We start from the raw sequence: 113,048 nt of genomic DNA, 5'->3' as shown, positions 1-113,048 counted from the left end.
CTTGGATTGCCGCCCGATGGATTCCGAGCCCGCGCCAAGCTGCGCGTCCCGGAATGACGACGGCGAACGTTAGTGCGACAGAATCTTCGACAAGAACTTCTGCGCGCGGTCGCTGCGCGGCTTGCCGAAGAAATCTTCCTTCGCCGCGTCCTCGACGATCTCGCCGCGGTCCATGAAGATGACGCGATTGGCGACCTTGCGGGCGAAGCCCATCTCGTGGGTCACGACCATCATGGTCATGCCCTCGCGGGCGAGGTCGACCATGACATCGAGCACTTCGCTCACCATTTCAGGGTCGAGCGCCGAAGTCGGCTCGTCGAACAGCATCACGATCGGATCCATCGCAAGCGCGCGCGCAATGGCGACGCGCTGCTGCTGACCGCCGGAGAGCTGCGCCGGAAACTTGTCCGCCTGCTCCTTCAGCCCGACACGATCGAGCAGCTGCTTGCCTTTTGCCACAGCCTTGTCATGAGGCCGGCCCAGCACCTTCTCCTGCGCGAGGCAGAGATTGTCGATGATCTTCAGATGCGGGAACAGCTCGAAATGCTGGAACACCATGCCGACGCGCGAACGCAGTTTCGGCAGGTTGGTTTTTGGGTCGTTGACCTTGGTGCCGTCGACCGAGATGTCTCCCTCCTGGAACGGCTCCAGCGCGTTGACGCATTTGATCAGGGTCGACTTGCCCGAGCCCGACGGGCCGCAGACCACGACGACCTCGCCCTTGGTGACGCTGGTGGTGCAGTCGGTCAGCACCTGGAAGGTCGGGCTGTACCATTTGTTGACGTGGCTGATTTCGATCATGACCGACACGCTCTATCGAATGATGGCGATGCGCGCCTGGAGGCGACGCACGCCAAAGGACGCGACACAGGAAATGGTGAAGTAGACGACGGCCGCAAACAGATACATCTCGACCAGACGGCCGTCGCGCTGAGCGACCTTGCTCGCCGCGCCCAGAAAGTCCGGGATCGAGAGCACGTAGACCAGTGAGGTGTCCTGGAACAGAACGATGGTCTGCGTCAGCAGCACCGGCAGCATGTTGCGGAACGCCTGCGGCAGCACGACGTAGCGCATGGTCTGGGCGTAGGTCAGGCCGAGCGCGTTGGCGGCGGCCGGCTGGCCGCGCGAGATCGACTGGATGCCGGCGCGCATGATCTCGGAGAAATACGCCGCCTCGAACAGGATGAAGGTGATGAGCGAGGAGGCGAACGCGCCGACGCTGATCGGACGCGACGCGCCGGTCACCCACTGCCCGATATAGGGCACCAGGAAGTAGAACCAGAAGATGACCAGCACCAGCGGCAGCGAGCGCATGAAGTCGACATAGACGCCGGCGATGCGGCCGAGCACCTTGTAGCCGGACAGCCGCATCAGCGCGATCGCCGTGCCGAAGATCAGGCCGCCGAGGCCCGCGAGCGCGGTCAGGGTCAACGTGAACGTCATGCCCTCGTAGAACAGATAGGGCAGCGCGCGGCGGATGACGTCGAAATCGAGATTACTGAACATGGTGCTATTTCCCCGTGATGTAGCCGGGGATCGCGACCCAGCGCTCGAGGAAGCGCATCGCGGTCACCACAACAGCGTTGACGAGGAGATAGAGCACGGTGGCGGCGGTGAAGGCCTCGAACACCTGGAACGAGAACTCCTGCATCGAGCGCGCCTGTCCAGTCAGCTCGAGCAGGCCGATGGTGATGGCGACCGCCGTGTTCTTGATGGTGTTGAGGAACTCGGAGGTCAGCGGCGGCAGAATGATGCGGAACGCCATCGGTAGCAGAACGTAGCGATAGCCTTGTATCGTCGTCAGGCCAAGCGCGGTCGCAGCCATCTTCTGCCCGCGCGGCAGCGAGCCGATGCCGGCCTGCAATTGCACGGCGACGCGCGCCGACATGAAGAAGCCGATGCCGATCGCGGCGGTCCAGAACGGCGCGTTCGGCAGTTGCTTCAGCCAGGTGCCGGCCGCTTTCGGCAGCAATTCCGGAAGCACGAAGAACCACAGGAACAGCTGCACCAGCAGCGGCATGTTGCGGAAGAACTCGACCCAGCAGAAGCCGAACCAGGTGGCGCCCCTGGACGGCAGCGTGCGCATGACGCCGACCAGCGAGCCGAAGATGAGCGCGATGATCCAGGCGAGCACCGCCGTCTTCAGGGTCAGCACCAGTCCCGACAACAGCATGTCGAGATAGGTGCCGGTCCCCATCGGGTTCGGCTCGAAGAAAATTCCCCAGTTCCAGTGGTAGTTCACGTGTCCCCCGCGCGAACGCGCCCGTCAGAGATTACCCGGGCGTCCATGCAAATGTCCGGCCACTCTGGTGTCAAGAGTGGCCGGACACGCCTCGATCTCTGGGATCAAGGTTCTATCTTACTTGTAGTCGTCCGGGTTCGGCGAGATCCGTGGGCTTCGCGAACTCGTTCTTCAGCTCGGCCGAGATCGGGCTGTTGAGGTTGAGGCCCTTCGGCGGGATCTTCTGGGTGAACCACTTGTCGTAGATCTTCTGGCCTTCGCCGGAGGTGTAGAGTGCAGCGGTGGCTGCATCGACCACTTTCTTGAACGGAGCGTCGTCCTTGCGCAGCATGATGCCGTAGGGCTCGGGCTTCGAGAAGGCGTCCTTGGAGATGACATAGTCGCCCGGCGACTTCGAACCGGCCACGAGGCTCGCGAGCAGGATGTCGTCCATCACGAAGGCAACCGCACGGTCGGTCTCGACCATCAGGAAGGCCTCAGCATGGTCCTTGGCCGGGATGATGTTGGCGCCAAGCTTCTTCTCGACGTTGGCCTCGGTCAGCTGCTTGATGTTGGTGGTGCCGGCGGTGGAGACCACCGACTTGCCCTTGAGGTCGTCGATCGACTTCAGGCCGCTCGACTTCTTGAAGACATAGCGGCTGGCGGTCAGGAAGTGGGTATTGGTGAAGGCGACCTGCTTCTGACGCTCGACGTTATTCGTGGTCGAGCCGCATTCGAGGTCGATGGTGCCGTTGGCCATCAGCGGGATACGGGTCGCCGAGGTCACGGGGTTGAGCTTGACCTCGAGCTTGTCGAGCTTGAGCTCCTTCTTCACGGCATCGACAATCTTGTAGCAGATGTCCATCGCGAACCCGATGGGCTTCTGGTTGTCGTCGAGATAGGAGAACGGGATCGAGGAGTCGCGGAAGCCCAGCGTGATGGCGCCGGTGTCCTTGATGTTCTTCAGCGTACCGGTCAGCTCCTGCGCTCCGGCCTGGCTGACGGCGAAGGTCGCGGCGAGCGCGAGGCCGATACTACGGAAATGTTTCACTTTTTTAGTCCCCTTTCAGGATGATGCGGCCCGGATGCAAGCACAGATCGGGCCGGATTAGAATGTGACTTTTGGCTGGGTCACGGCTCAGGTCAGTGGCTTGGGCAATTCCCCGAGATCCCAGAACAGCCCGGCCATGATCGTCAAGGCCTCTTCGGTCAACGGCAGCAGGATGTGCTCATTGGGCGCATGCTGGGAGCAGCCGGGATAGGAGTGCGGGACCCAGATTGTGGGCAGCCCCAGGATTTCGGAGAAAACGTCGTTGGGCAGCGAGCCGCCGAAATTCGGCAGCACCGCCGGCGGCTTGCCGGTGGTCTCTTGCACCGAGTCGGCCGCCCATTTGATCCACGGGCTGCTGAAATCGGTGCGTGAAGCCGCAAAGCTCTGCGCGGCCCGCACTTCGACCATCGGGAAACCTCGTCCGACCAGATGCGCGCGGACTGCATCGACCAGGCCGTCGACCTTGGTGCCGACCACGAAACGTAGCTGCAGCACGGCATTGGCGTGACCGGGAATGGCGTTGGCGGGCTTGTCGATATTGCCTGACGACATCGCCAGCACTTCGAGCGTGTTCCAGGCATAGAGCCGCTCGGCGGCCGACAGCCCTTCCTCGCCCCAATTCTCCGCGAGCGCAGGTTCGTCCTCGGTCGGGACCACCTGCACATCGGCAAGATAACTACGGATCTGATTGGTGAGGCGCGGCGGCTTCAGGGCGTCGAGCTGGAGCCGGCCATGGCCGTCGACCAGCGTGGAAATGGCGTTGACCAGAATGGTCGCGGGGTTGGCGAGCACGCCGCCCCAATTTCCGGAATGATGGCCGCCATCGCGCAGATTGACGTCGAGATGGATGCGGATGCCGCCGCGGCAACCGAGGAACAGCGTCGGACGGTCTGCCGACAGACGCGGGCCGTCGGAGGCCATGAACAGGTCGGCCTTGAGCGCATCGCGATGGAGATCGCAGACCTGGCCGAGATCGGGCGAGCCGATCTCCTCGCCCATCTCGACGATGAACTTGGCGTTGAAGCCGAGCTTGCCGCCGCGGGCGTCGCGCACCGCGCGGAGCGCTGCCATGTTGATGCTGTGCTGGCCCTTGTTGTCGGCCGTGCCGCGGCCGTAAAGCCGCGAGCCCGCAACTGTGGTGCGCCAGGGATCGCGGCCGTCGCGCCACTCGCCTTCCATGCCGTCGACGACGTCGCCATGACCGTAGATCAATACGGTCGGCGCCGTCTCACTCTCGAGATGCTCGGCGAACAGGAATGGCGCCTTGCCGCTCGGAGATTCGACGATGCGGCTGGTAAAATCGAGCGCCGCGAAGGCAGGCACCATCTCCTGTTCCAGATAGCCGCGCAGCTCCGCCCCGCGCGCCGGATTCTGGCTCTCGGTCCGATAAGCGACGCGGCGGTCGAGTTCGGCGAGGAACGCGCCGGATTTGAAATCCTCACGGGCGCGGGAGATGGCGTCGGCTCTGATCATGATTTGCTTTTCGGACTTCGAGGCGAAGGACCCTACCCGAGACAGGGGGGCCTTCGAAAGTGGCGGGGACCTGGATTGTTCTTGTAGTTCTCTTGTACTTCTCTTGGGATTTCGTTCTTGCTCGCTTGAGATTGGCTTGCCATGGACAGCAGTCCTGCTGATTTTGGCCTTGCCAAGCGCAAGCTATATGCAAGAACTTCGCCAAGTTGGGGCGCACATCTATCACTCGAAAGGCGCTCAGTACAGCGCGCCGGGGGACTCTATGGCCAAGCAGATCAGGCTCAACGCCTTTGCGATGAATTGCGTCGCGCACCAGTCACCAGGCCTGTGGACCCATCCGCGCGACCGCACCGCCAATTATAACCGCCTGCCCTACTGGATCGACCTTGCCAAGACGCTGGAGCGCGGCCGTTTCGACGGACTGTTCCTGGCCGACGTACTCGGCGTCTACGACGTCTATGGCAACAGCCCTGACGCAGCCCTGCGCAATGCAGCGCAGTCGCCATCGAACGACCCGCTGCTGCTGCTCTCGGCGATGGCGGCGGTGACGCAGAATCTCGGCTTCGGCGTCACCAGCAATCTCTCGTTCGAGCCGCCCTACCCGTTCGCGCGGCGGATGTCGACGCTCGATCATCTCACCGAGGGACGGATCGGCTGGAACGTCGTCACCGGCTATCTCGACAGCGCCGCGCGCGGCGCCGGCAAGGACAAGCAGACCGGGCATGACGACCGCTACGACGTCGCCGACGAATACATGGAGGTCGTCTACAAGCTCTGGGAAGGAAGCTGGGAAGACGATGCGGTGCTGCGCGACCGGGCGCACGGCATCTTCACCGATCCCAGCAAGGTTCATCGCGTCAACCACGAGGGTGCGAACTATCGCATCAACAACACCATTCATCTCAGCGAGCCGTCGCCGCAGCGCACGCCCGTGCTGTACCAGGCCGGCACCTCTCCGCGCGGCCGGCAGTTCGCGGCCAAGCACGCCGAGTGCGTGTTCATGTCGGGACCGTCGGCCAAGATCATCGGGCCGCGCGTCGCCGCAATCCGCCAGGAAGCCGCCGCGATCGGGCGCAACCCGGCGGAAATCCTGATGTTCAACATGATGACGATCATCCTCGGCAATACCGAGGCCGAAGCCGCCGCCAAATATGCTGATTACCGGTCGCACATCAGTCCGGAAGGCGCGCTTGCCCTGATGTCGGGATGGACCGGTATCGACTTCTCCGGCTACGAGCTCGACCAGCAGGTGCGTCACGTCCAGAACGATGCCGGCCGCAGCGCCCTCGACAACGTCACCCGCGGCGACCCCGATCGCGTCTGGACCGTGCGCGACGTCATCGAGCATGTCGGCATCGGCGGCGCCGGCCCGGTCGTTGTCGGCACACCGGAGACGGTCGCAGACAAGATCGAGGACTGGTTTGAGAAGACCGACGTCGACGGCCTCAACGTTGCCTTCGCGATCTCGCCCGGCGATTTCGAGGATATCGCCGACATGCTGGTGCCGGAGCTGACGAAGCGCGGGCGCTACAAGCCGGAATATGCAAAGGGCACGTTGCGCGAGAAGCTGTTTGGTGATGGGCGGGCGAGGCTGGATGCGCCGCATCCGGCGGCTGGGTATCGGGTGGGGAAGAAGGCAGACTGACGCCCCACGCTGTAAGCTCCGTCATCCTGAGGTGCGCGCCCTTCGCGCGCCTCGAAGGATGAGCGGCCCCGATGCAGCCGGGCCGTCGCCCCATTCTTTTTACCTATACCTTCCCGTCCACCATCACCTCGATCAGCTTCGTTCCCGGCCGGCTGAACGCCGACGCCAACGTCGCCTTCAGTTCGCGGGGATCGCTCACCTTGATCGCCTCGCAGCCCAGCGCCTTGGCCACACCGGCGAAATCCACCGGCGGATCGACGAAATCCATGCCGACGTAATTATCATCGCCATGGAAGGCGAGCAGGCGCTGCTTGATGATGCGGTAGCCGCCATTGTTGGCGATGACGACGTTGAGCGGCAGCTTGTGATGCGCTGCGGTCCACAGCGACTGAATCGAATACATCGCGCTGCCATCGCCGGAGAAGCACACGACGGGGCGATCCGGATTGGCAATGCTGGCGCCGACCGAGGCCGGCAGTCCCCATCCGATGCCGCCCGAGGCGAGGCCGTGATAGCCGTAGCGGTCGCGATGCGGGCGCAGCGCCGTGATCTGACGGCTCGAGGTCAGGCCTTCGTCGACCAGGATAGCGTTGTCAGGCATCGCCTCGACCATTTGCAGCACCAGATAGTCGGGATCGATGGGGCTGCGGCCAGCGCTCTTGCCGATCTGCTCGATCAGCGCGGTGCGTCGCGCGGTCCAGTTCTGCGGAGCGAGTTCGGCGAGGCGCTGCCTGGCACGGCTCGCCAGCGTCGCGCCGCCCATCTCCTTCAGCACCGGGATCAGCGCGCGCAGCGTTTCCTTCAAATCCGCCTTCAGCGCGATCTCGGCGCCGTAGTTCTTGGCGATTTCCCAATCGACGAGGCCGATCTGCACGATGCCGAGGCCGTCAGGCAGCGCATCGACCTCGCTATAGACAGACATTCGCAGGGGGTCGCCGCCAAGCGCAATCAACAGATCGTACGGCGCAAGCGTATCGCGCGCGACCTTCTGTACGCGCGCGAGCGTGCCGACGAAGCTCGGGCTTTCGGACAGAAAATGCGAGCCATAGGGCGTCGAGGATTGGTAGGCCGCCGCGCCAAGCAGCTCGGCGAGTTCGGCGGCCTCCTTCAGCGCATCGCTCTTGACCACCTCGTCCATGGTGACGATCACGGGGCGTTCGGCCCTGAGCAGGCGCGCGGCAAATGCCTTCAGCGCCTCATCCGACGGCTTTACGCGCGCATCGATGCGGGTGGAACGGCCGAGATCGATGCCGGCCTCGCTGTTGAGGATGTCACCGGGCAGCGAGATGAACACCGGCCCGGTCGGCGGCGTCATCGCGACCTTGGCGGCGCGGCGCACGATGCGCGGCAGATCCTCCAGCCGCGTCACCTCGACTGCCCATTTCACCAGCGGCTCGGCCATGCGCACCAGCGGGCCGTACAGCACCGGCTCCATCAGGCCATGGCCCTGCTCCTGCTGGCCCGCGGTCAGGATCATCGGAGTGCCCGTGAACTGGGCGTTGTAGAGCGAGCCCATCGCATTGCCAAGGCCGGGTGCGACATGGACATTGCAGGCAACGAGTTTTCCGGAAGCGCGGCTGTAGCCGTCGGCGATCGCGACCACCAGACTCTCCTGCATCGCCATCACATAGGTGAGATCAGGATGATCCTTCAGCGCATGCATGATCGGCAGCTCGGTGGTGCCGGGGTTGCCGAACAGGTGCGTGATGCCCTCGTCCTTGAGCAGCGCGAGGAAGGCGGAGCGGCCGGTGATCTTGTTCTTCATGTTTCCTCCAGGCCCGGCGGACATTGCCGCGAGGACGCGACACATGATGGACGAAGTGATGGTAGCCGCGCAAGGAAGCGCCGTCATGGCTGCGTTGCGCGGATGCGCGCTACATCTCTTCGCGTCCCAGCTCGAACGGATCCTCACCGCCCACCCGCTTCTTCTTTTTCGAGCGCTGCCAGACCACGCCGGGAAAGCCTTTCAGCGGCACCAGCGGCTCGCCGGTATAGGCCCATTCCTGCAGCTCTTCGATCGCGATGTGATAGAGCGGCTGGCGGCCGGTCCGCTCGTTGAAGAGTGCGCGCGGGATGTTGACCATGTGCGGGCCCCGCGGACGCTCATAGGTGATCGGCGTACCGCAATGCGAGCAGAAGCTCCGCGCGGTTTTGGTCGCCTTGTCCTCGTACCGCGTGAGCGCGGCTTTGCCTGAAATGATGCGAAAGCGCTTCTTCCAACTGCCGACATAGGTCGCGTAAGCCGCGCCATGGGCGCGGCGGCTGGCGGCCGAGTGATCATGCCAGGCCCAGCGCGCAGGAATGTCGATCTCGAAGGTAACCTTGCCGCAGAGGCACTGGCCGGTGGCAATACCTGCGGCGGCTGCGGCTTTGGCCATGGACGTCTCTCCGGCGTCATTGCGAGCGCAGCGAAGCAATCCAGAATCTTTTCGCGGAGACAGTCTGGATTGCTTCGCTACGCTCGCAATGACGGAGTTTGTGGTGCGGTCGGAGCTCCATAATAACCCCGTAGCCCGGATGGAGCGAAGCGCAATCCGGGAATCTCGCTTCGGAAAGAATCCCGGATTTCGCTTCGCTCCATCCCGGCTACGAAGCCGGCCTATGCCGGCGTCAGCTCGTCATACACGGGATAATCCGTGTACCCCTTTTCCTCGCCGCCGTAGAACGTCGCACGATTGTAGGGCGTAATCGGATAGTCGTGCTCCAGCCGCCGCGGCAAATCGGGATTGGAGATGAAGATGCGGCCGAAGGCAATGATGTCGGCGTGGCCGTCGGCGATCGCGGCGTTCGCGGTCTCGCCGGTGAAACCGCCGGCCGTCATCAGTACGCCGCTGTAGAGCGGGCGAAACAGCAGCATCGCCGAAGGCACGTTCTGCCAGTTGACCTCGGCGCGGCCCGAGCCGCTCGAGCCGCGGCTCGATGAAATGCAAGTAGGCAAGGCCGAGCTTGTCGAGCGCCTTCACGACATGGGCATAGAGCGGCATCGGATCTGCTTCACCGGAATCGTTGGCAACGCCGTAAGGCGACAGGCGCACGCCCACGCGCCCCGCGCCCCAGACGTCAATCGCGGCCTGCGTGACCTCCAGCAGCAACCGCGCGCGGTTCTCGATCGAACCGCCATATTGATCAGTGCGCTGGTTGCTGCGCGATTGCAGGAATTGCTCGAGCAGATAACCGTTGGCACCGTGGATTTCGACGCCGTCGAAGCCGGCAGCAAGCGCGTTCTTCGCACCCTGCCGGAACGCCTCGACGACGTCTTTGACCTCCTCGGTCTCCAGCGCGCGCGGCGTCTCGTAGTCGGCGATCTTGCCGTCGGCGGTCATCGCCTTCACGCCTTCGGCCTTGATCGGGATCGCCGAGGCCGAGACCGGCAATGCGCCGCCATGGAAGGAGGAATGCGAGACGCGGCCGACATGCCAGAGCTGGAGGAAGATGATGCCGCCCTTGGCGTGCACGGCATCCGTCACCTTGCGCCAGCCGGCGATCTGCGCCTCCGAATAGATGCCTGGCGTCGCCGGATTACCGCGGCCGTGCGAGACTACGGGGGAGGCTTCGGCAATGAGCAGGCCGCCCTCCGTCGCGCGCTGGCCGTAATATTCGGCATTGAGCGGCCGCGGCGCGAAGCTCTCGCGTTCGGCGCGCATGCGCGTCAGCGGCGCCAGCGCGACGCGGTGCGCGAGCTTGTACGGACCGACCTGCAACGGTTTGAACAACGCCTCGAATTTCATGTGGTCCCCGGAATGATCGATGAGAGGACGGGGATCATATGAGAAAGGGTGGCAGCCCGGAAGCCACTTGGGTGGATGGCAGGCCAGCCGAAAGATGCTGCAGAAGCAAAAGCCCCGGGCCGGGCCCGGGGCTTGCTGTCCGTCCAGAACGTCGGATCAGTATTTCGCGACGACCGGGCCCGCGCCGAACTTGTAGTTCAGTCCGACCCGGGCGATGTGGCCGGTGAAATCCGCGGTTGCGTCGAAGCCGCGCGCGGGGCCCGGAGTGAACGGGAACAGCGGATTGAAGAAAGTGTATTTCTCGCTGCCGAGATCATAATAAAGATATTCGAGCTTGACGCTCCAGTTCGACGCAAAGCGGTACTCGCCGCCACCGCCGACGGCCCAGCCGACGCGCCAGCTTTCCGACGTCGCCGCACCACAGATCACGTTGAGGCAGGGCGTGCCGGCTGCGAGTGTGGGATCTGTGATCGACGTCGACGCCTTGACGTGCCCATAGGCGAGACCGCCGGTCGCGTAGAGCATCAAATCGGGTGTGACGGTGGCGCCGATCCGGCCGCGCACGGTCCCCAACCAGTCGACCTTCTGCTCCTGCGTGGTCGTGATGTCCGGGAAAACCGGCAGAGTCCGGGAAACCGTTGAGCTGCCCTTGATGCCGGCAGCCGCGATATCGGCTTCCACGCCCCACACCAGGGAGCCGGTCTGCACATTGTAACCAGCCTGCACGCCGCCCAGCGCACCGCGCGGATTTGTTGCCAGTGACGGTGGGACGAGGCCGCCGGCGAGAGCCGCGTCGAGCACGCCTGCCGTGAAAACCGGATCATGCGGCGCGAGCTGGATCGCATCATCGCTCCAGCCATATCCGACGTTTACGCCGGCGTAAAAGCCCGACCAGTTGTAGGCGACAGGCAATTGCGGCGCCTTGTAAAGCGGCGCACGTGCGGCGATATCGGCTGCGGCCGCGGGCTGCGCCGCGGCGACACCCAAAGCGACAAACACGATCGAAGCGAAACGGAGCATTCTCGATATCCCGAAGCCGAACATTGACGTTGTCCAGCAGTAACGGGCCAACCTTCGAAATGGGATAACAATCCTTGCGAGATCGCAGGCGTCAGTCGTTTCAAAAACGCGTGTAGCGTCCGGGCAACAATTTCAAGTCGTCGCAAGCAGTCCCTGTCGCTGCAAGCAAGATCAGCCACTGAAACCCGGACGCGACAGAGAAACGCCTTACGCCGTCTTGATCCAGACGGCTTTCACGTTGAGATATTCCTCGACGTGCTGCTTGCCGGATTCGCGGCCGTAACCGCTCATCTTGTAGCCGCCGAACGGCACGGCCGGGTCCATCGCCTGGTAGCAGTTCACCCACACCGAGCCGGCGCGCAGCGATTTTGCGACCGCATGCGCCTTGCTGACGTCGCGCGTCCACAGGCCGGATCCGAGGCCGAAGGTGGTGGCGTTGGCGCGCTTGACCAGCTCGTCCATGTCCTTGAAGGTGATCGCGGAGATGACCGGACCAAAAATCTCCTCCTGCGCGATGCGCATGTTGTCCTGGACGCCCGCGAACACCGTCGGCGAGACGAAGAATCCCTTTGACAGCGCACCCTCTGTGACACGACCGCCACCGACGAGCGCGCGGGCGCCTTCCTTCTGGCCGATGTCGAGATAGCTGGTGACGCGTTCGAGCTGCTGCTCGGAGACCAGCGGGCCGATCTGCACGTTGGGATCGAGGCCGTTGCCGACCTGCAGCTTCTTGCCGAACTCGGCGACACGGCCGACGAACTCTTCGTAGATCGACTGCTCGACGAACAGGCGCGTGCCGGCGCTGCAGATCTGACCGGAGTTGGCGAACACCGCCATTGCGGCACCGGGCACGGCGGCATCGAGGTCGGCATCCGCAAACACGATGTCCGGCGACTTGCCGCCGAGCTCGAGCGAGACGCGCTTGAGGTTGCCCGCAGAGGCGCGGATGATCGACTGGCCCGTGACGTGGGAGCCAGTGAACGCGACCTTGTCGACATCATGATGCGAAGCGAGCGCCGCGCCGGCGGTCTCGCCGTAGCCGGGCACCACGTTGATGACGCCGGGCGGAACGCCCGCCTCCATCGCGAGCTCCGCGATGCGCAGCGAGGTCAGCGGCGCTTCTTCGGCCGGCTTGAGCACCACGGTGCAGCCCGTGGCGATCGCCGGACCGATCTTCCAGATCGTCGCGGTGAGCGGGCCGTTCCAGGGAATGATGGCACCGACGACGCCGATCGGCTCCTTCAGCGTGTAGGAGAAGATCTCGCCCGGCAGCGAGTTCTGGATGGTCTCGCCGTGGATCGCGGTGGTCTGGCCGGCATAATAGCGCAGCATGCCGACGGCGCGCAGGCGATAGGCGCGGGTGCGGCTGAGCGGCGCGCCCATGTCGAGGGTGTCGAGCTGCGACAATTCGTCAAAATTTTTCTCGACGAGGTCGGCGAGCTTCAAGAGCAGGTTCTGCCGCTCGAACGGCTTGACCTTGCTCCATGGTCCCTCAAAGGCGCGGCGAGCGGCGGCAACCGCACGGTCGATGTCTTCCTTGTCGCCCTCGGCGACGGTTGCCAGCAATTCGCCGGTGGCGGGATTGTGGGTCTCGAAGCGCTTCCCGGAAGCGGCATCGACCCACTTCCCATCGATCAGCATCTGCTTGTAGGACCCGTTGGCGAATGGATGGCGCGTGATCGGAATAGCCTGCGACACAGCCATGGCTGCACTCCCTGTCAGGTGATTGCTTGAGTTCGATCTGGGCGGGATCGTTAGGTCGACGAGAATACAGCGGTGCCGGAGAAGCGTAAAGGCGGCGCGGGACGAAGACCTCCCATGCCGACTTGTGCAGGGTCGCGCGAGCGACATGTTATAGTTCGACCGAGGCCCTCCTCCGGAGACACACCATGCCGCATCCCGCCATCGTCAAAGACAATGTTGCCGTGATCACCGGCGGCGCATCCGGAATCGGATTGGCTGCCGCCCTTGCCTTCGCAGGTGCCGGCTTGAAGGTGTGCATCGCCGATATCGACGAGTCGCGGCTGGCGGAGGCTGCAACAAAACTGTCATCCGTCGCTTCCGCCACACACGTGATGACCGTCGCGGTCGACGTCAGCAAGGCGGAGAGCGTCAAGGACCTGGAACGCGCCGTCGGCGCGCATTTCGGCGGCACCGATATCCTCATGAACAATGCCGGCATCCAGCCCGGCAGCACGCTGTTCGCCGAACCCGACAATTGGCAGCGCATTATCGGCGTCAACATGTGGGGCATCATCAACGGCGCGCGCATCTTCGCGCCACACATGATCGCACGCGGCAAGGCCGGCCTCATCATCAACACCGGCTCGAAGCAGGGCATTACGACGCCGCCCGGCGATCCCGCCTACAACGTCTCCAAGGCTGGCGTGAAGGCGTTTACGGAAGCCCTCCAGCACGAGTTGCGAAGCACGAAAGACTGCCGCATTAGCGCGCATCTGCTGATTCCCGGCTTCGTCTTCACCGGGCTGACCGCGAAGGGCCGCACCGAGAAGCCGGCCGGCGCATGGACGCCGGAGCAGACCGTGGATTTCATGCTGGCGCGGCTGGAACACGGCGACTTCTACATCCTGTGCCCGGACAACGACGTGCCGCGCGCGCTCGACGAGAAGCGCATGCTCTGGGCCGCCGGCGATATCGTCGAGAACCGTCCGCCGCTGTCGCGCTGGCATCCGGATTATGCAGATGCGTTCAAGAGATTTGTGGAAGAGGAATAGGTTTGCGCCGCTCCCTCACCCCGTCGTTCCGGGCGAGGTTGAGAAGCCTACAGCGTTTCCTGCTGCTGCCCGCATTGCTTGCAGGCGAACTTGACGCGGTTCTGGCCCTTCGGCGCCTGCACCCGGTTCGGGGCGCCGCATTTGCCACAGACCGCCTCGATGCGGGTATCGCCCTGCTTGACGACGATGGTCTTCTTTTCCATCGATTCGCGGATCAGGCGCTCGGCCTCCTCTCGCAGGGATTGTTTGGACAAGGCTCATCTCCGCAATGAATGCGGGCGAGGCTTATCGTACCTGCGTCGAAATCACAATCCGAAACGGCCGTCCGGACCTCGACAATCCCATGGCTGGCCTCGACGTGTATCGGGAAACGTCTCGGCGGCATGCTGGCCTTTTGCAGTTCCCAGGAACTGTCATGTGGGCGACGGATGCAGCAGCATCCGCCGCCCTGTATGGTGCATGGCTTCGTTCCCCGGCGCGTTCGTGCCAGCCGCTTCTCAAGCTGCCTTCTCAAGCTGCCTTGGAGACTTCCATCAACAGACGCTCGGCCTTGGCATCCTCGATACGGTTCACCAGCCGGCTGCTCTCGTGGTTGTCGCGAACCGTCTTGGTCAAGGTGATGCAGGTCTGGATCAGCATGACGATCCCCATCGTGAGATAACCCTTCATCCAGAGGTCGATCGGTAGGAAGAAAATGCCGATGGCGACGAGGAAGGCGGAGGCCGCGAAAGACGCGTAGGTGAAGGTCACCCAGGCGCTGCTGTGGGGCTGTCCGTTCTGGTTCATGATGGTCTCCTGTTGGTTCGAGTGATGATGCGGTTTGAGATCAGGCAATCGGCATGCGCTTGGACTTCAACCGCGCCAGCACGTCGTCCGCGGTCGTCTTGAGCCGGGGGCCGAAGCCCTGCTCGGCCAGTCTCTCGGCGGTGGCGAGCGGGCCGGTGGCCGCGTCGAGTTCGACCAGCGCATCGTCCGCGGCCTGGGCTTCCACCTGGCGGTCGCGCAGGCGCCTCAAGGTGCTCTCCGCCTCGGGCAGCGTGGATTCGTAAGGACGTGCGGCTTCGATACCGCTGCGGCGAAGCGAGCGCACCGCTTCCGAGGCACGGGCGACGCGGCGACCGCGGTCGAGCTCGGTGATGCGGGCTTGAGCGTTTGCGACATGCCGCTTCAACCGGGCAATCTCGGTCGCAAATAGCGCGCGCGCCGTCATTGCCGCATCGCGGTCGGCCTCCAGGCCTGCGATGGCTTCGGCCGCGTCCCGGGCGAGATCCTCGCGGCCGCCCTCGAACGCCGCAACCGCGCGGGTTTCGAGATCGGCGATGCGGGCGATGGTCGCCTCGAGCTTGCGGCCTTCCTGCTGGTCCTGCGCGATCGCCAGCGCCAGCGTCCGCTTGCTGCGCTCGACGGCGGCGGCCGCGTCGCGCAACTGCTGGTCGAGGATCAGAAGAGCCGTGCGGTCCTCCAGCTCCTCGCCGGCGGCGGCAACGCTGCCGCGGAAAAGTGTCATGACGGTCTTGAACATCTGCTGCTCCTTGTTATGAGCGTTGCTCACGGATGGTTTGTAGCAGCAATCTTGAACATCGTTCAAGAAAAGCTTGAGCGGCGCTCAAGAATTTCATAAGAAAATGTCTAAAGCCTTGGAACGTCGAGAGAAACTGCGATCCGACCTGATCCTGGCGGCGGAGCGGATGATTACGAGCCGTGGATTGGCCGGCCTGAAGACCCGCGATCTCGCCCGCGAGATCGGCTGCGCCAATGGAGCGGTCTACAATCTCGTGGCTGATGTGGACGAGTTGATCCTGCGGGTCGGCTCACGCACGCTGCTTCGGCTCGACGAGGCACTCAGCGCGGCGGAAAGCGCGGGCGAACCGTCGCCGCAGCAGACCCTGGTCCGGATCGCGATTGCTTATTGCGATTTCGCCGCGGAAAATCTCCAGCTCTGGCGCGCGCTGTTCGAGCACCGCATGGCGACTGACAAAACCGTGCCCGATTGGTCCGTCGACGACCAGATGCGGCTGTTCCGCCATATCTACCAGCCGCTGGCCGCGCTGTTTCCACAGCGCAGCCCGGAGGAGCTCAGCATCACCGCGCGCAGCCTGTTCTCGGCTGTGCATGGCATGGTGGCGCTGGGACTCGAACAAAAACTGGTCGCCGTTCCGCTGCCCGCGCTGCGAAAGGAAATCGCTGGCCTCGTGCGCGCGATGATCGACGGGTTGATCGCGCAACCGAGCTAGCTGCACGGCTCGTCGTGGCATGCCCCTTGCCTCCTCGTATCCCGGGTTTCTCTTGAGGAGGCGGCGATGAGCGCATCATCTTCCGGTATGAATCGTCGCCACGTCATGCTCGGCGGCCTCGGCATCGCCGGAATGACGGCGGTCGCGCCGCGCTTCGCCTCTGCGCAGGGGCGCGCGGAGACGCTGCTGGTGGTGCAGGAGCTGGGGCCGAACTCGCTCGACATGCAGGGCGTCGGCTCCAACCAGACCGTGAACGGCCTGTCCTGGAATTGCTACGACCGCCTGCTCTCCTACGCTTCCAAGACATTGCCCGACGGCACGGTGTCCTACGACCGGGAAAAGCTCGCGCCTGAACTCGCCGAAAGCTGGGAGGTCGCCGCCGACGGCATGTCATGCACTTTCAAATTGCGGAAGGACGCAAAATTCCACGACGGCGCGCCGGTGACCGCGAAGGACGTCAAATGGTCGTTCGACCGCGCGGTGAAGGTCGGTGGCTTTCCGACCTTCCAGATGTCGGCGGGATCGCTGGAAAAGCCCGAGCAGTTCGTCGTTGTCGACGACCACACCTTCCGCATCGACTATGTCCGCAAGGACAAGATGCTGCTGTTCAACGTCGCGGTGGTGGTGCCCTTCATCATCAACTCCGAACTCGCCAGGAAGAATGCGACCGCGGAAGACCCGTGGGCGCTGGCGTGGCTCAGGACCAACGAGGCCGGTGGCGGCGCCTACAGGATCGAGAGCTGGAAGCCCGGCAGCGAGACCGTGCTGACGCGTTTCGACGACTGGAAGAGCGGACCGCTGCCGAAGGTCAAACGCGTGATCGCGCGCGACGTGCCCTCCGCCGGCACGCGTCGCGCCATGCTGGAGCGGGGCGATGCGGATCTCTCCAGCGGCTTTGCGCCGCGCGACTTCGAGCAGATCATCAAAGAGGGCAAGGTCAAGGTCTCGGGCGTGCCGATACCGAACGCGCTCTGGTACGTGGCGCTGAATACCGCGAAGCCCCCGTTCGACAATGTGAAGCTGCGCCAGGCCATCGCATGGGCGATGCCCTACGAGCAGATCCAGAGCAGCGCGTTCTTTGGCCGTGCCGTTCCGATGTATGGCGGATCGACCGAGGTTTCAAAGCCGGTCTGGCCGCAGCCGTCTCCCTATGTCACCGATCTCGACAAGGCCAAAGCCCTGATGAAAGAGGCAGGCTTCGAGTCCGGGCTGGAAACGACGCTGTCACTGGACACAGGCACAGCCACGGTCGGCGAGCCGACCGCGATCCTGATCCAGGAAAGCCTCGCCAAGATCGGGATCAAGGCGTCGATCGAAAAGATCCCCGGCGCGAACTGGCGCACGACGCTGAACAAGAAAGAGCTGCCGCTCGCCCTCAACCGCTTCAGCGGATGGCTCGACTATCCCGAGTATTACTTCTACTGGAATTTCCACGGCAACAATTCGATCTTCAACATCTCCTCCTACCAGAACAAGGAGATGGACGCTCTGATCGACAAGGCCCGGTTCACGACGGATGCGGGCGAGTACGAGAAGTCCGTGAAGGATTTCGTCGCGCTCTGCATGCGGGACGTTCCCGTCGTTCCGCTCAACCAGCCGATCCACGACGTCGCCATGCAGAAGGCCGTCAGCGGCTACGAGTTCTGGTTTCACCGCGAGCCGGACTATCGTCAATTCGCGAAGGGCTGATTCTTGTCGACGACGTGCACGACGCTGGACGTGGCTCGCGCCTGCTCGATCGGAGAGCCCCGTTGCAGCCGCGCCTCGCTCGCGCGCAGCATCGCCGCGTCGAGCTTGCCTTGCCGCGATCCTTCCAGTGCGCATTGGAAGATCCGGTAGAACTGCGCGCCGTCATAGGCCACCAGCAGCCGGTCGACCCCGGCGTTAAGTGCCTCGACCACAGCCTTGCAGACGTCGTTCTGGTAGATCGCACCCATCACGAGGTCATCGGTCATGACGACACCCTGGTAACCCCATTTGTCGCGGATGATCCCTCCGATCACGCGCTTCGAATGCGACGCGGCGCGATCGGGATCAACGGCCGTGAGCGTGACATGGCCGACCATCAACGCGCTGCGGGAATGCGACAGCACCTCGCGGAACGGGAGCCAGTCGGTCGCTTCCAGCTCCCTGACCGAGGTATCGAGATTGGCGCTGAAGTGATGAGTATCGGTGCGTACGCGGCCAATACCCGGGAAATGCTTCAGCGTCGCGCCGACGCCGGTCTCTTCCAACCCGCGGACGTAAGCGCTCGCGATCGCGCTGACGACGGCCGGGTCTGTCGCAATCGCCCGGTAGCCGATCAGCGTATGGAAATCGAGGCGGTTGCGCCGGGCCGGCGGCTTGAGGTCGAGCACCGGTGCGAGATTGAGGTTGACGCCGAGTCCGGCGAGTTCGCGGCCGTGGATGCGACCGAACTCTTCCGCTCTGGCCTGCTGCACGTCGGGAGCGAGCCCGGTGAGCGTCGCCAGCGCCGGCAGCTTCGTCAGCGGCGGCGCCAGATGCCCGACGATGCCGCCTTCCTGATCGGCAGCGACGACCAGCGGCGGCAGGCCCGCTGCGCTCCGCTTGTCCTGGAGCGCCGTGATCTCGGCGCGGAGCGCCTCGACGGTCCGGCCCCGAATGTTGTGCCGGGTGACGTAGATGCCGCCGATCAGCCCCCGTTCGGCCAGGCGCGCGACCTCGGCAAACGACGAATAGCCGACCATGAAGTGCGGCCCGAGTTGACGCGCCTCGACCGCACTCGCGCTGAGAACATCGTGCTTGCGCCGTTCAAACTCGAGATGCGCCGCGGACATCAGGACGAGCGGCAGGCACCAGAGCATGACGAGCAGCTTGCCCGCGATGGTGCGCCAGCGCCCACTGCGCAGCAGAACGATGATGATCGCGATGCTTGCGACGACAAGCGCAATGTTTCCGGCGCCGCGCAGCACGAGCAGATAGGGATCGTTCTTGTTCGCGGCCGCGAACGCGACGAGGGGCGCGGCGAGCCAGAGCAGGATGAGGCCGATACGACGGAGCAATTGCATGATGCGTCAGGTCCGGAGAATGGCGGATGCTTCGCACCTATCAAGCCGATCCGCGCCGCGCGAGAGGCAAAGACGCCCCTGCACGAAAACTGCAAAAGATTCCTGAATCCGTGCAGAGCGTGATCCTGCCTTCTGCACAAACGACGTTCAGACTTCGTGATGCCATCCATCAGGAGAGGTCTTCTGGACATGACGAGCCTGGCTACGACGTCGACGACGGACATCCAACCGATCAGGCCTTCCGCGCTGTCGGGCAGGATCGCGATGGCACTGCTGCTTGCCGCGCTTGCAGACTGGCTGTTCTACGGCCAGCGGATCGGACTGTCGCTGGCGATCTTCGCGGGCGCGATCGCCTGCGCTTCGCTGCTCGCCAACCGTGCCACGCTGGATTTTCGACGCGCTGCGATCGGCGGCGTGGCCGTTGCGCTCGGTCTCGTGCCGGCTTTGGAGGAGCTCAACGCGCTCTCGTTCCTGATCCTCGTCGCAGCGCTGATCATCGCCCTGCTACTGGCAACCAGTCCTGAAACGACGGGACTCGCGGACCGCGCCCGGGCGCTGCGAAATTTTGTCCTGATCGGCCCCTTCCGGTTCTTCCCCGACGCGCTTCAGGTCTTCAACATGTCGGCGTTCACCCGCGGCATTGCACTCTGGCTCTTGCCGGCGGTGCTCGGCACTGTGTTCGTCGCGCTGTTCGCCGCGGCCAATCCGGTGATCGAGGAATGGGTGTCCCTGCTCAATCCGAAGGTGATCTTCGAATATGTCAGCGTCTGGCGCGTGCTGTTCTGGACCGTGATGCTGACGCTCGTGTGGCCGTTCATCCATGTGCGCTGGCGGCGCAAGAAGAGTCCCACCGCGCTCCCCGTCGAGGCCCTGGAGTCGGAGCCGCTCGCGCCCTTCGTCTCCGCCGAGTTCCTGGGACCCTCCACCATTCTGCGCTCGCTGATCCTGTTCAACCTGCTGTTCGCGGCGCAGTCCATCCTCGACGGCATCTATCTCTGGGGCCATGTGGCGCTGCCTGCCAAAGTCACCTATGCGTCCTACGCCCATCGCGGCGCCTATCCGCTGATTGCGACCGCGCTGCTCGCCGCGGCCTTCGTGCTGGTCGCGATGCGTCCGGGCGGCCCGGCGGAGAAATCGACGGTGATCCGGCCGCTGGTCTATCTCTGGGTCGGGCAGAACGTCCTCCTCGTCGCCTCCTCCATCCTCCGCCTCGATCTCTACGTCGACATCTATATGCTGACCTATTGGCGCATCGCGGCCTTCATCTGGATGGGGCTGGTGGCTCTCGGGCTGATCCTGATCGTGGCCCGCATCGTGCTCAGCCGCTCCAACCGGTGGCTCGTGGGCGCCAACCTGATCGCGCTCACGATCGTGCTGTATGGCTGCTCGCTCATGAACTTCGATGCCTTCATTGCCGACTACAATCTGACGCACAGCAGTGAAATGTCGGGCAAGGGCGTGACGATCGATGCCGACTATCTCATCACACTCGGACCGCAGGCGCTGCCTGCGCTCGACCGCGTGATCGCCCATCGCCAGGGCGACGAGTGCCTTGCGCGGCGCCGCGATCGGCTTGTAGAAGCTCAGCGGCTGGCCATGACCTGGCGTGCCTGGGGCTTTCGGAGCTGGCGGCTGCAACACAGGCTCGATGCGCAGGCCAAGAACCCGCCCGACAGTCAGCCGGCCGGGTAAGCGGAGATATCCTTGGCGCATCGCATTCTCATCGTCGACGACGAAGGCCACATCCGCGAGGTCATCCGCGTCGCCCTGAAGAAGGCCGGCATGGACGTAATCGAGGCGCGCGACGGCAAGGAGGCGCTCGTCCGCTTTGCCGCGGACAGGCCCGATCTGATCGTGCTCGACATCGGCATGCCCGAGTTCGACGGCCTCGACGTCTGCCGCGAAGTGCGCAGAAATTCCGACGTGCCGATCCTGTTCCTGTCGGCGCGCGACGAGGAGATCGACCGCATCCTCGGCCTCGAGATCGGCGGCGACGACTATGTGACGAAGCCGTTCAGCCCGCGCGAGCTGGTGGCGCGGGTCAACGTCATCCTGCGCCGCCTCAGCCCGCGCAACGGCGATGCCACGGCGGGGCCGGCGGCGCTGTCGCAAGGTGGCCTCCTCATCGACCCCGACCAGCACGTCGCGACCTTTGCCGGCACGCCGCTGAAGCTGACCGCGATTGAGTTCGGCATCTTGCGCGCGTTCCTGACCCGGCCGACCTCGGTGTTCAACCGCGAGCAGCTGATGCGGGCGGCCTATCAGCTCAACATCCAGGTCTCCGATCGCACCATCGACAGCCACATCCGCAACATCCGCGCCAAGCTTGCGGCGTTGAATTGCGAGAACGTGATCGAGACCATTCACGGCGTCGGCTTCAAGCTCGGCCGCTGCGAGAAAGAGGCATGAGCGCGGCGCCCGACAAATGGCGGCCGTCGCTGACGCTCGTGATCTTTGCGGTGTTGACCACCGTCGGCGTGCTGCCGCTGGTCGGGCTGTTCTTCTTCCGCCTCTACGACAACCAGTTGATCCGCCAGACCCAGGCCGAGCTGATCGCGCAGAGCCGCGTGCTCGCGACGATCTATGCGCAGGAGGTCACGGCAAGGCTCGACAGCGGCCTGACGCTCGGTGCCGAGGTGCCGCCGAACGTGTTGCCTGACCCCGGCGACCAGGTCACGCCGATCCGGCCCGAGCTCGATCTCACCGCCAACGATCTGTTGCGGCGCCGGCCGGATGCACAAGCTGCGCCCAAGCCGGCGCAGCCGGCCTATGTCGAGATCGGCGCAAGGCTGACGCCGATCATCCGCGAGACCCAGAAGGTGACGCTGGCCGGCTTTCGCATCCTTGATCCGCAGGGCGTGGTGATCGCCGGGCGCCAGGAGCTCGGGCAGTCGCTCGCCCATATCGAGGAGGTTGCGGACGCACTCCGCGGGCAATACCGCGCCACCTTGCGCAACCGCGTGCCGGACAAGCCGCCGCCGCCGATCTATTCCTTCAGCCGCGGCCTCGGCGTGCACGTGTTCTCGGCGATGCCCGTGATCGTCAACAATCGCGTGGCGGGGGTGATCTACACCACGCGGACGCCGAGCAACATCTTCGACCATCTCTACCAGGAGCGGGCCAAGTTCGTGCTGGCGGGCCTCGCGGTCATCCTCGGCACCATCGCGATCGGGCTGGTGTTCTCGCGCACCATCACGCTGCCGATGCGCGAGCTGATCGACCGCGCCGCCCGTATCGGCCGTGGCGACCGAGAGGCCTTCCGGCCGCTCCGGCATTACGGCACGCGTGAGTTCGCCCAACTCTCACACAGCTTCCTCGGCATGGCCGAGCAGCTGGCACGGCGCTCCGACTACATCGCGACGTTCTCGGCCCACCTCACCCACGAACTGAAATCGCCGCTCACCTCGATCAGGGGCGCGGCCGAGCTGCTGCAGGATTCGTTTCAAGGCAAGCCGGACGGCCTGACACCGGCCGAGCAGAAGAGCTTCATCGCCAACATCCTGTCGGACACGCAACGGCTGGAAGCGATGGCGCAGCGGCTGCGCGAGCTGGCACGTGCCGAGAGCCTGCCGCAGAACGAGCGCACGGAGCTCGCACCCGTCATCGCCGACCTCAGGAGCCGGTTTCCGGACAGCTCCATCGTGGCCGGCGGCGACCTCGACCGTGCCATCGGCATGTCCGGCGAGAAGGCCCTGATCGTGCTGTCGCATCTCGCCGACAACGCGGTGCGGCACAAGGCGCGGTCGATCCGGCTGGAGGCGGCCTTTGAGCGGACAACCCTGCTGCTGACGGTGAGCAACGATGGCGAGCCGATCTCGGCACCGAACCGTGACAGGATTTTCGATGCCTTCTTCACCACCCGCCGCGACCAGGGCGGCACCGGGATGGGGCTCGCGATCGCGCGCGCGGTGATGGCGAGCCATGGCGGCTCGATCAGGCTCAAGCCCACCGACGAGGGCGCAGCCTTCGAACTGCAGTTTCCGGCGGCCTAGATCGCGAACACCCAGGCGGCGACGATGGTGCCGATGGTGACCAGACCGGCAATGGTCCAGCCGGCGGCGTATTCCAGTTCAGGATGTCCGGTCGCCCGCATGATCTCGGCGGGATCGGCGGTATGCTTGTGTGCCATGACTGCCTCGCACGTGTTTCCCCGTGTCATGGATAAGTCGCTTCAGCCGGCGAAAGGTTCCATCACGGGCATGCGAGGCCACAAAAATGCGAAAACAACCCCATGCACAGTAGAACGCCTCGTCCGGCCTGAAGCGAGGTCACGACGTGCAAATGTCTGACTTGCCGATGCAAAACGGCCCGCACCGCGCAATGACCGCGCGGCTAGGACCTTGCCTTCCGAATCCGGTTGCATGCTAGACTGACGCACACAAACCAGGGCGGGAGGGATGCATGGCCGACGACAAGGCAAAGCGGGGCGGAGCAGATCGGGCGCTGATTGCGCTGACCGAAAAATACGAAGTCGCCTACTGGTCGAAGAAGTTCAAGGTGACCCCGGCCAAGCTGAAATACGCCGTCAAGAAGGTCGGCCGCTCCGCCAGGAAGGTCGAGGACTACATCAAGCTCCAGAAGCACCGCGCGTCCGACAAGAGCCGGATCGCGCTGAGCGAGGCCTACGAGGTCCGCTACTGGTCGAAGAAATTCAAGATCACCCCGGCCAAGCTGAAGGCCGCCGTCGCCGCGGCCGGCCATTCCTCGAAAAAGTCGAAGCCTATCTCGCGGCGCAGAAGGCCGCGAAGAAGAAGGCCAAAAAGACCACCCGGAAGGTCGCCAAGCAAAAGACCAAGGCCTGAGTTCGCAGCTCCGCGGAGGCAAAATGAAATCCGTCCGACCGATCCTCGCCTGCGCCCTCATTGTCGGGGTAGCCTCCAGCGTCGCCGCCGCCTCCGGGCCCGCACCCGGAAAGGTCTCGGGCTCGACGGCGCTGGCGCTGGCAGGCGTGATCGCGCCGCTGTCGCCGAACCTGACCGGCGCCGAGAAGAAAGCGGTGGCGATGCTGTTCGCCGCCAATGCCGACATTCCCTACAAGAAACCGATCGTGTTGACCGCCGACAGGATCGTCTGCCGCAGCGGCAATGTCGACATCACGTTGCGCAGCTGCGAAGTGACCTTTGGAAAGAAGACCAGAACCGTGAACGGCTCGACGGCCAACGAGATCTTTGCGACCGAAGCACTGGCCGGCGTTCCGCCTGACGGCGCGGCGGGATCGAATTTCGAGAGCCTGAGCAAGCTGAGCTGCACGATCGACCCCAACGCCATCAGGCGGAAGGACGGCAGCGGGGCGGACTGCATGTTCCAGCCGGGGAATTGAACCGCGCCAGAGCAATGTCGAGCATGCCGCGAAATCGCCTCAACCCAAGCCAAGTAATGAGGCGAATTGAAAAGACAGGCCCAGGGCGCGAGCCAATATCAGGGCACGCAAGGCCAGCTCCATCATGAAGAATTGTCTCGCATTTTTCCTTGTTCTCACCATTACGGCGGCCTCCGCGCACGGTCCGTTGCCGACGCGGCTGGCTGCGCCCTCAGGTCTCGTCCTGGCAGGCCTCACCGATTCCGATACGACCGCCGGCGGCATGGCGCGGCTGTGCGAGCAGGTCACCTTCTCGCGCGGCCTGCGCTATGGCGAGAGCGAAGCCAACGTGCTCGACGTCGCCGCCAGCGCGACCAAGGCGGATACCCCGCGCCCGGTGCTGCTGTTCGTGGCCGGCGACACCTTCACCGGCGACCTCGGCGCGCCGGACCTGTCACGCGAGATGCAGGATCAGGCCATGTGCTTTGCCGCTCGCAACGACATGATCGGGGTGCGCGTCAACTACCGGCTTGCGCCCTCGGCGACTTGGCCCACCGGGGCGACCGACGTGGCGGCGGCGCTGTCCTGGGTGCACGGCAATATCGACCTGTTCAACGGCGATGCCCGCGAGATCGTTGCGATCGGCTACGGCGCTGGCGCCTTCCATGTCGCCACCCTGCTCGCGCATCCCGAGTTCCAGACCGACCGTGCCGACGTCGCAGGCGTGGTGCTGGTGTCCGGCTTTTATCGCGCCGGCAAGGATGCCAGCGACAGCGTGAAAGCCTATCTCGGCGCCGATGCGGGCCAGTATGACAAGCGCTCGGTGTTTCCCGGTATCCTCAATGTCGACGTGCCGATCGTGCTGGCGTGGGCCGCCGACGATTCAGCCGGCGTCGTGGCCCAGGGCGAGACCTTGAAGAAGACGCTCTGCGGCGCCGGCCACTGCCCGCGTGCCTCCCTGCTGCGCAGCCGCGACGGCATCGCCGCCGCGTTCGGGCTCGACGGCTCCGGCGACAGTCTTGCAGAGCCGACCATGCTGCTGGTGAAGCAACTGGAGGCGCGGGGATTGCCGTAGCGGTTTGTTGGCGGCGGTGCGGCGACTAACTTCCACCGCTTGCTGGGCCACCCCTCTCCCCCGCCCTCCCCCACAAGGGAGAGGGGTACCACACGGGACTCTCTCAATCAAAAAGCGGCTGCGAAAGTACTTCCCTCACGCCGGCTTCAGCGAAGCCAGTGCGTTTTCCAGCAGCGAGCGCACCCGCGCGGCGTCGCCTGACTTCACCACGGCGGGATCGAGATACAGCTCGAGCCCCGGCGCGCGTTCGGTGATGACGCCGCTTCGTTCCGTCGCGTCATCGTTCAGCGCATCGACCGAATAAGGAATCACCTCGCGGCTGATGCCTTTCATCGTGATGGCGGGCAGCGCGTGCGCGCGGACGATGTCGCTGACCAGCGCAAAGGTCTCGTAGCTCATCACGATGCCGCCGGGCTCGGCGATCGATTGCAGGCGCGCGGCGAGGTTGGCTTCCGCGCCGATGATCGTATAATCCATGCGGTCGCTGCTGCCGAAATTGCCGACATTGCAATAGCCGGAATTGATGCCGATGCGGGCCTTGAACGGCAGCTCGATGCCGGAGGCGCGCCACTTCGCATTGAGCTCGGTGAGGCGCTGCTGCATGCGCCAGGCCATCTGGAGACAGGCTTCCGCGTCGGCGCGGTCGCCCTTGGTCTCGGGATCGCCGAAGAAGATCAGCATGGCGTCGCCGATGAACTTGTCGATGGTGCCGCCATATTCGTGGGCGATCGCCGACATCTCCGTGAAATACTCGTTGAGCAACTGGGTCAGCAATTCGGGCTGAAGCCGCTCCGCCGTCGCGGTGAAGTTCTGGATGTCGGAGAAGAAGATGGTGAGCTTCTTGCGCTCGGTGTGGATGGTGACGTCCTTCTGGCCGCTGAAGATGCTCTTGTAGACCTGCGGCGGGATGTAGCGCGAGATCTTCATCGAGAGCGAGGCCAGGAAGTCGTTGGCGGATTCCAGCTCCCTGTTCATGCCCTTGATGCGGCTGGCCTGGCGGCGCTGCAGCGAGAGGAATGACAGGCCGCTGCCGGCAGCGATCAGGAAATAGGCCAGCAGGAACTTGAAGGAGAAGATGTTGGCGGCGATCGGCTGCGCAATGATCACCTCCTGGATGCCTCTGACGTCGCCGACCTTCCAGTCCCTCTTCGGGCTTTCGGGGTGGCTGTTGTGGCAACTGACGCAGGCCGGGCCCATCGTGACGGGCGCGACCAGCCGGACCTTGTCGTTGAACAGGGAGGTCTCGGTGTCGACTATTTTCTGATCCGGATCCTTGCGCAGCGCTTCGAGCGCGTCCTTCTCGAACTTGTCGAGCTGGTGCGGAGCGCGGTTCTGGAACGGGAAGTCCGAGACGAAGCGGTACGTGATGTTTTCCTGCTGCGCGCCGATCACCCGCCCGAGCTCGAGCGACAGCGTCGCCGGGATCGGGATCGCGCCGGGGATGGATTCGTAATTGTGGACGACCTTTGTGGTGCCGCCAGGGTTGGCGAGCACGCGGCCGACCACGTTGGACGCGTAATAGCTGCGCACGCTGGTGATGACGGAATTGAGATCGACCGCCTGCCGGCGCAGCGCCGTCTTGCTGAGCTCGGTCAGGTCCAGCCACACCGCGAGCGGCAGAGCGAGCAGGAGGAAAACGATCACGGCTCCCGTGAGGAGGCCGCTCTTGCGCTGCTCTTCGGCGATCTCTTGTTTCACTCTGTGGCTCCGTCGTGTGCGTTTTTGTCGCAAAGTCCAGGGATTTGCGGCACAGCATGCGGCGGCACAGAGCCAAGAAACGCGCGCCCGTGCAACCCCCTTTTATGGTGGTCGCGGGAATGCATCTTTTCGTTTCATGACGAATGTTTAAGATCGGCATTGACCTGCATTCACGCCGCCGGGAGACCCTCCAAATGACCGAGACCATCCGCATCAGACGCTTCGTCGCGCGCCCCGTGATCGTGCCGATGAATCTGCCGCTCCAGACCTCGACCGGCGCGGTGGCCAGGGCGCCGCTGGTGCTGATCGACTGCGAGACCGATCAGGGCGCCGTGGGGCATGCCTATCTGTTCTCGATCACGCCCTCGGCCTTGAAGCCGCTGACGGCAATGGTCACGGAAATGTCGGAGCTGCTGGCCGGCGACGAACTGCTGCCGTTCGAGATCGAGCGCAAGCTGACCCAGCGCTTCACCCTGCTCGGGCTCGCCGGACTGCAGCGGCTGGCGCAGTCCGGCATCGACATGGCGGCATGGGATGCGCTGGCGCGCAGCAAGGGCCTGCCGCTCGCCCGCCTGCTCGGCGGCGCGCCAAAGCCGGTCAAGGCCTACAACTCGAAAGGGCTCGGCATCATGCCGGCGGGCGCCGCGGTGGAGGAGGCCCACAAGCTGCTGGCCGAAGGATTTCAGGCGGCAAAAATCCGGGTCGGCCGGCCCGATGCGCGCGAGGACCTCGCCGTCGTGCGCGCGGTGCGCAAGGCCGTCGGTGATCGTGTGACGCTGATGTGCGACTACAATCAGGCGCTGACGGTGACCGAGGCGATCCGACGCGGCGAGATGCTCGACGACGAGGGCCTGACCTGGATCGAGGAACCGATCCGCCACGACGACTACGACGGCTGCGCCCGCATCGCGGATGCGCTGCGCACGCCGGTCCAGATCGGCGAGAATTTCGACAGCGCCTTTTCGATGCAGGCAGCGCTGTCCGCGGAGGCCTGCGACTACGTGATGCCCGACGTGCAGCGCATCGGCGGCGTCACCGGCTGGCTCCGCGCCGCATCGCTCGCCCATGCCTCCGGCATCGAGATGTCGACGCATCTATTCTCGGAGGTCAGCGCGCACCTGCTCTGCGTGACGCCGACCGCGCACTGGCTGGAATATGTCGACTGGGCCGACGCGGTGCTGTCGACGCGATTGACGATCAAGGACGGCTTTGCACTGCCGAGCGAAGAGCCCGGCAACGGGATCGCTTGGGACGAGGCGGCGGTGACGAAGTATCTCGTGACGTAGAAGAGCCGGTTACGGCCGCACCGCGGCCATCATGTTCAGCTCGACCGGAGCCCCACGGGGCAGTTCGGCAACACCGACGGAGGTGCGCGCGTGACGGCCGCGATCGCCGAGGCGCTCGATCAGCCGGTCGGAGGCACCATTCATGACTTGCGACTGCTGGGTAAATCCAGGTGCTGAGGCGACATAGCCGACGACCTGCAGCACGTGGGTGATCCTGTCCTCTCCACCCGTCGCGTGGTTGATAGCGGCAATGCAGAGATCGGCGCAGAGGGCCGCCGCTTCCTGCGCGGCCGCGATGTCGACAGTCGCGCCGACCTTGCCCGCGTACAGCAGATCTTCGCCGCGACGTGGCAGCTGACCGCTGACATACGCAATTCCGCCGTGGATGATCACCGGCAGATAATTGCCGCCGGGCTTGTTCACGCTGCTCATCTGGATAACCTGCCTTCCATTCACGTCCGGCGACCTTGGCAGGCGGCTCGTCATCGATCAAGCTGGCGGGCACGATATCGCCTCCGCAGATTGCGCCGGCGCAGCGCGCGCGATAACGATGCCCCCATGACCACATGGCGCCCCCACCCGCACATCCGCGTGGTCGCGATCGGCCTGCACTGGCGCGAGGGGCGGCTGCTCGCGGCGGAAGTGCGCGACGATGCGGGTCGCTTCAAGGGCGTGCGTCCGCTCGGCGGCGAGATCGAGTTCGGCGAGAGCTGGCGGGCGGGGCTCATACGCGAATTCAACGAAGAGCTCGGCATCGACGTCGCCATCATCGGCGAGCCGATCATGATGGAGAACATCTTTGTGCATGAGGGATCGACGGGACACGAGGTGATGTTTATCGCCGGGGTCGCGCTCCCGGACGGCGCGTTCAGCGGCCAGAAGCGCATCGATTTCCGCGAGGACAACGGCGAGCAGATCGTCGCGCGCTGGTTCGACCTTGCCGATCTCGACGTCGAGGGCGGGCCGAGCCTCTATCCGGCCGGATTGAAGGATGTGCTGCTTGGGCCGAAGAACAGGTCCAGCTGAGGCGAGACCGCTACCACACCTCCGCGCCGGGGATTTTCCTGCGCACCGCCATGCGCTGGACCCAGATGCAACGCCGGACGGACCTGTTGGAGCGGCCGACGGCGGAGATCCCCTCGCCGGCCTGAAGCAGTGGCGCGATGGTCGCGCGCAACTCGCGGCAGCGCTGCAGCTCGGCCTGCAAGTCGAGGACGGCGGCGTCGGCATGTGAGGCAATCAGCAGCAACGTCGCTGCGGCAACGAGGCCAGACGTCGGGATGGCGCTCATGGGCGGGCTCGCGTGTCGGACGGATGAGCCTAGCCCGGATGGAGCGAAGTGCAATCCGGGGAATCATGGCTTGCCGAGTTGAAGCTCGCGGCGGCAGCCCGCCTGCGCCCTTTGGGGGGACCGGCATGTTCGAGCGAGAGGAGAATGACGCGCCAGTCCGTCTACGCTCTCCAGGCTACGCCGGACACGTTTCGCCCGATGAGATTTTGGCTGTGCCACGCGAAGCCGAAGGCGAAGCGTGGTGGGCGCGACAGGGATCGAACCTGTGACCCCTACCATGTCAAGGTAGTGCTCTCCCGCTGAGCTACGCGCCCTAAAAGTCCACTTGCGTTCGGGTCGGGTCCCTATAACGGCTCAGGGGAGCCGGTGCAAGGACCGAAGGGGGCCGATTCAGGCCGCCAGCATCTTGTTCACTTCGCTGACCAATTCGCGCAGATGCACGGGCTTGGACAGCACCTTGGCGTTCTTGGGGGCGTCCGAATCCGAGTTCAGGGCGACCGCGGCGAAGCCGGTGATGAACATGATCTTGATGTCCGGATCGAGTTCCGAAGCCCGGCGAGCGAGCTCGATGCCATCCATCTCGGGCATCACGATGTCGGTGAGCAGCATCTCGAACGGCTCTTCGCGGAGCCGTTGATAGGCGGCCATGCCGTTGTCATGGGACGAAACCTGAAAACCGGCGTTTTCTAGCGCCTTGACCAGGAAACGTCGCATGTCGTTGTCGTCTTCGGCGAGCAGGATCTTTGGCATGGCTGGAACGTCGAATCCCCAAGACAATTACAAGGGCCAATGACATGGCATCAGCAGTTCACTAAGCCCGACAGAGGGTAAATTTCGGGTGAAAATCTTTACCCTGGCCCGACCGATGCGGTCCCTTGTGAACCCGAACGCGGCACGAATCAATCGCGGTGCCCGCTGCCGTCCCCGCCTCGCTGCCCGCACGGTTAAGACATGTTCCAGTTCCGATCACATCTTTTCGCTTGGCAGAATGGTTGCGATTCCGGACAATGAGGACACATAAGAGCCGCTTGACCGGCCGAGATCATTCGATCCGGGCCTCTTTGCGGATCCTTCGGCGCAAGGGACCAAGCCTGGAATAAGGGACGAAGCCTGAGAAGATGACCCGGTTTGACGGCGACACGTCGCCAGCCTTCGAGATCGTGGAGCCCGCGCAATGGCGCGCGCCGGTCATCTTCAACTCGCCCCATTCGGGCTCGACCTATCCGGACGAATTCCTGAGCGCATCGCGGATCGACCTGGTGACGCTGCGGCGCTCGGAAGATTCCTTCATGGACGAGCTGATCGGCCATCTCAGCGATCGCGGCTTTCCGACCGTGCGGGTCAATTTTCCGCGCTCCTATGTCGACGTCAATCGCGAGCCCTACGAGCTCGATCCCCGCATGTTCACCGGCCGCCTGCCGAGCTTTGCCAATACACGCTCGATGCGGGTCGCGGGCGGGCTCGGCACCATTCCGCGCGTGGTCGGCGACGGCCAGGAGATCTACCGCGACCGCATCGTGGTCGACGAGGCGCTGGCGCGGATCGAGACGCTCTACAAGCCCTACCATCGCGCGCTGCGCCGGCTGATCAACAAGGTGCACCAGATGTTCGGCACCGTGGTGCTGGTCGACTGCCATTCGATGCCGTCGGTCGGCGTCAGCAGAGACGAGCCGCGCCGGCCGGACATCGTGATCGGCGATCGCTACGGCACGAGCTGCACGCCGCTGCTCGCCGACAGGGTCGAGGAGACCATGGGCGGGCTCGGCTATTCGATCGGCCGCAACAAGCCCTATGCCGGCGGCTTCATCACCGAGCATTACGGCAACCCGGCAAGCGGACTGCACGCCGTGCAGCTCGAGCTCAACCGCGGGATCTACATGGACGAGCGGCGGCGCGAGCGCGGTCCGCGCTTTGCGCAGGTGGCATCCGACTTCGGCGTGCTCGCCGACGTGCTGGCGACGACGATCCCGTTCGGCGACCTCGGCCCGTTCCAGGCCGCGGCGGAATAGGCGCAAGCCGTCACCGCGGGACCACGTCGCAGATCAACCCAACACAGCTGCAAGCATATCGGACGCCAAATCTTCGCTTCGCGTTTTCGCGCAGCTGAAGTGAAGATGAAAGCTCAAAGAAAAAAGGGCCGCTTCAGATGATGAAGCGGCCCAAGTCTAGGGAGGAAACGCCCAAGGAGGGCAGCGGTAACGCAGAGCGCTACCGCACCGCAACAATATGCGGCCGCGACGCACAAAGTGCAAGAGCTTTTGAGCCGTTTCCCATGCAAAACGGACATGGCTCAATTGCTTACAGAGTAACCCAGATTCAGTTTCTTTGATAAGGAAATTCAATGGCTTGATAGTCATTTGCATACGAACGAGGCATGTTCGGAACTAAGTTTTCAACTCAATGATCGATTTTTGGTCGCCCTATGACAGTCGCAAGGCAGCTGGTCTCGGCATCCAAAATACCAGGGAGCAAATCAAGACAGCGCTGCACGCGAGAGACGATTTAAGCTAGGCAGGAGCGAGCTTCACCCGACTTTCGTTTTGAGGATACGCCGTGACGGTGATCGACTTCTCCGCCTTCATCGGACGGCTCGCGACCGCGTCCGGCGAAACCATCCTGCCGTTCTTCCGCACCTCGCTGTCGATCGACGACAAGAGCAAGACCCGGGAATTCGACCCCGTCACGGAGGCCGACCGCGCCGCCGAGGCGGTGATGCGGCGGCTGATCAAGGCCAGCTTTCCCCAGCACGGCATCGTCGGCGAGGAATTCGGCAATGAGCGCGAGGATTCCGACTATGTCTGGGTGCTCGATCCCATCGACGGCACGAAATCCTTCATCGGCGGGTTTCCGATCTGGGGCACGCTGATCGCATTGCTGCACAAGGGCACGCCGGTCTACGGCATGATGCACCAGCCCTTCATCGGCGAACGCTTCTCCGGCGACAATGGTTCGGCCACCTATCATGGCCCCTCCGGCGAGCGCCGGCTCCAGGTCCGCCGCTGCGCCTCGCTGTCGGAAGCGACGACCTACACCACCAGCCCGTTGCTGATGAACGAGCGCGACCGCGCCATTTTCGGCCGGATCGAGAAGGGCGTGCGGCTGTCGCGCTATGGCGGCGACTGCTACTCCTATTGCATGCTCGCGGCCGGCCATGTCGACCTCGTGATCGAGACCGAACTGAAGCCTTACGACATCGCGGCCCTGATCCCGATCGTGACCGGCGCCGGCGGCGTCGTCACCACCTGGGAAGGCAAGCCGGCGCAAGGCGGCGGCCGCATCATCGCCGCCGGTGACGTCCGGGTTCACGAGGAAGCACTGAAACTGCTCAACCAATAGGCCGCCAAGAAGCCTAAAGGAGCCCGCATGAAAATCCGTCGCACGCTGCTCCTCACAATCCTGCTGCTGCTGCCGACGCTGGCGTCCGCGCAGAATTTCCCGGTCAAGCCGATCAAGCTGATCGTGCCGTTCCCGGCCGGCGGCCCCAACGACATCATCGCCCGCGTGATCGGCCAGCGCATGTCGGAGCTGTCGGGCCAGCCGGTGCTGATCGACAATCGCGGCGGCCAGGGCGGCGTGCTCGGGACCGACGCGGTCTCGAAGGCTGCGCCCGACGGCTACACCATTGCGATCTCCTCGGCCGGCGCGCTCGCGATCAGCCCGAGCATGGAGAAGGTCGCCTACGACACCCTAAACGACCTCACACCTGTGACGCTGGTTGCGACCGTGCCGGAAATGCTTGTCGTCGCCACCAACGTGCCGGCCAAGGACATCGGCGAATTGATCGCGCTGGCCAAGGCGCAGCCCGGGAAACTCAACTTCGCCTCCTCCGGCCCGGGCAGCCTGCCGCATTTGGCCGGCGAATTGTTCAAGCTCACCGCGAAGATCGACATCGTTCACGTGCCTTACCGTGGCGCGGCACCTGCGGTGAACGATCTCTTGGGCCAGCAGGTGCAGATGACGTTCCTGGATCTCCCCGTACTGCTGCCGCAGGTCAAGGCGGGCGCGCTTCGGCCGATCGCGGTCGGCTCGGCCCAGCGCTCACCGACTGCGCCTGATGTGCCGACGACGGCAGAAGCGGGCTTTCCCGACCTGCGCATCGAGAACTGGTACGGCATGGTCGCGCCAAAGGGCACGCCGAAGGAGATCGTCGCGGCGCTGCATGGTCTGGCGACCAAGGCGATGGCGGATCCCGCGGTGAAGGACAAGCTCGCCGCCCAGGGCGCGACGCTCGTCGGTGACGAGCCAGAGCATTTTCGCAAGTTCATCGCGGACGAGACCGCGAAATGGACCAAGGTGATCAAGGACGCCGGGGTCGAGACGACGAAGTAGCGGACAACTCACAACTCAACAGGTGCGTTCCCTACCCCCTTGCGGGGCCCGCAAGGGGAGGGAGCGCAGTTGAGTTCGCGGCGAAGGCCTGGACTCACATCGCCGTCCTCTCACACCGCCTCTGCCCGCAAATGCTCCACCAGCATCTTGGCCGGCCTTGGCAGCGCTTTAAAACTCCGCGCGCAGATCACGAGGCGACGGTTGGCCCAGGCGTCGCGCAGGCGGACCATGGCGAGCGGCATCAGCTTGGCGCAGCGGCGGGCGGCGGCTTCGGGCACCAGCGCGACGCCGACGTCGGCGGCAACCATCTGGCAGATCGCGTCGAAATCGCGCAACCGCGCGCGGAAATGCGGACGCATGCCGAGACGCGCGGCATGCTTGGAAATGTGGACCTGAAGCGCGGTGGCGCTGGTCAGCCCGACAAAGTCGCAGGCGCCCGCCTCCTTGAAGTCGATCTGGCGGCGGCCGGCGAAAGGGCCGCGGCGCGACGTGACCAGGGTCAGGCGGTCCTCGCTGAAGGCAAAGCGCTCGATGTGGTCGGGCAGCGCGTGCTCGGCGGCGAAGCCGAGATCGGCCGCGCCCGCGGTGATTGCCGCTGCGATGTCGGTGCTCTCGCGCTCCTCGATGTCGATGGCGACGTCGCGATGCTCGCGCAGGAAGCCGGCCAGCGCCTTCGGCAGATGCTCCGACAGGCCCGAGGTATTGGCGAGTAAATGCACGCTGGCGCGCACGCCACTGGCAAAGCCGGCGAGGTCGCCGCGCATGGCGTCGATCTGATGAATCACGAGCCTGGCATGCTCAAGCAGGCTCTCGCCGGCCGCGGTCAATTCGACGCCGCGGCGCCCGCGCTTGAGCAGCGCGACGCCTAGAGCATCCTCGAGCCCCTTGATACGGGCGCTGGCCGAGGCCAAAGCGAGATGCGACCGCTCGGCGCCGCGGGTGATGCTGCGCTGGTCGGCGACCGCGATGAAGAGTTGGAGGTCGACGAGGTCAAAACGCATGGCTGGTCTCCGCAGCTTTCGTCATCAACGAAGGCTGCCTCCGTAACCTGCAGATTGTGCCGGCACGCGGCTTCGGTCAATGTGCCCGGTATGATCGACCCACTTCTCATTGTCATCGCCGCCGTCTTCCTGATCGCCGGATTCGTCAAGGGCGTGGTCGGACTCGGCCTGCCGACGGTGTCCATGGGCCTGCTCGCGGTGAGCATGGCGCCAAGCCGCGCAATCGCCATCGTGATCGTGCCCGCCATCGTCACCAATATCTGGCAGACCTTCGCCGGCCCCTATTTGCGGGATATCCTGCGGCGGCTTTGGCCGCTGATGATCGGCACCGTGATCGGCTGCTGGCTCAATGCCGGCGCACTGACCGGACCGCACGCGCGCTACGGCACGATCGTGCTCGGCGTCCTGCTGGTGATCTACGCGGTGATCGGGCTGAACAAGTTCCAGTTCCACGTCGCGCCAAAGAACGAGAAATGGGTCGGCGGCGTGGTCGGCGTGATCACAGGCATGATCTCGGCATCGACAGGCGTGCAGGTGATCCCCTCGATGCCGTTCATGCAGGCGATCGGGATGGAGAAGGACGAGCTGGTGCAGGCGCTCGGCGTGTTCTTCACGACCGCGACGCTGGCGCTCGCCTTCACCCTGACCGCCGGCGGATTGCTGACGCCGGCCAACGCCGTGCCGGGCGCCGTGGGCATGGCCATGGCCTTTGCCGGCATGTTCATCGGCCAGTCCGTGCGGGCGCGGATGCCGGCGGAAGCCTTCCGCCGCTGGTTCCTGATCGCGATGATTTTGCTGGGCCTCTATCTCGCCGGCAGCGCGATGCTGAAAGAGTTTGCCTGAGACGCTCAGGATCGTAGGGTGGGCAAAGCGAAGCGTGCCCACGCCTTTTATGACTGAGGGAAGTGGTGGGCACGGCGCAAGTGCGCCTTTGCCCACCTGCACCATTCATTCGTTAGAACGAGCTACCGCGTCTCCAGCATGGCGACGCGGATGCCGAGATAGATGAAGAGGCCGCCGAGCGCGCGGTTGACCCAGGCGATTGCGCCCTCAGAACTGCGCAGGCGGTGCGCGGCCTTGGCCGCGAACGCCGCCAGCACCAGGCACCACAGCGTCCCCGTAGAGATGAAGATCAGGCCGAGCGTCAGGAAGGCCAGCGGCTTGTGCGGCGAATCGGCTGCGACGAATTGCGGCAGGAACGCCAGGAAGAACAGCGCGACCTTGGGATTGAGCGCGTTGGTGAAGACGCCCTGCAGGAAGACCCGCCGCAGCGAGCTCCGCACCGGCTCATCGATGCTTGAAGCCAGCACCGGGCGCGACCACAGCATCTGAAGACCTGTGACGACCAGATAGGCCGCGCCAACCAGCTTCAGGATCGAGAACGCAGTCGACGAGGCCATCAGCAGGGCCGACAGGCCGATCGCCGCGCCCGCAACGTGGAAAAAGCAGCCGCAACTGATGCCGAGCGCGGCGGCGGCGCCGCCTCGCCAGCCCATCTGCATGCTGCGTCCGATCACATAGACGGAGTCCGGCCCCGGCGTGATGTTGAGCAGCACGCCCGACAGGATGAAGAGCCAGATTTCGTGAATGCCCAGCATGTGAGGTGCCCCCGCCGCCCCCGCTCCGCTTCTCAAGCGGCTGGCTTAGTCGGTTCACCCGCCGCCGTCCACCGCCGGAATTGCTGAGGATTTACCTCGAATTTGCAATACGGATCGTACTATCACTGGTCCGCATCTGCTCTATAAAGGCAGGGTTCTTGAAATGCGGGATTCGAGGCGGCTGCCACGCCGTGGCCGGTCACAGATCCCTTCCAAGTCCTTGCGAGTCCCTTGGAGCCCCGGAATATGGAAAGACGTCTGGCTGCCATCGTCTGCGCCGATGTCGCCGGCTATTCGCGCATGATGGGAAGCGACGAGGCCGGCACCCATGCCGCCTTCAAGGCCCACCGCAGCGCGATCCATCCCATCATCCTCAATCACGGCGGCCGCGTCATCAAGAACACCGGCGACGGCTTCCTGCTCGAGTTCCCCTCTATCGTCGGCGCCACCGAAGCGTCGATCGCGATGCAGACGCTGATGGCGGAGCGCAACCACCATCTGCCCGCCGACCGCGCCATGCAGTTTCGACTCGGCATCCACATGGGCGACGTCATCGCCGACGAGGACGAGGTGTTCGGTGACGATGTCAACATTGCCGTCCGCCTGGAATCCGTGGCGAGCCCCGGCGGCTTCGCGATCTCGGCCAAGGCCTACAAGGAGGCCAGCCGGCATCTGACCGTGCCGCTGGTCGATGGCGGCAACCATCGCTTCAAGAACATCAAGGACCCGGTCGCGATCTGGACCTGGTCCCCGGAAGGCGCACCGGCGCTGGCCCCCGAGCAGCGGGAAGCATCGGCGCTGTCGCAACAGTACCGCACCGCCATCGTCGGCGTGCTGCCCTTCGCCAATCTCAGCGATGCCCAGGACGAATATTTCTCCGACGGACTGACCGAGGATCTGATCCACGCGCTGTCGCTCCAATCCTTCTATCGCGTGCTGAGCCGCAACTCGACCTTCGCCTTCAAGGGCAACAATGTCAGCACCCGGCTGATCGCGCGGGAGATCGACGCCACGTATCTGATCCAGGGTTCGGTGCGGCGGGCGGGAGCCAAGATCCGCGTCACCGCCGAACTGATTGCGCCCGAGACCGGCGAGCAGCTCTGGACCGGCCGCTACGACCGCGACATCGGCGACCTCTTCGCGATGCAGGACGAGATCACCACCAACTTGTCAGCCGCCATCGCTACCGAGATTGTCCGGGCGGAAGCGTCCGCGCCGGCGCGGATCTCGACCGACGTGACCGCCTGGGACCGCTTCCTCAAGGGGCTGTCGCATTACTACCGGCAGACCAAGGAAGATCTGCACCTCGCCATCGACCTGTTCCGGGAAGCCATCAGGGTCGACCCCAAGCTGTCGATCGCGCACGCTTATCTCGCCACGATCCAGATCCAGAGCATTCAGTTCGGATGGATCAAGGGCACGCGCGAGATGTGGGCGGAAGCGATGAAGCTTGCCGAGACCAGCGTGCGGCTCGACCCGCGCTCCTCATTCGCCTTCTCGATCCTGTCCTGGGCGCACGGGATGGAAGGGCATTACGAGGCTGCGATGGACGCCGCCAAGCGCGCCGTCGCGCTCAACCCCTATGACAACGGCGCACGCGGCGTGCTCGGCATCTGCCATTTCATCGTCGGCGAGCATCGCGAGGCGATCGAGCTGTTCTCGATGGCCTCGCAGCGCGACAACAGCGACCCGCGCTACCAATGGGCCGCGCTGAACGCTTTCAGCCATTATCTGTTGGGGCATTACGACGCGACCCTGTCATGGGCCCGCGAGCAGCTCTACATCAACCCGAACCACATGCAGGCGTTGGCGATCCGCGCCGCGGCGCTGGCGCAATTGGGCCGCACCGGCGAGGCAAACGAAGCCACCGGCGTGCTCATGGGCCACCACCCGAGCCTGAACGTCGATCGCCACTTGCGCAATTTTCACTGGAAGCGGCCCGAGGACCTCGCCCATTACCGCGACGGGCTTCTGAAGGCAGGCGTGCCGCTCGCCAGGCTGACCTTGATCCAGAGCGACGTCAAACGCGCGGCGGAGTCCTGACCGGCGGGCCGGCGGCACGGCAGCGCGTTGGCGCCCACTTGCCTGCTTCGTTGACAGGACAGTGAACTCGGCCACACTTCGCCACACGCTGAAGTAGTATGGCCTGATGCCGGTTTGTTAGGACTTTCCGCGCTTGATCGGCGCGCCTGCATTTGACGATTCGCCGCTTTCAGGATTTTGGGCCATGAACGACCCCGCCTCCAAGCCCCCTTTCGATCCCTCGATCCAGGTCTCGCCGAATAATCCCTGTCCGTTCCTCCGCGGCCTCGTCGGCGAAGGCTTCGTCGACGGCGGCACCGTCCCGCTCGGCAAGCTGTCGGAGACGATTGCGGATGCAAGCGGCGAGACCGGCCTGAAGAAGGCATTCGCCCGCCTTCAGGTCCGCGGCGTGGCGCTCATCGCCAACGGTCTCGGTCATATCCTCAAGAGCATCTTCTCGGGCGCGCAGCTCGATGCCCTGCGCGGCGGCCCGCTGGACAAGCGGGGCGCCGGCTCGCGCATCCTCGGCGTCGACGGCAAGGTCAACGAGGACGAGATCAAGCGGTTCGCCAGCTTCGGCCGGACCTACACCGATCCGAACGGCGGGACGGAGCCCGGCCTCAACGCCTCGGAAATCCAGACCTTCATGCGCGAGAACCTGAAGCGCGCCGGCAGTGCCGCGCGCTGGTACTACCCGCTGCTGATGAAGTTCGAATGGCCGATCCTTCTGAAGATCATCGGCAAGGGCGAGGGCGAGAACCGCTATCTCGGCGTCGCCGACGTGCGCACGCTGTTCAACGCGCGCCAATTCCCCGCCCGCATCAACCATCGGCTGGTGTCGCAACCGGTGCCGTCCACCTGCCAGCGCGTGGCATGGGGGCCGCCAAGCTTCTGGCTCTGCTCGTCGCCATCGGTCTCGGCATCCTGGTCGCGGTCGCCGAATTCCCCAACCAGGTCCGCGCGATGCTGCCGCAGAAGGGCATCCTCGTAAACCTTCTACCGCCGCCCTTGCCGAAGCTCCCGGAAACGACAGCCGCGTTCTGAGCTCGAGCAGAACTGGTCGCTGAAGGACCGGCACTGGTTCCATCATGCCAGCCAGGGCACCGCGACCTTCCCGGTGCCCTATGACTGGTTCATGGCGCTGGAGCAGCCGCGGCTGCATCTGTTCTCGCGACCCGGCATGATGAAGGACAGCACCTATCTCGAGCGCTTCGGCTTCATTCCAAGCCCGCAATCGATCCAGACCGATACCACGACGCTGCGCCGCTATGGCTACGCCAATGTCTATGAGACGACGCAGCCATCGGACTGGTCGACGCGATGGACTCCCGCGGAGAACGTCGACGGCCTGCCGGTCGGCTTCGCTCGGATGACCGGCGTCACCGATCCCGCGACGGGCCGCCGCGAGCAGGACAAGATCGGGCTGACCTGCGCGGCCTGCCATACCGGCCAGATCCATTACAAGGGCATCGACGTCCGCTTCGACGGCGGCGCTGCCATGACCGACCTGAAGAAGCTCGAGCTCTCGACCGGCCTGTCGATCGCCTACACGCTTTACGTGCCATTTCGCTTCCAGCGCTTTGCCGATCGCGTGCTCGGCCCCGAGGCCAGCAAGTCGGACCGCGATGCGCTCAAGCAGCAGCTCAGCGCCATCGGCAATTTCCTGATCGATTGGGCGAAGAACTACGGCAAGACAATCGAAGGCAAGAAGACCTGGGACGGCAAGCAGCAGCAGGACACCGAGGAAGGCTTCGGCCGCCTCGATGCCCTCAATCGCATCGGCAACCAGGTGTTCTCGCAGGACTTCGCGCTCAGCGGGGTCAAGGGCTTCGAGAAGAACCTGCATGCCCAGGACGCGCCGGTGAGTTACCCCGCGATCTGGACCGTGCCGTGGTTCAAATTCGCGCAGTACGACGCCTCGATCGAGCAGCCGCTGATCCGCAACGCCGGCGAAGCGCTCGGCGTCACGGCGCTGCTCAATTTGTCCGACGCCTATCCGGAGGACAGGATCTGGCGCTCCTCGGTTCATGTGCCCACGCTGGGCTGGATCGAGGAGATGCTGAGGGGCCCCGATCCGTTCAAGGCGGCCGCGCCGGAGTTCGGCGGCCTGCTGTCGCCGAAATGGCCGTCGCAGATTCTCGGTGACGCCTGGAGGATCGATCAGAAGAAAGCCGAGAACGGGCGCAAGATCTACGAGGAGATGTGCGCCGGATGTCACCTGCCGGCCGTCAACACGCCGGCCTTCTGGTCCTCGACGCATTGGGAGCCGAGCGGCGACAGCAAGGTGCTGAACGCGGTGACGATCCCCACCGACGAGATCAAGACGGATCCCGAGCAGTCGCTCGTGCTCGGCAACCGGACGGTCGACGTGCCCGGCTTCCTGAAGGTGAACACGGCCGACCTCAAGACCTGGTGGCAATGCGACAGCTCGACGGCGAGCTCGCCGACCGAGATGTCATATGCGCTCGGCCTCATGACGGTGGTCGATCTCGTCGCCCGCAAGTGGATGGACGACGACAAGATCCCGGACGCCGAGCGGGCGAAAATCTGGAATCTCGCGCGCAAGAACTGCCCCAACCCGGCGCCCGGGCCACGCTATCGCGCGCGGCCGCTGAACGGGATCTGGGCCACGGCGCCCTATCTGCACAACGGCTCGGTACCGTCGCTGTACTGGCTGCTGAAGCCCGCGAGCGAGCGCCCGCAGAAATTCTGCATGGGCCGCCGCGACTATGATCCCGTCACCGTCGGCTTTGCCGTCACCGCCGACGAGCGCTGCAAGACCGGCGAGACGCAGTTCTCGACAACGGGATCCGACGGCAAGCCACTCCAGGGCAACAGCGTGCTCGGCCATTCCTTCGAGCGCAAGCCGGGCGAACCGCGGCGTCCCGGCGTGATCGGCCGCGAGTTCAAGAGCGACGACGAGCGCTACGAGCTGATCGAATATCTGAAGACGCTATAGCCAAAGCCCTCATCGTCATGGCCGGGCTTGTCCCGGCCATCCACGACCTTTAGCGCGACACGAAGAACGTGGATGCCCGGGACAAGCCCGGGCGTGACGAGTTTGCGGCTCTGTCCGCAATACAAACGCTCACTTGAACAGCGGCGTGCCCGGCACGAAGGCGTCGAAGGCGGCCCAGAACTGGGAGCGATAGCGGTCCTGCTCCTGAAGTATCTCGTGCTTGGCGCCGGCGATCACGAGATGGGAGCCGGCGCGTAAGTGATAGGCGAACTCTTCGATCGCCGCGGTCGAGACCACGGTGTCGTTGGACGCCGCCAGCATCAGGATCGGCTGACGGATCTCGGAGGGGTAGTGCATGCCCTTGAAGGTGTGCATCGCACGGAAGGCGGTATCGGCCCAGGCGACCGTCGGTGACGCCAGCCCGAGCGTCGGATCCTCCTCCAGGATCGCGGCGTTGCGCGCATAGCGCACGGGATCGCTGGTCAGCGGATTATTGATGAAGGGATTGAGCCCGGTGATCTGGTCGCTGCCGCCGGGGACGTAGCGACCGCCCATCCCCATCAGGCGCATCGTCTTCAACAGAGCCCGCGCCGGCAACGAGGTGGCGCGGCCGGGCAGGTCGATCATCGGTGCCGACAGCACCATGCGGTCGAACCAGCGCTTGCCGGCATGCGCCACCCGCAGCATCACCGTGCCACCCATGGAGTGGGCAAGCGCGAAGAAGGGCGGCGGACAATCCGGCAGCACCACCTGCTGCACGAAGGTCTCGACGTCGATCTCGAAATCGGAGAAGTCGCGCACATAGCCCTTGCGCGGATCGCGCAGGCGGCGCGAGGAATGGCCCTGCCCGCGCCAGTCGATCATCGCCACAGCAAAGCCGCGGTCGCGTAGGTCGCGCACGGTCTCGAAATATTTCTCGATCTGCTCGCTGCGCCCGGTGAAGACGCAGACCGTGCCCTTGCGGCCCGCCGGCGGCGCCCAGCGCGCAAAGCGCAGCTCGACGCCGTCGGGCGTCTTGATGGTGCCGCTGACGACGTTTTCGGGCACGGGATTGGACGGAATCGAGACCAGCGTCATTGGGCGCAAAGTGCTGAAAATCAAGGGGCGGGAGCGCCGAAAAGGCGCAAATTGCCGCCCTCTTGAACGCAGTGTCCCTGAACCCATATCACCATGGTGCAGGCCGCTACCAGTGTTTCGAAACCGGAACATCAGGCTGCACACAGACGAAAGCCCGGCCCGATTGGCGGGCGGGTTAGCCAACAGTCGCTCAATGGAGGACTTGACCATGCGTACCTACGATCTCACCCCCTTCTACCGTTCCACCGTCGGTTTCGACCGTCTCTTCAACCTGCTCGACCAGGCCGGTTCGGATGGCAGCCCCGGTTATCCCCCTACAACATCGAGCGTACCGGCGAGAACACCTACCGCATCACCGTTGCGGTCTCGGGCTTCGCCAAGGATGAGCTCTCCCTCGTCGCGAAGGAAAACACGCTGACGATCAAGGGCGAGAAAGTCGCCAACGAGAACAGCAAGGCCGAAGTGCTCTATCGCGGCATCGCCGCGCGTGCCTTCGAGCGTGCCTTCCAGCTTGCCGACTTCGTGCAGGTAAAGGACGCTTCGGCTCGAGAACGGGCTGCTTCACGTCGACCTCGTCCGCGAGATTCCCGAAGCCAAGAAGCCGCGCCAGATCGCCATCAACGTGGGCGCGCCGAAGGCGCAGGTGATCGAGAACTCGGCCGCGCAAGTCGCCGCGTAAAACACGCGCGCCACTTCCAGGTTGCGAAAACGCCCCGGTGCCCCGGGGCGTTTTTTTGTGTTGCACCGCATCACAGAGCGGTGAGCGCGCGTAACGCCGCAGCCCCGTGCTCCGTCATTTGGACATCGCAACCAAAACAAGACGGAGAATGATCATGACTTTCTGGCGCAGCCTTTTCGTCGCCGCGAGCCTGCTGGCGGCCCCCTCAGCCTCGCTCATGCACAGGCCCCGCAGACCGTAAAGGCCAAGAACGTGGTGCTGGTGCACGGCGCCTGGGCCGACGGCTCGAGCTGGTCCGAGGTGATCCCGATCCTCCAGGCCGCGGGCCTGCACGTGACCGCCGTGCAGAATCCGCTGTCGTCGCTTGCCGATTCCGTCGAGGCGACCAGGCGCGCGCTGGCCGAGCAGGACGGGCCGACCGTGCTGGTCGCGCATTCCTGGGGCGGCACCGTGATCAGCCAGGTCGGCACCGACCCGAAGGTGACCGGCCTCGTCTATGTCGCCGCCCGCGCCCCCGATGCGAACGAGGATTTCGTCGCGCTGTCGAAGCAGTTTCCGACCGGCCCGGTGCGCGCCGGCATCGTCGAGCGCGACGGCTACACCAAGCTCTCGGAAGACGCGTTCCTGAAGTATTTCGCCAATGGCGTGAAGCCGGAGCGGGCCAGGGAGCTCTATGCGGTGCAATGGCCGACGGCCGCCTCGATCTTCGCCGGACGCACCACGGAAGCGGCGTGGCACGCCAAGCCGAGCTGGTATGCGGTCTCGAAGAACGACGACACCATCAATCCCGACTTCGAACGCTTCCTCGCCAAGCGCATGAACGCGACCACGGTCGAGCTCGATGCCGGCCACCTCTCTCTGGTGTCGCATCCGAAGGACGTGGCGAACCTGATCCTGGAAGCGGCGGGCTATCCGCGGAGCTGAAGCGCTGTCGCCTTCGTGAAAAAGCGCCCGAAATTGTCGGGCGCTTTTGTTTGTTCAGCTCTAGTCCAGCCCTTGCGCGGCCGGCATCTCCTGCGTCGGCAAAATCGTGGAAGCGGGCTTGGCCTGACCGACGGTTGCCGCGGCGGCTTGCGATGGGGCTTCCGCGGGCTTTGCCTGCACGGCGGCGGTCTGCGTCGCGGGCTCGGCCGGCTTCGCCGCTGCGACAGGCGCCGCGCCGCGCGACGGAGCGGCCTTGGGCAGCGGCACGGCGCGGCTGGCGACATGCGGGATCGGGGCTGGCGGACGTGGCGGGCCACCGCGGACCATGGTGGGCGGCGGCAGCGCGCTTTGCGGTCCGTAAGGCGCGACCGCGCGCTCCTCATAGGCGGGGGCCATGCCATAGGCGTCGGCGGCCGGCATGAAGCGCAAAATTCTCCCGTCGCGGGCGTCGACCACCAGCCGGCCGTCGTCGCCGCGGCGGTCGATCACCGCGATGGTATAGACGCTGCCGCGCAGGCGCGGGATGCCGAGCGGCGAGAAGCCGTTGTCGCGCAGCACCGCATAGACCTCGGTCGAAGGCAGCAGCGCCGGTGCCGGGCCGCGCTCCTCGTAGCCATAGCCATAGCCATAGCGCGGCGGCGGTGGCGGCGCGGCTTCGCCCGGCGCATAGGGGCCGTCGAAATCGGACACGGCGATTGCGGCCCCGACTGAAATACCGTTCGCCGGGACTTGCGGAGGAATCTGCGCTTGAGCCGCGGTCTCAGCCAGCGCCAGCGCGGCGGCGACTACACATCCTGTGAAAAACTTCATGGTCGGCACGCTCCTGTCAGGCCCCCGAATGCCTCGCGCGCTTTCGCTTCTTGCGGCGTGACGCGCCTTTCGAAGGGGTGATCCGAAGCTTCACCGGGGATTCCGGCGTCGCTTGGGCCGGATCGGGGCGCGTTTGCTTCAAAACGGGGGCCGCGCAACTTTCGGAAAGCGATTGATTGACAGATCGGGAATCGGGACTTCCGCGCGCTTGTGTGATAGACAAAAATTTGGCAAGGTGATGGTTAGGACAGGAAGACTGTCTCAATTTTGCTTGCGGTTCCGGCATAGGGATTGCAACGAAAGTCGGTGCTCTCGAGCACTGGGAAGGCAACAGGCAAAGCCGTTCTCGGGGACGAAGAACGCCTAGCCTGGCTCTAAGAAAATGCGGCTCGCAGCGGACGAGCGGTGACCCAGAAGCGGGTGCCGCGGAACGCCCAAGGTGCGCCGAAGAGAGCGGTGAGGCAGCTTGCCGCATGGAGAGGACGAGGACATGAACGGGTCGCAATTCGAGCGCGCAAACATCGTGGCAGAAGAACTGTCGGCGACGGTCGCCTCGAAAACGACCGATCCGATTCAGGAACACAATTCGCGTCCGCCGGCCGTGGGCCTCTACGATCCGAGCCTGGAGAAGGATTCCTGCGGCGTCGGCTTCATTGCCAACATCAAGGGCAAGAAGTCCCACGAGATCGTCTCGGACGCGCTCAGCATCCTCTGCAATCTCGAGCATCGCGGCGCTGTCGGCGCTGACCCGCGCGCCGGCGACGGCGCCGGCATTCTGGTGCAGATCCCGCACGCCTTCTTCAGCCGCAAGGCCGGAGAGCTCGGCTTCGCGCTGCCTCAGCCCGGCGAATATGCCATCGGCGCGCTGTTCATGCCGCGCGACACCGCCTGGCGCAACGTCATCAAGAGCATCATCGCCGACCAGATCAAGGAAGAGGGCCTGACCCTGCTCGGCTGGCGCGACGTGCCGACCGACAATTCCTCGCTCGGCGTCACCGTGAAGCCGACCGAGCCCGCCTGCATGCAGGTGTTCATCGGCCGCAACGGCACCGCCAAGACCGAGGACGATTTCGAGCGCCGGCTCTACATCCTGCGCAAGTCGATCTCGCAGGCGATCTATCAGCGCCGCGACCGCGGGCTTGCGGGCTATTACCCCTGCTCGATGTCCTGCCGCACCGTGATCTACAAGGGCATGTTCCTCGCCGACCAGCTCGGCAAGTACTATCCCGACCTGCATGAGAAGGATTTCGAGAGCGCGCTGGCGCTGGTGCATCAGCGGTTCTCGACCAACACCTTCCCGGCATGGTCGCTGGCGCATCCCTACCGCATGATCGCGCACAACGGCGAGATCAACACGCTGCGCGGCAACACCAACTGGATGGCCGCGCGCCAGGCCTCGGTGAGCTCCGAGCTCTACGGCAAGGACATCAACAGGCTCTGGCCGATCTCCTACGAAGGCCAGTCGGACACCGCCTGCTTCGACAACGCGCTCGAATTCCTGGTGCAGGGCGGCTACTCGCTGCCGCACGCGGTCATGATGATGATTCCGGAGGCGTGGGCCGGCAATCCCCTGATGGATGAGACGCGCCGCGCCTTCTACGAATATCACGCCGCGCTGATGGAGCCGTGGGATGGCCCCGCCGCGATCGCCTTCACCGACGGCCGCAAGATCGGCGCCACGCTCGACCGCAACGGATTGCGGCCGGCGCGCTACCTCGTGACCAAGGACGACCGCATCGTGATGGCGTCCGAGATGGGCGTGCTGACGATCCCCGAGGACCAGATCATCACCAAGTGGCGGCTGCAGCCCGGCAAGATGCTGCTGGTCGACCTCGAGCAGGGCCGCCTGATCCCCGACGACGAGATCAAGGCCGATCTCGCCAGGAGCCATCCCTACAAGAAATGGCTGGAGCGCACCCAGATCGTGCTGGAAGAGCTGCCGAAGGTGCCGACCACCGGCGTGCGCTCCAACCTATCGCTGCTCGATCGCCAGCAGGCCTTCGGCTACAGCCAGGAAGACATCACGATCCTGATGACGCCGATGGCCTCCATCGGCGAGGAAGCAGCGGGCTCCATGGGCAACGACACGCCGATCTCGGCGCTGTCGGACAAGGCCAAGCCGCTGTTCACCTATTTCAAGCAGAACTTCGCGCAGGTCACCAACCCGCCGATCGACCCGATCCGCGAGGAGCTGGTGATGAGCCTGGTCTCGATCATCGGACCGCGGCCGAACCTGTTCGACCTGCAGGGTCTCGCCACCACCAAGCGTCTCGAAGCGCGCCAGCCGATCCTGACCGACGCCGATCTCGAAAAGATCCGCTCGATCTCGGAAGTCGCTGAATCGCACTTCAAGTCGCGCACGCTCGACACCACCTTCCACTCCGGCCTCGGTGCGGCCGGGATGGACCAGGTGCTCGACGAACTCTGCGCACGCGCGGAAAGCGCGGTGCGCGAAGGCGTCAACATCATCATCCTGTCCGACCGCATGGTCGGCAGCGACCGCGTGCCGATCCCCTCGCTGCTGGCCTGCGCCTCCGTGCATCATCACTTGATCCGCACCGGCCTGCGCACTTCGGTCGGCCTCGTGGTCGAATCCGGCGAGCCGCGCGAAGTGCATCACTTCGCGTGCCTCGCGGGCTATGGCGCCGAAGCGATCAATCCTTACCTGGCGTTCGAGACCATCATCGCGATGAAGGACCGCCTGCCCGGCTCGCTCGACGATTACGAGATCGTCAAGCGCTACATCAAGTCGATCGGCAAGGGCCTCCTCAAGGTGATGTCCAAGATGGGCATCTCGACCTACCAGTCCTATTGCGGCGCGCAGATCTTCGACGCGGTCGGCCTCAAGGCGGACTTCGTCGGAAAGTTCTTCGCCGGCACGCATACCCGCGTCGAGGGCGTGGGCCTGGCCGAGATCGCGGAAGAAGCCGTGCGCCGCCATGCCGACGCGTTCGGCGAGGCGCTCGTCTACAAGACCTCGCTCGATGTCGGCGGCGAATATGCCTATCGCAGCCGCGGCGAAGACCATGCATGGACCGCGGAATCGGTCGGGCTGCTGCAGCACGCCGCACGCGGCAATTCGCTGGAGCGCTACCGCGCCTTCGCAAAGATCCTCAACGAGCAGTCGGAGCGCCTGCTGACGCTGCGCGGCCTGTTCCGGATCAAGAACGCCGAGGAAGACAAGCGCAAGCCGGTGCCGCTCGACCAGGTCGAGTCGGCCAAGGACATCGTCAAGCGTTTCGCCACCGGCGCGATGAGCTTCGGCTCGATCTCGCGCGAGGCGCACACCACGCTCGCGATCGCCATGAACCGGATCGGCGGCAAGTCGAACACCGGCGAAGGCGGCGAGGAATCGGACCGCTTCAAGCCGATGCCGAACGGCGACAGCATGCGCTCGGCGATCAAGCAGGTCGCCTCGGGCCGCTTCGGCGTCACCACGGAGTATCTCGTCAACTCCGACATGATGCAGATCAAGATGGCGCAGGGTGCCAAGCCCGGCGAAGGCGGCCAGCTGCCTGGCCACAAGGTCGACGCGACCATCGCAAAAGTCCGCCACTCGACGCCGGGCGTCGGCCTGATCTCGCCGCCGCCGCACCACGACATCTACTCGATCGAGGATCTGGCGCAGCTCATCTACGACCTCAAGAACGTCAACCCGGCGGGCGACGTCTCGGTCAAGCTCGTCTCCGAGATCGGCGTCGGCACGGTCGCCGCGGGTGTCGCCAAGGCGCGCGCGGACCATGTCACCATCGCGGGCTTCGAGGGCGGCACCGGCGCTTCGCCGCTGACCTCGATCAAGCATGCCGGCTCGCCGTGGGAAATCGGCCTCGCCGAAACCCACCAGACGCTGGTGCGCGAGCGGCTGCGCAGCCGCATCGTGGTCCAGGTCGACGGCGGCTTCCGCACCGGCCGTGACGTCGTGATCGGCGCGCTGCTGGGCGCGGACGAGTTTGGCTTCGCCACCGCGCCGCTGATCGCGGCCGGCTGCATCATGATGCGCAAGTGCCATCTCAACACCTGCCCGGTCGGCGTCGCGACCCAGGACCCCGTCCTGCGCAAGCGCTTCACCGGCCAGCCCGAGCACGTCATCAACTACTTCTTCTTCGTCGCGGAGGAAGTCCGCGAGATCATGGCCTCGCTCGGCTTCCGCACCTTCAACGAGATGGTCGGCCAGGTTCAGCTGCTCGACCAGACCAAGCTGGTCGCGCACTGGAAGGCCAAGGGCCTCGATTTCTCCAAGCTGTTCGTCAAACAGAAGGAAGAGAAGGGCCAGAAGATCTATCACTCCGAGCGCCAGAACCATCATCTGGAGGCCGTGCTCGACCGCACGCTGATCGAGAAGGCGCAGCCCGCGCTCGATCGCGGCGCACCGGTGAAGATCGAGGCCACCATCAACAGCACCAACCGTTCCGCCGGCGCGATGCTGTCGGGTGCGGTCGCCAAGATCTACGGTCATGCGGGCCTGCCGCAGGACACGATCCATGTCAGCCTCAAGGGCACCGCCGGCCAGGCCTTCGGTGCGTGGCTCGCGAACGGCGTCACGTTCGAGCTCGAGGGTGAAGGCAACGACTATGTCGGCAAGGGCCTGTCGGGCGGCAAGATCATCGTCAAGCCGCCGGCCAACAGCAGCATCGTGCCGGAAGAGAGCATCATCGTCGGCAACACCGTGATGTACGGCGCGATCCAGGGCGAGTGCTATTTCCGCGGCGTCGCCGGCGAACGCTTCGCCGTGCGCAACTCCGGCGCGGTCGCCGTGGTCGAAGGCGCCGGCGATCATTGCTGCGAATACATGACCGGCGGCATCGTGGTCGTGCTCGGCAAGACCGGGCGCAACTTCGCGGCCGGCATGTCCGGCGGCATCGCCTATGTGCTGGACGAGGATGGCTCCTTCGACAAGCTCTGCAACATGGCGATGGTCGAGCTCGAGCCGGTGCTGTCGGAAGAGATGATCAACGCCGACAGCTATCACGCCAGTGGCGATCTCGAGGCTCATGGCCGGGTCGACGTGTTCAAGAACCTGCTGGCCTCGGACGTCGAGCGCCTGCACGTCCTGATCACGCGCCATGCGAAAGCGACCGGCTCCAAGCGTGCCGCCGACATCCTTGCCAACTGGAAGGACTGGCTGCCCAAATTCCGCAAGGTGATGCCGGTCGAGTACCGGCGCGCGCTGCGCGAACTGGCCACCAACGCGGACGCCGAGCCGAAAATCGCGATCGGAGCGTAGGATTATCAGCGCCCGTCATTGCGAGCGCAGCGAAGCAATCCAGACTTTTCCTGAGCAACAGACTGGATTGCTTCGTCGCTACAGTGCAAAATTGCTCCGCAGTTTTGTCACGGGCTCCTCGCAATGACGGTTGAAGAAGCAACAAACGAATTAAGCGGCAGGGACTTCGGGTTTAATGGGCAAGATCACGGGTTTTCTCGAAATCGAACGGCATGACCGCAAGTACACCCCGGTCGCCGAGCGCGTGAAGCATTACAACGAGTTCGTCGTTCCCCTCTCCGAGAAGGAAACGCGCGACCAGGCCGCGCGCTGCATGAACTGCGGCATTCCTTATTGCCACGGCACCGGCTCGGTCTCGCCCGGCACGCCCGGCTGCCCGGTCAACAACCAGATCCCCGATTTCAACGACCTCGTCTATCAGGGCAACTGGGAAGAAGCCTCGCGCAACCTGCACTCGACCAACAATTTCCCGGAATTCACCGGGCGCATTTGTCCTGCGCCGTGCGAGGCATCCTGCACGCTCAACATCGACGACAACCCGGTCACCATCAAGACCATCGAATGCGCGATCGTCGACCGCGCCTGGGACAATGGCTGGCTGAAGCCTGAGATCGCCGCCCACAAGACCGGCAAGAAGGTCGCCGTGATCGGCGCGGGACCGGCCGGCATGGCCTGCGCGCAGCAGCTCGCGCGCGCCGGCCACGACGTGCATGTCTTCGAGAAGTACGCCAAGGCCGGCGGCCTTCTGCGCTACGGCATTCCCGACTTCAAGATGGAAAAGGGCGTCATCGACCGACGCATCACGCAGATGGAAGGCGAAGGCGTCACCTTCCACTACAACAGCCATGTCGGCACTGACGGCAACGTCGATCCACGCGAGATGCTCAACGCCTACGATGCCGTGGCGCTGACCGGCGGCGCAGAAGCCCCGCGCGACCTGCCGATCCCCGGCCGCGACCTCGCCGGGATCCATTACGCGATGGACTTCCTGCCGCAACAAAATCGCCGCGTCTCCAGCGAGCCCTTGAACGGCGTCCAGGAGATCCTGGCCGCCGGCAAGCACGTCGTCGTCATCGGCGGCGGCGACACCGGAAGCGACTGCATCGGCACCTCGCTGCGCCAGGGTGCGCTCTCCGTGACCCAGCTCGAGATCATGCCGGCCCCGCCCGAGCACGAGAACAAGGGCCTGACCTGGCCGAACTGGCCGCTGAAGATGCGGACATCGTCCAGCCAGGCCGAAGGCGCGATCCGCGAATTCGCCGTGCTGACCCAGAAGTTCACCGGCGAAGACGGCAAGGTCAAGAAGCTGCACTGCGTCCGCGTCGACGACAAGTTCAAGCCGATCGCCGGCACCGAGTTCGAGCTGGATGCTGACCTCGTCCTGCTCGCGATGGGCTTCGTGCACCCTGTGCATGAGGGCCTCTTGAAGCTGCTCTCGGTCGAGCTCGACCCGCGCGGCAACGTCAAGGCCAACACGCTGGACTACCAGACCTCGCGCCCCAACGTGTTCTCGGCCGGTGACATGCGCCGCGGCCAATCGCTGGTGGTGTGGGCGATCCGCGAAGGGCGGCTGTGCGCGCGGTCGATCGATACTTTCTTGATGGGGAAGACGGATCTGCCTCGGTAGATTAGCCGCTACACTGTCATTCCGGGCGGGCCACTTGGCGCGAGCCCGGAATCCATCGAGCCTCAGAGTTCGTGGATAAATGGATTCCGGGCTCGCGCTTCGCGCGCCCCGGAATGACCGGCGTGAACAGCCGCACTCTCGCTCCTTGTCGCACTGAATACGCGACCGCCGGGCTAATTCTGCAGCCTCACGCCCAGCATCACCACCGTCCCCTGCGAGCTCGATCCCGCCTGGTTCGAATCCAGGATGTCATGCCGCAGCGTGCCCTTGATCCAGATGTTGCGGTTGAGCTTGTAGATCAAATTGCCTTCGAGCGAGTAGGTTTTGTCGTTGCGGCCCTGGTTCTGGTAGTCGTAGGTGCCGTAGGTGAACTTGCCGACCGCGGTCAGCCAGCGGCGGAAGTCGTGATCAACTTCGGCGGCGTAGGTGTGCACCAGCACGCCGGAGGAGCCGGGAATGGTGGTCTCCGCGATCTGCGTGTCGGTGAAAAATTTCACCGTGGTGAGGCCGCTCGCGTTCCAGATCAGCGAGCCCGAGGTGAGGAAGCCCGCGAGCTGGCTCAGCCGCGGGTCGGTGTAGTTGCGCGCGGAATAGCCGACCGAGACTTCGCCGATCAGGATGCGCGAGAACTCAAAGGACGAGCCGATTTTGGCATAGCCGCCGTTTGAATCGCGGAAGTAGCCGTTGCGGTCGGCGGCCTCGTCGTGGATTCGGGTGTCGCCCTGGATCTCGACGAACGGCTTCAGGCCCGGCTTCAGATCGTAGGAGAAACGTCCGACGCCGCCATACTGGTTGAAGTCGCGGTCGTGATTGTCGAAGACCGAGCCATCGGTGAGTTTCGAATCCGTGTAGGCGGTGCGATCGACCGTGGCGCCGGCGGCCACCTGGAAGCGGTTGAAAGTCTGGTCGAAGCCGATTGTGGTGCCGTAAGCGGCGTAGATGGGATATTTTTGCAGGCCGGCCTGCACGTTCGGGCTGCCGGGATTGTCAGTGGCGAGCCGCAGGCGCGCCTGCCCGGTCAGCTTGAGATCGCGGTCGACATCGAGGCGGCCGTCGACATGGCCGGTGAAATCGGGGCGGTTGATCTCGACCGGCGAGGGCGAAGCAAAACCGTCGATCGTCGCCGGCATGTTGTTGGTGTAGCCCGAGAACGAGCCGCGCAGATCGGCGACCAGCGCGTGACGCTCCCAATCGGACTGCACGAGCAGATCGGGCGCGACGACATAGACCGGCGAGCCGATCGGCTTGTTGAGGCGCGCCGGATTGGTGTCGTAGCCTGCGGAGAGCTCGAGCCCGCCCTTGATCAGGAAGCTGCCGGCATAGTCGCCGACCGCGCCGAATGCATCGTCATCCGCCTTGAGGCGGCGGCGCAGCGGCTGGCCGGGCACGGTGCCCGCCATCGCGGCCGGCACCGGCGCCTTGTTGGCGGAGGCGGACGGCGGCGGCGCGATCTTCGGCAGGCCGAGCGTGGACGGTTGCGGCTTCGTGGTCGGCAAAGGCGAGCCGGGGCCGGCGCGCTTCGGCTTCGGCTGGCCGGGATAGAGCTTGGGCTGCTGCCGCTTGCGGTTGAGCGAGTCGTATCCGGAACTGCTGGCGCCATTGGCGGCAGGCAGGCCGTAGGTCGGGACCTGATTGGTCGGTGTCTGGCCGACACGTGAGCCCGCCGGGGTCTGCTGTCGCTTGCGCGGATCGGCGTTGGGGTCGGGCGGCGTCGGCAGGGTGTCCGATGGGGCCTGCGGGACGCCCGCGGTGCGGCGCGTCGGCAGCGTCTCCGGCGAGGCGAAGCCGCCGCGGGTGGGATTGAAGAGGTCGGGGGTGAGGCTCTGGGCCGCCGCCGGCGCGTTTCCGAGGGCGGTCAGCACGAAGCACGGCAAGGCCGCGCGCAGGAAATGCGCGCGCTTGCTCCGGCCGGTGCCTGGAGACGACCCCACGATGGAATTACCCCAACAAAATCAAATACTTTTACGATGACCTCCGCCGGCTGGCGGAAACCATCGTTAATGGAGTTAAAACAATTATGGTTAATGACCGGTTGAGGGCCCTTGAGGTCGCGTCGCCTCGCCCGCCCGGGCGTGCTAAGCAGGTGCCAACGGGCACCGCCCCACCCTTCCCTTGGACGAAAACATGCCGAGATCGAAACCGCTGATGACCCCATCATCCGGCTCCACCCCTGCCAGCGTCGACTCCGCGCTCCGCACGCTGGAGACGGAGAGCGGCGGCATCAACGCCCTCGCCGCCGCCCTGCGCGGTCCGCTGGGCGAGACCTTTGCCAAGGCGGTCGACCTGATCCGCAACGCCAAGGGCCGCGTCATCGTCACCGGGCTCGGCAAGTCCGGCCACATGGCACGCAAGATCGCGGCGACGCTGGCTTCGACCGGCACGCCAGCCTTCTTCGTCCACACCGCGGAGGCCGCGCATGGCGACCTCGGCATGATCACCGCCGACGACGTCATCATGGCGCTGTCCTGGTCCGGCGAGCAGCCGGAGATGAAGACCCTGGTGAACTATTCCGCGCGCTTCGCGATCCCCATGATCGCTGTGACGTCCAGCGCGACGTCCTCGCTGGGACAGGCCGCCGACTTCGTACTCGAGCTGCCGAAGGCGCGCGAGGCCTGCCCGCACAATCTGGCGCCGACCACCTCGACCATGATGCAGGTGGCGATCGGCGATGCCATCGCGATCGCGCTGCTCGAAGGCCGCGGCTTCACCGCGCTGGAGTTCGCGCATTTCCACCCCGGCGGCAAGCTGGGCGCGATGCTGAAATTCGTCCGCGACTACATGCGCACCGGCGCGGAGATCCCGCTCAAGCCGCTCGGCACCAAGATGTCGGACGCGGTGATGGAGATGTCGGCCAAGGGCCTGGGGTGCGTCTGCATCGTCGATGATGCCGGCGGCGTCGCGGGCATCATCACCGACGGCGATCTGCGCCGCCACATGCGGCCCGATCTGCTGACGGTGGCGGTCGACGACGTCATGACCAAGCAGCCGAAGACCGTGCCGCCCTCGATGCTCGCCACCGAGATGATCGAGGTACTGAATACGCGCAAGATCACGACGCTGGTGGTGACCGAGGCGGACAAGGTGGTCGGCATCGTGCACCTGCACGATCTGCTGCGCGCGGGTGTGGCGTAGACGCGCTCGCTTCTCGCAATGACGGCGGACTAGGCTGCCGCCACCGTCAAATTGACGCCGTCCACCTGCACCACCTTCACCCGCGTTCCGGCCGGCGTATCGGGACCTGCGACACGCCACACCGTGTCGCCGATGCGCATGGTGCCGTTGCCGTCGACGATCGGTTTCTCCAGCGTGAACTCGCGGCCGAGCAGCGCCTCGGAGCGCTTGTTGAGGAAAGGGCTCGCGCTTGCATCCGACTTTGGCCGGGCGAGCCGGCGCCACACCGGCACCGCGGCGGCGGCGAATACCGCAAACATCACGAGCTGGATCTGCCAGGATATGACGATCGTGGACGAGATCAGGCCGACCAGAAGCGCGGCCAGCCCGAGCCAGAACAGGAAGATGCCTGGCGCCAGCACCTCCAGCCCCATCAGGATGAAGCCGAAGATCAGCCAGTTCCAGGTGCCGAGCGATACGAACATGTCGGTCATGACGCGACCTCTTTCCTATCCCTGCCGTGGCGGCACCACCGGTGGCGTACCGCCGGTCGTCGGCACCGAACCGCGACGCCCGGCGGCGGACGCCGCACTCTCGCCGAACGTTGCCTTCGCGATCTCGCCGATGCCGGCGAGCGAGCCCAGCATGCTCATCGCCTCCACCGGAAGCATGATGACCTTCTGGTTCGGCGAGTCGGCCAATTGCCCGAACGCCTTGATATACTTGTCGGCGATGAAATAGTTCAGCGCCGCGACGTCGCCCTTGCTGATGGCCTCACTGACCATCTGCGTTGCCTTGGCTTCGGCCTCGGCCGAGCGCTCGCGCGCTTCGGCGTCGCGGAACGCAGCTTCCTTGCGGCCCTCGGCCTGGAGGATCTGGCCCTGCTTGGCGCCTTCGGCGCGCAGGATCTCGGACTGGCGCTGGCCTTCGGCGGCCAGAATGTCCGCGCGCTTGACGCGCTCGGCCTTCATCTGCCGGCCCATGGCCTCGACGAGGTCGGCGGGCGGCACGATGTCCTTGATCTCGATGCGGTTGACCTTGAGGCCCCAGGGCGAGACCGCAGCATCGACCACGCGCAGCAGGCGCTCGTTGATCTCGTCGCGATGCGACAGCACCTGGTCGAGGTCCATCGCGCCCATCACTGAACGGATATTGGTCATGGTCAGGACGGTGACGGCCTGGGTCAGGTTGGAGACCTCGTAGCTTGCCTTGGCGGCATCGAACACCTGGTAGAAGGCGACGCCGTCCACCGTCACGGTGGCGTTGTCCTTGGTAATGACCTCCTGCTCGGGAATGTCGATCACCTGCTCCATCATGTTGATCTTGCGCCCGACGCGATCGAAATAGGGCACGATCAGATTGAGCCCGGGGCTCAGGGTCTGGGTGTATTTGCCAAACCGCTCGATGGTCCAGTCATAGCCCTGCGGCACCGTCTTGACGCCGGCGACCAGCGTGACGATGACGAGCGCAACCAGCACAATCGCGAAAATGTCGAAGCCGCTCATATGTCCTCCAAGGCAGGAAAAGCCGTTTCCCGCGCTGTCATTGGTCGGGATCGCGACCTTACCGGTTCAGCGGCTGTCAGTAACGTCGGTATCGGTGCGATTCTGCACAAGACGTGGGGACAGGGAACGGTCGCGATTATGTATTTGCGAAAAGCTCTTGAAAGCGTGCAGACGCAAACCTAGCGGCAAACGTTAAGATTTTGAGCCGTACCGCGCGGTTTGGTCGGGATGCCCTTCAAATCCAGCCCTGAAGCTCGCGCAGCACCAGGGTGCGGATCACGTCCATGCCGGGCTCGCTGTCGTTGAGGCAGGGGATGGCAGCGAAATGCTCGCCGCCGTTCTGCTCGAAGATCTCGGCATTCTCCTGCGCGATTTCCTCCAGCGTCTCCAGGCAGTCGGCGGAAAAGCCAGGGGTCACCACGGCGATGCTGCGCACGCCTTCCTTGGCGAGGCGCTCCATCGTCTTGTCGGTGTAGGGCTGCAGCCACTCGTCGAGATCCGAAGCGGGACTGGAAGGTCAGCAGCAATTTCGTCTCGTCCATGCCGAGCCGACGGCGCAGGGCCTCGGTGGTGGCAACGCACTGTCCCTGATAGGGATCACCCTTGTCGACATAGGATTTCGGCATGCCGTGGAAGGAGGCGACGATCAGCTCGGGCTTGAACGACAGGCTCGCCAGATGCGTCTCGATCGAGGTGGCCAGCGCCTCGATATAGGCCTCGTCCTCGTAGTAAGGCGGCGTCACCCGCAGCGTCGGCTGCGCGCGGAGCCGGGAGAGCACGCGGAACACTTCGTCGCAGACGGTGGCCGAAGTCGGTGCGGAATATTGCGGATAGAGCGGGACGGCGAGGATGCGGTCGCATCCCCTCGCGATCAGCCCGTCGATGCCCGACTTGATCGACGGATTGCCGTAGCGCATCGCCCAGTCCACCACGACGTGCTCACGGTCCGACAGCGCGGCCGCGAGCTTGTCGCTCTGCGAGCGCGTGATGGTCTTCAGCGGCGACTCGTTCTTCTCAGTATTCCAGATCTTCAGATAGTCGCGCGCCTTGGCGCGAGGCCGGGTGCGCAGGATGATCCCGTTCAGCACCACTTTCCAGATCAGGCCCTGATCCTCGATGACGCGGGCATCCGACAGAAATTCCTTCAAATAGACCCGCACGCCGGGCGCGTCGGCCGTATCGGGCGTGCCGAGGTTGACCAGGAGCACGCCGACGCGCGGCTGGTTGGTCTGGAGGGCCGGCTTCGCGGTCTCGATGGGGGCTATGGTCGTCATGATCCGTTGCGTCGCGCGTTGCACCGAACTTGTCAAGATTGGGCCGGTTTCGCTAGGGTCCGCGTCGAGGGGAGGAACCATGACGCTGGCAGAATGGTGCGTGTTCGGGGCGCTGCTGCTCTATCTCCTAACGATCGCATCGATCAAATGGATCAGGTTTCGCGGATTCGACAATTCCCGGCCGCGTGACCCAGCCTTCTACGGAGACGCCCTCGCGCAGCGTACCCTCGGTGCCCACCAAAACGGCATCGAGACCTTTCCGTTCTTCGCCTTCGCCGTCCTGCTCGCCGAATACCGGGATTCGCCGCAGCGGCTGATCGACGAACTCGCGGCACTGTTTCTGATCGTGCGGATCGCCTATGTGCTGACCTATCTCGGCAACCGCCCGACGCTGCGCTCGATCCTCTGGAGCATCGGCTTTGCGATCAATCTGGCGATCTTCCTGATGCCGCTGCTGAAGCGGTTCTTGCCGGTGTGATGGGGCGAGGCTGTCCCAAAGCCGTCATTGCGAGGAACTCTTGCGACGAAGCAATCCAGGCTGCTGCCGCGGAGGGATTCTGGATTGCTTCGCCGCGTTCGCAATGACGGAGCAAGGTGAGCGACCGCTGTTTCCAGGCCGGCACCGTGAACGCAGGCGTCGGCTCAGAAACACGTGGTCCGCTCGGCCGCGATGTAGCCCAGCAGCAGGCCCGTGCCGAACAGCAGCACGAGGGCGGCGGCACCGAATTCGATGCCGCGCATGAACAGCGCGCCGCCGCCGTCGCGGCCCGCGCTCAGGCGGGCGGCGATGTCCTTGGCGGAGACGGCAACGAGGGCAATCGCGGCAACCGTGATCGCGGTGCCGAGCCCCATCAGGAAGGTCGCGGCAATGCCGGCCCAGAACAGGCCCTGGGCGAGCGCGAACACCAGCACCAGGATTGCGCCCGAGCAGGGACGGATGCCGACGGTCAGGATCGCAGCGAAGCCGCGCCGCCAGCCGCCAGGGCCGGCGAGCTCGCTCGGCGTGGGGCCGTGGGAATGGCCGCAATGCTCGTCATGGACGTGGTCGTGCCCGTGATGGTGATCGGCATGGGCGTGACTGTGATCGTGGTGATGGTGAGCATGGTCATGATGATCGTGGGCATCATGATGATGGTGATGATGGTGATGACCGTGATCGTGATGGTCATGTGGCACGCCCGCGATCGCAGGCACCGGCTGGGCGGCCTGGAGCGCACGGATGAAAGTACGTCCCTTGACCCAGACCAGACGCAGGCCGAACAGCGCGATCAGGCCATAGCTCGCGATCTCTATCGCGCCTTCCGCCTTGCACATGGTCTTTGCGGTCGCGTTCAGCACCCAGGCCGAGATACCGACGATGAGAATTGCGACCAGCGACTGCATCAGGGCGGATGCAAACGAGAGCGCGATGCCGCGCCGCGCGGTCTCGCGGTTGGCGACGAGATAGGAGGCGATCACCGCCTTGCCGTGACCGGGCCCTGCGGCGTGGAAGATGCCATAGGCGAACGAGATGAACAGCAGCGTCCACACCGCCGAGCCGTCGGTCTTGGCGGCGCGGATGGTCGCGGACATCTGGCGATAGAATTCAGACTGTTTTGCCAGCAGCCAGCCGATGAAGCCGCCGGCCGCGGGCTCGGCGGGCTGCGCGGGACGCGGCGCGCCGAACGGATTCTGCGCGAGGAGATCGTGGAGCGCGGCATCGGCCACGCCTACGACGAGAAGAACGCCGGCGCAGACGACGAGCCAGCGCGCGAGCGGGGAGAGCTGCGGCTTCAAGGGCAATCCACCGTGATCTTGTTGGCGAACATCATGCCGAAATTCGAGTTCTCGCCGTTCAGGAAGGTCTGCTCGTTGAGCTTCTGGGCGGTGGCGGAGCCGTCGCTGGGCCGATCGAGCTTCATCTGGCAGCCTGCGGGCGCGCCGACCAGCTTGACCGGATTGTCCTTGGCCATCTGGAAGTCGATGAAATAGGAGCGGTCGAACACTTCGAGCACCAGTTGCTTGGCCTTCACCGGATTCTTCAGCGGCAGCGTGAAGTGCAGGGTCAGCACCGCATCCTTGTAGTCGAGGAAGTAGTCGACCGGCTCGTTAAAACGCTCCTTCTTGCCGTCGGCTCGCGCAAAGGTGAAGTAGGCGTATTCCTTCAGCGACTCGACATTGGTCTGCGCCAGCGGCGCCAGCTCCTCGCGCGTGTAGGCACCCTTGGTCTTGCTCTCAAGCCCCTGCACCGCATAGGCCGAGAACATGTCGTCGAAGGTCCAGGCGTGGCGCACCCCGGTGATGCTGCCGTCGGGCGCATAGACGAGCTCGCTGGTCGCGGTGATCCAGACATGCGGATGCGCGTGCGCCACGCTCGCCGCGAGCGTGAGGCCTGCGGCGAGCAACAGGCCGAACAGGGCGCGCATGCCCATCAGGCCGCATTCGCGGTGTCGAGCAGGCCGCGGCGGCGGAGCAGCGCGTCCGGCTCCGGCGGACGGCCGCGGAAGGCCTCATAGGCGGCTTCCGGATCGACCGATCCGCCGCTCGAATAAATGTCGTCGTGCAGGCGCTTGGCGACAGCGGGATCGAATATGTTGCCGGCCTCCTCGAACGCGCCGAACGCGTCGGCGTCCATCACCTCCGACCACATGTAGCTGTAATAGCCGGCGGCATAATGGTCGCCGGAGAAGATGTGGCCGAACTGCGTCGGCCGGTGGCGCAGCGATATCTCCTCGGGCATGCCGATCTTCTCCAGCTCCTTCTTCTCGAACGCGCGCACGTCCTGCGCGGCCGAAGCCGGCTGGGTGTGGAATTCGAGATCGACCAGCGCCGAGGAGACGAACTCGACGGTGGCAAAGCCCTGGTTGAATTTCCGCGCCGCAAGGAAGCGCTGGAGCAGATCGTCCGGCAGCGGCTCGCCGGTCTGGTAATGGCGGGCGAACCGTTGCAGCACCTCGGGTCGCTCCTGCCAGTGCTCGTAGAGTTGGGAGGGCAGCTCGACGAAATCGGTGAACACGGAGGTGCCTGACAGCGACGGATAGGTCACGTTGGAGAGCATGCCATGCAGGCCGTGACCGAATTCGTGGAACAGGGTGCGGGCATCGTCCGGCGACAGCAGCGAGGGCTCGCCGCCGGCACCCTTGGCGAAATTGCAGACATTGATGATCAAGGGCGCGATCTCGCCGTCGAGCTTCTGCTGATCGCGCAGCGAGGTCATCCAGGCGCCGGAGCGCTTTGACGGCCGGGCATAGTAGTCGCCATAGAACAGCGCCTTGTGCTTTCCGTCCGGCCCCGTCACTTCCCAGACGCGGACGTCCGGGTGCCAGACCGGGACGTCCTTGCGCTCGGCGAAGGTGATGCCGAACAGGCGCGTGGCACAATCGAAGGCCGCCGCAATCATGTTGTCGAGGGTCAAATAGGGCTTGATCGCGGCGTCATCGAAATTGGCGCGCTGCAGGCGGAGCTTCTCGGCGTAGAAGCGCCAGTCCCAGGCGGCGAGCTTGAAATTGCCGCCCTCGGCCGTGATCAGCGCCTGCATCTCGTTGCGGTCGGCGAGCGCACGCGCCCGCGCCGGCTTCCAGACCCGCTCGAGCAGGCCGCGCACCGCATCCGGCGTCTTGGCCATGGAATCCTCGAGCCGGTAGGCCGCGAAAGTGGGGTAGCCCAGCAGCTTGGCGCTCTCCTCGCGCAGCTTCAGGATCTCGACGATGGTGGTGTTGTTGTCGTTGGCATTGCCGTTGTCGCCGCGCGCCGTGAAAGCCTTGTAGACCTTCTCGCGCAGGTCACGCCGCGCCGAGCTCTTCAGGAACGGCTCGCTCGAGGAGCGCGACAGCGTCACGATGGCCTTGCCTTCCATGCCGCGCTCTTCCGCCGCAGCCTTGGCTGCGGCGACGAAGCTCTCGGGCAGACCCTGGCGGTCGGCCTCGCCAAGCTCCATGAACCAGTCCTGCTCGTCGGCGAGCAGATGATGACTGAAGCCGGTGCCGAGCTGGGCGAGCTTCTCGTTGATCTCCGCCATGCGCTTTTTGGCCTCCTCCGAGAGGCCGGCGCCCGAGCGGTGGAAGCGGGTGTAGGTGCGCTCCAGCAGGCGAAGCTGCTCGGGAGCCAGATCCAGATTGGCGCGGTTCTCGTGCAGCTGGGCGATGCGGCCAAACAGCACGGCGTTCATCATGATCGGATTCCAGTGCCGCGCCATCCGCAAGGAAACCTCCTTGTCGATTTCCAGGATGGCCGGATTGGAATGCGCCGAAACGAGGTCGTAGAACACGGCCGCGACCTTGCTGAGCAGCTTGCCCGAGCGCTCCAGCGCCGTGATGGTGTTGGCGAAGTCGGCCGCGGCGGGATCGTTGGTGATCGCCGCGATCTCGGCGGAATGATCGGCGAAGGCCTGCTCGAAGGCCGGGAGGAAATGCTCCGGCTCGATCTCGTCGAAGGGCGGGGTCGCGAATGGCGTCAGCCAGGCCTTCAGCAGCGGATTGGTCTCTGAGTCCGTAGTTTGGCGGGGGTCTGACATTGCAAGTCCCGGTTTTCGAGCTGATTTGTTGCGGCCAGCTATAGCACGCGATGGGGCTTTTTTGGGCCATTTGGCCTTGCTCCCGCCCGCCTTTTCGGGGAGATTGCGGCCCTCGAAGCCGAGAGATCCCTGAGCCCATGAACGCGCCCTCCTCGTCCTCCCGTCAGATCGTCTGGCCGAGCGTCATCACCGTCATCAGCGCCGCCATCCTGATCGGCGCCGAAGTGTTCGGCGCAGCCTTTGCCGGCGGCTGGGCGCTCGCGATCCTGTTCGGGCTCGGCGACCAGGGCACGCACATCCTGCAAGCGGTGCTGTTCGCGCTCGGCGTGCTCGTGATGACGGCCTTCGTTCGCGCGGCTCAGCGCATCGAGCCCTTCACGAAACGCGGCTGACGCTTTCTCGCGCAAGAGACGCGCGCACAGTGCTGAAAGCTTAACGCGCGTTCATCTTCCGCGGCGCTCGCGCAACACTGCGCAAGCAGATGTTAGGCAATTCTGTTCTCAGCCTAAAAAAATCTTGCGAAGCAGGGGCAAAACCCTTATGTGCGCTCTTGCCCAATTTCGCACGTGCCTGTGGTCGTGTGTCAGTCGGTAGGTATCCGGACAAGAGGCCGGACAGCCGCCAAGGGGTGAAGAAGCCGAGGGGCTCTTCGGAAGTGCGGAAGCCGAAAGGCCAAAGCAGACTCCGAAGCGTCCAGCATCTCTCTCAAAGAGATGCCTTGTCGAAGGTGACTTCACTTCTTGCAACCGTGACTGGCAGCCGGAGGCGAACCGGCGCACCCCGCTCTCAACGGGGGACGCGACTTAAAGCAACGACGGATCGGGCTTTTTTGGTCTCTACCGGCAGTCCAACGCCGGCGCGGGCTACTGAAAAGGCTTGTCCTTCATTGCCAGGTGTGCGGGCGGGAAATTCCCAACCAATCCACGGCAGCACAGTCTGATCTGAGTCTTTGGCTCGTCGCGCCTCCATCGCGCGATCTGGCCGGGGCGCTTATCCGACGACATTTTTTGAACGGATCCCCGTCGCTGGGCCGTTTGGGAGAGTGCTATGACCGAACGTATTCAGGAATTCCTGCGCAACCGCCGCAGCGAGGGCCAGGACACCGAGCCTTGCCTCGTGGTCGACCTCGAAGTCGTGCGCGACAATTACCAGACCTTTGCCAAGGCGCTGCCCGACAGCCGTGTGTTTTATGCCGTCAAGGCGAACCCGGCGCCGGAAGTGCTGTCCCTGCTCGCCTCCATGGGTTCCTGCTTCGACACCGCGACGGTCGCCGAGATCGAGATGGCGCTGGCCGCGGGTGCGACGCCCGACCGCATCTCCTTCGGCAACACGATCAAGAAGGAGCGCGACATCGCGCGCGCCTTCGCGCACGGCATTCGCCTGTTCGCGGTCGACTGCACCGCCGAAGTCGAGAAGATTGCCCGTGCCGCTCCCGGCGCGAAGGTGTTCTGCCGCATCCTCTATGACTGCGCCGGCGCCGAGTGGCCGCTGTCGCGCAAGTTCGGCTGCGACCCCGAGATGGCCGTCGATGTGCTCGACGCTGCCAAGCGCCTGGGCCTGGAGCCGTGCGGCATCTCGTTCCATGTCGGCTCGCAGCAGCGCAAGGTGAAGGCGTGGGATCGTGCGCTGGCGATGGCCTCGCAGGTGTTCCGCGACTGCGCCGAGCGCGGCATCAACCTGACCATGGTCAACATGGGCGGCGGCTTCCCGACCAAGTACCTGAAGGACGTGCCGCCGGTGGTGACCTACGGCCGCTCGATCTTCCGCGCGCTGCGCAAGCACTTCGGCAACCAGATTCCGGAGACCATCATCGAGCCGGGCCGCGGCATGGTGGGTAACGCCGGCATCATCGAATCCGAGGTCGTGCTGATCTCGAAGAAGAGCGACGAGGACGAGGTGCGCTGGGTTTATCTCGACATCGGCAAGTTCGGCGGTCTCGCCGAGACCATGGACGAGTCGATCCGCTACGCCATCCGCACTCCGCATGACGGCGCGGACATGACGCCGTGCGTGCTCGCGGGTCCGACCTGCGACAGCGCCGACGTGCTGTACGAGAAGAGCCCGTATCCGCTCCCCGTTACGCTCGAGATCGGCGACAAGCTGCTGATCGAAGGCACCGGGGCCTATACGTCGACCTACTCGGCGGTGGCGTTCAACGGCATCCCGCCGCTGAAGACCTACCACATCTGATCCGCCTCTCGTTCTGAGGCCAGACGAACCCGGGAGCCGGCTTGCCGGCTCCTTACCCATCATTTCGATCTGACGACGCCTTGGACCGGCGTGCTTTTGGCACGTCGGCTCAAGCGGGGACTGACGCGCCATGACTACTTTTCGGAAGACACAGGTTGCCCTCACTTCGAAGGCCGCTCCGTTCGCGATCCGTGCGGAGCGTGCTGCCGACGTTGCGATGCGTGAAGCGCTGCTGGATGCCTGCTTTGGCGAGACCCGCCATGACCGCACCTGCCAGCGCCTGCGCGACGGACGCGCACCTGCCGCCGGCCTTGCGCTGTCGGCTATGCGCGAGGGGACGCTCGTGGGAACCGTGCGGCTTTGGCACGTCAGCGCCGGAGGCAGGCCCGCTCTGGTCCTTGGACCGCTGGCGGTGGACCCTGCATGCCGCGAGCTCGGGATCGGCGCCGCGCTGATGCAACAAGCGCTGGCCGCCGCCCGGGCGCGCGGGCATGAAGCCGTGATCCTGCTCGGCGATGCCCCCTATTACGCCCGCTTCGGGTTCTCGCCCGAGAAAACCGGTGCATTGATGCTGCCCGGCCCGTTCGAGCGCGACCGCCTGCTGGCGATCGAATTCCAGGCCGGCACGCTCGATGGCGCCGAGGGGATGATCGTGCCGACCGGTGCGGCCCTGCCCAAACGGAGGGTAGTTCGTCCCCTCCAGGCGCACGCGGCCTGAGGGATTGCCATGATGGCGACGACCGCAGCCGCATCGAGCGGCAGCGCCCGGCCACGCCTGCGCTAAGCTCTTTTCCTTTGGGGTTGCGCGGGCCCGCAAATTGCCCGTAAACCCCACGAAATTCCCCTTCAGTCGAGGCCCATGACCATGTCCCGCCGCCTGATTTCCACCGGCTCCCCTTTCGAAAAGACCGCCGGCTATAGCCGCGCCGTGATCGACGGTGAGTTCGCCTTTGTCGCGGGAACCACCGGCTACGACTACACCACGATGACGATGCCGGCCGATGTCACCAGCCAGTCACGCAACTGCTTCAAGACCATCGAAGCGGCCTTGAAGGAGGGCGGATTCGAGATGGCCGACATCGTCCGCGTGACCTACTACCTCACCGACGCGAAGGATGCAGACGCCCACTTCGCGGTATGCGGCGAAGTCCTCGGCGAGATTCGCCCGGCCGCGACGCTTCTCGTCGTCTCGGCGCTCTACAAGCCCGAGATGAAGGTCGAGATCGAAGCGACCGCCAAGCGCCGCAGCATCTGACAAGCGCCGCAGCGCCTGATCCCCTCACCCATTGTCTGCCAGCACGTTCCGGAGAAACCATCCCATGAGCCCCCCTCGCAGATCTACGCGAAGATCACCGGTCCCATCGTCATGGTCGGCTTCGGCTCCATCGGCAAAGGCACGTTGCCGCTGATCGAGCGGCATCTCGATTACGACAAGTCGCGCGTCACCGTGATCGACCCCAAGGACGAGGGACGCAAGGCGCATTGCGAGAAGCACAATGTCCGCTTCATCCAGAAGGCCGTGACCAGGGACAATTATCGCGAATTGCTGACCCCGCTGCTCACCGAAGGCGGCGGCCAGGGCTTTTGCGTCAATCTCTCGGTCGACACCGGCTCCACCGACATCATGGAGCTCTGCAACGAGCTCGGCGCCCTCTATATCGACACCGTCAACGAGCCCTGGCTCGGCTTCTATTTCGATGCCTCGAAGGGGCCGGAAGCCCGCTCCAACTACGCGCTTCGGGAGGCGACGCTGGCCGCCAAGCGTGCACGGCCCGCGGGTTCGACGACGGCGGTCTCCTGCTGCGGCGCCAACCCCGGCATGGTCTCCTTCTTCGTCAAGCAGGCGCTCCTCAACGTCGCCGCCGACCTCAAGCTCAACGCCCCCAAGCCCAAGACCAAGGCCGAATGGGCGGATCTGATGCGGCAGGCCGGCATCAAGGGCATTCATATCGCCGAACGCGACACCCAGCGCTCCAAGACGCCGAAAGAGCCTGACGTTTTCGTCAACACCTGGTCGGTGGAAGGTTTTCTGTCGGAAGGCGTGCAGCCGTCCGAGCTCGGCTGGGGCACCCATGAGAAGTGGATGCCCGAGAATGCAAAGACCCACGAAGCCGGCTGCGGTGCGGCCATCTATCTGATGCAGCCCGGCGCCAACACGCGCGTGCGCACCTGGTGCCCGACCCGCGGCGCGCAATACGGCTTCCTCGTTACCCACAACGAGTCGATCTCGATCGCCGATTACTTCACGGTGCGCGACGCGTCGGGTACCGCGGTCTACCGGCCGACCTGCCACTACGCCTATCATCCCGCGGACGATGCAGTGCTGTCGCTGCACGAAATGTTCGGCCGCGCCGCCAAGATGCAGGAGAAGCACCACATCCTCGACGAGAACGAGATCGTCGACGGCATCGACGAGCTCGGCGTGCTGCTGTTCGGCCACGACAACAACGCCTACTGGTACGGCTCGCAGCTCTCCATCGAAGAGACCCGCGCGCTCGCGCCCTATCAGAACGCCACTGGGCTGCAGGTGACCTCCGCCGTGCTCGGCGGCATGGTGTGGGCGCTTGAGAACCCCAGGGAAGGCATCGTCGAGGCCGACGAGATGGATTTCGACCGGCTGCTGGAAATCCAGCTGCCCTATCTCGGACCGGTGAAGGGCTACTACACCGACTGGACGCCGCTGACGGATCGGCCGGGACTGTTCCCGGAAGACATCGACACCAGCGATCCCTGGCAGTTCCGGAACGTGCTGGTGCGTTGATTGCGCACTTTCTTTCACGAGCGGCCAAGAACGTGGATGGCCGGGACAAGCCCGGCCATGACGCCGCATCTGGCTATTCGTTATTTTTTCTCAATCGGCGGCGCGATCTTCTCGGCCGGAGCCGGCGGCAACGCCGGCTTGGCCGCGCCCTGCGTCTGCGGATCAGGACGCGCGGGCTCGGGGGCCGGCGTGGTCGGGCGGTCGCCGCCTGGCTTGGCTTCCGCGGGCGTCTTGTTCTGATCGTCGGACGGGGTGCCCTGGAGCGGCTGGGTTGCCTGCGCCAGATCCACGCGACCTTCGGCGCGGATTTGCGCGATCGATACCCCCGAGATCACGACACCGGCCGCAAACAGCGAGCAGGCAATGATGAAGTCCAATTTCAGTTTGCGCTTGTCGTTGCCGGTCATGTTGATCACCGCTTCTGTTCACGGGATCAACGAAATCGCCCGGTCCGGGTTCCGCGGCGCTCCATCGGGGAACCGTCCATCAGCGCGCCAAAATGCCGCGCGCTCAATCCGTCGTACTCACTTCCCAGGTGGCGTGACGCACGCCCGGCAAATGCTGGAGATCGGTCGCCACCGCGTTCAACTCGTTCGGATCGACCGCGGTCGCGACCAGTCTCGCGACGATCTCCAGGACGTCCTCGCTGATCTCCACCACCTCGACATCGGCCACCGAATATTTCGCAGACTCGAGCTTCTCGACGAGGCGGTCGCGCATGTCCGGTAACGCATCGGTCGCGACGGCGAGCTTGAAGTAATAGGTCGCTTCCGAGGTCTTCTCGTTCAGCGGGATCCGGTTGATCGCATTGACCAGCGGACGGAGCATTGTATTGCCGGCGATGACGAACACGGTCAGAGCCGCCGCCTGTGCGACCATGTCGGCGCCCGCACAGGAGCCGACCGCAGCGGAGGCCCACAGCGTCGCCGCGGTGTTGAGCCCGCGCACGTCCATGCCCTGCTTCATGATGACGCCGGCCCCGAGGAAGCCGATGCCGGAGACGACATAGGAGATCACCCGCACCGCGCCGTCCGATCCGGTCAGATGCATGGCGAGATCGACGAAGGCGGCCGCGCCGACCGCAACCAGCACGTTGGTGCGCAGGCCCGCGGTGCGCTGGCGATACTGTCGCTCGGCGCCGATCAGCGTGCCGAGCACGAAGGCCGTGAACAGGCTGACAAGGGTGTCGGCGAAGTCAGCAATCTGGAAGGTCGTCAGAAACCGCATGGTCCCCTATACGGTCAGAACGATGACAGATTAAAGCTCCAGCAGGCCGCCATCCCCATTTTCGTCGGCGAAGGCCAGCAGCGTGCCCTTGGCATTCCACGCCAGCGCGGCGACCGGCGGGGTGCCGTTGCGGCGGACCAGGATCTCCGCGCCGTCTTCCAGACGCACCATCAGCACGGTGCCGTCGCTGTAGCCGGCGGCGAAGATGTCGTTCTTCGGATGGCAGGCGACCACGGACACGCGCGCCTGCAGCGGCGCGAGCATCGCGGGCTCCTTGCCCATCGGGCCGTCCTTGCTGGCGAACGGCCAGACGATGACGGTGTCGGCACCCGAGGTCGCGAGCCCCTTGCCGCCCGCGCTCCACGACATCGAACGGACGCGGCCGGGATAGCCGGTCATCCGCATGTGCCTGTTGTCGGCGAGCCGCCAGCCGTGCAGCGCCGACTCGTGCATCGTGGTGACCAGAAATTTGTTGTCGGGGCTGAAGGTGACGCCGAGATGCGAGCCGGCCCAGGGCAGGAATTCAGCCGAGTCCGCCATGTTGGGAAACCACAGCGTCGCGCCGTTGTAATGGGCGATCGCGAGCCGCAATCCCTTGGGCGCGAACGCAAGGCCGCCGACGGTGGAGGGCACCTCGAGCGACTTCTCTTCGTTCTTGCCGCTCTTCACGAAAGCGAACTTCCCGGCCGACCAGGCATAGGCTCCGTCGGGATGCAGCGCGACCGCGTCGATCCAGCGCCGCTTTGGATCGGTCGCAAGCAACGTCACCTCACCCTTGGCATCGAGCGACACGACCTTGCCGTCGTCGCCGCCCATGATCAGGCGCTTGCCGTCGGAGGCGGCGGAGAGAATGCCGCCGCTGTGGACGGCGACCGTGGTGATCTCTCCCTGATCGTCGACGAATGCGACGTTCTCCTCGGCGCCGACGAAGGCGGCGCGAGGCCCAAGGAAATGTGCTGACGTGACGCCCATACCGAGCGTCACAGGCTTGACGCGGTCGGTGACGGAAACGATCGAGGCGGAATCGGGATCCGGCGTAAACTCTTTCATCACGAGACGATGCAGCTCTCAAAACCCTTGCGGATGGTCTCTTCCGGCAGTTCGCGGCCGATGAAGACGAGGCGGCTCTGGCGCGGCTCGCCGTCCTTCCACTTCCGCTGATGGTCGCCCTCCAGCATCATGTGGACGCCCTGAAAGACGTAGCGGTCGTCGTCGTCGTGGAAGGACAAAATGCCCTTGGAGCGCAGGATCTTGCCGCCCTCGACCTGCACCAGGTTCTGCAGCCAGGGCATGAACACGTTCGGATCGAGCGGCTTGTCGGTCTTGAGCGACAGCGACTGCATGTCCTCGTCGTGATAGTGCTTCAGGCCGTGGCCGTGGTCATGGTGGTGATGATGGTCGTGGCCGTGATGATCGTGATCGTGGTCATGATCGTCGGCCTCGAGGAAATCCGGCTCGATCTCCAGAATGCGATCGAGATCGAACGCGCCGCGGTCGAGCACGTCGGCCAGCGCCACCGAGCAGCGCTCGGTGCGATGCAGCTTGGCATAGGGGTTGATGGCGCGGATGCGGGCCTCGACCTCGGCCAGCTCCGGCTTGGTGACGAGATCGGTCTTGTTCAGCACGATGACGTCGGCAAAGGCGATCTGGTTCTTGGCTTCGGGCGCGTCCTTGAGCCGGTCGGACAGCCATTTGGCGTCCGCGACCGTGACGACCGCATCGAGGCGCGCGTTCTTCTGCACGTCCTCGTCGACGAAGAAAGTCTGGGCGACCGGCGCCGGATCGGCGAGCCCCGTGGTCTCGACGATGATCGCGTCGAACTTGCCCTTGCGCTTCATCAGGCCGTCCATGATGCGCACGAGGTCGCCGCGCACGGTGCAGCAGATGCAGCCGTTGTTCATTTCGAACACTTCCTCATCGGCGCCGATGATGAGGTCGTTGTCGATGCCGATCTCGCCGAATTCGTTGACGATGACGGCGTATTTCTTGCCGTGGTTTTCCGACAGGATGCGGTTGAGCAGCGTGGTCTTGCCGGCACCGAGATAGCCGGTCAAGACGGTCACGGGAATTTTTGGGGACGCTTCAGACATAACAACTCCGGACGTAGGGCTTCCGCGCGACGCAAGGCGGGGTGGCCCCTGCCCTAGTGGTCAAGCGCGCTGGTCAGGGCCTTTATATTGTGCCTGACCATATCAATGTAAGTGGGTGCAAGCCCCTTTTCACCCGTCAAACCGTCCGAAATCAGGGTCCCGCCGACCTTTGCCCCGGTCTCGGCCGCAATCCGCCGGATCAGCCGGTCGTCGCTGATGTTTTCCAGAAATACCGCCGGGATCCTAGCCGCCTTGATCTGGCCGATGATAGCCGCGATGTCCCGCGCGCTGGGCTCTGTTTCGGTGGAAACGCCCAGGGGGCGATGAACTGGACGCCGTATTCGGCGGCGAAATAGCCGAAGGCGTCGTGGGTGGAGATCACCTTGCGGCGCTCCGGCGGGATTTTGGCCACGGCCTCGCGGACCTCACGATCGAGCACGTCGAGCTTTTCCAGATAGGCCTTGGCTTGGGCGCGGAAGAAATCCGCATCGTCGGGATCGGCTGCGACCAGCGCATTGGCGATGTCGGTGACGTAAACTTTAGCGTTGGGGACGGACTGCCAAGCATGGGGATCCGCGGCCGAGCCGAGCTTCAGGGGGTGATCCCGGCGCTCGCGGTCACCACCTGCGCCTTGGCTCCGGAGGATTGCACCAGCCGCGGCAGCCAGCCCTCAAGGCCAAGCCCATTGACGATGACGAGCTTGGCGTCGGCGATCCGTTTCGCATCGCTTGGCGCGGGCGTGTAGACATGAACGTCGCTGTCGGGGCCGACCAGAGTCGTCACGTTGACCCGGTCTCCGCCAACGGTGCGGACGAAATCGCCGAGGATTGAGAAGCTGGCGACGACGTTGAGCCGTTCCGCGGCGCGCAGCGGCGATGCGACCAGCAGCAAGGCGAGGAGCACGAGGAAGCGCATCGCTATCAGGCCTCCAGATGCCGGCCGGGAAACAGTTGGCGGACGATGCCGCCGACGCGTCCGAACAGGACTGAGACGATATAGAGCACCGTCGCGACCAGAATGATCGCAGGGCCCGAGGGCACGCGGGTCTGGAATGACAGCACGAGACCGGCATAGCCTGAGATTGCAGCAGCGACCACCGCGATGCAGATCATCATGGTGAGATCGCGCGACCAGAATCGCGCGATGCCGGCCGGCAGGATCATCAGGCCGACCGCCAGCAACGTGCCGAGCGCCTGAAAGCCGTTGACGAGATTGATCACGACGAGCGCGAGGAAGGCGAGATGCGCAGGGCCGCCGGCGCGGCTCACGGTGCGCAGGAACAGAGGATCCACGCTCTCGATCACGAGCGGACGGTAGATCACCGCGAGCACCAGCAGCGTCACGGTGGCATTGAAGGCCACCACCAGCAGGGTCTGGTCGTCCATGGCGAGGATGTTGCCGAACAGCACGTGCAACAGGTCGATATTGGTGCCTTTGATCGACACGATGGTCACGCCGAGCGCCAGCGAGGCCAGATAGAAGGTCGCAAGCGACGCGTCCTCCTTCAGCCCCGTGGAGCGCGCGACCACGCCGGCGAGGATCGCGACCGCAAAGCCGGCGATCAGGCCGCCGGCCGTCATCGCGAACAGATTGAGCCCGGAGAGCAGGAAGCCGACGGCCGCGCCGGGCAGGATCGCATGCGCCATGGCGTCGCCGACGAGGCTCATCCGCCGCAGCATCAGGAATACGCCGATCGGCGCGCCGGCGAGCGACAGCGCGATGACGGCGGCCAGCGCCCGCCGCATGAACTCGAATTCGGCGAAGGGACCGATCAGCGCGTCATAGACCATCGGAGATCAAGCCGCCCGCGAGCGGGCATCGTCGGCCGCGCAGGCGGCTGCGCTGTCGTCGAACGCCTCGCACATCTGCATCGCGACCAGCAGGTTTTCCGGCGTCAGCACTTCAGCCGTCGGCCCCCAGGCCACGGGGCCGCGCGCCAGCACCAGCGTCTCGCTGAAATGGTTGCGCACCATCTCCATGTCGTGCAGGGCGGCGAGCACCGTGCGGCCTTCGCCGTGCCAATGCCGAACCAGCGCGAGCAGGTCGGTCGTGGTCTTGCTGTCGATGGCGTTGAAAGGCTCGTCGAGCACGATCAGCCGCGCGTCCTGGAGCAGCACGCGCGCGAACAGCACGCGCTGCATCTGCCCGCCCGAGAGCGTGCCGAGGGGACGGTTCTCGAAGCCATTGAGGCCGACGGAAGCGATCGCGTGCAGGATCTTGTCACGCGCGGCCTTGCCGATGCCGCCGAACAGGCCGGTCGCCCGCCACAGCCCGGTCGAAACGAAATCGAACACGGAGATAGGAAAGCTGCGGTCGATGTCCGCGCTCTGCGGCAGATAGGCGATGTCGCGGGAGTCGAGCCCGCCGAGATGGATGCTGCCGTCGAGCGGCCGGAGGATGCCAACGATACCGCGCAGCAGCGTCGACTTGCCGGCCCCGTTCGGACCGATCACGGCGACCAGCGCGCCGGAAGCGACCTCGCCGTTGAGATGATGCACGGCCGGATGCCGGTCGTAGCCGAGCGTGACGTTGTGGAAATGCACCGCCGCCATGGTCACCTCATCGCCAGCAAGACCACGCCCCAGAGCACGGCACAGACGGCCAGCGCAGCCGAAAGGCGCCCGGCCACGGTCATGCGCAGGATCGACCATGGCGCAGCTTGGGCCGGATGCGGCGAGGCCGCATCGTGAACATGGGCGTGGCTGTGGTCGTGCCCGTGCGAATGCCCGTGGTCATGGGAATGGCCCTGGGAATGGCCATGAGCATGGTCGCGAGGATGGACGTGGGAGGTGGCGGGAACCATGCAAAGGACGTTATAATATAACATTACCCCTGTCCACGGTTGGCTCAGGGCTTCCCGATCACCATTGCGATGGCAGCCGCCACAAACGGGAACGGCACCGACACGGCGCAGCGAAACCAGACGAACCGGGCCGGCATGAACGGGATTTCCCACAAAATCACCCGCTGGAAAGCGAACAGGGCCCAGGCCACGACATAGGCGACCACCTGGGGGACCCCGCCGCCGGATTTCAACGCCACCGTGCCGATGGAGAATCCGATCACCGGCCCGCCGGGCGTAGCGGCGCCGGCGACCACCGCGGTTGCGACACCCAGCCAACCGCTGTCCGGCCCGAGCCAGCCGGTGATCACCTCCTGGGGGATGATGGCGGCGATATAGCCGGAGCCGATCACGCCGAGCGCGATCCGGGGCACGATGTTGATGAAGTCCATCGAGCCTTCGCGCAGCGAGGCCTTGAACACCGGAGGGCCGCGGCGAAATGCGATCAGGCCTACGCCTAACACCGAGCCCCACAGCAGAATGTCGATCAGGAGCGCAGCGCTCATGCCGCATCCTCGTCGCTGGCGCGCTTCGGATAGAGCCGGACATAGACGAAGCGGCCGAGCGCGCCGGCGAGCACCGGCAGCGGCAGCGAGATGACGATCCGCCACAGCGTGAAATCGGTGCCCATGATCGGGATTTCCCAGGCCACCGCCCGGCCATAGCCGATCAGGGTCCAGCTCACGACCATGGCGATGGTGGCGCCGAAATCGGCGCCGACCGCCAGCAGCGCGCTCGCCACCGGATAGGCGGTGAAGGGCCCGCCGGGCAGGATCGCGCCGAACGCGGTGCCGATCAGAAGGCCCTTCAACCCGGACTTCGGCCCGAGCGAGCGCGAGACTTTTCGTGTGGCAGGATTTCCGAGATGAACGCGCCGAGCAGGCAGCCGGCCAGCACGCGTGGCAGGATTCCGCCGAACAGCGAGAGGTCGTGGGTCAGAATATCGAGGACACCATCAGTGCCGTCACGCCGCCAGACCAGAGCTGCGCTCACCGCCACCAGCGCCGCAATGATGATTGTCGACCAGCCGATCGGCTTGCGCACCCGCCCTGGCCGCGGCTCGGACTCCGCGTCCTCGGCAGGCGCCGGATTTTTCGGGGAAGATTCTGACAATGGGAGAGAGTCGACCGGGTGTGATGCCCATCCTGATTAAGGCTGGCGCCCAGGCGATGCAAACGGAACGATCACAGGCCTATACGCGGATTGTGCAGGACTCATGCGGCGAATTCCGCACAGCAAAAAGGCGGCCGCGCATGCGACCGCCTTTTCCGCTCATCCGGGCAAGCCCGGAATGACGCGTAAACTTACGCCTTGTCGAACAGGGACTCGACGTATTCCCAGTTCACGAGGTTCTCGACGAATGCCTTGAGATAGTCGGGACGGCGATTGCGATAGTCGATGTAGTAGGAGTGCTCCCAGACGTCCACGCCGAGGATCGGAGTGGCGCCGTGCACCAGCGGATTCTCGCCGTTCGGGGTCTTGGCTATTTCGAGCTTCCCGTTCTTGACCTGGAGCCAGGCCCAGCCGGAGCCGAACTGGCCGACGCCGGCCGCCTGGAAGTCAGTCTTGAACTTCTCGAAGCCACCGAGGTCTTCGTTGATCTTCTTCTCGAGCTTGCCCGGCAGCTTGGTGCCGCCGCCATTGGGCTTCATCCAGCTCCAGAAGTGGATGTGGTTATAGTGCTGGCCGGCGTTGTTGAACACGGCCGGGTTCTTGCCGAACGAGCCCTTGACGATCTCCTCAAGGGACTTGCCTTCCCATTCGGTCCCCTTGAGCGCGTTGTTGCCGTTGGTGACGTAGGCCTGATGATGCTTGTCGTGGTGGAATTCCAGCGTCTCCTTCGACATGAACTGGCCGAGGGCGTCATAGGCGTAAGGGAGGGGGGCAGCGTAAAGGTCATGGGATGTTGTCCGCGACTGATGGGGAACTAGCTTAACGGGGACTCTTATAGAAGGTTCCGCTGCCGTTAAATACCGCGAATTTGCGAAAACACGTGATGCGGCGGCTGGGCCGGATTGCATAAAATCGGCGCAAGTATTTGGGGCGCTTTAAGAGGGGCCGGAAAATATCATTGCCTTTGAGGCGCTTATGACAGAAGGGACGCACCACGCGCAGATGCGAAAGACAGAACAATGAGTATCGAGATCGACATTCTGAACGGCGACGCCTCGTGGCGGATCGCCGAGCCTCTGCATCAGGCGGTCTGGGGCCCGCAAGAGATTGCGGACAAGCCGTGGGTTCACATCAAATGGGCCAATGCCGATCTGCGCGTGCTGATCGAGACGCCCGAGAACGGCCTCGTCTGCCATGTCGGCATCTACTTCCGCACCGTCACCTGGAACGGGCAAAAGGTCCATATCGGCGGCATCGGCGGTGTTTGCACCCGCGAGGACCAGCGCGGTCGCGGCTATGCGACCGTGGCGATCGACGCGGCGGTGCATACCATGCGGGCCAACGAGGCGGTGCGCTTCGCACTGCTGTTCTGCGAACCACACAATTTTACGTTCTACGAGACCCGGAGCTGGCTGCCCTTCAAGGGTGAGGTCTATTGCGAGCAGCCGGAGGGGCGAATCCGCTTCGACCATATGGCGCCCTACGTCTTCAACATCGTTCGCGCGCCGACGCTGGGCACCATCGACCTATGCGGCCTGCCGTGGTGAGCCCTGCGTGACCGGAGGGCTGGTATGGACACGCCACGCCCTGTAGTATGTCGATCATCATCTAATATTCCGCGCGGTGAACATGACGATCGACGCCTCCGCAGACACCGTCCCGCCGCGCGCACCGGTCGCCTCCCCTATCGCCAGCCTTCTGACGGCGCCGATCCTGCCGACGCTGCTGCGGCTGGCGATCCCCAACATGGTCGCCATGGTCGGCAGCACGTTGGTCGCGATCGCCGAGACCTCCTATATCGGCCGCCTCGGCACCATCCCGCTGGCCGCCATCGCGCTGGTGTTCCCATTCGCGATGCTGACGCAGATGATGAGCGCGGGTGCGATGGGCGGTGGGGTCTCGTCTGCGATCAGCCGGGCACTCGGGGCCGGAGACCGCGACCGCGCCGCGACGCTGGCGCTGCATGCCGCGATCATCGGCCTCTGCGGCGGCCTGTTCTTCACGGTGACGATGCTCGTCTTCGGCCGCTCGTTCTTCACGCTGCTCGGCGGCCGCGAGCGCGTGCTCGAGGAAGCCAGCGGCTATTCGCAGGTGCTGTTCTCCGGCGCGATCGCGATCTGGCTCGTCAACACGCTGGCCTCGGTGATCCGCGGCACGGGCGACATGCGACTGCCCTCGATGACCCTGATCGGGGCGAGCACGCTCCAGATCGCGCTCGGCGGCACGCTCGGGCTCGGTCTGTTCGGCGTGCCGCAATTCGGCATGCCTGGTGTCGCCGCCGGCCAGTTGATCGCGTTCAGTTGCGCCGCGGTCTTCTTCCTCTGGTATCTCCTGTCCGGCCGCAGCCGGCTATCGCTCAACGTCCGCGCCTTCCACTTCGAGCGCGCGATGTTCCTGGACATTCTCAAGGTTGGCGCGGTCGCCTGCCTGTCGCCGCTGCAGACCGTGCTGACCATCCTGATCTTCACCAAGATCCTGGCGACCTTCGGCATCGAGACGCTGGCCGGCTACGGCATCGGCTCGCGGCTGGAATTCCTGCTGATCCCGATCACCTTCGCCTTCGGCATCGCCTCGGTGCCGATGGTCGGCATGGCGATGGGCGCGGGCCAGATCAAACGCGCGCGGCGCGTGGCCTGGACCGCGGCCGCGGCCTCCGGGCTCACTGTCGGCCTGATCGGACTCGTGATCGCGCTCGATCCCGCGTTATGGGTCTCGCTCTTCACGAACGATCCGGGGGTCGCCGCCGCCGCGCACAGCTATTTCCACTGGGCCGGGCCGGCCTTCGTGTTCTTCGGCATGGGCGTGTCGCTGTATTTCTCGTCGCAGGGCGCAGCGCGCGTCGGCGGGCCCGTGCTCGCATCCACCGCGCGCCTCCTGATCGTCGCGATCGGCGGCGTCGGCCTCATGACGGCGCAGGCGCCGGCCTGGACCTTATTCGCGCTGGTCGGCGGCGCCATGGTCGTGTTCGGGCTCTCGACCGCGGCTTCAGTCGCCTTCGCACGCTGGGGCAAATGAGCGCAGGCAAATAAGCGCGGCAATGTGATTCCATCCAGCGTTGCACTATCCTGCCGGACTGCTATGGAGGCGCCTCCATTTTTCGAGGCTCTCTCCATGCTCCGCAGATTCGCTATCTTCTCCGCCATTCTGGCCGCGCTGCTCGGCGCGACGGCCGCCCATGCGCAGAGCGCTGACGGGATCTGGCTGACGCAGGCGGGCGATGCCCGCGTCAAGGTCAGCAAATGCGGCGGCGGCATCTGCGGCCACATCGTCTGGCTGCGCGAGCCCCACGATACCGCGACCGGCCAGCTCGCCACCGACAGCAAGAATCCCAATCCCGCGCTCGCCAAGCGCCCGATGATCGGCTTGCCGCTGTTCAGCGGCATGCAGCCTGTGGGGCCGAACAAATGGTCCGGCCAGATCTACAATGCGGACGACGGCAGCACCTATGCGAGCAGCGTCAGCGTGACATCGGCGGATGCACTGCGGGTCGAAGGCTGCGTCGGCGCGCTCTGCGGCGGCGAGACCTGGACGCGCGCGGGACGCTGACAGCTCAAGCCATCATCGCCTTCAGCGCCGTCGCGGCCGAGGCGTAGCCGCCCCGCGCGCCGTCGATGAAATGGACGTGGTCGCTGCGCAGCACCGAGGGCGTGAAGCAGGTCATCATCGCAGCGTCCTGCTGGTAGAGTCCGTAATGCACGATGCCGTCGCGCGCGGCCGCCGCAAGGCGGTCGCTCAGCGCGCGCTCGAGCTGCGGCGTGCAGTCGAGGATCATGCGCAGGCCGTCGTCATATTTGCGGAAGTCTGAATTCTCGACCACCTGGCGCTTGTAGACGTTTGGCACGAAGCCCCCGACGTTGAGGTCGAAACGCATGATCAGGTAGACGAACAGCGTGTAGGCCAGCACGCTGGCGCGACGCGCGAGCAGCGAACCGCCGCGCTTGGTGCGGGCCTCGAAGTCTAGCCCTTGCGGGGGCCATTTCAACGGCGGCCCCAGCGCCGGCACCGGGCGGCCGCCATCCGGGCTGCGCTCGACCAGATGGATGATGTCCTCGATCACCTTGCGGAAGGCCGCAGGGTCCGCGCCGCGCGCCGGCATCACCAGCACGGACAGGATCAGGCCGCGCGCGGCCGGGATCACCTCGAAGCGGCAGGACAGGCCGGAGAGATCGGGCTGCGTGCCGGCGGGCGCTTCGTTGACCGCGAACTCGCCGCGCTTCATCGCGGCATCGGCCCAGGCGAGGCCGCCGCCGGAGAACATCGCATAGGACAAATTGGCCGACGGACCGAAGCGCGCGACGCGCACGTCGAGGCCGTGCGCGCGGATCGCTCCCACCGGCACCATCGCGACCCGCATCTTCAGGTCGAGATCCTCCCGCACCCAGGTCGCGGTTGCGGCAAGTGCCTCGCGGGCCGGCTCGATATCGGAAGGCGCGACAGCGAAGCTCGCGCCGTCGCCGCCGAACACGAAGGGGAATTCCCGCCCCTCCAGCGCATTGGTCACCGCCGCGATCACGGCCGCGCCGGCCATGTTGACCGCCTTGTAGCGCTGCGCCGCAATCGCCTTGGTGGAATCGACGATGTCCGCCACGCCGATGCTCCAGTCGTCCGGCAGCGGAGCATAGAGCGCGGGGTCCATCAGGCTGGTGAAGCCGCGGAAGACGGGAATGCCGCCGTAGAAGGATTCGCCTGAAGTCATCGGGTGATGCCGGATGGTTGGAAAGCACGTCCAGATCGATGCGAGAAACAAGATACGTGGCAGAATCGATCCGGGTTCGCCGGCCGCCGTGTCATCATTGGCCGAAACGGGCCCGGACAACAAGATCGCAGCGCGCCGCAATGCCGCAGCCTGTCATTGATCGACGTCAAAGAGCCGGCCGCGGGAGCCACTAGAGTTGAACGATCTCCAGGGGTTGCGCGGGATGATCGAAGTGCCCGACTTTGGCAACAAGGGCTCTACAGCTCCGCTCCGCCGGCGCACGGGGCATGAGCCGATCAGCGCGGTGAAGATGCCCGAAGGACTGACCGCGGCGATCGATGGCTGGGCTGAAGCCCATCAGCTGTCGCGCTCGGAAGCGATCTGCAAGCTGGTCGAGCTGGGCCTGAAGATTTCGCCTGCTCCCCCGCATCGGCACATCCCATCGCATCGGAGGCCACCCGGATCGAGGAGATTGCGGTGCACGAAATCGAGGGCCTGCTCGATCCGGCATTGCCCACGGACGAGCGCGAACGCCGCATCCGCCGCCTTACCGAGGGCCCGCCGGAATTCCTGCACGAACGGATCGACCTGCCAAAGCAGCGGACGTGAGCCTTAGTGCAGCCTCTCGTCCTCGCGCTTGCGCAAGGCCTCGACGGAAGCGTCATGACAACCGACCAGGCGCACGAATTGCTGCGGATACATCTCATGGCCGTGACTGCCGGAGTTCTGATGCGCCATCGGCGGGCAACGAACATCGTTGGGCTTGGTGCGAGCCTGCTCTGTCCGGCGTTCATTTGAAGCGGTCATGTGTTGCGTGGCCATGCACTGCTCCCTCTCAATTAGGGCAGATCGATTGACGTAACCCAATCGATTGCAGGATATCTTACGACCAAATCCGGCTTGATGTCATTGCGCCCGATCAACGCAATTGTGGCGGCGCAAGTTCCAATTAGGCCGTATTCCCCGCATCGATCGTGAACACCGTACCGGTCACGTTGCGGCCGCCTTCGCCGAGCAGATATTCCACCATGCGTGCGACGTCGTCGGTCTCCGGCAGGCGGCGTAGCGCGCTGCGGCCGGCGATGCGCTTGCGGCTCTCGTCGGACAGATTGTGTGTCAGCTCGGTGTCGATGAAGCCCGGCGCGATCGCATTCACGGTGATGCCGAGCTTGCCAACCTCGCGCGCGAGCGAGCGGGTGAAGCCGGTCGCGGCAGCCTTGGTCGCGCCGTAGACGGACAGGCCATTGTAGCCGGTGGTCGCGATGATCGACGAGATGTTGATGATGCGGCCGGCACTATCGGCCATCATCTGCCGCGCGACGTATTTCGTGAGGATGATCGGCGACAGTACGTTGAGCTGCACCAGCGCCTCGATCTCGGAATTGTGCATGGTGGCGAGCAGGCCTTCGGTGCCGAGGCCCGCATTGTTGATGAGGCCGTAGATCGCGCCGAACTCGTCGCGCACGAGTTTTGCGAATCCGGGATCGCATCGATCACCGTAAGGTCGCAGGCCCGGAAATGCAGCCGCCCCTCGGATTCGGCGATCGCGGCCTTGAGCTCGTCGCTCTCGCGCCGCGCCGCCGCGATGACATTGTAGCCGGCACCGACGAGGCGCTTGCCGATTGCCAGCCCGATACCGCGGCTGCCGCCGGTGACGAGAACGTTATGCATCGGTGCGCGCCAGTTTGCCGGCCGGAGTGACGTCGAGCGTCTCGACGAAGCGGATCACCGCCGGCACCTTGTGCGAGGCGAGCTGCGCGCGACACTGATCGAGGATCTGGTCACGGATGTCCTTCGCCCGCGCCGGCTCGGTGCCGTCGGCAAGGATCACGTCGGCGACGACGATGCCGCCGGTGATCGGGCTGCGCCGTGATTTCGCCCGTGACATCCGCACATCGGGATGGCGATTGATCACCGCCTCGATCTCCTCGGGGTGGACCTTCAATCCACCGATATTGATGATACCGCCGCGGCGGCCGACGAAATAATAGCGATCGCCGCGCAATTCGACGATGTCGCCGCTGTCGACGAACCCGTCACCATCGGTGAGCGCGGCGGCGTTCCGGCCGATGTAGGCGTGCGCCGTGCGCGTCGAGCGGATGCGCAGCGAGCCGTCGACGACCTTCATCTCCACGCCATTGCGGTTGCCGAGATAATTCGCTGGAAAGCCCTCCAGCCCGTCATTGACCGCGAAGCCGACGCCGGCCTCGGTCGAGGCATAAGCATGGCCGACGGAGGAATTGGGGAATGCGGCCTTCAGGCCGTCGAGCACCGCCTGGTCGGCGATTTCGCCGGAGAGGCGAACATAGCCCGGCCTGAAGTGCGCGGCCGACCCGCTCATCAGAAGCTTTCGCCAGTGCGAGGGGGTTCCGGAGATGTGCGAGACGCCGCGCGCGTTCAACCGCGCGACATGATCGGCGAGCGCTTCATGCGGGTCGGACAGCACCATCGAGCCGCCGGACAGAACAGCGCGGAGGAATATCTGCAGGCCGCCATAGCGGCGGATGTCGTAGAACGTCGCCCACACCGGCGCAGGTCCACGCGCGGGCCCTTCGGCGACGATCGCGCCGGTGAGCGCGTCCAGCGTATGGCCGACGATTTTCGGCACGCCCGACGTGCCCGACGTCAGCATCAGCCATTCGGTGGCACGCTCGCTCCTGGCCGGCGCGGTGGCTTGAAGCGGCAATTGCGCAGTGACGATCAGCGGCACGCCGGACGCGGCCCAGCGATCGGGCTCGTCGGTGACGACGGCATCGATTCCTGCATCGGCGATCAGCGCGTCGAGATGCGCCAGATTGAGATCGGGCGGGCAGAGCAGCATACGGCGAGCGATGCCGTCGAGCTCGATCATGGCAAGCCCGGAACGGAGCTGGTCGGACAGCTTGAGCAGCACCGCGCGGCCGGACAGCTCGCGCAGGCGACCGCCCAGGACCGTCTGCGAGAGGATGTCCGTCAGCGACACGCAATCGTGCGCGTCCGACAGCGTGCGGCCCGTCAGTTCCGCGCCAAGATGGTCGCGAAGCGCAAAGATCTCACGCGGGGACATTTTCGTAGGCCCGCACGAAATCGCCCACGGTGGCGGGGAACGCTGCGTCCTCGGAAATGGTGAAAGGGTCGACGCCGGTTTCGTCCTCGAGGCGCGCCACCAGGATGGCGAAGGCGAGCGAGTCGAACCCGGTCTCATGCAGGGACAGATCGTCCGAGAGGGCGGGAAGCGTGACATGCTGCTCTTTGGCGATCTGCTGGATCGCCTCGATGACCTTGGACCTTACCGACATGGCTGGCTCACTTTTGCTTTGTTAATGGTCGTATCTCTTGTGGCGGCTCTTGATGACCGCCTCCCTATGCCCGTCTGTTTACCGGACAGAAGTAAATGGCTTCTTGGACAATTCGGATAAAATTGGACCTATCTGCGGATTTTGCGCGTGGGGCTACAACCGGATCGCGCCATCGACGACCTGAGCATAAGCCTCGGACGTCAGCGCGACATAGGCGCCGGATTTCGGATCGAGCATGAACAGCGGATCGGGGATCGCATCGGGATCAAATCCCTCGCGCGCGAGATCAGCCTTTTTCTGCTTGAACGTCTCGGTCGCATCGAGTTCGCGCGAAAGGCGGACGAAGACGGGACGGGCATAGGCCGGAAGGCGCTGCGCAAGATGCACAGGCAACGCCGCGATATCGAACCCTTCATTCACCACGATCGCGCTCATGCCGGCGCGGCCGTCGGTGCCGGGAATGCTGACACCATAGGTGGTGGCGTCGATCACGCCGGCGAAGTCGCGCACCGCGTCGTTGACCTCGGACGTCGCGACATTTTCACCCTTCCAGCGGAACGTGTCGCCGATGCGATCGACGAAATGGAAGAAGCCCTTGTCGTCGATCCGCATCAGATCGCCGGTGCGAAACCAGGCATCGCCCTTGGCGAAGACGTGACGCAGGATTTTCTTCTCTGTCTCGCCCGCATCGGTGTAGCCCTCGAAGCGGCCACCACCCTGGTCCGCGGAGCCGATGCGGCCAACGGCTTCACCCGCCTCGCCGCGGGTGCAGGCGATGCAGAGGCCATCTTCATTGCGCAGCGGCGCGCCGCTGTCGGGATCGAGCTTGACGAGGCTCGCCGGAAAACGATGCGCGAGCAGCGGCGGGATGCGGCCGATCGCCCCGGGCTGGCCCTCGACGTTGAACAGCGAGAAATTGCCCTCGGTTGCGGCGTAGAATTCGAGGATGCGCGGAATGGCGAAACGGGTCTGGAAATCCTCCCAGATGTCGCCGCGCAGGCCGTTTCCACAGACGAGACGCAGACGATGCCGGTTCTCGTATTCCGACGGCGGCGCCTTCAGCAGATAACGGCAGAGCTCGCCGATGTACTGGAACAGAGTACAGTCATGCCGCACGATATCCGGCCAGAAGTTCGAGACCGAGAATTTCTCTGCAATCACCACCGCGCCGCCGGCGGCCAGCATGCTGCACGGCGCGACGATCCCGCCGACCGAGTGGAACAGCGGCAGGCAATCATAGAGCCGGTCCTGCGGCGTGGCTCCGGTGAGGCCGGCGAACCAGAACCCCCAGTTGAGAATGCGACGATGGCTGATGCTGGCCGCTTTCGGCAGGCCGGTGGTTCCAGACGTATAGATCAGCAGGGCGCGGTCGTTGATCGTGACGTCGCCATGCTCGTCCGGTGACAGCGGAGCATCGTCGAGCGCTGCGAGCGCAACGTCGATGGCCCGCTCGCTGCGGGCATCGCCATGGGTCCAGATCTTTGCTTCGGTCTTCAGATCCGGCTTCGCGCTCTGCAGCGTCTCCACCAGATCATGTGCGACGATGATATGCAGGGGCGCCGCAACGTCGATGCAATGCGCAAGCGACTTTCCCACCAGCTTCGTGTTGAGCAACGCGACCACGCCGCCAACCCGGCTGATGCCGAGCCAGGCGGCGACATAGTCGATGCCGTTCGGCATGATCAGGCCGACAGTGTCGCCCTTGGCTACACCGACCGAGCGCGCCCAGCGCGCGTAACGGTTGATGCGTTTGGCGAGCCCGTCATAGTCAAGGCTTGCGTCGTCCTTGACCAGCGCAACGCGATCGGGCTGGCGCCGCGCCCAATCGTCGACGACGTCGGCGAACAAGCGGCCCGGCAGCGTTTCGATGCGCGCAGTAAGCTCGATCGCCGTCAGCCAGATCTTCGATGCCGAGGGAACGCGCGCGGCTTTCGGTTGCTCGATGACGCCGGTGGTCATGTCGTTCATTCTTTCGGAACGTGACTGCTGATTGCGGTAGTCTAGTCCGCGCGCCCTGCCCAGGTGTTAAGAGACAAGGTAAAAGCCGGTTAGTGCACGATTAACTCCAGTCACCCTTTACCAAGCCGACGGGATCAGCGTGCGGTCTGCCGCGATTCTTGCGATGACGAGGCCGAATGCTGCGCTCACGCTCCATTCCCAGTACGAGCGGTGCAGCGGGGGCGGAGACGCGGATGATCACCAAACGCCATTTCCTTCAGACCGCGGCTTTTGCCGCAGCGGCTTTCGCCGCGCCGCGCGCATTTGCGATCGGCAATCCTTCCTATCCCTCGCGCAGCGTGAAGTGGGTGGTGCCTTATGCGGCGGGCGGCGCGACCGACGTGCTGTCGCGGCTGCTGTGCCAGCGCTTGTCCGACCGGCTCGGCCAGACCTTCGTGGTCGAGAACAAGCCTGGCGCCGGCAGCAACATCGGGACACAAGCGGTGATCACGTCCGCGCCCGACGGTTACACGCTGCTGCTGACCTCGACCGCCAATGCCATCAACGCCTCGTTCGATCCGGCGCTGCCGTATGATTTCGCCAAGGGCATCGCGCCGGTTGCCGGTGTCGCACGGATTCCGCTGGTGCTGGTCGTCAACAATGACCTGCCGGTAAAAACCGTCGCCGATTTCGTCGCCTACGCCAAAGCCAATCCCGGCAAGATGTCGATCGCCTCCTCCGGCATCGGCACCTCGCTCCATCTCTCGGGCGAGCTGTTCAAGTCGATGGCCGGCGTGCAGTTCACCCACGTACCCTATCGCGGCTCGGCGCCGGGATTGACCGACGTCGTGAGCGGCCAGATCCAGGGCATGTTCGACAACGTCACCTCGTCCTTCGAGCTGGTTCGCGCCGGCAAGCTCCGCGCACTCGGCGTGACCACGCACGACCGCTCGGAGATTCTGCCAGACGTGCCGCCGATCGCGGAGACGCTACCCGGTTACGAGACGAGCTCATTCTACGGCGTCGGCGCGCCGCACGACACGCCGCGCGAGATCGTCGACTTGCTCAATCGCGAGATCGACACTGCGCTGTCCGACGCCGGGATCAAGGCCCGCATCGCCGAACTCGGCGCGATCCCGCTGCATGGCAATGCTGGCGAGTTCGGCAGCATGCTGACGGCGGAGACCGACCGCTGGCGCAAGGTGGTGGAGCTGTCGGGCATCAGGAAGGAATAGCTTGCGGACGGTGGCCCGGCGCTAGCCGCTTCTCCTGTGGTGCTGGCGCGGCGGCGGCACGTTCACCGGATAATACGGATTGAGATCGCAGGTCGCGGCGCGGCCTGCGGCCGTGGCGCGGCACTGCGGCAGCGAGGTGAAGGAGCAGTCGTACCACTCGCCGCCGCCGCCGCTCGACCCGGAATAGACGTGCATGCAGACGGGAAAGCGGGGGTCAAAGGTCTGCGCATGCGACGGTGCAGCCGCGAGCAATACACCGGCGATCATGGCCAGGCTGAAGGAACAACGCATGAAAAACATCCCGAGACGCCGCATCGCCGACCGCTAGTGCTCTTTCTTGTGACGACGGCGCGGGGGCGGCGGCGGTTCGTTGAAGGCGTAATAGGGATTGACGTCGCAACTGGCGGAGCGGCCCGACGCCGTGGCGCGGCACTGCGGGATCGAGGTGAAGGAGCAGTCGTAATAGTCGCCGCCCCCGCCCCAGCCACCGGGCGTGTAGACGTGCATGCACACCGGATAGCGCGGATCGTAGGTCTGGGCGCTGGCGTCTGCCGCAACGAACAGCGTGGCAATCGCGGTGAGGGTCAGGATCGGCAAGCGCATTGAAACATCCTCGAATCGATGGCGTCGGCGGAGCTGGTGCCGACCGCCTGCTATGGCACAACACCACGCCGGAGGCGACTGTTCCTGGAACCATATGACGGCAAGGTGAGTGCGGTGCGTGATGCACCGCACTGAAACGATGAATTGGCGTTATCCGCCGAGACCCTGCAGGACCAGCCGGTTCAACCGTGAGGCAAACGCGGCGGGATCTTCCGGCAGCTCGCCGTCCAGGATCTGCGCCTGTTCGAGCAGGAGCAGGCTGAGATCGTCGACGTCCCTTGAGCCGGCCTGCGCCCTGGTGATCGCCGTGACCAGCGGGTGGCGCAGATTGATCTCGAGGATCGGCCTGGTGCGCATGCCACGGTTCTGCTGCGACAGGATGCGCTCGAGCTCGCGGCTCGGACCCTGGCTGTCGGCGACGAGGCAGGAAGCCGAACTGGTGAGGCGCGTTGAGGCCTTGACGTCGGTCACGCGCTCGCCGAGCGCGGCCTTGATCACCGCGATGGTGGCGGCCTCATCCGCCGCCGGCTCGTCCTTCTTCGCCTCCTCCGTCTCGTCGGTGCGCGGGATCAGGTCGAGATTGAGATCGCCCTGGCTCAGCGACTTCATCGGCTTGCCGTCGAATTCCGTCGGCATCGAAGTCCAGAAGGCGTCGACGGGATCGGACAGCAGCAGCACCTCGATGCCGCGCGCGGTCGCAGCCTCCAGCCGCGGATTGGACTTCAGCCGCTCGATGCTGTCGCCGACGAGGTAGTAGATCTCGGTCTGGTTCGGCTTGAACCCGGCGATGACGTCTTTCAGCGAGCGCTTCTCGCCCGTGGTGGTGGTGAAGCGCGACAGCGCGAGCAGCTTTTCGCGGCGTTCGAAATCCTCGTAGATACCTTCCTTCAGCACCGCGCCAAAAGCGTCCCATATCCTGGTAAAATTCTCCGAGTCCTTGTCGGCGAGGCTTTCCAGCTCGGACACGACACGCGTCGCCACGGCTTTGCGGATCTGCGCGAGTTGCGGATTGTTCTGCAGCATCTCGCGCGAGATGTTGAGCGGCAGGTCCTCGCTGTCGACGACGCCGCGGATGAAGCGCAAGTACCCCGGTAGCAGATCGGCATCGTCGGTGATGAAGACGCGGCGGACATAGAGCTTGACGCGCCCCTTGCGCGAGGGCTCGAACAGGTCGAACGGCTTGGTCGACGGCGCAAACAGCAGCACTGCGTAGGAGTAACGGCCCTCCGCGCGATAGTGCAGCGTCATTGCGGGATCGTCGAAGGCGGAGGCGATCTGCTGATAGGCCTTTTTGTAGTCCTCCGGAGACAACTCGGATTTCGAGCGCTGCCACAACGCGCTCGCCGAATTGATCTGGCGTGGTTCGCCCTCTTCCGGCACCAGTTCGATCGGGAAGAGAATGTTGTCGGAATAGGCACTGATGATGCGTTCGATCTCGTAGGCCTCGAGATACTTCTTCGCGTCGTCCTTCAAGTGCAGGACGATCTCGGTGCCGCGCGCCACGCGCGCCGCGTCCTCCTCGCTGGCCCGTGCGATCTCGAAGCCGGAGCCGCCGGATGACGTCCAGGTCCAGACGTCGCTTTCGCCGGCGCGGCGGCTGACGACCACGATCTTCTCGGCGACCATGAAGGCGGAATAGAAGCCGACGCCGAACTGGCCGATCAGGCCGAGGCCTTCCTTGGCCTCCTTCAGCTTCGAGACGAAGGCCTTGGTGCCGGAGCGCGCGATGGTGCCCAGATGGTCGATCAGCTCCTGCCGCTCCATACCGATACCGTTGTCGGCGATCGTGAGCGTTCCAGCCGTCTTGTTCGGAATGATGCGGATCTTGAGGGCGTCGCCCTCGCCGAGCAGGGCCGGATTGGCGATGGCCTCGTAGCGCAGCTTGTCGCAGGCATCCGAGGCGTTGGAGACCAGCTCCCGCAGGAAAATATCGGTTTCGGAATAGACCGAGTGCACCATGAGGTGCAGCAGCTCGGAAACCTCGGCCTGGAATGGCTGCGTATGCGCAGCGGTATCGGACGTCGTCATGCGTTTACCCGGTCGATCAAAAGGGGAATAAACCCGGGATATAACGCGAGGGGATTGGGGATCAAGTGGACGTGAACGATCGCCCTCGACCGGAGGGCGATTTTTCCACGGACGCCGCGGATCAGGTCACGCAGCGGCCCGGCTGCAGCAGTTTTGCCACTTCGGTCAGGGAGCTGACCATCGGCTCGCAGGCGATGGTTGGCTTGTTGCGGCCCAGCTTCTGATCCTTCAATAGCGCCGGCGACTTGGCATTGCCGGTTTCGATCACCGCCGGGACCCGCAGCAGCACCGACGTATCGGGGAGATCGTTCAGCCGCATCGACACGGTGCGGGATGGAACTCCCTGCTTGAGATCGGCGAGCCGGTCGGACTTGCCGGATCGATTGACGTTGTGGCCGGGCTTGTCGGCCTTGTCGGTCAGGGACTGCCAGTGGTCGGCCAGATCATGGCCGGAGGCCAGCTGCGCGGCGCCAAGCGCGAAGGTGATCGCGGCGGCACCGAAAAATGCTTTGTAAATCTGTGACATGGCTGTCGATCCCTCGCCCCATGGCGATCGCGGGAACAACGCAAGGAGACGACCGCAAGTTCTCAGCCGTTAAGATCACTTAACCGTGTGCGAAAAATCTCAGGGCCATGAAAAATCTTGCAACCACCTGGAACGACTCCGTGGGCTGCGAGTCGTCTCAACAGCCGGCTATTCCCCCTGCCCCATAAGCCGGCGACGTAGGGCGCGACTGTGGTGATGCCAGTCGCGCCTTACTTTTGTCTGGCGTCTACTTTGCTTTCCCCGCCAGCCACTCCCGCCCTTCGCCATAGAGCTTCTCGACCTCCGGCCCGGTCAGGCCCGGCATGTCGCGCTTGACCTTGTAGCCGATCAACTCCTGCATGTAGGCGAGGTGGCGGTAGCCTTCAGGCAGCGCGGCGAGCGCATTCTGGTCGAGGCGCAGAGTCGCGGCGGGATCGACCGGGTCGATCCGGTCCTTCTCGTAGATCGGCTGGCGGCGGACGATGCCCCAATGGCCAATACCTGATTGGTCATGCCGCTTCTCCAGGAAATCATAGAAGCGGCCGGTGCAGACGACGTCGCAAACCACGTCATGCACCGGGGCACGTTGCGAGATCGTCATCTTGGTTTGGGCGATGGCCCGCTCACCGGCGAGGTCGATGCTGGTGCCACCGAGGAAATGCAGGATACGCACCCCCTTGGCAAACCCCTCCTGGCTGACACGCATGAAATCCCGCGCCGGCCCCTGAAACCAGGTGGCGGACATCCAGCCCTCATCGTGCCAGACGGTCGCAAAGCGTTCCCAGTCGCCGGCGTCGCGCCACACCGCCCAGTTTTCGACGAGGTCGCGGATCGCGAGGCGGTCGAGCAGCGCTTGGTCCATGGGCACATCTCCGATTGGGCGATGCACGAGGTATGAGCGGCGAATTCGATGGCCGTCAAGCGCGGCCAGCGGACAAGAAAAATCCGGCGTGCCTTGCAGCACGCCGGATCGGCTCATTCGCCAAATAATGCCTTGTTTACGCCGCCGGCGCCTTGGGCGCGCGGTTGCGCGAGTTGCGCTGGAAGAACAGGGCCTGGCTCGCCACAGCCGACACCATCGCGGGCTGGAACGGCTTTGAGATCAGGAACGCCGGCTCCGGTCGCTCGCCGGTCAGGAAGCGCTCGGGATAGGCGGTGATGAACACCACCGGCACCTCGAACGTCTTCAGCAGCTCGTTGACGGCGTCGAGGCCGGAAGAGCCGTCGGCGAGCTGGATATCGGCCAGGATCAGACCCGGACGCTTGTTCTTGGCCAGCGCCACCGCGTCGGCATGGGTGCGCGCGACGCCGACGACATTGTGGCCGAGGTTCTTCACCAGGCTCTCGAGGTCCATGGCGATGAACGTCTCGTCCTCGATGATCAGCACGTCGGTGGCGATCTCGGCCGCCATCTCGCGTCCCGCGGCGTCGGCAAGCCGCCGGGTCTCGGCGACGTCGGTGCCGAGCACGTAGCCGACTTCCTCTTCCGAAAATCCCTCGAGCGAGAGCAACAGGAACGCCTGCCGCGGCAGCGGCGTGATGTTCGAGAGCCGGCGCTCCGGCGGCATCGGCAGCGTCGCCACTTCGGCGTCGTCATTGACCGACACCGAATTCCAGATCTGGGTGAACAGCCGGAACAGGCCGGCTCGCGGCCCGTGGCTCTCGTCGAGCACTGACGGATCCCCAAGCATGGCTTCCAACATGGCTGCGACATAGGCGTCACCGGAGGCCTGGCTGCCCGTCAGGGCGCGCGCATACCGGCGCAACAACGGCAAGTGTTCAGCAACAAGCTGCGAACGGGACATCCCCACTCCATTCATTCGGGCCAACCTTGAAATCTGGAACTGCGAGGGGAGGCCCGGGTTCCCTACTGGGGCTTATGACGCCCCAGAATAAGAAAAGTTCCCTTGATCGGGGAACTTTTTGTCGAACCTGGAATTGAACTCGTCCAGGGAACGGCTCCCGGTTGAGAGAACGTCTCGATTTTACAGTTACTTAACTCGGGGAAACGTGGAACAGGTCATGAAAGATCTCAAGTCTCAAGTCAGCAAAAGCACGACCCCCGGCAAGGGAGGCCTCACTCCGGAAATTCAGTCCCGGATCGGCCATCAGCTGCGCGCCATGTACGACGACGTGGTGCGGCAGGGGGTTCCGGACCGGTTCGCGGAACTGATCAAGAAGCTTGATGCGCCGGGAGGCGCACCTCAAGTGGAAACCGACGGGGGCTCCAACGACAACAACAATGGGAGGGATTAATGCCTCTCACTGACTCCCTGCGTGACGACATCCTCGCGGCCGTGCCAAGTTTGCGCGCGTTTGCGATTTCGCTCAGCGGCAATGCGGACCGCGCCGACGATCTGGTGCAGGAAACGCTGTTGCGTGCGCTCGCCAACATCGATTCGTTTCAGCCCGGCTCGAACCTGCCGGCATGGCTGTTCACGATCTTGCGTAACCTGTTCCGCTCCGACTATCGCAAGCGGCGGCGGGAGGTGGAGGATGCCGAAGGCAACTATGCCAAGACGCTGAAGACGCAACCCTCGCAGAACGCCCATCTCGAGTTCGAGGAGTTTCGCGGCGCGCTCGAGAAGCTTCCGCAGGACCAGCGTGAAGCGCTCATCCTGGTGGGTGCGTCCGGCTTCTCCTATGAGGACGCCGCGGCGATCTGCGGCTGTGCGGTCGGCACCATCAAGAGTCGCGTCAATCGCGCGCGCTCGAAGCTCGCCGCCCTGCTCTATGTCGACGGCGCCGAAGACTTCGGGCCCGACGAGACCATCCGCGCCGTGATCGGCGGCAGCGGCGGATAGCGGCCGGCGTCAAACGATCCCGGATTCGAAGTGAAGGCGGCCGTTCTCGCGGCCGCCTTCACGCGAATCGATCACTCGTCCGTGAAGGTGGCGGTGTCGGCAACGCTCGCTCGTGACGTGCGGTAGCTGTTCACCTTGTGCGTGGTGTCGGCGTAGCCGAACGAAATACCGCAGACGATTCTGCGGTCGTCGGGCAGATTGAAGTGACGGCGGATCAGGCCGGAATGGCGCGCAATCGCCGCCTGCGGAATGGTGCCGAGTCCGAGCGCCTGCGCCGCCAGCATGAAGTTCGAGACATAGGCGCCGCAATCGATCGCACCGTAGATGCCGAGCGGTTCATCGGTGTGAATGATCGCGACATGCGGCGCACCGAAGAAATTGTAATTCTCCAGCGCCTGCTTGGCGTAGGCGCTTTTGTCGCCGCGGGCGATCCCGAGCGTATTGTAGAGCTGAAAACCACTCTCACGGCGACGTTCCAGATAGACGCCGACATACTCGCGCGGCGGAGTGAAGTCGTAATCGTCGCCCAATCCGCTCGATGCTTCCTTGTAGATCAGCTGGCGAAAGCGCTCCTTGGCCTCGCCGCTGGCGATGATGACCTGCCACGGCTGGCTGTTGCACCAGGACGCCGTACGCTGCGCCGTCGTCAGCACATGCTCGATCGTCGCGCGGTCGACTTGCTTGGGTAAAAAGGCGCGCACGGAGTAGCGCTCGTTGAGGAGATCCTCAAGCACGCCAATGCGGTCGGCCTGGTTCCCTTTTGCGTCCATGAATTCATCCACCCTACGATTCCGCAATTTGAAATCACCGCCCCTTGGTCGGGATCTTGTTATACGGCACATCCTTGTCGACGCGAATGTCGCCGGGCAATCCCAGCACCCGCTCGGCGATGATGTTCCGCAGGATCTCGTCGGTGCCGCCCGCGATGCGCATCCCGGGAGAGGAGAGCAGCATCTGCTGGAACTGGCCCTGGACGGTTTCCTCCGCATCCCCGGTGAGCACGCCGGCGGCACCCTGGAGGTCCATCGCGTAAGTCGCGATATCCTGCAGCATCACGCCCGACACCAGCTTGCCGATGGAGTTTTCGGGGCCGGGACGCTCTCCCTTCGACAGCGCCGAGATCGCGCGGTAGCTGGTGTATTTCAGCCCGCTCGATTTCACCGCCCAGTTCGCGAGTTTCGAGCGAACGGCGGGATCGTCAATGGCGAGTCCGTCCTCGAGCATCAGGTTGGAGCAGAAGTCGAACAGCTCAGGGACGCCGGTCGCAAGCCGCGCACCGATCGACATGCGCTCGTTCATCAGCGTGGTGAGCGAGACGCTCCAGCCCTCACCGACGGCGCCAAGTCGCTGGCTGTCGGGGATCACCACGTCGGTGAAATAGACTTCGTTGAATTCCTGCATGCCGTTAGCCTGCCTGATCGGCCGCACTTCGACGCCTTTGCTCTTCATGTCGAGGAAGAACATGGTGAGGCCCTTGTGCTTGGGAACGTTGGGATCGGTACGGGTGATCAGGAGACCGTAGTCGGAGTAGTGCGCGCCGGAGGTCCAGATCTTCTGGCCGTTGATGATCCAGTTGTCGCCCTGCTTTTCCGCGCGGGTGCGCAGTCCGGCGACGTCGGAGCCGCCGGCGGGCTCGGAGAACAGCTGACACCAGATCTCCTCGCCGGAGGCAAGTTTCGGCAGATAGCGGCGCTTGTGCTCCTCGCTGCTCCAGGCCATCACGGTCGGGCCACACATGCCCTCGCCGATCTGGAACGGCTGCGTCAGCTTGCCGTAGACGCCCTCCTCCTGCTGCCAGATCACCTTCTCGATCGGCGTCGCGCCGCGACCGCCATACTCCTTCGGCCAGTGCAGGCAGGCCCAGCCGCCTTCGGCCTTCTTCTTCTGCCAGGCCTTTCCGACCTCGACCATGTCGTGCTTGGCAAGCCGGATGCGGCCGAGCGAGGATTTTGACAACTCCTCCTCAAACTCCTTCGGCGCGTTGGCGGCGACCCATTTGCGGGCGGTGGCACGGAATTCGGCTTCCTGCGGGGTGTCGTCGAAATTCATGGCGAACCTCTACCCTCTTCCCTTCGTCGGGATCTTGTTGAACGGCACGTCCTTGTCGACGCGGATGTCACCCGGCAGGCCCAGCACCCGCTCGGCGATGATGTTGCGCATGATCTCGTCGGTGCCGCCTTCGACGCGCGTACCCGGCGCGCGCAGCAGCATGGCCTGGAAGCGGCCGGCGAGTTCGGCGTCCTCGCCGCTGACCACGCCGCTCGCACCCTGCAAGTCGAGTGCGTAGGTCGCGACGTCCTGGATCATCGAGCCCGCGACCAATTTGCCGATCGAGTTTTCCGGGCCCGGCCGCTCACCCTTGGACAGCGCCGAGATCGCGCGCATGCTGGTGTATTTCAGCCCGCTCGCCTTCACCGCCCAGTTGGCCAGCTTCGAGCGCACGGCGCGATCCTCGATCGCCGGACCATCATCCAGCATCAGGCTGGAGCAGTAGTCGAACAGTTCCGGGAAACCGGTCGAGACAGCCGCGCCGATCGCGCTGCGCTCGTTCATCAGTGTGGTCAGCGAGACGTTCCAGCCGTCACCGACCTCGCCGAGGCGCTGGTGATCGGGAATGCGGACATTGGTGAAATAGACCTCGTTGAAGTCCGAGGCACCGCTCGCCTGCTTGATCGGTCGCACCTCGACCCCCTCGCTCTTCATGTCGAGGAAGAACATGGTGAGGCCCTTGTGCTTGGGCACGGTCGGATCGGTGCGGGTGAGCAAAATGCCGTAGTCGGAATAATGCGCGCCCGAGGTCCAGATCTTCTGGCCGTTGATGACCCAATCGTCGCCATCCTTCTCGGCGCGCGTGCGCAGGCCCGCGACGTCGGAGCCGCCGGCAGGTTCCGAGAACAGCTGGCACCAGACCTTTTCACCGGAGGCGAGCGGCGGGAGGTACGTGCGCTTATGCTCTTCGCGCGCGAACGCCATCATGGTCGGCCCGCACATGCCGTGGCCGATGATGAACATGCGCGAGAGCTGGCCGAACGGCCCTTCTTCCTGCGACCAGATCACGCGCTCGATCGGCGACGAGCCGCGCCCGCCATACTCTTTCGGCCAGTGCAGGCAAGCCCAGCCGGCATCGGCCTTCTTCTTCTGCCAGGCCTTTGCGACCTCGAGAATGTTGGCGTCTTTGAGCACGGTGCGGCCGAGCGAGGATTTGCGCAGATCCTCCTCATATTGCTTGGGCGCGTTTGCGCCGATCCAGGCGCGCGCGGTTGCGCGGAATTCGGCTTCCTGCGGGGTGTCGTCGAAATTCATGGCGGTTCTCTTGCCTTCGTAGGGTGGGTTAGCCGAAGGCGTAACCCACCACTTCTCCAGAGTGTCGTTCGCGGTTGGATGGTGGGTTACGCCGAGCGGCTTGCGCTTTGCGCAACCCGTCCGGCTAACCCACCCTACGCCTTCATCATCAAGCCGCGTTCTTCTTGCGCATGCGGTCGATCAACTGGTTTTCCCAATAAGTGAGGCTGCCGAGCCCGAGCGCCATGGCGTTGGCGCGGCGGTAGTACATGTGGCAGTCGAACTCCCAGGTGAACCCCATGCCGCCGTGAACCTGGATGTTGTTCTTGGCACAATGCTGGAACGCCTGCGTCGCGCTGATGCGCGCGGCCGCGGCGGCTTCAGGCAGTTCGGCCGCATTGGTCGAGAGCGCCCAGGCGCCGTAATAGCTGTTGGAGCGCGCCAGCGTCGCCGACACATACATGTCGGCCAGCATGTGCTTGACCGCTTGGAACGAGCCGATCTGGCGGCCGAACGCGATGCGGTCGAGCGCGTAGTCGCGGCCCATCTCCAGCGCGCGGTCGGAGCCACCGACCTGCTCGAAGGCGCAGAGCACGGCGGCGCGGTCGAGCACCTGGGTGAGGATGCTCCAGCCTTCGCCGGCGGCGCCCAGCGGCTCCGCCTTGCAGTTCGTGAAGGCGATCTCGGCCTGTCCGCGGGTAGGATCGAGGTTGGTGAGACTTTTCACCTCGACGCCGCCGGCTTTGAGATCGACCAGGAACAGCGAGATGTCGCCGTCGCGACCGCTCGATCCCGTGCGCGCGGCAACCACCGCGAAATCGGCAATCGCGCCATCGGCCACCGGCTTCTTGACGCCGTCGAGCACACCATTCGCCGCCGTCAGCTTGATGGCCTTCGGCGACGGATTGCCCTTGCCCTCGAACAACGCCAGCGTGCCGATCGCCTCACCCGAGGCAATCGCCGGCAGCCACTTCTTCTTCTGCGTGTCGCTGCCCGCGATCAGCAGCGCTTCGGCGGCAAGATAGACGGTCGAGGAGAACGGCACCGGCGCATTGGCACGGCCCATTTCTTCCGCAATCACGCAGAGCTCCAGATGCCCCGCGCCCGCGCCGCCGAATTCCTCGGGAATTGCGACGCCGAGAAAGCCCATCTCGGCAAGCCCCTTCCACAACTCCTTGTCGTAGGGCGCCTTGCCGTCGAGCACGACGCGCACGGCCTTGGGCGAGCATTTTTCGGTGAGGAATTTGCGCGCCTGGTCGCGGAGCTGCTTCTGGTCGTCGGAGAAATCAAAGTTCATGGCGCGTATCCGTTTTGATGATGTCGACTACTTGAGAATGATGACGTCCTGGTCCGGCCTGTCCGCATAGAGCCGCGCCACCAGCGCGGCGCGGCGCTCGAGGCCGGCGCGCTGGTTGATGTAGCCCTTGTCGGTGAGCTCATTGCCGTCGATCGAGGGCGGCTCGGCCATCAGCATGGCGCGGGCGATGATGCGGCTGCTGGCGCCTTCGCACTCCCTGTTGTGCGCCTCCAGCCCGCGCTTGAAGCAGGCGATCACCTCGGGATGCTTCACGGCATCCTCGAAGCTCAAATCGGGATTGCCGGCGAGCTGCCGGCAGGCATGCAGGTTCGGCCAGGCCAGCAGGCCGATGAAGGCGCGATCCTGCCCCGCGACCAATGCGTCATGCACGACGGGCGTCGCGGCCGCGATCGCATCGGTGCGGAGCGAGCCAACATGGACGAAAGTGCCGGTGGTGAGCTTGAAATCCTCCACGACACGGCCAGCGAAGATGATACCCTTCACCGGATCGGTATCGTCGACGAAAATGCCGGCGTCGCCGATGCAGTAAAAGCCTTCCTCGTCGAACATCTTCCTGGTCAGATCCGGCTGGCCGAAATAGCCGGGCGTGACATTGACGCCGCGAAGGCGCAGCTCGTATTTCGAGCCGCACGGCACCATCTTCAACTCGACGCCGGGGAACGGCAGACCGATCAGGCCGACGCGCTCGGTATTCCAATAGGTGCCGGTCGAGGTCGGCGCCGTCTCGGTCGAGCCCCAGCCGGTGTAGAACACGATGCGCTCGCCTGTGGTCTTCACCGCGAGGGCCTGCATGCGCTCGTAGAGATCGTCGGGCAGCCGCGCGCCACCGTAGGCCATGATCGAAAGGTTCCTGAAGAAGGAGCGGCACAGCGCATCGTCCTTCTCCATCGCAGCCGCGAGCGCAGCATAGCCGGCCGGCACGTTGGCGTAATAGGTCGGCGAGATCTCGCGAAGGTTTTTCAGCGTCTCATCGAACTGACCCGGCATCGGCCGGCCATCGTCGATATAGAGCGTGCCGCCATCGACCAGGATTGGATGGAAAGCCGCATTGCCGCCCATGGTGTGGTTCCATGGCATCCAGTCCAGCATGGTCGCGATCGGACCGTCGGGCGAGCGCGGCCGCACCTGCATCATCATCGCCGCATTGGCGCACATCATCTCTTGCGTGTTGATGACGGCCTTGGGCATGCCGGTCGAGCCGGAGGTGAACAGCAGCTTGCCGACGGTATCGGGTGTAATCTTCGCGATCGACGCCGCGACATCGGCCGTCACCGGCGTTGCCGCGAGCTCGGCAAAGCTGACGCTCTTGATGCCGTCGCAGGGACGTCCGACGTGAACGACGGTGACGCCGGTGAGATCGAGCGCCTTCAGCGCCTTTTCGAAGGTCGGGCCGTCCTGCACCATCACCACGGCCGGCTTGATCAGGTCGAACAGGTACTTCAGCTTGACGTGGTCGTGGCTCATCAGGGAGTAGGCCGGCGACACCGGTGCAGCCGGGACGCGCGCCTGCATCGCCGCCTGCGTCATCAGCGCGTGTTCAATCGAGTTGCCCGAGAGGATCGTGACCGGGCGACCGTCGAGCCTGAGATTGAGCAGCGCCTGCGTCAGCGCATCGACGGTGCGCTTGGCTTCGCCATAGGACACCTTGCGCCATTCGCGGTTCGGACCGCCGCGCTGTGCCAGCCAGATGCGCTCAGGCGCTTGCCTGGCCCATTTCGCGAGCGAGGCTGGAAGATGCTTCTCGTAAGCCTGCAGCGGAATGCGCGACTTCAGCACCACCGTGCCGTCGGCGCGCCGCTCGACATCGATGTCGCGCTTAAGCCATTCCACCTTGCGAAAGGCGGGCTTCGTCATCATCGCCGCCGCGCTTCCACTCATTTTGCGTCTCCCGGAATTACTGTCCTTTGCGGATCTTCGTCGTTTCAGCGCTTGATATAGACAGGCTTTCGCTTCTCAAGGAAGGCCCTGATGCCTTCCGAAAACTCCTCGGAGCGGCTGCACAGGACCTGGTTGCGGTCCTCCATCGCGATCACGGCTTCCAGCGATCCGGCGTCCACGCTCATGTTGAGACATTCCTTGGACAGGCGCAGTCCGACCGGCGAGCCCGTCATCATCGCATCGACATAAGGCGCGGCGGCGGCATCGAGCCCGTCTTCATCGACGACCTCGGAGACCAGCCCGACCGCAAGCGCCCGCTCGGCACCGATGAAGCGCCCCGTGAGGATCAGCTCGGACGCCACGGAGACACCGACAAGCCGCGGCAGAAAATAGCTGGTGCCGATGTCGCAGCCGCCGAGGCCAAGCTTGATGAAGGCGCAGTTCATGCGCGCCGACTTCGTCGCGATGCGGATGTCGGAGGCGAGCGCAAGCGCAAAACCGCCACCGGCAGCCGCGCCCTGCACCAGCGACAGGATCGGCTGCGGGCAGCGCCGCATCAGCATCACGATGTCGGCGATGCGCCGCTGCGAATCCAGCGACTCCGTGACGCCGGGCGGCTCCTGCTGCCCGGCACGGCGCGCCATCGCGGCCTTGAGATCGAGCCCTGCGCAGAAGTTCTTGCCGGCGCCCTTCAGCACCACGACGCGGGTGTCGCGGTTGCGCTGGAGGCCCTGGAAATACGTGTTGAGCGCATCGATCAGCACGGGATCGAGCGCATTGAGACTGTCAGGACGGTTGAGCGTCACCCGGTCGACGCCGTGGTCATGCTCGATCAGCAGCGGTTGGGACATGGGGGCCTCTTGCTACATCCGCGCGAGAGATGGTTGTTACTGTGCCCTCTCCCCTTGCGGGAGAGGGCATGCACATCGTTGCGACATACTCTCTTGGGTGAGGGGTATGTCTCCGCGGATACAGACCCCTCATCCGGCGCTTCGCGCCACCTTCTCCCGCAAGGGGAGAAGGGAGAAGCAAGAATGCTACCGCGGAGCCATACGAATGGCGCCGTCGAGACGGATGGTCTCGCCGTTGAGCATCGGATTCTCGACGATGTGCACCGCGAGCGAGCCGTACTCCTTGGCATCGCCGAGCCGCGAGGGATGCGGCACCTGGGCGCCCAGGCTCTTGCGGGCTTCCTCGTTCAGACCCATCAGCAGCGGGGTGAAGAACAGGCCCGGCGCGATGGTGTTGACGCGGATCTTCTGGCTGGCGAGGTCGCGCGCGGCCGGCAGGGTGAGGCCGACGACGCCTCCCTTCGAGGCCGAATAGGCGATCTGGCCGATCTGGCCTTCATATGCTGCTACCGAAGCGGTGTTGATGATGACGCCGCGCTCCTCACCGACCGGCTCGATCGTGACGAGACGTTCGGCGAACAGCCGCAGGCAGTTGAAAGTGCCGATCAGATTGACGTTGATGATGCGCGCGAATTTTTCCAGGGGATAGACGCCGTCGCGGCCGACGATGCGCTGCGAGCCGCCGATGCCGGCGCAGTTCATCAGCACGCGGGCGACGCCATGCGCGGCCTCCGCCTTGGCGATCGCCGCCTTGATCTGCTCTTCGCTGGTGACGTCGGCGTGGAGCGCGACGCCCTTCACCTCGGCGGCGACCTTCTCGGCGTTGTCCTTGTTCTGATCGATCACGCCGATCCTGGCGCCCTTGGCCGCCATGGCGCGGGCGGTGGCTTCACCGAGGCCCGAACCGCCGCCGGTGATGAGAACGGCTACGTCTTTCAATTCCATGACAGGCTACCTTTCCTTGGGCGTTTCTTCTCTAGACTCGAACGTCTCGGCCGGATTATCCGGCCGCAGCGGCTTCCCCGGCTTGCGTGAGGATGCCACCGCAGATCAGCGTTTCCATGTGCTTGATATATTGCCGGCAGACGTCGTCGGTAACCGGGCCGACGCCGGTCGCGCGAGACATTGCGTGCCGGCCGAAGAACAGGTGATCGCAGGCGCCGATCAGGCTGGTGTAGAACAGCACCGGATCGGTCGCGCGAAACTCGCCGCGGCTGACGCCCTCGGCGAGCAGGCGGCGGTGAAAGTCGAGCAGCGGCGCGACGAAGAAATTTGAGACCTCATCGGCGGAGCCCGCAACGCTCTCGTGCAGGAGATAGTGGATCAGCCGGTTCATGTACGGGAACCGGTAATAGGCGCGAATGATCCCGCCGATATGCAGCTTCAGCTTTGCGGTCGGCGTGATCGGCTGGGCCAGCAGATATTCGAGATTGGACAGCTCGGTCCCCGCGTCGCGCGCGAGCAGCGCCAGCAGCAGGCCGTCCTTGTTGCCGAAATGATATTTGACCAGCGCGGCGTTGGCGCCCGACTTCTGCGCGATGTCGGAGAGCGAGATCTCGATCGAGGAGCGCTCGATCATCAGCTCGCTCGCGGCCACGAGCAATTTCTCTGCCGTGGAATTCTTTCCGCTCGGGAGCCTGTTCGGTACGCTGGTCGTCACGGAGATCCCTGTTCTCGCCACCTGAAGCGGCCGCAGATAAGCCGAAGCAGCGCCCCATCACAAGAGTTAATTGATCGATTGACTAAACGATATCCCACCCCTTAAATCCGTCCCGACAACCCAACGCGACACAGAACAATTCAGGGAGAGACCGAAATGGCCGAGGCATACATCGTCGCCGCTGCGCGTACCGCCGGCGGGCGCAAGGGGGCCGCCTCGCCGGCTGGCATCCGGCCGATCTCGCCGCCAAGGTGCTGGACGAGCTGGTCGACCGCACCAAGGTCGATCCGGCCCTGGTCGAGGACGTGATCATGGGCTGCGTCATGCAGGTCGGCGAGCAGTCGAACAACGTCGCCCGCAACGCCATCATGGCCTCGAAGCTGCCGGAGAGCGTTCCTGGCACCTCGATCGACCGCCAGTGCGGTTCATCGCAGCAGGCGCTGCACTTCGCGGCGCAGGCGGTGATGTCGGGCGCGATGGACGTGGTGATCGCGGCCGGCGTGGAATCGATGACGCGCGTGCCGATGGGGCTGTCGTCGCAGCTCCCGGCCAAGAACGGCTTTGGCAATTACAAGAGCCCGGGCATCGAGCACCGTTATCCGAACATCGTGTTCAGCCAGTTTACCGGCGCCGAGATGATGGCCGAGAAGTACGGCCTGTCGAAGAACGAGCTCGACGAGTACTCCTACAACAGCCATCAGCGCGCGATTGCGGCGACCCAGGCCGGTCACTTCAAGAAGGAGATCGTGCCGCTCGAGATCACCCGCGCCGACGGCAGCAAGGACACCCACCATACCGACGAGGGCATCCGTTTCGACGCCACGCTCGACGGCATCAAGGGCGTCAAGCTGATCGCAGAGAACGGCAAGCTGTCCGCGGCCAGCGCCAGCCAGATCTGCGACGGCGCCTCCGGCGTCATGGTGGTGAACGAGCGCGGCCTGAAGCAGCTTGGGGTCGCACCGCTGGCGCGCATCCATCACATGACGATGATGGGCGGCGATCCTGTGATCATGCTCGACGCGCCCGTGCACGCTACCAAGCGCGCGCTGGAAAGGTCGGGCATGGCCATCGACGACATCGACCTGTTCGAAGTCAATGAAGCCTTCGCCTCGGTGCCGACCGCGTGGCTGAAGACCACCGGCGCCGATCCGGAGCGCCTCAACGTCAATGGCGGCGCCATCGCGCTCGGCCATCCCCTTGGCGGCTCCGGCACCAAGCTGATGACGACCCTGGTCCACGCCCTGCATCAGCGCGGCAAGCGCTATGGCCTGCAGACCATGTGCGAAGGCGGCGGCATGGCCAACGTGACGATCGTCGAGCGGCTGTAAGAAAAATAAAAGCGAGTAGCGGATGGCGGGTAGCGAATGGTGAGTAGGCGAAGAGCGATTTGCCCTTCTTCCCTATTCGCCATTCGCAGCTCGCCATTCGCGTTTTGAGGAAACGCCATGACTCATCCGTCCGTTTACGCCAGAACCACGCCCGACAAGATCGCCTACCGGATGGCGTCGACCGGCAAGGCGATCACCTATCGCGAACTCGACGAGCTCTCGAACCAGGGCGCAAACCTATTCCGTTCGCTGGGCCTGAAGGCGGGCGACCACATCGCGCTGCTGATGGAAAACCGCCTCGCCTTCATGGAGATCTGCTGGGCCGCGCAGCGCAGCGGGCTCTACTACACCGCGATCAGCCGCTATCTGAAGCAGGACGAGATCGATTACATCATCGCCGATTGCGGCGCCAAGGTCGTGATCACCACGCCGAAATGCGCCGACCAGGTCAAGGACCTCATCAAAGGCAAGTCCGGCGAGCCGATCTTCTACATGGTCGACGAGCCGCTCCCCGGCTTCCGCTCCTACGACAAGGAAGCGGCAGCACAGCCGACCACGCCCATCGCCGACGAAGTCGCCGGCTACGACATGCTGTATTCGTCGGGAACGACCGGCCGGCCCAAGGGCATCAAGAAAGCCTTCGAGGGCAACAAGATCGACATGCCGAACGCGTTCCTGCGCGTGCTCTGCGCCGACATGTGCGGCATGAATGCCGAGAGCACGTACCTGTCGCCGGCGCCGCTCTATCACGCGGCTCCGTTGCGCTTCAACATGATGGCGATCGTGCTCGGCGGCACCTCCATCATCATGGAGCATTTTGACGCCGAAGAGTTCCTGAAGCTGGTCGAGCAATACAAGGTCACGCAGTCCCAGCTGGTGCCGACCATGTTCGTGCGCATGCTGAAGCTGCCGGACGAGGTCCGCGCCAGGTACAACGTCTCGACGCTGAAGGGCGCGATCCACGCCGCGGCGCCCTGCCCGGTCGACGTCAAGGCCAGGATGATCGAATGGTGGGGGCCGATCCTGATCGAATATTACGCCGGCTCCGAAGGCAACGGCGTCACCGTCTGCAACTCGCAACAATGGCTGCAGCACCGCGGCAGCGTCGGCCGCGCGGTGGTCGGCAAGATCAAGATCCTGGACGAGAACGACGAGGAGCAACCTACCGGCGAGATCGGCACAGTCTATTTCGCCGATGCGCCCGCGTTCACCTATCACAACGACCCCGAGAAAACGAAGAAGGCCTATAACGCAAAAGGCTGGTCGACGCTCGGCGACGTCGGCTATCTCGACAAGGACGGCTTCCTGTTCCTCACCGACCGCAAGTCCTACATGATCATCTCCGGCGGGGTGAACATCTACCCGCAGGAGACCGAGGACGTGCTGATCACCCATCCTGATATCGCCGACGTCGCCGTGTTCGGCGTACCGAACGAGGAGATGGGCGAAGAGGTGAAGGCGGTGGTGCAGCCGCACGACATGAGTCGCGCCGGTAAGGAGCTCGAGGCCGACCTGATCGCCTACTGCAAGACGCGCCTGTCGGCGATCAAATGCCCGCGCTCGATCGATTTCGAAGCCGAGCTGCCGCGCACGCCAACGGGGAAGCTGGTGAAGCGGCATTTGCGCGATAAATATTGGCCGAAGACGGCCGCGAAGATTTAGGGGGACTCGTAGGGTGGATTAGCGAACCGTAATCCACCTCTTCTGTTTCCGCAGAGACAGACAGTGGTGGATGACGCCTTCGGCTAATCCACCCTACAAAATCTCAATCAAACAAACTCGGCGTGTGGTTCACCAGCGCGCCTTCGATCTCCAGCATCTTCAGCTTCGTCACCACACCGCCGTTGGCCGAGAAGCCGCCGGGCTTGTTGCCGGCCGCCAGCACGCGATGGCAGGGCACGACGATCGGACACGGGTTGTGCCCGAGCGCCTGGCCGACATCGCGTGACAGCTGGACGCCGCCAAGGCGCTTGGCGATATCGCCATAGGTGAGGGTCTTGCCGGGTGGGATGGCACGGGCGATCTCGTAGACGCCGCGGTTGAAGTCGGGCACGCCGTCGAGATCGAGCTCGATATCGGTGAGGTCGTCCGGCTCGCCCGCGAGCAGCTTGACGATGCGGTCGATCGCCTCTCGCACCTCGGCGGTCGGCTCGGCTTCGGTGGCCTCAGTGTGGCGCTGGCTGATGCGGGTGCGGATCTTGTCCTCACCACCCATCGGCAGCTGCGTGCCGTTGATGCCGCGCGGACCCCACGTGATGGCGCAGAGGCCGATCCTGGTGTCGAACAGGGCAAAATGCTGATTGGTCATGGCCTGGTTCCTGGCATGCGTCCTTGTCGCATGGCCCTATTGTGGTCTGCGCCCAAATCTAGGCTTGGAAATAGTTGCGATCCACCCGGTTTCCGGGGATCTTGCACAGGAGTTCCGCCCCCTTCCCGCGAGCCCCGAATGCAAAGCCTCCACGTCAACGGATACGACATGCCTTATCTCGACGTGGGCGAAGACCTGGGACGACCGCCGCTGGTCTGCGTGCACGGCTCGCTCAACGACTTCCGCGTCTGGGGCTGCGTGCTCGGGCCGCTGACGCAGCGGCACCGGGTGATCGTCGTCAGTTTGCGGCACTTTTTCCCCGAACGCTGGGACGGCGTTGGCGACACCTATTCGATCGCGCAGCACGTCCAGGACGTCATTGCCTTCATCGAGAAGCTCGACCTCGGCCCGGTCGACCTGATGGGCCATTCCCGCGGCGGGCACATCTGCTTCCGCGCGGCGCAGGCGCGCCCCGACCTGTTGCGGCGGCTAATCCTGGCCGAGCCCGGGGGCGAGCTCGATGCAAGCCTCGATCCGGATTACGTCGGCGGCCCCTCGCCGCTGCTGGCGCGGTTCACGGCTTCGGCGGAGAAGATCGCGGCGGGCGATGTCGATGGCGGCCTTGCGGTGTTCGTCGACGCGCTGGAAGGGCCTGGGGCCTTCGCGCGTCTGCCGGCGATGGTGAAGCAGAATCTGCGCGACAATGCCGCGACGCTGATCGGCCAGGTCCGCGACAATCGCCCGCCCTTCTCGAAGGCGGATGCGGAGGCGATCAGGATGCCGACGCTGTTCATCCTGGGCGCGCGGACCAAGGGGCTGCTGCCGAAGGTGCTGCATGCGCTGGCGGCGCATGTGCGCTATTCGAAGACGGCGATCATTCCGAACGCGACGCATCCGATGTTCGAGCAGGCGCCGCAGAAATACTCCGAAATCGTCCTCGACTTTCTGGCGAGCTGAACATGCAGACATTCCGCGTCAACGGTTACGACATGGCCTATCTCGAAGTCGGCGAGGGCCAGCCACTGGTCTGCGTGCACGGCACGCTCGGGGATTTCCGCACCTGGTATGCCGTGCTCGGTCCACTGTCGAAAAGCCATCGCGTGATCTCGGTCAGCCTCCGGCATTTCTTTCCCGAGCACTGGGACGCCGTCGGCGACGACTACAAGATGGCGCAGCACGTCGCTGACACGATCGCCTTCATCGAGCAGGTCACGCCCGGCCCGGTCGATCTGATGGGCCATTCGCGCGGCGGTCACATCGCCTTTCGCGTGGCGCAGGCGCGGCCGGATCTGCTGCGCAAGCTGGTGCTGGCCGAGCCGGGCGGCGATCTCGATTCCAGCCTGCCGGTGCCGGAGGGCACGCCGGCGCATCCGCCGCTCGCCGCGCGCACGGCGCGCTCGGTCGAGATGATCCGCGCCGGCGACCTCGATGGCGCGCTGCAGAACTTCTACGAGGGCATCGAAGGCGACGGCTCGTGGCGGCGCGTGCCCGCGGCGGCGAAGCAGCAATTGCGCGACAATGCGCTGACCTTCCTCGGTCAGATCAACGAACAGCGCAGCCCCTACACGCTCGCCGACGCTCAGGCGATCAGGACGCCGACACTCTTGATCGGCGGCGGCGCGACCACCGGCAGCCTGTCGGTGATGTGGCGCGTGCTGGCCGGGCACATCGCGGGCGCCAGAACGGCGGTGATCCCGAATGCCGGCCATTGGATGTTCGAGCAGGCGCCGCTGGAGTTCGGCGAGGTGGTGGATGCGTTTCTGGCGGAATAGCCGCCTCGCGGCGCAATTCGCGCGAAAACAACCCCATGCACAGTAGACGGCTCTAGCGATATCAATGACTTAGTGATGCCTTGCAGGCCGTCTTGACCGCCTCCCCTCCCGCGATACCTTCGAATACGGAATTCCGTATTCTGTTTTGGCCCTTGGAGTTGCCGGCGTGATTCCCCTCGACCCGCTCCCGAACCTGATCGACCAGGTTTACGCCCGGATCCTCGAGGCGATCTCCGACCGCACGCTGCAGCCCGGCCAGCGCATCCGGCAGAACGAGCTCGCCGACAAGCTCGGCGTGTCACGCCAGCCGGTGTCGCACGCGCTGCATCTGCTGCACCGGCAGGGGCTCGTCGCCGAGAGCGGCCGGCGCGGCTTTGAAGTCACCCAGCTCGACCCCTCGCGCATTCGCCAGCTCTACGAGGTGCGCGGCGCGATCGACGCGCTCGCAGCGCGGCTCGCAGCGACACGTGCCGCCAGCGACGCAGCGGGACGCGCGCGGCTGGATGCGGCACTCGCCGCCGGGCGCGGCATCGACCGCAACACCTCGCTCAGCGAGCTCATCACGCTCGACGTCGATTTTCACCGCGCAATCTATCATCTCGCCGGCAATCCCGTGATCGAGCAGACGATATCGCCGCAATGGCCGCATATGCGCCGCTCGATGGCGACGGTGCTGTCGGAGCTGGACTATCGCGGCAGCGCCTGGGCCGAGCACGCCGAGATCGCAAGGCACATTCTCGCAGGCGATGCGACAGCGGCCGAGCGCGCGGCGCTCGCGCATGCGCAGACGGCGGGACGGATGACTGAGGAGAGATTGAGGGCGACGGACGAGGCGGCGGCGTAACCAACGATCTCCGTCGCTGTCATGCCCGGGCTTGTCCCGGGCATCCACGTTCTTCCGGACGTGGAACGAAAGACGTGGATGGCCGGGTCAAGCCCGGCCATGACGGCAGAAAAAATACGACAAAAACAGACAACCAAGGAGGACGACCCATGAAACTGTCTCAGGAGCAATTAGAGTTCTTCCACCGCGAGGGCTGGCTGTTCCTTCCCGAGCTGTTCAGCCAGGAGGAGGTCGATTTGCTCGCCCAGGAAGCGGTTGGCATCTACGATGCCAACCGGCCCGAGGTCTGGCGCGAGAAGAGTGGCGCGCCGCGCACGGCCTTTGCCGCGCATCTCTACAACGAGGCCTTCGGTCTTCTGGGCGCGCATCCGCGCATGATCGAGCCGGTCGAGCAATTGTTCGGCGAGCCTGTTTACATGCACCAGTTCAAGATCAACGCGAAATCGGCCTTCACCGGCGACGTCTGGCAGTGGCACCAGGATTACGGCACCTGGAAGCGCGACGACGGCATGCCGGAACCGCGCGCGATGAACATCGCGATCTTCCTCGACGAGGTGATGCCGATCAACGGGCCCTTGATGCTGGTGCCGCAGAGCCAGAACGCCGGCGATCTCCAGGCCTCGCATGACCTCGCCACCACGTCCTATCCGCTGTGGACGCTGGACGAGGAGACCGTGACGCGCCTCGTCAAGCAGGGCGGCATCGTGGCGCCCACGGGCAAGCCCGGCGGCATGCTGATGTTCCACGGCAATCTCGTGCATGGCTCGGCCGGCAACATCACGCCCTACCCGCGCAAGATCGTGTACCTGACGCTGAACGCGGTCTCGAACTACATCCGCACCCCGACGCGGCCGGAGTACATCGCGCACCGCGATTTCGCCCCGATCAAGACGGTGGATGACGATGCGCTGGTGCGGCTGGCGCGTGCGCCGCGGCAGGCGGCGGAGTAGAACTCTTCGCGCAACATCCTCAACCGTGATGCCCGGGCTTGCCCCGGGCATCACGTCTTGACACGGTCGCCGGCCGTAAGACGTGGGATGGCCGGGTCAGGCCCGGCCATGACGATCTGGATAAAGACGGGCCTTTCACGAATTTCTGCAGCACCGGATACATTCCCCATGAACCTCTTCCGCCTCCTCCAGGCCCGCGCTGCCACCGGCAAGCCTGTCCGCGTTGCGCTGATCGGCGCCGGCAAATTCGGCTCGATGTTTCTGGCGCAGGTGCCGCATACGCCCGGGCTGGAGGTGCCTGTTATCGTCGACCTCGACCGCGACCGTGCGCGCGAGGCCTGCCGCACCGTGGGGTGGAGCGCCGAGCGGATCGCGGCGACCACCTTCACCGATGACGGCGCACGCGCCATTGCCGGCGGGGCGATGGATGTCGTGGTGGAAGCGACCGGCAATCCCGCCGTCGGCATCAGGCACGCACGCGCGGCAATCGCTGCGGGCAAGCATGTCGTGATGGTCAATGTCGAGGCTGACGTGCTGGCAGGCCCGCTGCTCGCCGAGGAAGCGCGCAAGGCCGGCGTGGTCTATTCGCTCGCCTATGGCGACCAGCCGGCGCTGACCGCCGAGATGGTCGACTGGGCCCGCGCCACCGGTTTTCGCGTGGTCGCCGCCGGCAAGGGCACGAAATATCTGCCGGCCTATCATGACGTGACGCCTGACGGCGTCTGGCAGCATTACGGCCTGACCGCGGGCGAAGCGCAGTCGGCCGGCATGAATCCGCAGATGTTCAATTCCTTCCTCGACGGCACCAAGTCCGCGATCGAAATGGCCGCGATCGCGAACGCCTGCGGGCTCGACGTCCCCTCAGAAGGGCTGTTGTTTCCGCCCTGTGGCGTCGACGATCTGCCGCACATCATGCGGCCGCGGTCGCGCGGCGGCGTGCTGGAGCGATCGGGCGTGGTGGAGGTGGTGTCGTCGCTCGAACGCGATGGCCGGCCGGTGTTTCGCGATCTGCGCTGGGGCGTCTATGTCGTGCTGGAGGCGCCGAACGATTACGCCGCCGACTGCTTCCGGCAGTACGGCCTGAAGACCGACGGCAGCGGGCGCTTTGCCGCGATGTACAAGCCGTATCACCTGATCGGGCTCGAGCTGAACATCTCGATCCTGTCGGCCGCGCTGCGCAATGAGCCGACCGGGCAGCCCTACGGCTTCCGCGGCGACGTCGCCTCCGTGGCCAAGCGCAACCTGCGCGCCGGCGAGATGCTGGACGGCGAAGGCGGTTACACGGTGTGGGGCAAGCTGGTGCCGGCGGCCGCGAGCCTGAAGGCAAGCGCGCTACCGATTGGCCTCGCTCATCGGCTGAAGCTGAAGCACGACGTTGCTCATGGCGAGATCGTGCGCTGGAGCGACGTCGAGTTCGACGCGAACAACGAGACGATCAGGACGCGGAAGGCGATGGAAGCGGCGTTCGCGAAGGAGGGGTAGTGCTTGGGTTGAGTTGGTGTGGCCACGGTCTCGCTGCACCTCTCCCGCTTGCGGGAGAGGTCGGCGCCTAGCGCCGGGTGAGGGTCCTCCTCTCCGGAGGATCGTCTCGTTGCGGAGAGGCCCTCTCCTCGCCCCCTTCAAGCGGGGGAGGGAGCGCTCCGGAGCGGGGTCATGCGAACGCGCGCAATCGCGGACTGATCCGATGACCAGTCATGGCAACACTTTATCGACCGATGCTGGTCTAGGGTCCGGTCAAGCAGATCATTCACACGACTTCGGACCAGAGCATTCATGGAACCGCCCAAACCCTCGTTCGCCAGCAGGCATGGCAATACGGCACAGATCGCCTCTGCGGTGGTGGCCGCTGCGGCCCTCGTCTTTGTGGCCTATCAGGTCTGGAGCATCCGCGCCAACGCGAGGATCGCGACCGCCCGGCAGGTTTACATGTCCTACAGCGAGTCCCAGCTGCGATACTCTGATCTGGTCGAGCCGGATCTAGCGACGCTGCGGTCGAACCCCACCGAATGGGTGCGCTACAAGAATTTCGTCGCCCACATGCTGTTCGCCTATGACGAGATTCTCGGCGTCTATGACGAGCCGGAGTGGCGCCGCAGCTTCGAGGAAGACGTCAGGTTTCATTTGCCTTACATCTGCGCCGATATGCCGGCGGCTCTCGACGACACTTACTTTGCCAAAATGCGGGCATTGCTGAAGGCCGAGCGGGCGAAATGCGCTGCCGCGCCGAAGACTTAGCGACAGAGCGCCATTCACACTGCACGTGAAGCCGCGTCGCGTGAGAGCGCGCCGAGCTAGCGAGCCTGCTTCGCGCTTGGCATCAGGTCTATCAAACCCAGATCCACCAGCGTGCGATGGAAACGACGCTTCCGTTCGGAAGCTGATGCGAAATAGGCTTCTCCACAATCATCGAGCAAGCTCGCGCGCGTGGCAAATATCGGGTCGAGCGCAATGCCCGCCCGTTGCAAGGCAACAGTGCCAAGGAAGGCGATATCGAGGTCGGCGCCCGGTCCCGCGGTGAAATCAGGGATGTTGAGGGCCTCTATCGCATAGAATGTGCGAAACCGAGACCTGCCATCTTCCGGCCGTTTCAGGTGTTGATCGATCTGTTTCGTCAGCACCGGCTGATGGTCTCCGTAGTGCACAATGAGAAGAGGCCGCCCCGGGGCGCTGCTTGCCAGCTTGTCTTTGAGCCTTTTCCAGGTGGTCGCGGTCTCTGCCAGTCGCGTGTAGTACTCCGCGTATCCAGCATCGCGGCAGCTGGCCGCGGCAAAGGCGCGCTCGCTCTCGAATTGACCTTGCGGCACGAGCTGCCGGCTGTGCGGACCATGATTGAAGTTGGTCAGCACATACAGAAATCTCGGTGTCGGATCGCTGGTGATCGTCCTGGTATGCGCATCGATGACTGCATCCAGAAACACTGCGTCGGAATTTGTCGCCTCGAAACGCCGGACATCGAACGGTGGCGGAAGTTCGTCGACGAAGACCCGCTCCTCGATACCGATTGAACTGTAGAATTTGTCGTAGCTGAGAAACCCGCGGCGACAGCTGGATATGAGTGTCGTCTTGTAGCCGAGCGATGCCAACGAACGGGGCAAGCTGCTATGAAAACGGCCGGCCCCCTTCTGGAAGAGATAATAGGCGCTTGAACCGAAGCTGGCACTCGAAAGGCCGGTCAGCAGGCTGAATTCGGATTGCCACGAACCTCCGCCAAAAATGTCGACGTTCAGGCGTCCGGCTTCCCCATCTGACGGGGACAGGAAGGCCTCGACGCCCGGCTCGACAGGCAGTCCGAAAATACGAGGATCGAAGACAGACTCGTGCTGAATGACGATAATGTCGGGAGAACATGCGGAACGCGAAGGGGTGGCCTCTCTCAATGGCAGCGGTTCGTTTGCGATATCGCTCAGCGCCAACGCGCCGAACTGTCGCCAGGAAGCGGGGGCACCCAGCGACGCCATGAAGGTGGAGAAGAAGCACCGCCCTTGCGTCAGGGTAAGACGCAAGGAAGCGGCCTCCTTTGACGTCGAAACCTTCGCAAAGCCAGCGAGCGCCAGACAGAACAAAGGAATTCGGAATACGATGGAGATGGGAGATCCTGCTGCATGGAACAGAACCGCGATCGAAGCGGAGGCGAATATCACGCCTCCCGCCAGAACACCCAGCATCATGCGCGGGTATTGCAGCACAAAGAATGGGACCGTGCCCGCAAACGCCAGAGGCAAATCGGAAACGGTCAATTTCAGCGCGCTGTGATTGAACTTAACGATTGATATGCCGGCGATTGCGACTGCCAGCAGACCAGACAGCAGGATCGCTCTGTCTGCATCGGCAAGAAATATCAGCAGCAGAGCGGCGTTGAAGAGAAGGGCTGCGACCGCAAACGGCAGATGTGCAACGCTTCGTTCGGTCATCGCAACGGCGGCGATGACCCCCACAAGAATCAAAATCGAAATCATGGGATGAACATGCCCTGAGCATTGGAATTTTTCAATTTGGGGCGCGCGGGCTCTTTGAGCATCACATACCGCCATCGGCGCCACCGATCTTGCACCGCAGCAGGAGACGCTCCCACTTACATCATCCTGGCGATGATGTGCGCGTCATTCGGGTTGGTGCGGGCGGGCGACCTAAATCCGGCTTCAAGGCAGCAGCCGCTCGTCTTTTGCCTGCCTGAACCACTTCCTGAACATCTCCTCTGTGTCCATCATCTCGGTGAAGCCGGCGCGGTTGATCTTCACGGTCGAGACGATCGAGGGCGGACCGGACTCGGTGTGGCCTTGGCGCAGGCTGTAGTCGGCATACTGGAACGACAAGCCGACGAACTCCGCCAGCCCGGGCGACACCAGGTTATGCTTGCGCCGCAAGGCCTCCCAGGGGGCGTCCCAGTTCGACGATTCCTCGGCAAGCGAGAGCGGCACCGGCTTGCCGGGCTTCATCTCCAGCGCGTGGGCCACCGCCGGCCAGATGTTTTCCCAGGTGAAGACATCGCCATTGGTGACGTTGAAGGCTTCGTTCTGTGCGGCCCCGGCCTCGCCCGACCAGGCGATCGCGCGGGCAAGCAGGTCGACATCGACCGCCTGCGACACCCGCGCGGCGCCGCCGGGATAGTCGAGCGGCCTGCCCTGCTCGCGCAGCATCGCCGCGTAGACGCCGAGCGGCGGGATCAGGTCCATGGCACCGCCCATGGCGAGACCGACGATCAGCACGGGACGCAAGATGCTCCAGTGCCAGCTTTTGCCTCGTTGCAGTTCACGCAGGAAGTTTTCCTGCGCCCAGTAGAAATTGGGCTGCTCGTACATTTCGGAACGGCCTTCACGTGCCGGCACCGTCAGCGGGCGGACGTGGACGCCATAGGCCTTGGTGCCTTGCAGCAGCGCGACATGCCTGAGATCCGGCGCAACCGCCTCGAGCGCACCCATCAGATTGCGTAGCATCACATCGTTGGTGCGGATCTGCTGCGGATTGCGCCAGCCGTCGACGAGTTGCGGCGCTTCGTAGAGCGCGGCGTAGATCAGGTGGGTGGTGCCCTCAAGCTCGGCCGCAGCACGGCGGCAATCGGCTTCGCTGGTGAGGTCAACTGGTACGTGGCGGGCGCCATGCAGATCCCGC

Annotated in this window: 94 protein-coding genes, 1 tRNA gene and 13 pseudogenes (1 of these 108 cut by a window edge); 44 read left to right on the top strand and 64 right to left on the bottom strand. The window is 64.5% G+C overall.

What is annotated here, in order from left to right; translation table 11 throughout:
* Positions 1 to 69: 69 nt before the first annotated feature.
* The 5 genes and pseudogenes from ACQ86E_RS18065 to ACQ86E_RS18045 all read right to left on the bottom strand — a co-directional run bounded on the left by ACQ86E_RS18065 (position 70) and on the right by ACQ86E_RS18045 (position 4,745).
* On the bottom strand, positions 70 to 801 hold the full coding sequence (locus ACQ86E_RS18065) for an amino acid ABC transporter ATP-binding protein (protein WP_431201132.1): 732 nt from the start codon (positions 799 to 801) through the stop codon (positions 70 to 72).
* A 12-nt stretch (positions 802 to 813) separates the two neighbouring features.
* Positions 814 to 1,506: an amino acid ABC transporter permease gene (locus ACQ86E_RS18060; protein WP_431201131.1), complete on the bottom strand. Its 693-nt coding sequence runs from the start codon at positions 1,504 to 1,506 to the stop codon at positions 814 to 816.
* 4 nt (positions 1,507 to 1,510) lie between these two features.
* Entirely contained in the window at positions 1,511 to 2,242 is a 732-nt protein-coding gene (locus ACQ86E_RS18055; RefSeq protein WP_431201130.1) for an amino acid ABC transporter permease, read from the bottom strand.
* A gap of 117 nt (positions 2,243 to 2,359) precedes the next feature.
* Positions 2,360 to 3,272, bottom strand: a pseudogene (locus ACQ86E_RS18050) (amino acid ABC transporter substrate-binding protein).
* An 87-nt stretch (positions 3,273 to 3,359) separates the two neighbouring features.
* Positions 3,360 to 4,745 carry a M20 family metallopeptidase gene (locus ACQ86E_RS18045; protein WP_431201129.1) on the bottom strand — a complete coding sequence of 462 codons (1,386 nt, stop codon included), beginning with the start codon at positions 4,743 to 4,745 and terminating at the stop codon, positions 3,360 to 3,362.
* Between the two features lie 262 nt (positions 4,746 to 5,007).
* Between ACQ86E_RS18045 and ACQ86E_RS18040 the strand changes: the two genes are divergently transcribed.
* Entirely contained in the window at positions 5,008 to 6,390 is a 1,383-nt protein-coding gene (locus ACQ86E_RS18040) for an LLM class flavin-dependent oxidoreductase (RefSeq protein WP_431201128.1), read from the top strand.
* A gap of 103 nt (positions 6,391 to 6,493) precedes the next feature.
* Here ACQ86E_RS18040 and ACQ86E_RS18035 read toward each other — a convergent pair whose 3' ends face one another.
* From ACQ86E_RS18035 to ACQ86E_RS18015, 5 genes and pseudogenes are all read right to left on the bottom strand, one after another.
* The gene (locus tag ACQ86E_RS18035) at positions 6,494 to 8,155 is read right to left on the bottom strand and encodes a thiamine pyrophosphate-binding protein (RefSeq protein WP_431201127.1); all 1,662 of its coding nucleotides are present in this window, start codon (positions 8,153 to 8,155) and stop codon (positions 6,494 to 6,496) included.
* Between the two features lie 109 nt (positions 8,156 to 8,264).
* Complete coding sequence (locus tag ACQ86E_RS18030; protein ID WP_431201126.1) at positions 8,265 to 8,768, bottom strand: GFA family protein; 504 nt, start codon at positions 8,766 to 8,768, stop codon at positions 8,265 to 8,267.
* 221 nt (positions 8,769 to 8,989) lie between these two features.
* A pseudogene (locus ACQ86E_RS18025) lies at positions 8,990 to 10,118 on the bottom strand (alkene reductase).
* A gap of 156 nt (positions 10,119 to 10,274) precedes the next feature.
* Positions 10,275 to 11,138, bottom strand: a complete 864-nt coding sequence (locus tag ACQ86E_RS18020; RefSeq protein ID WP_431201125.1) for an outer membrane protein — start codon at positions 11,136 to 11,138, stop codon at positions 10,275 to 10,277.
* A gap of 207 nt (positions 11,139 to 11,345) precedes the next feature.
* Positions 11,346 to 12,842, bottom strand: coding sequence for an aldehyde dehydrogenase family protein (locus ACQ86E_RS18015; RefSeq protein WP_431201124.1), 1,497 nt, complete (start codon positions 12,840 to 12,842; stop codon positions 11,346 to 11,348).
* A gap of 185 nt (positions 12,843 to 13,027) precedes the next feature.
* Here ACQ86E_RS18015 and ACQ86E_RS18010 point away from each other — a divergent pair, with 185 nt between their 5' ends.
* A complete protein-coding gene (locus ACQ86E_RS18010; RefSeq protein WP_431201123.1) occupies positions 13,028 to 13,873 on the top strand; it encodes an SDR family NAD(P)-dependent oxidoreductase in 846 nt (281 codons plus the stop codon).
* A gap of 47 nt (positions 13,874 to 13,920) precedes the next feature.
* On the opposite strand, the gene ACQ86E_RS18005 is transcribed toward ACQ86E_RS18010, so the two are convergent.
* From ACQ86E_RS18005 to ACQ86E_RS17995, 3 genes are all read right to left on the bottom strand, one after another.
* Entirely contained in the window at positions 13,921 to 14,127 is a 207-nt protein-coding gene (locus tag ACQ86E_RS18005) for a hypothetical protein (protein ID WP_431201122.1), read from the bottom strand.
* Positions 14,128 to 14,383: 256 nt separating this feature from the next.
* Positions 14,384 to 14,659 carry a YiaA/YiaB family inner membrane protein gene (locus tag ACQ86E_RS18000; RefSeq protein WP_014491840.1) on the bottom strand — a complete coding sequence of 92 codons (276 nt, stop codon included), beginning with the start codon at positions 14,657 to 14,659 and terminating at the stop codon, positions 14,384 to 14,386.
* A 40-nt stretch (positions 14,660 to 14,699) separates the two neighbouring features.
* Positions 14,700 to 15,395, bottom strand: a complete 696-nt coding sequence (locus ACQ86E_RS17995) for a PspA/IM30 family protein (RefSeq protein ID WP_431201121.1) — start codon at positions 15,393 to 15,395, stop codon at positions 14,700 to 14,702.
* Positions 15,396 to 15,498: 103 nt separating this feature from the next.
* Between ACQ86E_RS17995 and ACQ86E_RS17990 the strand changes: the two genes are divergently transcribed.
* Both ACQ86E_RS17990 and ACQ86E_RS17985 read left to right on the top strand, forming a co-directional pair.
* Entirely contained in the window at positions 15,499 to 16,107 is a 609-nt protein-coding gene (locus ACQ86E_RS17990; RefSeq protein ID WP_431206502.1) for a TetR/AcrR family transcriptional regulator, read from the top strand.
* Positions 16,108 to 16,173: 66 nt separating this feature from the next.
* On the top strand, positions 16,174 to 17,796 hold the full coding sequence (locus tag ACQ86E_RS17985; RefSeq protein ID WP_431201120.1) for an ABC transporter substrate-binding protein: 1,623 nt from the start codon (positions 16,174 to 16,176) through the stop codon (positions 17,794 to 17,796).
* Here the strand turns inward: ACQ86E_RS17985 and ACQ86E_RS17980 are convergent.
* Positions 17,778 to 19,136, bottom strand: coding sequence for a glycoside hydrolase family 3 N-terminal domain-containing protein (locus ACQ86E_RS17980; protein WP_431201119.1), 1,359 nt, complete (start codon positions 19,134 to 19,136; stop codon positions 17,778 to 17,780). The two genes, ACQ86E_RS17985 and ACQ86E_RS17980, sit on opposite strands and share 19 nt — an antisense overlap.
* 189 nt (positions 19,137 to 19,325) lie before the next feature.
* On the opposite strand from ACQ86E_RS17980, the gene ACQ86E_RS17975 reads away from it, so the two are divergent.
* From ACQ86E_RS17975 to ACQ86E_RS17965, 3 genes are read left to right on the top strand one after another with little or no spacing between them, the layout of a single operon-like run.
* Positions 19,326 to 20,828, top strand: a complete 1,503-nt coding sequence (locus ACQ86E_RS17975; protein WP_431201118.1) for a DUF4173 domain-containing protein — start codon at positions 19,326 to 19,328, stop codon at positions 20,826 to 20,828.
* A gap of 12 nt (positions 20,829 to 20,840) precedes the next feature.
* A complete protein-coding gene (locus ACQ86E_RS17970) occupies positions 20,841 to 21,545 on the top strand; it encodes a response regulator (RefSeq protein ID WP_431201117.1) in 705 nt (234 codons plus the stop codon).
* A complete protein-coding gene (locus ACQ86E_RS17965) occupies positions 21,542 to 23,128 on the top strand; it encodes an ATP-binding protein (protein ID WP_431201116.1) in 1,587 nt (528 codons plus the stop codon). Before ACQ86E_RS17970 ends, ACQ86E_RS17965 begins: the two co-directional genes overlap by 4 nt.
* Here ACQ86E_RS17965 and ACQ86E_RS17960 read toward each other — a convergent pair.
* Positions 23,125 to 23,265, bottom strand: a complete 141-nt coding sequence (locus tag ACQ86E_RS17960) for a hypothetical protein (protein ID WP_018321489.1) — start codon at positions 23,263 to 23,265, stop codon at positions 23,125 to 23,127. The two genes, ACQ86E_RS17965 and ACQ86E_RS17960, sit on opposite strands and share 4 nt — an antisense overlap.
* 272 nt (positions 23,266 to 23,537) lie before the next feature.
* Between ACQ86E_RS17960 and ACQ86E_RS17955 the strand changes: the two are divergent.
* The 3 genes and pseudogenes from ACQ86E_RS17955 (at position 23,538) to ACQ86E_RS17945 (ending at position 25,510) form a co-directional block, all read left to right on the top strand.
* A pseudogene (locus ACQ86E_RS17955) lies at positions 23,538 to 23,938 on the top strand (DUF3606 domain-containing protein).
* A gap of 23 nt (positions 23,939 to 23,961) precedes the next feature.
* On the top strand, positions 23,962 to 24,456 hold the full coding sequence (locus tag ACQ86E_RS17950; RefSeq protein WP_431201115.1) for a hypothetical protein: 495 nt from the start codon (positions 23,962 to 23,964) through the stop codon (positions 24,454 to 24,456).
* A 124-nt stretch (positions 24,457 to 24,580) separates the two neighbouring features.
* Complete coding sequence (locus tag ACQ86E_RS17945) at positions 24,581 to 25,510, top strand: alpha/beta hydrolase (protein WP_431201114.1); 930 nt, start codon at positions 24,581 to 24,583, stop codon at positions 25,508 to 25,510.
* A 135-nt stretch (positions 25,511 to 25,645) separates the two neighbouring features.
* Here the strand turns inward: ACQ86E_RS17945 and ACQ86E_RS17940 are convergent, their stop codons facing one another.
* Positions 25,646 to 27,208 carry an adenylate/guanylate cyclase domain-containing protein gene (locus tag ACQ86E_RS17940; RefSeq protein ID WP_431201113.1) on the bottom strand — a complete coding sequence of 521 codons (1,563 nt, stop codon included), beginning with the start codon at positions 27,206 to 27,208 and terminating at the stop codon, positions 25,646 to 25,648.
* A 194-nt stretch (positions 27,209 to 27,402) separates the two neighbouring features.
* Here ACQ86E_RS17940 and ACQ86E_RS17935 point away from each other — a divergent pair, with 194 nt between their 5' ends.
* Positions 27,403 to 28,494 (top strand): enolase C-terminal domain-like protein, encoded by a 1,092-nt coding sequence (locus ACQ86E_RS17935; protein WP_431201112.1) that lies wholly within the window; start codon positions 27,403 to 27,405, stop codon positions 28,492 to 28,494.
* Between the two features lie 9 nt (positions 28,495 to 28,503).
* Here the strand turns inward: ACQ86E_RS17935 and ACQ86E_RS17930 are convergent, their stop codons facing one another.
* Positions 28,504 to 28,926: a RidA family protein gene (locus ACQ86E_RS17930; protein ID WP_431201111.1), complete on the bottom strand. Its 423-nt coding sequence runs from the start codon at positions 28,924 to 28,926 to the stop codon at positions 28,504 to 28,506.
* A gap of 126 nt (positions 28,927 to 29,052) precedes the next feature.
* On the opposite strand from ACQ86E_RS17930, the gene ACQ86E_RS17925 reads away from it, so the two are divergent.
* A complete protein-coding gene (locus tag ACQ86E_RS17925; RefSeq protein ID WP_431201110.1) occupies positions 29,053 to 29,520 on the top strand; it encodes an NUDIX hydrolase in 468 nt (155 codons plus the stop codon).
* A gap of 10 nt (positions 29,521 to 29,530) precedes the next feature.
* Here the strand turns inward: ACQ86E_RS17925 and ACQ86E_RS17920 are convergent, their stop codons facing one another.
* From ACQ86E_RS17920 to cpdR, 3 genes are all read right to left on the bottom strand, one after another.
* Positions 29,531 to 29,785: a hypothetical protein gene (locus tag ACQ86E_RS17920; protein WP_431201109.1), complete on the bottom strand. Its 255-nt coding sequence runs from the start codon at positions 29,783 to 29,785 to the stop codon at positions 29,531 to 29,533.
* 239 nt (positions 29,786 to 30,024) lie between these two features.
* Positions 30,025 to 30,099 (bottom strand) — tRNA-Val (locus ACQ86E_RS17915).
* A gap of 76 nt (positions 30,100 to 30,175) precedes the next feature.
* Positions 30,176 to 30,535 (bottom strand): cell cycle two-component system response regulator CpdR, encoded by a 360-nt coding sequence (cpdR, locus tag ACQ86E_RS17910; RefSeq protein WP_007597092.1) that lies wholly within the window; start codon positions 30,533 to 30,535, stop codon positions 30,176 to 30,178.
* 368 nt (positions 30,536 to 30,903) lie between these two features.
* Here cpdR and ACQ86E_RS17905 point away from each other — a divergent pair, with 368 nt between their 5' ends.
* From ACQ86E_RS17905 to ACQ86E_RS17895, 3 genes are all read left to right on the top strand, one after another.
* Positions 30,904 to 31,794, top strand: a complete 891-nt coding sequence (locus ACQ86E_RS17905; protein WP_431201108.1) for an N-formylglutamate amidohydrolase — start codon at positions 30,904 to 30,906, stop codon at positions 31,792 to 31,794.
* Between the two features lie 544 nt (positions 31,795 to 32,338).
* Entirely contained in the window at positions 32,339 to 33,121 is a 783-nt protein-coding gene (gene hisN / locus ACQ86E_RS17900; RefSeq protein ID WP_431201107.1) for a histidinol-phosphatase, read from the top strand.
* 27 nt (positions 33,122 to 33,148) lie between these two features.
* Positions 33,149 to 34,114 (top strand): Bug family tripartite tricarboxylate transporter substrate binding protein, encoded by a 966-nt coding sequence (locus ACQ86E_RS17895; protein ID WP_431201106.1) that lies wholly within the window; start codon positions 33,149 to 33,151, stop codon positions 34,112 to 34,114.
* Positions 34,115 to 34,224: 110 nt separating this feature from the next.
* On the opposite strand, the gene ACQ86E_RS17890 is transcribed toward ACQ86E_RS17895, so the two are convergent.
* A complete protein-coding gene (locus ACQ86E_RS17890) occupies positions 34,225 to 35,115 on the bottom strand; it encodes a LysR substrate-binding domain-containing protein (RefSeq protein WP_431201105.1) in 891 nt (296 codons plus the stop codon).
* 90 nt (positions 35,116 to 35,205) lie between these two features.
* Here ACQ86E_RS17890 and ACQ86E_RS17885 point away from each other — a divergent pair, with 90 nt between their 5' ends.
* Entirely contained in the window at positions 35,206 to 35,958 is a 753-nt protein-coding gene (locus tag ACQ86E_RS17885; protein WP_431201104.1) for a sulfite exporter TauE/SafE family protein, read from the top strand.
* 122 nt (positions 35,959 to 36,080) lie between these two features.
* Here ACQ86E_RS17885 and ACQ86E_RS17880 read toward each other — a convergent pair whose 3' ends face one another.
* The gene (locus ACQ86E_RS17880) at positions 36,081 to 36,713 is read right to left on the bottom strand and encodes a LysE family translocator (protein WP_431201103.1); all 633 of its coding nucleotides are present in this window, start codon (positions 36,711 to 36,713) and stop codon (positions 36,081 to 36,083) included.
* Positions 36,714 to 36,959: 246 nt separating this feature from the next.
* On the opposite strand from ACQ86E_RS17880, the gene ACQ86E_RS17875 reads away from it, so the two are divergent.
* Together ACQ86E_RS17875 and ACQ86E_RS17870 are read left to right on the top strand one after the other, a co-directional pair.
* A complete protein-coding gene (locus tag ACQ86E_RS17875) occupies positions 36,960 to 38,756 on the top strand; it encodes an adenylate/guanylate cyclase domain-containing protein (RefSeq protein WP_431201102.1) in 1,797 nt (598 codons plus the stop codon).
* 184 nt (positions 38,757 to 38,940) lie between these two features.
* Positions 38,941 to 41,694, top strand: a pseudogene (locus ACQ86E_RS17870) (di-heme-cytochrome C peroxidase).
* A 129-nt stretch (positions 41,695 to 41,823) separates the two neighbouring features.
* Here the strand turns inward: ACQ86E_RS17870 and ACQ86E_RS17865 are convergent.
* Entirely contained in the window at positions 41,824 to 42,771 is a 948-nt protein-coding gene (locus tag ACQ86E_RS17865) for an alpha/beta fold hydrolase (RefSeq protein ID WP_431201101.1), read from the bottom strand.
* Between the two features lie 208 nt (positions 42,772 to 42,979).
* On the opposite strand from ACQ86E_RS17865, the pseudogene ACQ86E_RS17860 reads away from it, so the two are divergent.
* Both ACQ86E_RS17860 and ACQ86E_RS17855 read left to right on the top strand, forming a co-directional pair.
* A pseudogene (locus ACQ86E_RS17860) lies at positions 42,980 to 43,450 on the top strand (Hsp20 family protein).
* 154 nt (positions 43,451 to 43,604) lie between these two features.
* A pseudogene (locus tag ACQ86E_RS17855) lies at positions 43,605 to 44,374 on the top strand (alpha/beta fold hydrolase).
* Between the two features lie 60 nt (positions 44,375 to 44,434).
* Here ACQ86E_RS17855 and ACQ86E_RS17850 read toward each other — a convergent pair.
* Positions 44,435 to 45,184 (bottom strand): hypothetical protein, encoded by a 750-nt coding sequence (locus ACQ86E_RS17850; RefSeq protein ID WP_431201100.1) that lies wholly within the window; start codon positions 45,182 to 45,184, stop codon positions 44,435 to 44,437.
* 490 nt (positions 45,185 to 45,674) lie between these two features.
* Between ACQ86E_RS17850 and gltB the strand changes: the two genes are divergently transcribed.
* Positions 45,675 to 50,408, top strand: coding sequence for a glutamate synthase large subunit (gene gltB / locus ACQ86E_RS17845; protein WP_431201099.1), 4,734 nt, complete (start codon positions 45,675 to 45,677; stop codon positions 50,406 to 50,408).
* A gap of 175 nt (positions 50,409 to 50,583) precedes the next feature.
* Positions 50,584 to 52,035, top strand: a complete 1,452-nt coding sequence (locus ACQ86E_RS17840; protein ID WP_431201098.1) for a glutamate synthase subunit beta — start codon at positions 50,584 to 50,586, stop codon at positions 52,033 to 52,035.
* 173 nt (positions 52,036 to 52,208) lie between these two features.
* Here the strand turns inward: ACQ86E_RS17840 and ACQ86E_RS17835 are convergent, their stop codons facing one another.
* Positions 52,209 to 53,966 carry an outer membrane beta-barrel protein gene (locus ACQ86E_RS17835; protein ID WP_431201097.1) on the bottom strand — a complete coding sequence of 586 codons (1,758 nt, stop codon included), beginning with the start codon at positions 53,964 to 53,966 and terminating at the stop codon, positions 52,209 to 52,211.
* Positions 53,967 to 54,159: 193 nt separating this feature from the next.
* Between ACQ86E_RS17835 and ACQ86E_RS17830 the strand changes: the two genes are divergently transcribed.
* Complete coding sequence (locus ACQ86E_RS17830) at positions 54,160 to 55,167, top strand: KpsF/GutQ family sugar-phosphate isomerase (RefSeq protein ID WP_431201096.1); 1,008 nt, start codon at positions 54,160 to 54,162, stop codon at positions 55,165 to 55,167.
* 29 nt (positions 55,168 to 55,196) lie between these two features.
* Here the strand turns inward: ACQ86E_RS17830 and ACQ86E_RS17825 are convergent, their stop codons facing one another.
* From ACQ86E_RS17825 to hemH, 3 genes and pseudogenes are all read right to left on the bottom strand, one after another.
* Entirely contained in the window at positions 55,197 to 55,640 is a 444-nt protein-coding gene (locus tag ACQ86E_RS17825; RefSeq protein ID WP_431201095.1) for an NfeD family protein, read from the bottom strand.
* Between the two features lie 15 nt (positions 55,641 to 55,655).
* On the bottom strand, positions 55,656 to 56,651 hold the full coding sequence (locus tag ACQ86E_RS17820; protein ID WP_431201094.1) for an SPFH domain-containing protein: 996 nt from the start codon (positions 56,649 to 56,651) through the stop codon (positions 55,656 to 55,658).
* 235 nt (positions 56,652 to 56,886) lie between these two features.
* Positions 56,887 to 57,925, bottom strand: a pseudogene (gene hemH / locus ACQ86E_RS17815) (ferrochelatase).
* Positions 57,926 to 58,004: 79 nt separating this feature from the next.
* Between hemH and ACQ86E_RS17810 the strand changes: the two are divergent.
* On the top strand, positions 58,005 to 58,403 hold the full coding sequence (locus tag ACQ86E_RS17810; RefSeq protein ID WP_431201093.1) for an MAPEG family protein: 399 nt from the start codon (positions 58,005 to 58,007) through the stop codon (positions 58,401 to 58,403).
* Positions 58,404 to 58,567: 164 nt separating this feature from the next.
* Here ACQ86E_RS17810 and ACQ86E_RS17805 read toward each other — a convergent pair whose 3' ends face one another.
* From ACQ86E_RS17805 to ACQ86E_RS17795, 3 genes are read right to left on the bottom strand one after another with little or no spacing between them, the layout of a single operon-like run.
* The gene (locus ACQ86E_RS17805; RefSeq protein ID WP_431201092.1) at positions 58,568 to 59,701 is read right to left on the bottom strand and encodes a nickel/cobalt transporter; all 1,134 of its coding nucleotides are present in this window, start codon (positions 59,699 to 59,701) and stop codon (positions 58,568 to 58,570) included.
* On the bottom strand, positions 59,698 to 60,336 hold the full coding sequence (locus ACQ86E_RS17800) for a DUF1007 family protein (RefSeq protein ID WP_431201091.1): 639 nt from the start codon (positions 60,334 to 60,336) through the stop codon (positions 59,698 to 59,700). The genes ACQ86E_RS17805 and ACQ86E_RS17800 overlap by 4 nt, the downstream gene beginning before the upstream one ends.
* Positions 60,336 to 62,417 (bottom strand): M3 family metallopeptidase, encoded by a 2,082-nt coding sequence (locus tag ACQ86E_RS17795; RefSeq protein WP_431201090.1) that lies wholly within the window; start codon positions 62,415 to 62,417, stop codon positions 60,336 to 60,338. The genes ACQ86E_RS17800 and ACQ86E_RS17795 overlap by 1 nt, the downstream gene beginning before the upstream one ends.
* 137 nt (positions 62,418 to 62,554) lie before the next feature.
* Between ACQ86E_RS17795 and ACQ86E_RS17790 the strand changes: the two genes are divergently transcribed.
* The 5 genes from ACQ86E_RS17790 (at position 62,555) to ACQ86E_RS17770 (ending at position 67,368) form a co-directional block, all read left to right on the top strand.
* Positions 62,555 to 62,809 carry a hypothetical protein gene (locus ACQ86E_RS17790; protein ID WP_431201089.1) on the top strand — a complete coding sequence of 85 codons (255 nt, stop codon included), beginning with the start codon at positions 62,555 to 62,557 and terminating at the stop codon, positions 62,807 to 62,809.
* A 655-nt stretch (positions 62,810 to 63,464) separates the two neighbouring features.
* The gene (locus ACQ86E_RS17785; protein ID WP_431201088.1) at positions 63,465 to 64,607 is read left to right on the top strand and encodes a type III PLP-dependent enzyme; all 1,143 of its coding nucleotides are present in this window, start codon (positions 63,465 to 63,467) and stop codon (positions 64,605 to 64,607) included.
* A 130-nt stretch (positions 64,608 to 64,737) separates the two neighbouring features.
* Positions 64,738 to 65,325, top strand: coding sequence for a GNAT family N-acetyltransferase (locus tag ACQ86E_RS17780; protein ID WP_431201087.1), 588 nt, complete (start codon positions 64,738 to 64,740; stop codon positions 65,323 to 65,325).
* Positions 65,326 to 65,472: 147 nt separating this feature from the next.
* A complete protein-coding gene (locus ACQ86E_RS17775) occupies positions 65,473 to 65,862 on the top strand; it encodes a RidA family protein (protein ID WP_431206501.1) in 390 nt (129 codons plus the stop codon).
* 111 nt (positions 65,863 to 65,973) lie between these two features.
* On the top strand, positions 65,974 to 67,368 hold the full coding sequence (locus ACQ86E_RS17770) for a homospermidine synthase (RefSeq protein ID WP_431201086.1): 1,395 nt from the start codon (positions 65,974 to 65,976) through the stop codon (positions 67,366 to 67,368).
* Positions 67,369 to 67,448: 80 nt separating this feature from the next.
* Here the strand turns inward: ACQ86E_RS17770 and ACQ86E_RS17765 are convergent, their stop codons facing one another.
* The 10 genes and pseudogenes from ACQ86E_RS17765 to ACQ86E_RS17720 all read right to left on the bottom strand — a co-directional run bounded on the left by ACQ86E_RS17765 (position 67,449) and on the right by ACQ86E_RS17720 (position 75,427).
* Positions 67,449 to 67,775, bottom strand: a complete 327-nt coding sequence (locus ACQ86E_RS17765; protein ID WP_431201085.1) for a hypothetical protein — start codon at positions 67,773 to 67,775, stop codon at positions 67,449 to 67,451.
* Positions 67,776 to 67,878: 103 nt separating this feature from the next.
* On the bottom strand, positions 67,879 to 68,595 hold the full coding sequence (locus ACQ86E_RS17760) for an MgtC/SapB family protein (protein WP_431201084.1): 717 nt from the start codon (positions 68,593 to 68,595) through the stop codon (positions 67,879 to 67,881).
* A 30-nt stretch (positions 68,596 to 68,625) separates the two neighbouring features.
* Positions 68,626 to 69,645 carry a WD40 repeat domain-containing protein gene (locus tag ACQ86E_RS17755; RefSeq protein WP_431206500.1) on the bottom strand — a complete coding sequence of 340 codons (1,020 nt, stop codon included), beginning with the start codon at positions 69,643 to 69,645 and terminating at the stop codon, positions 68,626 to 68,628.
* Positions 69,645 to 70,685, bottom strand: a complete 1,041-nt coding sequence (locus ACQ86E_RS17750) for a CobW family GTP-binding protein (RefSeq protein ID WP_431201083.1) — start codon at positions 70,683 to 70,685, stop codon at positions 69,645 to 69,647. Before ACQ86E_RS17750 ends, ACQ86E_RS17755 begins: the two co-directional genes overlap by 1 nt.
* A 53-nt stretch (positions 70,686 to 70,738) precedes the next feature.
* Positions 70,739 to 71,600: pseudogene (locus ACQ86E_RS17745) on the bottom strand (metal ABC transporter solute-binding protein, Zn/Mn family).
* 5 nt (positions 71,601 to 71,605) lie between these two features.
* Positions 71,606 to 72,475: a metal ABC transporter permease gene (locus ACQ86E_RS17740; protein ID WP_431201082.1), complete on the bottom strand. Its 870-nt coding sequence runs from the start codon at positions 72,473 to 72,475 to the stop codon at positions 71,606 to 71,608.
* A 6-nt stretch (positions 72,476 to 72,481) separates the two neighbouring features.
* Complete coding sequence (locus tag ACQ86E_RS17735; RefSeq protein WP_431201081.1) at positions 72,482 to 73,237, bottom strand: metal ABC transporter ATP-binding protein; 756 nt, start codon at positions 73,235 to 73,237, stop codon at positions 72,482 to 72,484.
* 295 nt (positions 73,238 to 73,532) lie between these two features.
* Entirely contained in the window at positions 73,533 to 74,033 is a 501-nt protein-coding gene (locus ACQ86E_RS17730) for a hypothetical protein (protein WP_212342110.1), read from the bottom strand.
* Positions 74,030 to 74,640 (bottom strand): annotated as a pseudogene (locus tag ACQ86E_RS17725) (permease). The gene ACQ86E_RS17730 and the pseudogene ACQ86E_RS17725 overlap by 4 nt, the downstream one beginning before the upstream one ends.
* Positions 74,641 to 74,831: 191 nt before the next feature.
* A pseudogene (locus ACQ86E_RS17720) lies at positions 74,832 to 75,427 on the bottom strand (superoxide dismutase).
* A gap of 232 nt (positions 75,428 to 75,659) precedes the next feature.
* Here ACQ86E_RS17720 and ACQ86E_RS17715 point away from each other — a divergent pair.
* The 3 genes from ACQ86E_RS17715 (at position 75,660) to ACQ86E_RS17705 (ending at position 78,186) form a co-directional block, all read left to right on the top strand.
* Positions 75,660 to 76,187 carry a GNAT family N-acetyltransferase gene (locus ACQ86E_RS17715; protein WP_431201080.1) on the top strand — a complete coding sequence of 176 codons (528 nt, stop codon included), beginning with the start codon at positions 75,660 to 75,662 and terminating at the stop codon, positions 76,185 to 76,187.
* Positions 76,188 to 76,269: 82 nt separating this feature from the next.
* Complete coding sequence (locus ACQ86E_RS17710; protein ID WP_431201079.1) at positions 76,270 to 77,655, top strand: MATE family efflux transporter; 1,386 nt, start codon at positions 76,270 to 76,272, stop codon at positions 77,653 to 77,655.
* A gap of 96 nt (positions 77,656 to 77,751) precedes the next feature.
* The gene (locus tag ACQ86E_RS17705) at positions 77,752 to 78,186 is read left to right on the top strand and encodes a DUF2147 domain-containing protein (RefSeq protein WP_431201078.1); all 435 of its coding nucleotides are present in this window, start codon (positions 77,752 to 77,754) and stop codon (positions 78,184 to 78,186) included.
* A 4-nt stretch (positions 78,187 to 78,190) separates the two neighbouring features.
* Here the strand turns inward: ACQ86E_RS17705 and ACQ86E_RS17700 are convergent, their stop codons facing one another.
* Positions 78,191 to 79,336 carry a DUF3095 domain-containing protein gene (locus tag ACQ86E_RS17700; RefSeq protein WP_431201077.1) on the bottom strand — a complete coding sequence of 382 codons (1,146 nt, stop codon included), beginning with the start codon at positions 79,334 to 79,336 and terminating at the stop codon, positions 78,191 to 78,193.
* A gap of 223 nt (positions 79,337 to 79,559) precedes the next feature.
* On the opposite strand from ACQ86E_RS17700, the pseudogene ACQ86E_RS17695 reads away from it, so the two are divergent.
* A pseudogene (locus tag ACQ86E_RS17695) lies at positions 79,560 to 79,945 on the top strand (hypothetical protein).
* Between the two features lie 3 nt (positions 79,946 to 79,948).
* Here the strand turns inward: ACQ86E_RS17695 and ACQ86E_RS17690 are convergent.
* From ACQ86E_RS17690 to ACQ86E_RS17670, 5 genes and pseudogenes are all read right to left on the bottom strand, one after another.
* Positions 79,949 to 80,158 (bottom strand): hypothetical protein, encoded by a 210-nt coding sequence (locus tag ACQ86E_RS17690; protein ID WP_431201076.1) that lies wholly within the window; start codon positions 80,156 to 80,158, stop codon positions 79,949 to 79,951.
* A gap of 127 nt (positions 80,159 to 80,285) precedes the next feature.
* Positions 80,286 to 81,007, bottom strand: a pseudogene (locus ACQ86E_RS17685) (SDR family NAD(P)-dependent oxidoreductase).
* Positions 81,000 to 82,382, bottom strand: coding sequence for a class I adenylate-forming enzyme family protein (locus tag ACQ86E_RS17680; protein ID WP_431201075.1), 1,383 nt, complete (start codon positions 82,380 to 82,382; stop codon positions 81,000 to 81,002). Before ACQ86E_RS17680 ends, ACQ86E_RS17685 begins: the two are co-directional and overlap by 8 nt.
* Positions 82,369 to 82,614, bottom strand: a complete 246-nt coding sequence (locus tag ACQ86E_RS17675; RefSeq protein ID WP_015688794.1) for an acyl carrier protein — start codon at positions 82,612 to 82,614, stop codon at positions 82,369 to 82,371. The genes ACQ86E_RS17680 and ACQ86E_RS17675 overlap by 14 nt, the downstream gene beginning before the upstream one ends.
* 153 nt (positions 82,615 to 82,767) lie before the next feature.
* Positions 82,768 to 84,582 carry a long-chain-acyl-CoA synthetase gene (locus tag ACQ86E_RS17670; RefSeq protein ID WP_431201074.1) on the bottom strand — a complete coding sequence of 605 codons (1,815 nt, stop codon included), beginning with the start codon at positions 84,580 to 84,582 and terminating at the stop codon, positions 82,768 to 82,770.
* 224 nt (positions 84,583 to 84,806) lie between these two features.
* Here ACQ86E_RS17670 and ACQ86E_RS17665 point away from each other — a divergent pair, with 224 nt between their 5' ends.
* Complete coding sequence (locus ACQ86E_RS17665) at positions 84,807 to 85,787, top strand: Bug family tripartite tricarboxylate transporter substrate binding protein (RefSeq protein ID WP_431201073.1); 981 nt, start codon at positions 84,807 to 84,809, stop codon at positions 85,785 to 85,787.
* A 21-nt stretch (positions 85,788 to 85,808) separates the two neighbouring features.
* Here ACQ86E_RS17665 and ACQ86E_RS17660 read toward each other — a convergent pair whose 3' ends face one another.
* From ACQ86E_RS17660 to ACQ86E_RS17635, 6 genes are all read right to left on the bottom strand, one after another.
* Positions 85,809 to 86,078: a DUF3551 domain-containing protein gene (locus ACQ86E_RS17660; RefSeq protein ID WP_431201072.1), complete on the bottom strand. Its 270-nt coding sequence runs from the start codon at positions 86,076 to 86,078 to the stop codon at positions 85,809 to 85,811.
* 33 nt (positions 86,079 to 86,111) lie between these two features.
* Positions 86,112 to 86,390: a DUF3551 domain-containing protein gene (locus ACQ86E_RS17655; RefSeq protein ID WP_431201071.1), complete on the bottom strand. Its 279-nt coding sequence runs from the start codon at positions 86,388 to 86,390 to the stop codon at positions 86,112 to 86,114.
* A gap of 150 nt (positions 86,391 to 86,540) precedes the next feature.
* Positions 86,541 to 88,418: a molecular chaperone HtpG gene (gene htpG, locus ACQ86E_RS17650; RefSeq protein WP_431201070.1), complete on the bottom strand. Its 1,878-nt coding sequence runs from the start codon at positions 88,416 to 88,418 to the stop codon at positions 86,541 to 86,543.
* Positions 88,419 to 88,539: 121 nt separating this feature from the next.
* A complete protein-coding gene (locus ACQ86E_RS17645; protein ID WP_431201069.1) occupies positions 88,540 to 88,944 on the bottom strand; it encodes a hypothetical protein in 405 nt (134 codons plus the stop codon).
* Between the two features lie 247 nt (positions 88,945 to 89,191).
* Positions 89,192 to 89,806, bottom strand: coding sequence for a nuclear transport factor 2 family protein (locus ACQ86E_RS17640; RefSeq protein ID WP_431201068.1), 615 nt, complete (start codon positions 89,804 to 89,806; stop codon positions 89,192 to 89,194).
* Positions 89,807 to 89,942: 136 nt separating this feature from the next.
* Positions 89,943 to 90,749: a response regulator gene (locus ACQ86E_RS17635; RefSeq protein WP_431201067.1), complete on the bottom strand. Its 807-nt coding sequence runs from the start codon at positions 90,747 to 90,749 to the stop codon at positions 89,943 to 89,945.
* Positions 90,750 to 90,966: 217 nt separating this feature from the next.
* On the opposite strand from ACQ86E_RS17635, the gene ACQ86E_RS17630 reads away from it, so the two are divergent.
* The gene (locus ACQ86E_RS17630) at positions 90,967 to 91,200 is read left to right on the top strand and encodes a NepR family anti-sigma factor (protein ID WP_015688804.1); all 234 of its coding nucleotides are present in this window, start codon (positions 90,967 to 90,969) and stop codon (positions 91,198 to 91,200) included.
* Complete coding sequence (locus ACQ86E_RS17625; protein WP_015688805.1) at positions 91,200 to 91,748, top strand: sigma-70 family RNA polymerase sigma factor; 549 nt, start codon at positions 91,200 to 91,202, stop codon at positions 91,746 to 91,748. Before ACQ86E_RS17630 ends, ACQ86E_RS17625 begins: the two co-directional genes overlap by 1 nt.
* 71 nt (positions 91,749 to 91,819) lie before the next feature.
* Here the strand turns inward: ACQ86E_RS17625 and ACQ86E_RS17620 are convergent, their stop codons facing one another.
* The 8 genes from ACQ86E_RS17620 to ACQ86E_RS17585 all read right to left on the bottom strand — a co-directional run bounded on the left by ACQ86E_RS17620 (position 91,820) and on the right by ACQ86E_RS17585 (position 100,680).
* Positions 91,820 to 92,518 carry a nitroreductase gene (locus ACQ86E_RS17620; protein ID WP_431201066.1) on the bottom strand — a complete coding sequence of 233 codons (699 nt, stop codon included), beginning with the start codon at positions 92,516 to 92,518 and terminating at the stop codon, positions 91,820 to 91,822.
* Positions 92,519 to 92,552: 34 nt separating this feature from the next.
* Complete coding sequence (locus ACQ86E_RS17615) at positions 92,553 to 93,797, bottom strand: acyl-CoA dehydrogenase (protein WP_431201065.1); 1,245 nt, start codon at positions 93,795 to 93,797, stop codon at positions 92,553 to 92,555.
* Positions 93,798 to 93,806: 9 nt separating this feature from the next.
* Positions 93,807 to 95,051: an acyl-CoA dehydrogenase gene (locus tag ACQ86E_RS17610; protein WP_431201064.1), complete on the bottom strand. Its 1,245-nt coding sequence runs from the start codon at positions 95,049 to 95,051 to the stop codon at positions 93,807 to 93,809.
* Positions 95,052 to 95,199: 148 nt separating this feature from the next.
* A complete protein-coding gene (locus ACQ86E_RS17605) occupies positions 95,200 to 96,327 on the bottom strand; it encodes an acyl-CoA dehydrogenase family protein (RefSeq protein WP_431201063.1) in 1,128 nt (375 codons plus the stop codon).
* Positions 96,328 to 96,354: 27 nt separating this feature from the next.
* Positions 96,355 to 98,226, bottom strand: a complete 1,872-nt coding sequence (locus tag ACQ86E_RS17600; protein ID WP_431201062.1) for an AMP-binding protein — start codon at positions 98,224 to 98,226, stop codon at positions 96,355 to 96,357.
* 44 nt (positions 98,227 to 98,270) lie between these two features.
* Positions 98,271 to 99,077, bottom strand: coding sequence for an enoyl-CoA hydratase/isomerase family protein (locus ACQ86E_RS17595; protein ID WP_431201061.1), 807 nt, complete (start codon positions 99,075 to 99,077; stop codon positions 98,271 to 98,273).
* Positions 99,078 to 99,263: 186 nt separating this feature from the next.
* Positions 99,264 to 100,022: an SDR family NAD(P)-dependent oxidoreductase gene (locus ACQ86E_RS17590; protein ID WP_094973236.1), complete on the bottom strand. Its 759-nt coding sequence runs from the start codon at positions 100,020 to 100,022 to the stop codon at positions 99,264 to 99,266.
* A 55-nt stretch (positions 100,023 to 100,077) separates the two neighbouring features.
* Positions 100,078 to 100,680 (bottom strand): TetR family transcriptional regulator, encoded by a 603-nt coding sequence (locus ACQ86E_RS17585; RefSeq protein ID WP_431206499.1) that lies wholly within the window; start codon positions 100,678 to 100,680, stop codon positions 100,078 to 100,080.
* A gap of 213 nt (positions 100,681 to 100,893) precedes the next feature.
* Here ACQ86E_RS17585 and ACQ86E_RS17580 point away from each other — a divergent pair.
* Together ACQ86E_RS17580 and ACQ86E_RS17575 are read left to right on the top strand one after the other, a co-directional pair.
* A pseudogene (locus ACQ86E_RS17580) lies at positions 100,894 to 102,065 on the top strand (acetyl-CoA C-acetyltransferase).
* Positions 102,066 to 102,182: 117 nt separating this feature from the next.
* On the top strand, positions 102,183 to 103,727 hold the full coding sequence (locus tag ACQ86E_RS17575) for an acyl-CoA synthetase (RefSeq protein WP_431201060.1): 1,545 nt from the start codon (positions 102,183 to 102,185) through the stop codon (positions 103,725 to 103,727).
* Between the two features lie 103 nt (positions 103,728 to 103,830).
* Here ACQ86E_RS17575 and ACQ86E_RS17570 read toward each other — a convergent pair whose 3' ends face one another.
* Positions 103,831 to 104,373 carry a methylated-DNA--[protein]-cysteine S-methyltransferase gene (locus ACQ86E_RS17570; protein ID WP_431201059.1) on the bottom strand — a complete coding sequence of 181 codons (543 nt, stop codon included), beginning with the start codon at positions 104,371 to 104,373 and terminating at the stop codon, positions 103,831 to 103,833.
* Positions 104,374 to 104,511: 138 nt separating this feature from the next.
* Between ACQ86E_RS17570 and ACQ86E_RS17565 the strand changes: the two genes are divergently transcribed.
* The 6 genes from ACQ86E_RS17565 to ACQ86E_RS17540 all read left to right on the top strand — a co-directional run bounded on the left by ACQ86E_RS17565 (position 104,512) and on the right by ACQ86E_RS17540 (position 110,174).
* Positions 104,512 to 105,330 (top strand): alpha/beta fold hydrolase, encoded by an 819-nt coding sequence (locus ACQ86E_RS17565; RefSeq protein ID WP_431201058.1) that lies wholly within the window; start codon positions 104,512 to 104,514, stop codon positions 105,328 to 105,330.
* Between the two features lie 2 nt (positions 105,331 to 105,332).
* Positions 105,333 to 106,145 (top strand): alpha/beta fold hydrolase, encoded by an 813-nt coding sequence (locus ACQ86E_RS17560; RefSeq protein ID WP_431201057.1) that lies wholly within the window; start codon positions 105,333 to 105,335, stop codon positions 106,143 to 106,145.
* A 166-nt stretch (positions 106,146 to 106,311) separates the two neighbouring features.
* Entirely contained in the window at positions 106,312 to 106,989 is a 678-nt protein-coding gene (locus ACQ86E_RS17555) for a GntR family transcriptional regulator (RefSeq protein WP_431201056.1), read from the top strand.
* Positions 106,990 to 107,138: 149 nt separating this feature from the next.
* A complete protein-coding gene (locus ACQ86E_RS17550) occupies positions 107,139 to 107,939 on the top strand; it encodes a phytanoyl-CoA dioxygenase family protein (RefSeq protein ID WP_431201055.1) in 801 nt (266 codons plus the stop codon).
* 168 nt (positions 107,940 to 108,107) lie between these two features.
* A complete protein-coding gene (locus ACQ86E_RS17545) occupies positions 108,108 to 109,421 on the top strand; it encodes an NAD(P)H-dependent oxidoreductase (protein ID WP_431201054.1) in 1,314 nt (437 codons plus the stop codon).
* Between the two features lie 291 nt (positions 109,422 to 109,712).
* Positions 109,713 to 110,174, top strand: a complete 462-nt coding sequence (locus tag ACQ86E_RS17540; RefSeq protein WP_431201053.1) for a hypothetical protein — start codon at positions 109,713 to 109,715, stop codon at positions 110,172 to 110,174.
* A 56-nt stretch (positions 110,175 to 110,230) separates the two neighbouring features.
* On the opposite strand, the gene ACQ86E_RS17535 is transcribed toward ACQ86E_RS17540, so the two are convergent.
* The gene (locus tag ACQ86E_RS17535; RefSeq protein ID WP_431201052.1) at positions 110,231 to 111,895 is read right to left on the bottom strand and encodes a sulfatase-like hydrolase/transferase; all 1,665 of its coding nucleotides are present in this window, start codon (positions 111,893 to 111,895) and stop codon (positions 110,231 to 110,233) included.
* A gap of 183 nt (positions 111,896 to 112,078) precedes the next feature.
* Positions 112,079 to 113,048, bottom strand: the 3' portion of a protein-coding gene (locus ACQ86E_RS17530; protein ID WP_431201051.1) for an SDR family oxidoreductase. It continues 116 nt past the right edge of the window; 970 of the gene's 1,086 nt are visible here — the last part of the coding sequence; the start codon falls outside the window, past its right edge; its stop codon occupies positions 112,079 to 112,081.

This window comes from Bradyrhizobium betae, from assembly GCF_050632175.1.
Taxonomy (GTDB): domain Bacteria; phylum Pseudomonadota; class Alphaproteobacteria; order Rhizobiales; family Xanthobacteraceae; genus Bradyrhizobium; species Bradyrhizobium betae_B.
This window is presented reverse-complemented; position numbering and strand designations above follow the sequence as displayed.

Excerpts from the sequence above, each read along its gene's own strand:
- ACQ86E_RS18065 (WP_431201132.1), bottom strand. The coding sequence starts at position 801 with ATGATCGAAATCAGCCACGTCAACAAATGGTACAGCCCGACCTTCCAG.
- ACQ86E_RS18060 (WP_431201131.1), bottom strand. The coding sequence starts at position 1,506 with ATGTTCAGTAATCTCGATTTCGACGTCATCCGCCGCGCGCTGCCCTAT.
- ACQ86E_RS18045 (WP_431201129.1), bottom strand. The coding sequence starts at position 4,745 with ATGATCAGAGCCGACGCCATCTCCCGCGCCCGTGAGGATTTCAAATCC.
- ACQ86E_RS18040 (WP_431201128.1), top strand. The coding sequence starts at position 5,008 with ATGGCCAAGCAGATCAGGCTCAACGCCTTTGCGATGAATTGCGTCGCG.
- ACQ86E_RS18035 (WP_431201127.1), bottom strand. The coding sequence starts at position 8,155 with ATGAAGAACAAGATCACCGGCCGCTCCGCCTTCCTCGCGCTGCTCAAG.
- ACQ86E_RS18030 (WP_431201126.1), bottom strand. The coding sequence starts at position 8,768 with ATGGCCAAAGCCGCAGCCGCCGCAGGTATTGCCACCGGCCAGTGCCTC.
- ACQ86E_RS18020 (WP_431201125.1), bottom strand. The coding sequence starts at position 11,138 with ATGCTCCGTTTCGCTTCGATCGTGTTTGTCGCTTTGGGTGTCGCCGCG.
- ACQ86E_RS18015 (WP_431201124.1), bottom strand. The coding sequence starts at position 12,842 with ATGGCTGTGTCGCAGGCTATTCCGATCACGCGCCATCCATTCGCCAAC.
- ACQ86E_RS18010 (WP_431201123.1), top strand. The coding sequence starts at position 13,028 with ATGCCGCATCCCGCCATCGTCAAAGACAATGTTGCCGTGATCACCGGC.
- ACQ86E_RS18000 (WP_014491840.1), bottom strand. The coding sequence starts at position 14,659 with ATGAACCAGAACGGACAGCCCCACAGCAGCGCCTGGGTGACCTTCACC.
- ACQ86E_RS17995 (WP_431201121.1), bottom strand. The coding sequence starts at position 15,395 with ATGTTCAAGACCGTCATGACACTTTTCCGCGGCAGCGTTGCCGCCGCC.
- ACQ86E_RS17990 (WP_431206502.1), top strand. The coding sequence starts at position 15,499 with ATGTCTAAAGCCTTGGAACGTCGAGAGAAACTGCGATCCGACCTGATC.
- ACQ86E_RS17985 (WP_431201120.1), top strand. The coding sequence starts at position 16,174 with ATGAGCGCATCATCTTCCGGTATGAATCGTCGCCACGTCATGCTCGGC.
- ACQ86E_RS17980 (WP_431201119.1), bottom strand. The coding sequence starts at position 19,136 with ATGCAATTGCTCCGTCGTATCGGCCTCATCCTGCTCTGGCTCGCCGCG.
- ACQ86E_RS17975 (WP_431201118.1), top strand. The coding sequence starts at position 19,326 with ATGACGAGCCTGGCTACGACGTCGACGACGGACATCCAACCGATCAGG.
- ACQ86E_RS17965 (WP_431201116.1), top strand. The coding sequence starts at position 21,542 with ATGAGCGCGGCGCCCGACAAATGGCGGCCGTCGCTGACGCTCGTGATC.
- ACQ86E_RS17960 (WP_018321489.1), bottom strand. The coding sequence starts at position 23,265 with ATGGCACACAAGCATACCGCCGATCCCGCCGAGATCATGCGGGCGACC.
- ACQ86E_RS17950 (WP_431201115.1), top strand. The coding sequence starts at position 23,962 with ATGAAATCCGTCCGACCGATCCTCGCCTGCGCCCTCATTGTCGGGGTA.
- ACQ86E_RS17945 (WP_431201114.1), top strand. The coding sequence starts at position 24,581 with ATGAAGAATTGTCTCGCATTTTTCCTTGTTCTCACCATTACGGCGGCC.
- ACQ86E_RS17935 (WP_431201112.1), top strand. The coding sequence starts at position 27,403 with ATGACCGAGACCATCCGCATCAGACGCTTCGTCGCGCGCCCCGTGATC.
- ACQ86E_RS17930 (WP_431201111.1), bottom strand. The coding sequence starts at position 28,926 with ATGAGCAGCGTGAACAAGCCCGGCGGCAATTATCTGCCGGTGATCATC.
- ACQ86E_RS17925 (WP_431201110.1), top strand. The coding sequence starts at position 29,053 with ATGACCACATGGCGCCCCCACCCGCACATCCGCGTGGTCGCGATCGGC.
- ACQ86E_RS17920 (WP_431201109.1), bottom strand. The coding sequence starts at position 29,785 with ATGAGCGCCATCCCGACGTCTGGCCTCGTTGCCGCAGCGACGTTGCTG.
- cpdR (WP_007597092.1), bottom strand. The coding sequence starts at position 30,535 with ATGCCAAAGATCCTGCTCGCCGAAGACGACAACGACATGCGACGTTTC.
- ACQ86E_RS17905 (WP_431201108.1), top strand. The coding sequence starts at position 30,904 with ATGACCCGGTTTGACGGCGACACGTCGCCAGCCTTCGAGATCGTGGAG.
- ACQ86E_RS17895 (WP_431201106.1), top strand. The coding sequence starts at position 33,149 with ATGAAAATCCGTCGCACGCTGCTCCTCACAATCCTGCTGCTGCTGCCG.
- ACQ86E_RS17890 (WP_431201105.1), bottom strand. The coding sequence starts at position 35,115 with ATGCGTTTTGACCTCGTCGACCTCCAACTCTTCATCGCGGTCGCCGAC.
- ACQ86E_RS17885 (WP_431201104.1), top strand. The coding sequence starts at position 35,206 with ATGATCGACCCACTTCTCATTGTCATCGCCGCCGTCTTCCTGATCGCC.
- ACQ86E_RS17880 (WP_431201103.1), bottom strand. The coding sequence starts at position 36,713 with ATGCTGGGCATTCACGAAATCTGGCTCTTCATCCTGTCGGGCGTGCTG.
- ACQ86E_RS17875 (WP_431201102.1), top strand. The coding sequence starts at position 36,960 with ATGGAAAGACGTCTGGCTGCCATCGTCTGCGCCGATGTCGCCGGCTAT.
- ACQ86E_RS17865 (WP_431201101.1), bottom strand. The coding sequence starts at position 42,771 with ATGACGCTGGTCTCGATTCCGTCCAATCCCGTGCCCGAAAACGTCGTC.
- ACQ86E_RS17850 (WP_431201100.1), bottom strand. The coding sequence starts at position 45,184 with ATGAAGTTTTTCACAGGATGTGTAGTCGCCGCCGCGCTGGCGCTGGCT.
- gltB (WP_431201099.1), top strand. The coding sequence starts at position 45,675 with ATGAACGGGTCGCAATTCGAGCGCGCAAACATCGTGGCAGAAGAACTG.
- ACQ86E_RS17840 (WP_431201098.1), top strand. The coding sequence starts at position 50,584 with ATGGGCAAGATCACGGGTTTTCTCGAAATCGAACGGCATGACCGCAAG.
- ACQ86E_RS17830 (WP_431201096.1), top strand. The coding sequence starts at position 54,160 with ATGCCGAGATCGAAACCGCTGATGACCCCATCATCCGGCTCCACCCCT.
- ACQ86E_RS17825 (WP_431201095.1), bottom strand. The coding sequence starts at position 55,640 with ATGACCGACATGTTCGTATCGCTCGGCACCTGGAACTGGCTGATCTTC.
- ACQ86E_RS17820 (WP_431201094.1), bottom strand. The coding sequence starts at position 56,651 with ATGAGCGGCTTCGACATTTTCGCGATTGTGCTGGTTGCGCTCGTCATC.
- ACQ86E_RS17810 (WP_431201093.1), top strand. The coding sequence starts at position 58,005 with ATGACGCTGGCAGAATGGTGCGTGTTCGGGGCGCTGCTGCTCTATCTC.
- ACQ86E_RS17800 (WP_431201091.1), bottom strand. The coding sequence starts at position 60,336 with ATGGGCATGCGCGCCCTGTTCGGCCTGTTGCTCGCCGCAGGCCTCACG.
- ACQ86E_RS17795 (WP_431201090.1), bottom strand. The coding sequence starts at position 62,417 with ATGTCAGACCCCCGCCAAACTACGGACTCAGAGACCAATCCGCTGCTG.
- ACQ86E_RS17790 (WP_431201089.1), top strand. The coding sequence starts at position 62,555 with ATGAACGCGCCCTCCTCGTCCTCCCGTCAGATCGTCTGGCCGAGCGTC.
- ACQ86E_RS17785 (WP_431201088.1), top strand. The coding sequence starts at position 63,465 with ATGACCGAACGTATTCAGGAATTCCTGCGCAACCGCCGCAGCGAGGGC.
- ACQ86E_RS17780 (WP_431201087.1), top strand. The coding sequence starts at position 64,738 with ATGACTACTTTTCGGAAGACACAGGTTGCCCTCACTTCGAAGGCCGCT.
- ACQ86E_RS17775 (WP_431206501.1), top strand. The coding sequence starts at position 65,473 with ATGTCCCGCCGCCTGATTTCCACCGGCTCCCCTTTCGAAAAGACCGCC.
- ACQ86E_RS17770 (WP_431201086.1), top strand. The coding sequence starts at position 65,974 with ATGGTCGGCTTCGGCTCCATCGGCAAAGGCACGTTGCCGCTGATCGAG.
- ACQ86E_RS17765 (WP_431201085.1), bottom strand. The coding sequence starts at position 67,775 with ATGACCGGCAACGACAAGCGCAAACTGAAATTGGACTTCATCATTGCC.
- ACQ86E_RS17760 (WP_431201084.1), bottom strand. The coding sequence starts at position 68,595 with ATGCGGTTTCTGACGACCTTCCAGATTGCTGACTTCGCCGACACCCTT.
- ACQ86E_RS17755 (WP_431206500.1), bottom strand. The coding sequence starts at position 69,645 with ATGAAAGAGTTTACGCCGGATCCCGATTCCGCCTCGATCGTTTCCGTC.
- ACQ86E_RS17750 (WP_431201083.1), bottom strand. The coding sequence starts at position 70,685 with ATGTCTGAAGCGTCCCCAAAAATTCCCGTGACCGTCTTGACCGGCTAT.
- ACQ86E_RS17740 (WP_431201082.1), bottom strand. The coding sequence starts at position 72,475 with ATGGTCTATGACGCGCTGATCGGTCCCTTCGCCGAATTCGAGTTCATG.
- ACQ86E_RS17735 (WP_431201081.1), bottom strand. The coding sequence starts at position 73,237 with ATGGCGGCGGTGCATTTCCACAACGTCACGCTCGGCTACGACCGGCAT.
- ACQ86E_RS17730 (WP_212342110.1), bottom strand. The coding sequence starts at position 74,033 with ATGAGCGCTGCGCTCCTGATCGACATTCTGCTGTGGGGCTCGGTGTTA.
- ACQ86E_RS17715 (WP_431201080.1), top strand. The coding sequence starts at position 75,660 with ATGAGTATCGAGATCGACATTCTGAACGGCGACGCCTCGTGGCGGATC.
- ACQ86E_RS17710 (WP_431201079.1), top strand. The coding sequence starts at position 76,270 with ATGACGATCGACGCCTCCGCAGACACCGTCCCGCCGCGCGCACCGGTC.
- ACQ86E_RS17705 (WP_431201078.1), top strand. The coding sequence starts at position 77,752 with ATGCTCCGCAGATTCGCTATCTTCTCCGCCATTCTGGCCGCGCTGCTC.
- ACQ86E_RS17700 (WP_431201077.1), bottom strand. The coding sequence starts at position 79,336 with ATGACTTCAGGCGAATCCTTCTACGGCGGCATTCCCGTCTTCCGCGGC.
- ACQ86E_RS17690 (WP_431201076.1), bottom strand. The coding sequence starts at position 80,158 with ATGGCCACGCAACACATGACCGCTTCAAATGAACGCCGGACAGAGCAG.
- ACQ86E_RS17680 (WP_431201075.1), bottom strand. The coding sequence starts at position 82,382 with ATGTCCCCGCGTGAGATCTTTGCGCTTCGCGACCATCTTGGCGCGGAA.
- ACQ86E_RS17675 (WP_015688794.1), bottom strand. The coding sequence starts at position 82,614 with ATGTCGGTAAGGTCCAAGGTCATCGAGGCGATCCAGCAGATCGCCAAA.
- ACQ86E_RS17670 (WP_431201074.1), bottom strand. The coding sequence starts at position 84,582 with ATGAACGACATGACCACCGGCGTCATCGAGCAACCGAAAGCCGCGCGC.
- ACQ86E_RS17665 (WP_431201073.1), top strand. The coding sequence starts at position 84,807 with ATGATCACCAAACGCCATTTCCTTCAGACCGCGGCTTTTGCCGCAGCG.
- ACQ86E_RS17660 (WP_431201072.1), bottom strand. The coding sequence starts at position 86,078 with ATGCGTTGTTCCTTCAGCCTGGCCATGATCGCCGGTGTATTGCTCGCG.
- ACQ86E_RS17655 (WP_431201071.1), bottom strand. The coding sequence starts at position 86,390 with ATGCGCTTGCCGATCCTGACCCTCACCGCGATTGCCACGCTGTTCGTT.
- htpG (WP_431201070.1), bottom strand. The coding sequence starts at position 88,418 with ATGACGACGTCCGATACCGCTGCGCATACGCAGCCATTCCAGGCCGAG.
- ACQ86E_RS17645 (WP_431201069.1), bottom strand. The coding sequence starts at position 88,944 with ATGTCACAGATTTACAAAGCATTTTTCGGTGCCGCCGCGATCACCTTC.
- ACQ86E_RS17640 (WP_431201068.1), bottom strand. The coding sequence starts at position 89,806 with ATGGACCAAGCGCTGCTCGACCGCCTCGCGATCCGCGACCTCGTCGAA.
- ACQ86E_RS17635 (WP_431201067.1), bottom strand. The coding sequence starts at position 90,749 with ATGTCCCGTTCGCAGCTTGTTGCTGAACACTTGCCGTTGTTGCGCCGG.
- ACQ86E_RS17630 (WP_015688804.1), top strand. The coding sequence starts at position 90,967 with ATGAAAGATCTCAAGTCTCAAGTCAGCAAAAGCACGACCCCCGGCAAG.
- ACQ86E_RS17625 (WP_015688805.1), top strand. The coding sequence starts at position 91,200 with ATGCCTCTCACTGACTCCCTGCGTGACGACATCCTCGCGGCCGTGCCA.
- ACQ86E_RS17620 (WP_431201066.1), bottom strand. The coding sequence starts at position 92,518 with ATGGACGCAAAAGGGAACCAGGCCGACCGCATTGGCGTGCTTGAGGAT.
- ACQ86E_RS17615 (WP_431201065.1), bottom strand. The coding sequence starts at position 93,797 with ATGAATTTCGACGACACCCCGCAGGAAGCCGAATTCCGTGCCACCGCC.
- ACQ86E_RS17610 (WP_431201064.1), bottom strand. The coding sequence starts at position 95,051 with ATGAATTTCGACGACACCCCGCAGGAAGCCGAATTCCGCGCAACCGCG.
- ACQ86E_RS17605 (WP_431201063.1), bottom strand. The coding sequence starts at position 96,327 with ATGAACTTTGATTTCTCCGACGACCAGAAGCAGCTCCGCGACCAGGCG.
- ACQ86E_RS17600 (WP_431201062.1), bottom strand. The coding sequence starts at position 98,226 with ATGAGTGGAAGCGCGGCGGCGATGATGACGAAGCCCGCCTTTCGCAAG.
- ACQ86E_RS17595 (WP_431201061.1), bottom strand. The coding sequence starts at position 99,077 with ATGTCCCAACCGCTGCTGATCGAGCATGACCACGGCGTCGACCGGGTG.
- ACQ86E_RS17590 (WP_094973236.1), bottom strand. The coding sequence starts at position 100,022 with ATGGAATTGAAAGACGTAGCCGTTCTCATCACCGGCGGCGGTTCGGGC.
- ACQ86E_RS17575 (WP_431201060.1), top strand. The coding sequence starts at position 102,183 with ATGACTCATCCGTCCGTTTACGCCAGAACCACGCCCGACAAGATCGCC.
- ACQ86E_RS17570 (WP_431201059.1), bottom strand. The coding sequence starts at position 104,373 with ATGACCAATCAGCATTTTGCCCTGTTCGACACCAGGATCGGCCTCTGC.
- ACQ86E_RS17565 (WP_431201058.1), top strand. The coding sequence starts at position 104,512 with ATGCAAAGCCTCCACGTCAACGGATACGACATGCCTTATCTCGACGTG.
- ACQ86E_RS17560 (WP_431201057.1), top strand. The coding sequence starts at position 105,333 with ATGCAGACATTCCGCGTCAACGGTTACGACATGGCCTATCTCGAAGTC.
- ACQ86E_RS17550 (WP_431201055.1), top strand. The coding sequence starts at position 107,139 with ATGAAACTGTCTCAGGAGCAATTAGAGTTCTTCCACCGCGAGGGCTGG.
- ACQ86E_RS17545 (WP_431201054.1), top strand. The coding sequence starts at position 108,108 with ATGAACCTCTTCCGCCTCCTCCAGGCCCGCGCTGCCACCGGCAAGCCT.
- ACQ86E_RS17540 (WP_431201053.1), top strand. The coding sequence starts at position 109,713 with ATGGAACCGCCCAAACCCTCGTTCGCCAGCAGGCATGGCAATACGGCA.
- ACQ86E_RS17535 (WP_431201052.1), bottom strand. The coding sequence starts at position 111,895 with ATGATTTCGATTTTGATTCTTGTGGGGGTCATCGCCGCCGTTGCGATG.